Source organism: Nocardia sp. SYP-A9097 (genome assembly GCF_009649815.1).
Taxonomy (GTDB): Bacteria; Actinomycetota; Actinomycetes; order Mycobacteriales; family Mycobacteriaceae; genus Nocardia.
In genome coordinates this window covers 287,215-401,019 of sequence record NZ_WJIC01000005.1, presented here as the reverse complement: position 1 = coordinate 401,019, position 113,805 = coordinate 287,215, and the positions used below count along the sequence as shown (strand labels likewise).

The window sequence follows — 113,805 nt, the reverse complement described above, 5'->3', positions numbered from 1 at the left end:
CAGGATTCGTTCCAGGGCCAGTGGCGGGGTAGGTGCAGGACCGGGCGGCGTTGGGGCCGTGCGAGGCGGGCGGGATATTGATGAGCTTGCGGCGCAAGGGTAGCCGCGCGGGCACGCCCGTGGGCGCCGCCGGCGAGGATTCCGGTGGCGCGCAACAGGTTGTGGGCGATCGCGGCGCACACGATCCACGCCCTCGCGGTGGTCTTGTTTTTGGTGGAAGCGAAAGCGGTGTAAGCAATTTCGGCGACCTCGGCATCGGAGATCCAGGCCCCGGTGTCGGGATCACGGACCGCACCGGGGTATTTCACCGGGGTCCACGCGTCGTCGGCGATGGCGTCGATCGCGCGTGTGACCGCGGGGTTGCGGGTCATGACGAGGGAGAACTTCGCCCCCGCGCGCACGGCGGCGCGCACGACTTTGTGTGTGCCGTAGGCCGAGTCGCCACGCACCAGGATTTCCCCGGTGGCGCCAGCGGCGCGGGCGGTGTTGATCGCGGTGGTGACCATCGACGCGGCGCCCTTGCCGGAACCGGTTTTTCCGGCGCGCAGTCGCATACCCGCGATCACAGGGGCGGCGAGGTCGGTGCTGAGTGTGACGGCCAGAGGCGAAAGTCCTTTGCGCAGCCCCGTTTTGCCCGCGATCTTGGTGTGCCCGTAGGACGCGCCCTGTTTCTGATGCCCGTAGACCGGCCGCAGCAGCGAGTCGATGTCGAGGAAACAGCGTGTCGCCGCGCCGGGCAGCAGATCCGCCCGCGCCGCGAGCACGCACAGGTGCTGCGCCAGCACCGATTCCAGCTGTTTCGCGTGCCCGAAAGTGAACTCGCGCAACAATGTTCCCACCGTCGAGGGCGCGTACACCCCGGCGAACAACTCGCCGCAGCCGCCGCTGCGCAGCAGATCGATGTCCTCGATGCTGTCCGCGCCCGCGCACATCCCGGCCACCAGCGTGGCCAGTTTCGGTGCCAAGTTCGTGGGGCCGGAGGGCTACGAAGTGCGGCGGCCGTTGGGTGAGGCGGTGGCGTTCGAGCGGGTGCGGCCGGTGCGGTCGATTCCGTCGTTCCAGGGGCAGGGCAATAATCCGGGGTTCTATTGGGCGGCGACGATGGGCGAGCATGTCGAGTTCGAGTCGTGGCTCAAGCGCGACGAGGCGATGGCCCTGGATTTCGATGCCGAGGTGATCGCGTTTGCGGCGCAGCCGTTCTGGTTGTTCTGGCCGCACGCGGACCGGATGCGGTCGCACGTCCCGGATTTCTTCGCACGCCGCGCTGACGGTGTCGGTGTCGTAATCGACTGCCGACCCGCGGAGAAGGTGCGGGCACGCGATGAGGAGGCGTTCGCCGCGACCGTCAGGCCGGGCGGTTTGGTCGGGCAGAACCTCGAGGACGTTCCTGCCGAGGCTGCGGCGCGGGCGCGGGAATGGGAACGCCACGTCGTGGAGGTTGAGACCGGGCCGCCGCTGGGCGCGGAGCCGGGCACACATCCGCGGCCCGAATATGACCCGGCGACAACGACGGTCCGGGAACGCGAGGCCGCCAAGGCGGCCGAGCTCTCGGCGGTTGGAGTCGCGACCAGCGCGATCACGGTTCAACGCATGCGCGCTCGTTACCGGTCCGACGGCCTGCGCGGGTTGATCGACGGTCGCCTGCTGCGAGCTTCGTCGGCGACGGGCCGCGCGGATGCGCGGGTGGTCGAGGCGATCCGAGAAGCGTCGAATCCTTGCCCTGCAATGTTCGCCGCCAATAAGGCGGTAGCCAGATGATTGCTATCGACGAAAACTCTTCGGCGCGTCGCGATACGACACGCCGAGGCTGCCATCTCCCACACGGAGCGTGTGGAATGCCCGGGTCCACACGCAGCCCTGGCTATTGCGAGCCACACTGAGACCTCATCCGCCCGACGCCCAACCCGGGAACATCCGGGAATCGGGCTCCACGTTTCAGTGTCAGATTGGGCTCGAAAACCCGGGAGGTCCCAGGAATTCCAGGGAACTCCTGGGACCTCCGATTCCACCAAACCCGTTACACGCCAGATGATTACGGCGCGAATCACCCGGTCACGCAACAGCCCCTGGGAGACTTCATGGATCTCCCAAATTGGCTAGTACTGAACCCTATTCCGATCGGATTCCAGCACGTCACACTACCGTTGACTGATAAATGTTTCAGTCTGGATAGATCGTTTCAGCGCCCGAATGCAGTTTTGGTGTAACTTTCGATGGTTTCAGGTCCTCCAGCACCTCGGAATTGTCCACCACCACATGCACGTATCCCTGCTGGTCGATGTAGTGACGCACCGCAACACCCGCACCGTCCGCATGGCCCAATTGCGCACTGGCACGCGGCTTGTCGCCTGTCTTCCCTGCGACATGGGTAGCTACGGTGTCTCGCAGGTTGCCCCATGTCACCCAATCCAAGGATCAAACTGGCACCGTACTTCCGTGTCCTGTTCCTGTCCGTCCTCGGCACCGGCATACGTCCTGGCGAGGCTCGATTCGGCCCTGGTCTGCGACCGGTTCGAGACGTGTCCGCCGCCTGGATCGCGAAAAGGCTAATCGGCGTGCTTCCCAATCAACGCGATCCCAGCCAACCTTGTCCACCGCCACCTCACGGGCCTGGGCCACAACATTCTGCGCGAGAACGAACGCGTATTGGCCCGAGCGACGCCTTCGATGAAATGTTCCAGTCCTCTGCGCAACCCTCGACCGCAACGGGCGCCTATCGGACAGATCAGCAACCACTTCCCTGAGATGGGTTTCAGGACAGCGCCTTTCGATCACGGCAGTTGCTGGTCTCATCGTCGTTCGGCGCGCCGATGAAAGCCGTTGGTCGGTACACGCTCGCGGATACCTGGTTTTGCCCGCCGAGGTTCGGCACTCGTGTGATCTGCGGGCAGGCGATCGGGTACTGGTCGCTGCCCTCCCCGCGCTGGCCCAGCTGGTCATCTATCCGACACACAGTGTCGCGGCGGCACGTTGGGCGCATCGCCCATCAGTGTGGACACCAACGCCATGAGGGACGATGACCTCAGTACCGCGGCACATCTGCTCTCGAGACTGGGTATCTCGATCGACGAACTCGTCCAACACCACAATGATCACCGATCGGTACCGACTTTCGGCGAGTACATTCAGCGTCTGCGCACCGCACTCCCGAAGTCCACGGTCCGCAACTACCAGCCGTACTGGCGGATCGTCGAGACACACTGGGGCGCAAGGGCCCTCGATGAGGCGAATACCACCGAAATCGACCAGCTCGTGAAGGAGCATCAGCTCCAGGCGGTGGTCCGGGTGAATGCGCGTGGTGGACGTGGGGCTGCAGCGAACATGGTTTCTGCGATCAGGTGCATCTACCAGCACGCCGAGGCCGACCGGTTGATTCGCCCCGCCGACAATCCCGCCACCCGCGCACACAAACCCCCTCAGCTCCCGAGCACTCGGCACGCACTGACCTTCGACCAGGTTCGACAGATCGGACATGTGGCCGCGACCACCGGAAACGACAGAGAGCTCGACGCGCTCATCGTGCGGCTGCATATCGAAACCGCCTGCAGGAAAAGCGGAGTCCTGGCCCTGAGGGTCGAGGACCTCAATCCCGAAGACTGTCTGATCAAGCTGCGGGAAAAAGGCGGAACCGAACGCTGGCAACCGATCTCCCCGTTGCTGATGAGCCGCCTCCTCGATCACGTGGGTTCCCGCCGGGGGTCAACGACCACAACGAAGGCGCTGCGGTACCGCTCCGGCCGCCCAGTCGGGCGACGACGGTACGACTATCTGTCCGGGCGTATTCGCGCGCACCTCCCTTGGGCAAACACGATGCAGGTCAGCGCACATTGGCTGCGATACACCACGCTCACCTTCGTCGAGCGCGAGTTCGGCCTCGCTGTAGCACGCGCGTACGCCGGGCACGGCGAACCCAGGTACGGGGACGTCGCGACAATCATCTATGTCCGGGCATCGCTGGCCGAGGTCGCCGAGGCACTCACCGCCGTGACCGGTTTTCCCCATCCCCTGGCGCTCACGACGCGCCCGTAGTGTGCTCGACCGCATCACTATGACGGCTTGTCCCAATCGCCGTATGTGACTGCACCCGACTCGTTCTTCCTTGTGACTGCATGCCGGCGTTAAAGTGACCGCATGACCCCACAGGATGGGCGAATCTGCTGGGATGACGGGACTGAAGTAGCCTGCCGTTGACCTTGAAAGCCTACTATGGCGCAGGTCGGCCCCCTCTGCGGTGGCGCAGACCCCTCGGCATTGCCCCTGGGCCTTCGTGGCATTCCTCGCGCGCGGTCGACCTCGGCGTACACCGCCGCCGCGAGTTGCGAATCCAGCCCGCCCCGGTGAGACCGGGCGTCGGGCCAGAGATTCGGAGGTGCGCCATGACAGTAAGCCCACGCGAACCACGCGGTGACAGGCTCGCTCGCCGGCCGGGAAAGCGGCATACGACGACACCCACCATCACCAGCGGTTCCGATGAGGATGTGCCAGTGGTGCGCTGGCCGGAGCCGAGTCGGCTCGAATCGTGGTGGCACGCCGTCATGCACCACGCCGCAGAGCCACCCACACCCACATGACCAGAACTGGCTCGATCGGCACACAACGGTAGTTCCCAGCACGGACCGTACGACGAATTTCCGCCAGCATCAGCAGTCGGGATTCCGGAGCATCACGATGATGCGACCGTTCGATCATTAGGAGGATCAGCAATGTTCGCAATGACCAGGCAAACGGTGGCTCGGGCCGTCCTCGCCGGTGCGATTGCGGTGGCTCCGGTCACTGCCGTGACCGTGCCGGCCCAGGCCGATGTGGTCACCAACTACACCCCCACCCCTGTCGATCAGCACTGGGACCACGGCTGGGACAGTAAGCACTTCTTCCCTCCGGGCTGGGGATTCTTCCCTCCGGGCTGGGGAATCCCTCCGGGATGGTTCCACCATCTACTGCCGTTCGAGTTCTTCGATTGGGACTACTAGTCGGCTGAAGGTCCGCCGAGAGGCCAGCCCGGAGTGACACTTCTTGTCCCGGCCATCTCGCCAGCGAATACAGCCACCGCCAGGCTGAACGGAAATCCCGACAAATCAGACATCGGTCACTGGATTAATCGTGCGCCAGCGCGATGGAATTCCCCACTTCAGAGGCAGAGCAAGAGAGGTGCAAATGGCCGCAAGAAACGCCCCGTACAGACGGCACGCAGCGCATGGCCTATGACCATGCCAGTCGCCCACGATTGGCATCTATTCACTCGGCGGGACCGCCTCGAGCAACAAGCTCGCATGCCTAGATTTACGAGCGGCCTGCATGCCTGGTGTCGGATGTACCCGAGGCTGCAACGCCGCCAGGTATGCGGCCGAGAGAGACAGGCCGATGCCGATCATCGAGGGCACCGTGATCTCGTTGCCTGTTGAGCAACGACCCAGCGGTGGCGCAGACATACCCGCATGGCTGTAGTGGTCACGCGTTGCTACCACCGCAACTGATGTCGAATTGCAGCCGAATGTTCTTGTGGCGGTTCGATATCGAACGCGCCTTCTCCATGTACAAACAATCCCCGCGCTGGACCCCGCCCGGAGTTTACCCGACCCCATGGGGCCAACCGTTGGACCCGGCCGACCGTGGAGGCTTATACCCGGCTGCGCCTGTTGAAGGCCCCAGCGGACGTACGACCTCCGTGAGAGAATCCAGTTGCGCCGCAGCGGCTTACCTCCGCCAGCGGCGGGTGAAGTTCTCGTCAGATCCGTCCCAAGTCCGACTCTCGGGCGGCTGCACGCAAACCCACCAACAGGACGCACGCATTCCTAACGAGGACCAACCGCAGGAGCCATTGCCTCTCATTGGGTGAGGAACTCGAAGGCCAGCCCCTTGAGACCGCTCACTCCGGACTTGGCCTGTTCACCGCGGATCGACGAGACCCACTGTCACACAATAGGGTTCATGGGGTCCGGGTGACCTGGCTGTGTGTACGCGTTCGCTACTGGAACTGTAGGAGAATATCCGACAAGGACGCCTTCGCACCGGCTACAGCAGTCGACGAGTCTACATACGACGTGAAAGTCACGGTCGCTACCGCACCGCTACGCAGGTACCCGATCGCACGTGCTTCGGAAGCCGCAGGGATGATGCGGGACCGCCCTCCGACCACCTCGGCGGCGTCGCCCACAGCCAGGGTCTCCGAGTTCTGGATGTCATGCGCAGAACTGAACGAGCTCACCGAGTCCTTGGCCTCGGCGTACATTTTCTGCGGGTCGGCGGTAGTAGCGAGCGTCACCTTGATAGACGTCGAGTCTTTCACACCTGACGTCACCGTCCAGGTTGGGGATACCGAGGTCACTTTGCCGTATGCGGACGGTGGGGCGTTGCACGTTGCGCCCGGGGCGATCTCGGCCAACGTCGCCGGGGAGATGAGGCTGCACTGGTCAGGCAACTCGGTGATCATCTTGGCCGGTGCGGCACCCACATCCGTGGACGAGGAGTTGTTGGTGATCAGTAGCGTGACGACGCCACCGATCAGCAGCGCGGCGGCGATTGCGCCGCCGACCACCCATGGCTGCTTCGGACGGCGTTGCGAGACTGTTGCGATTGGGCTGGACAGCCGTCGGCCAGATCGTTCGTCAGCCGGCGGTTGAGTGGTTGGCCCCCCGGTAATCATGGCTCGCCCCAATCTCTTTCACGCTATTTGCTTCAGACGGGACGTTAACAGACCATGTCCCGATCTGCTTTTTGGACCATTGTCCTGATCGATATGTGAGGCGTTCCGGCGGTGGGCGCGGCCCGATCACACGATCGGCTTGGAATCCTCTACAGCCCCTGGCGTTCCTCTATATCCAGCGTCTGCGTACAGAGCGTCTGCATCGTCGGCGAGATCAAGTCGTAGATCGTTGGTCTTATCAGGTCCGACCGCGGCCCGCTGAGTTCTGGCGTACAGATCCAGAGCATCATGCATGACCATGTAGTCCCGAGGATTCCGCTTATCGTTGAGGTCGACGCTGAAGATGTTGCCGCCACTCTGAGCCGCCATCGCCGCGCCGAGCCTGGTCAGCTGGCTGGGCAGGCCGACCAATTCTTCCAACACATCGACTTCTTCCATCCGCTGAGTGGAGGCAACGACGAACCGCCTCCGCGGCGAACCACCAGGCCTTCACTTGCCAATGTTCGAAGCGCTGTGCGGAGAGGCGAGGGAGCCCGCGGGTCGACAGCTTCGCCCACGTCGTCGAGCCGATCGCCAATCCGGTACTTACCGTTGAGGATTAGCGTGCGGAGTTCGTCGGTCAATGAGGCAGAGCGATTGGCCATGAGCGTCAACATAACTCAGCTACAAGCTTGTTCTTTAACCTCCGGATCGGTCGCGTTGGTAGAGCGCTGTGAGTCGTTTGACGGTTTTGCCGACGTCAAAGCGGGTGGCGCGGTGTCGGTTTCGCTGTCCGAGCGGTCGGCCAGGACCTGCTCGGGTGGGTTTGGGTGCGCTGGCGGGAGAGCCGACTGTGGCGCGGAGGTTCCGGAACTCTCGACGGACTCGGGCCGGGGTGAGTCGGTGCGGCGGGTTTTTCCCACCGATGACGCAGGTCGGCAGCCAGCGGGCGGGCGAGCCGGAGCTGGGTGTGGGCGGCGATGATCGGCCATCATGGGATCTCCGGCGGCTCCCGGTTGCTGGTGATCACGGTGGAGGCCTTGCGGTGGCGTTCGACGATCAGTTCGTAGAAGTCGTTGGTCTCGATCGCTTCGAGCCCGTCGGCGAGGAACCGCAGCGAGGTGAGCTCGGCCCAGAGTTCGCGGTCGAAATTGACCGCGGTCGTGTCGTCCCAGGTTTGGAGCTGCATCTGCGGGTCCAGATGCGCGGTCTCGGCGCGGCGCTGGGCGGATTCGCGGTCTCGGCGGGTGATCTCCTCGGCGAACAACATCTCCAGGAAGTCGTGGTGCGGCAGTCGGTTCGACCGCGCCAACGCGAGTCGTTCGGGCAGGGTGTCCAGGGGTTGCCAGAGCTTGAGCCGCCGCATCAGCGACTTGAGTTCGGGGGAGATATCGATCGGTTCGACTGCGGGTGTCGCAGCGGGGCGGCGGGTGGTTATGACGGCCTCCCGACAGCGAAATCGGTTGTTGCGCGGACGAATCAGGGCCGTGGCGACGCACGAGGCCGAGTAGTCGATAGACCTGCCGCATCTTCGTCCAGGGCAACGGATGCTCGAGCACGGCCGCGGCATAGACACCGATGTATTCGCCGTGTCCAGAGGCCTTGCGTTGCAGGGTATTCAGATCTCGCATCGTATAAACCGACGCCTCCGAGGGCAGGTCGGCCCGATCGGTCTGACGGCGACCAGGAGCGACAGCAGGCTGAACCTTGATCAGCTCGTCGGCATCGAACACCTCGGCCGGGCGCAGCCGGGTGGTGCCGTGGATCCGCGTCCTCGCGGTCTGCGCGCACCACCGCGCCGCGCGTTCGCGGCAGTCCGGCAGGTCCCGGAACTGTTCTCCGGCAAAGAAATTCGATCTCACGTAGGGAACACAGCGTTCGACTCTGGGTTGCTGCGGACCCGGGGCGGGTCGACCGCAAACCCACGCGCCTGAGCGTATTCGCGGAACGCGTCGTTGAGCTTGGGGTCGGTGGCGTCGGCCTTGTCGACGATCGACTTCATGTTATCCGGGATCACGACCGCGAACACGCCGGCGAAGAACGCCCGCGCGGCTTCGAACCAGGCGATCACCTTGTTCAATGTCTGCCGGTAGGTCGGGAAGACGAACATGTGCCGCGAATACACCGCCGTGAAGATCGGGCCCTGCACCACCCGACGTCGACCGTCAGCGGCGTCGGCGAGCAAACCGAGCCGGCCGAAGTCGACCTGGACCTCCGCGCCTGGGTCGCAGTCGGCCACCCGGACCGTGGTCTTGCGTTGTCCGAACCCCAATTCCGTTGTCGCATACCGATTCAACGTCCGATACGACACCACCACCCCGCGCCGACCCAACAGGATATGGATCTTCGTCAGCGTCAGTCCCTGAGTGGCAAACGGGGTGGTCCCATATTCATGGCAAAAACAGCTTCGAAGTGGTCCCTTCCCCCTGGCAACCGACAGTCACGATTCGCCGTCCGACGATACCGAAATTCACCGATACAGCCAGGGGTTGGACATTGTAGGGGCTCACGCCTACTTCATATCCTCGTATAACTACTTTGCGCTTCTGTCCGCGGACCGTAGTTCTGGCGAGATCAAAGGCGCTATCGTGATTGCGGAGTACTGGTCAAAATCTGCGTGGCGAAATCGCTCATCTCATGCCATATCCGGCCGAGGAGGATTCGACTATGACTACGTATGCACCGGTCACCATCCAGCAGGCACAGTTCCCGATCGTTGAATCGTTCACCCAGGACACCGTGACCAACCCGCACTGGCAACTGCTGGGCAGCGCGCGGCTGAACGGCGGCAGCCTGGAGCTCACCCCCAACGCCAATTCCCAGGCCGGGACGGCGTTCCTCGATCAGCCGTTCTCGTCCAGGCTCGGGGTCACCATCGACTTCGACTACTCCTGCGAGGGCGGGGCCACGCTCGGCGACGGCTTCAGCGTCTACGTGATCGACGGCGCGCACACCACCCAGCCCGGCGGCCGCGGCGGCGCACTCGGCTACTCCATCACGAAGTCGTCGCCGGAGCACATCGTCGCGCCGGGAGTCACCGCCGGGTTCGTGGGCGTCGGCTTCGACAACTTCGGAAACTTCGCCACGCCGCTGGCCGGTACGGGAGGCGGCGCACAGCGGCCCAATACCGTCGGGGTACGTGGAGCCGGCAGTCTGCGCGAGGGGTTCAGCTGGCTCACCGGCGTCCAGATGCCGGGCGGATTCCACGCGGATTGGGAGCGCGGCGCCCACATCCAGGTCTCCATAATCGGCGGCCGACTGACCGTACGCCACGCCGACAAAACCAACCCGAACGGCACCCTGCTGATCGACGACTTCGATCTCGCCGGCGCCGACGGCCAGCCACCGGTGCCCGAGACCTTCAAACTGGGCTTCGCGGCCGGAACCGGCGCCGCGACCGCCTACCACCGGATCAGGAATCTCAAGGTGAGCTTGCCCGCAGAGATTCCGCTGGAGATGAGCGGCCCACAGACGGCGCAGTCGGGACATCGGATCACTTACACCATCAGCGTGCAGAATCTCGGCCCCAACGACGCCCCTGACGCCGTGCTGGATGGCACGGTTCCGACGGGGCTGACCGACCTGGAGCTGACTTGCCAGGCCGAGAACGGGGCCGTCTGCGGCACCGGTTCGGTCCGGGATGGCTTGCACATGCCGATCGACCTGCCCAAGGGCAGCAAGGCGACCATCAACCTGGCCGGCACCATCGACCCGCAGTACGAGGGCCGGCTCACCTGCACCAGCATGATCACCTCACCGTCCCGCGCCAACACCGCCGAGCGGCACTCCGGCTCGGTCACCACCGACGTCGACCGGCCACCGGTCACCGTCACCCCCGTGATCGTCGGGCAGTGGCCCCAGACCTGGCCCGAGGACGCGAAGGGATGGGTCATCAGCTACGAACTCACTCTGGCCGCCCACGAACAGCGGGTGGTCTGGTGGGAGATCCGCTTCGACGTACCGGCACGAACCCGCATCAATCCCCAGCAGACTCAGTGGTACAAGGTGATCAAGGACGGCACCGACGGATCCGTCGTCATCGCTACACCCGACGACACCCACACCATCGAGCCGGGCACGCCCCTGCCTGTGGCCCTGCAACTGCTCTACCCATCCCAGCACGAGGCCGGTGACGGCATCCTGCGCAACCTCCACGCGATCGAGGTGACCCGCCCTTAACTCCGATCTATTGACATCAGTGACGAATCCCCAGGTCGTCTACTGACATCGAAATGACGAGTCCCACGTCAGGAGACAGGTGAATCTGTCTCCTTCGGTTCTGGCCTTCCATAACGGTGGTTATGGAAGGCCAGACCAGGAATCCGGCAAGACCGGAATGCGCACAATATTCCGGTATTTCCGGATATATGGACCTCCACGGGGGCGGTCTCGTCCCAGTAGAGGTGGTTGCGGCCGTAGTTCGGTGTCGTATAGGCCCGATTCCACTGCGCGCCTTCGACAATGAGTTCCCGCTACGGGGCGACCTCGACATAGAGCGCATCGAATCGAGTGCGCCGTGGTTCAGTTCAAGCCTGTCGGTGGAGACGGCGTCTTCGGCGACTGCCACGTCGTCATTCTGTTCGAGTGCGGCTCGGACGGTCGCTTCGACACACACATTGGTTTGCAGTCCCGCCACGAGGAGGCGCGTGACCCCGAGGCTTCGAAGGATAGGGTCCAGTTCGGTGTAGGCGAAGAAGCTGTGTCGGGTCTTCTCGAGTACCAGATTCCCAGGCACAGGGGCAACACTATCGATCATCAACACCGCGAGCTCTGCCACGAGCACCTCCCCCGTCGGATCGGTTGACCCGATGATCGATCGAATTCCGGCCGCGCACAGCAGAATCGGCTACAACCGAGAACCTCGCCGATGCCGGCCTCGCCGGGGATACGGACCCCGCGCCCCATGCTCAACATCAATCCGAAGATGTTGCCGCGGTTGGCCGAGATCGAAGCTGACCTGGTTGAGCGGCGAGCACGCGCCACGCAGGAGTCCTGGCTCGGCGAGATCGAAGGGATCGATCTGACATTGTCGTTCCTGCGGCAAAAGCGCTCGGAGACAGAACGATTGGCACGACTGGCGCCAGCTGGACCCGTCTTGATCACCCTGACTCCACCGCCGAGAGCTGGCTGGGCGACGGCCATAACGCCGCGCCGGGCGGCCACAAGTGTGTCTGCCCAGCGCGGCTCCAGGTCATCCCAACGGGGGCAGCCACGAGACTGAGTTGTGGGCAAAGCTCTGCTCGACCGGCACCAGGTCGGCGTGATCGTCCGACGCCATTATCGTGACCCCGACCAAACCAGCCTCGTCACCTTTAGACGCCATGGTCGATTCGCAAGCTGGGCAGAACCCGCGGCAGATCTGCGGGAAAGTCTCGAACCGAGATGACATCTTGAAGAGCAATCCACCACCCGCCCTGCCACGCAGCGAGGTAGGGCCGGTAGTGCCCCTATGGGCGGTATGTCACCGAATCGCATGACGGCAAAATTCTGGCAACTGAACATCGAAGATGTTCCGCACCGTAGAATGGGGCGTTAACTCGCGCTGCAACAAGAGAATAAGCCTCGGTACAGGTGAGGAATGTCATGCATCCGAACCGAGATATGGTCAAACGTCCTGGATATGGCGATTGTTCAGTTACCTCTATCGCGTGGTAGAGGTTCCGTGGTTTCGCGAGGAGCTTCGAATGCGCAGGAGATCAGCATTTCTCGTCATGCTCGGTGCGGCGAGTGCCGGTTACCACCCGCCGGCCTTCCCTGCCACCGGGCGTCGAAATGTGCGGTGCATTTCGCCGCTGTGGCGGCTTGTCTCTTCGCTGTAAGACGCCTGTTGCGGGCTTCTCAACGCCAGCAAGGGCACGACCCTGAGCAAGATCTGGTTCGTCACCGGTTCCTCCCGCGACACTGACCGTGCCGCGGTCTTCGCGGCCGTCGAACGCGCCCACGCCCACTTCGGTCGCCTGGCAAATTGCCTGAACTCTCTAGGAGGCTATTCAATATGTTTGATCGCCGTAAGTTGTTTGCTGCTGGGCCACTGTTACTGGGAATGGCATATTCAGAGCTGAAATACATGACAACGTCGGCGCAGGCATCGCCCGCGGGGGAGAATATAACCCATCCGCCTACGAGCCTCGCGGATTATGTGACACGTACCTCCGCTGTCAGGATTCCCTCTCCGGCGGGAGTCGAATTGGCCTTGGACTACTTTGTCGAGGCCACGCCTGCCGCTGGAAATTGGCACAGTCTGGTAGTCGAGATCATCGAGGGGGTTCCGTATCAGGTGATTTCACAGGATGCGGACCGAATAATCGATGCGGCGAGCATTCAAAAGGTAGGTATCGCAGCTGCCGTACTTCATCAGGTAGATGCCGGAAAGTTGAAGCTATCAGACAAGACGACGTTGACCGAAGAGATGGTAGCCCCGGGCTCCGGGTTGTATGTCAACCAGGTGGAGATAGGTGATGAGCTGACCCTGTCGAACATTCTCGTAGCTATGATCCAAGTTTCGGACAACAGTTCCGTTCGAATGATCTCCCGTTTCCTCAGCGGTGATGAAATCAACAATATCTACGAGTCTTGGGGACTTGTCAACACCCGCGTTGAACCACTTCCGGAGCTGAAAAGATTCGCTACCGGTAAAACTACGCCGCGAGAGATCAGCTACCTGCTGTACAGTATCGTCGGCGGGAATATACTCTCCCCGGAGTCCACCAAAATTCTCCTGGACATAATGTCTGTCAGCACCGATGGATATACCGACGGAATCCGGCGAAGTCTATCGTCGAACGAAAGATCGCGGATATCCACCAAATATGGTGTGCTCGACGACATCAGATCCGAAGTCGGCGTATTTTTCACCGAAGAACGCCGACCCGAGGTCATCTACGCATATTTCGCAAGCGAAGTCCAGGACGGCGCTGTCAACTGGGGGGCGACCTCTCGACCGGTAGAGGCTGTCGCAAAGCTGGGGCGCACGATGGTCAGCGCATACGATCGAAATCCGTTGTAGCGCCGACGACTGGGGTGCAGAACCTGGTCGAGCAAGTCGGGCTGGCGGGAAGGCCGGCGTGCACAACGAGCCCGCAGCCACCGGTCTGGCGATGCTCGATCTCGTACGGGCAGGTTGCCGTCTTCCTCGACATTGCGGGAAACCGGTGGTATCTGCTCGGGCCACCTGAACCGGCAGCGGCCTGATCGGTAAGAGCCCACATAACCTTCGGCAGGAGTGCGTGCTCGGTCGACCTGAGATCGACACGGCCAGTTGACCTTCGGCCGCCTGCGCTGGCCGGTTCGCTCAGCGCGACCAGCGGCATGAGAGTGCGTTTTCAGGACGCTCGTGATGAGATCGGGTCGCGAGAAAGGCAAGCATGTCAACTGATCCGTCGTCGTCGAATATCCCCCTCGGACAACAGAAGCTGGTGCAGCAGATTGTCGAGCACGTCCGCGACAAGATGGTCGTGGACACATATCCGCTGGACTGGACTCTGATCGACCTGACGTGGACCATGGTGGGCCAAGACGGCCAACTCGAGATCGGCGTCGAGACCGCCGATGGTCCGTTCCTTGGCTTGACGGATCAGCCGATCGATCTCCCACCAGGGCTGAAGCAACTGCGGGACCTCATGTATGTGCAGGGTGAAGGGACTTGGTTCACACTGCACCTGCTCATCCCTTCCGAGGGTGAGGTCAGTGCACAGTTCGGTTACGAACGGCCGCAAGAGCATTCGTACTTCGAGACCGACGTGGAAGCGGACCTGCGAATGTACCCGCGCGAGATAGTGCCGCAGTGGATGCAGGACGATCTGACAAAAGCCCAGATCTTCGCGGTGGAGCATCGACGGCCTTCATTCTGGCAACGACTTCGGCACGGGTCTTCCATCCGCAAACGCCACAAAGCTGCCTCGCCTGCGGCACTCGGGGCAGTCCCGAGCATCACACTGGCGAGCGACACCACATCGTTTCCCGGACCGGGCTACCTAACGCGGGTAACTCTGGCCGATGGCGAATCCACCTGGTTCGCCTTTGCCGATGGGGACTTCCCGTTCCCCCACGCTGAAGGGCTCAGAAGCAACAACGACACTCCTGCCGCCATCACACTGCAAGGCAGTCAGCCCGGAGCCATCCGCGAGGAGTGGAAGAACTGGGCCTATGGCATCCACCGCGCTCAGGCAAACGACCGCGGCAACGCTGACAAGCAGGATCTGACCATCGAGTTCTTCGTCCCGGTCGGCAGACGGGGGAATGCCTGGAAACTCAGAGACAGCTGGCATGTGTCCGAAGCCTTCGTAGTCCATTGCGAGACCGATCACTACGACAACGAGGACACCCAGTTCGACTACATCGAGATCAGAGCGAAGCGAATAGAGCCGCACCCATCCGAGTAACGACCGCAACCCATCCAAGATCGCCAGTTGGCTTCGACGAGCCCTCGAACGTCGGCTGTGACGCGCGCCATTCGGCATGTGCGTGCGTCGGGAAGTCTTGTCGACCAAGCGATCTGAACGACCGCCCAACGCCCGCACCGCGGCAGAATAGTGCGTTCGGTAGATCGGGCCTTGGTGCACGACCGGCCGAGCCGCGGAGATTTTCTGCGGCCTCTTGCACCGAGCTCGCCGCCGAGTAGTCCGTTGAGCCCGGCCGATCAGCGGACTCGGCGGCTAGTTGTTGGCGCGTTGGATGGAGCGTCGGACCAGGCTGCGGATGCCGGGGAGCTGGATTGCGCGGAGCATTAGTTCGCCCGCCCACACATGTGTGCGTGACGGCGGGGCGAATCGGCTGATTCCCATCCGCGCCAACGCCTGTCGCTTGTTCACCTCCGGCCGCAACGTCGTCTCCCAGGTGTCGAGGGCGGCGGGAATGTCGTCGCCGTGTGCCGCTAGCGCGGTGCCGAGCCGGTCGGCGCCGTCGAGGGCGAGGGCGGCGCCGTAACCGGCGAATACCGTTACGCACCAGGCCGCGTCGCCGAGCAGGACGACTCGGCCCTGGCTCCAGCGGTCCATCACGATCTGGCCGACCGAATCGAAGTAGGCGGTGCCGGGCTCGGCGTCGAGCTGACGGAGTGCGTCGGCGACACCGCCGCCGAGATCCCCGAACGCTCGGGTGAGGGCGGGTGCGGCGCCGAGAGCGAGTTCTATGTCAGGGTCGAGGCAGCGGTAGGCGAAGAACGCCGAGGACCTTTCCGGTCCCAGGTTCATCACCGCGGCCGTGCGTCCGGGACCGATATACGTGGTGCCGAGACCGTCGGGCATGTGGGCGGGAGGTGTTTCCAGCGGAAATGCGCCGACCATATGGCCCAGGTCCACGAAATACTCGGACTCGGCACCGAATACGAGCTCTCGAACCCGGGAGTGCACGCCGTCGGCGCCGACGAGGAGTTCGGTGTGGAGGTGGGTGTCGTCGCTGAGGGTGACTTCGACCTCCCCAGGGGTCTGGGTAATGGCCCGCACCGTGGTGCCGAAACGGATATCGGCGAACTCGGCGACGGCGTCGTACAGTGCTGACTCCAAATCGCCGCGGAACAAGCTCAATGCCCGGTTCCCGACAGCGGCCTCGGTGACAGCGGCGGGAATCCTGAGTTTCTCCCGGCCGTCGGCGTGGACGAGGACCGAGGTGAAGAATCCGATATCGCGCGGGGTCAACGCCGGTAGCAGCCCGAGCCGCTCGGTAGCGGCATATCCGGGTCCGTGCAGGTTCACCAGGTAACCACTACTGCGCCGACTCGGCGCGTGTTCGACCACGACGACGTCCCAGCCCTGCCGACGCAATCGCAACGCGGCAGCCAAGCCGGCAATCCCTGCGCCGACGACCGTCGCCCGCCTGCCCGATGACTCGGCATGCTGGCGCGCAGCGCTTTCGAAGGCTTCCATTGCGACTCCTCGGTTCGATGTGCTGTCGGCGAAAACCACTCACGAACCATCGCCATGCGTCAACTACTAGTTGACTCATGGTTCGGCAGGTACCACTGGGCGATGTAATAGCCGCGATCGAGCGTGCCCACCCTGATCGCTACTTGGATCGATTGACAGCAGGGGTGATGCTCGCCGCGCAGTGGTTGCGGCTGACCGATCAGTTGCTGGACTGTTTCGTCGATCAGGCCCGGCATGCTGGCGTGTCCTGGACAGAAATCGGCACCCGCCTCGGAATCTCCAGACAGGCCGCACAGAAACGGTTCTCGACGCGCGTCGACAACCGCCACCTGGCCACGGCGCGGCTGCGAGGTGTCGAATCGTGTGAATTCGCCCAGCGCACAGGAGAATCCGTGACACCAGACGCGTCGATTGTCACCGGTATCCCGGCCAGCCGTGGTGTTGTCGCCGGTCCGGTCCGGCTGATATCCGATGTTGACGATTTCGGTGCGGTTGAGCCTGGCGATGTCATCGTCTGCCGCACAACCGATCCGTCGTGGACGGTGCTGTTCGGTCTTGCCGCCGCGGTGGTCACCGAAATCGGGGGAATTCTGTCCCATGCGGCGATCGTCGCCCGCGAGTACGGAATTCCAGCCGTGGTCGCAGCCGAGGGGGCGCTGGAGGCGCTGGCGAATCATCGAAACATCTCGGTCGATGGGACCACCGGATTCGTCCGTGCGCTCGCTCCACCGACTGTCGATGCCGCTCCATCGAGCGTAGTGACCCGTCACGAAAGGCAAGTCCCCGATGACGCACGTTTCATGTAGTTCGTTGCTCGCGTTGCACGCCATCCGCCTCGGCGGGTTCGTGGATATGCAAGCGGTGGCCGGCAGATACCGAATGCCTCTCGGCCTCGCCGAGTCTCATGTGCGGGATTTCCGGGAGCGCGGTTGGATCAGCCACTTCCGTTTCGCGACCGACGCAGGGTGGTCACTCACGGCGAGCGGGCGGCGGGAGAACGAGCGGCTGCTTGCCGACGAGCTTGCCGAGTGCGGGGCAAAAGCCCTGGTGGAAAACGTCTATCGCACGTTTCTCCCACTGAACACACGTTTGGTGCAGGCCTGCACAGCCTGGCAGATGACCATCCTTCCCGACGGCAGCATGCACGACAACGACCACGGCGACGCAGCGCGCGATTTCCGGATCCTGTCCGAACTGCAAAGCCTCGCAAACGAATTGGCTCCGCTGACAACCCAACTCACTGAACGACTCGCACGGTTCTCCGGCTACGACACTCGATTCACCGCGGCGCTCGCCCAGGCCGCCGACAATCTCGACATGATTACCGGCACCACACACGGTTCCGCCCACCGCGTCTGGTTCGAGCTGCACGAAGACCTGATAGCCACGCTGGGTATCGACAGGACTGTTTCAGCGGGATGTTGATCGAGGACCATCGTCATGCCGCTTCGCGGCTGCGAGCAGCCGTTCGAGGGCGGTCACTGTGTCCCGCTTTCCGAGGTGCTCGAAAGCGATTCGTAGCCAACGCGCTTCGGTTTGGGTGGTCTTCGTCGACCGTCCGGAAACCAGGTTCACGATGTGCGGTGGTAGATCAGGTCGGCGACGGTCGACTGCGGGCTTTCCGAACTGCCGTTGGTCCGGAAGCGGTTATCGGCCGCGGCGGGCGATTCGCATAGGGCGCAGCGACTGAAATCGGCCATACGCCGGACTCTACGGCGGCGAGACTTCCAGCGGACAGCGAATATTGATCGACCGAAGACCATCCGCAACTCGGCATTTGCGTGCACTCGCCGGCCGGGCCCGCGGCCGGTTCCGAACACCCGGGTCGCGGCATGAGCGTACGCAGCTTGGTACAACCCAAACTCGTTCTGGCCGTGGATCCCTGACACTTCGGCGCGAGTATCAGTGGTACACATTCATCAGACACTGATAGCCGAGTTCGGTCCACACCAGATGATCCCCGTCGGCCGCCGCGAGCCCCTCCTCGATCAGAAACCGGTGATCGGGATTCCCCCAATCGGCCACTGCCCTGGCTCGACCGTTGTACAGAGTCTCCTGCTGGGCCAAGGTGGGACCCAAGCGCCAGCAGTTGACCCGTGAGACAACAACTTTGCAGCGCTGGCACGCCGTACACAATCTGCTCAGCCAAGGCGTCGGGCTGCTGGACTGCTCTCGGCGGCTGGGTCTGGGACTCAACACCGTCAAACGCTATGCCCGAGTCCCGGAACCGGATCGGCTGCGCCGCCCACCGCAATATCGCGCCTGTCTGGTCGACCCCTACCGGGACCACCTCAGGACCCGCCGCGCTACCGAACCCGGCGTCCCCGTCGCGCACCTGTTCGCAGAGCTCAAAACCCTCGGCTATACCGGCAGCTTGAACCTGCTGCACAAATACCTCAATCAGGGACGCCACGTCCGTGATCGGATCTTGCCCTTGCCGCGGCGCCTGACCAGTTGGCTCATGACCCGCCCGGCCGATCTGCCCGATCAGCAGCGCACCCACCTCGACGAACTCTTGGCCGTCTGCCCGGAACTGACTGCTCTCGCTCAACTCGTGCACGAGTTCGCCCAGATCATGGCCAACCGGCGCGGCGCCGAAATCGACCGTTGGGTCGAGCACGTCCGCAAGGCCGGTCTGGCTGAGCTAGAGCCCTTCTTGACCGGCGTCGACCAGGACCCTGCCCTACAGCAGTGGCCCGATCGAAGGTGAGACCCGCGACGACTGCGTCGTGGTCGCGCGGTAACCGGCATCTCGCAGCGCATGCTGACCCTCACCCTGCGTCAACTCGGACAAGATGGCCTGGTGACCAGAACCTCCTACCCCGAGGTACCACCCCGTGTGGAGTACACCCTCGCACCGCTGGGCCGAGGACTACTCGAGACTGTCACGGCATTGATCGAATGGGCCTCCGAGCATCACGATCAGATCAGCTCGCGCACGGAGTGTCCGCAGCGGTGATCGCCGCGGAAGTCTGCTCGGCACTGCACTGTTCATGAATGTTGATTCGCATCCGAGTGCCGGGCGCTAGCCTCTCCTCGTGAGCGGAGCACTCCCACCCGGTGAGCGAGACCCGAAGGGGCACATCCAAGGTCGGGCCGGCCTCGATGCCCAGCACCACAGCAAACAAAACGAGTCGTACTCCCGCCAGACTCGCTCCAGAACGAATTTGGGCGTGTGGCAACGTGACATCAAGGAGAGCAGTCACGGCACGAAGGAGAACCGGCGCACCGTGAAATTCGCGGTGGTCGGCGGATTCCTGATCGCAGGGCTGGTCGGCGCGTCGCTCGTGTACGCGTTGCCGTGGACCGGCCATCACGACGGCGTCGGCACCCAATCGACCTCGGCTCCTCAACCGAACCCGGCGCCGATTTCCGTGACTACGCCACTACCGTCCAGCGCGACATCAACCGCCACCGGAGAATCGACAGCGGTTACCCGGCCGACACAGGTGCTGGCACAGCCTTGCCCCGAGGGCAGTGTGTGCTGGTGGGCAATGTTCGATTTCAAGGACCTGCTGCCTTCTCTGCCACACGGCGAAGTGCCCTCGATCGCGCCCGGAAACTGTCTCGAGCTCGGCGTCGCGAGCCTCGGGCCACAGGGAGCCGCGTCCGCGGTAAACGGCAGCAAGGTTCCGCAGACCTTCTGGGAGACCGGCGACTGCCATGGCAGGTCGGTCGTCCTTTTGCCCGGACAACAAATGGCCAAGCTACCGAACTTCCCGTTCTCCCTCAGCGGCTAGCCACAGCACCCGCGATCGCGCAGGGTCTGTCCAGATAACGGTGTAACTCGGGTTGATTGAGCTATCTGCGTCCGGCGGTGAGTCGGCCTTCGAAGGTGATGTCGAAGGCGTTCAACGCCGCTTTCCATCGGGTGATCCACCGTTTCTGGCCGTCGCCGGTGGGATCGAGGGCCATGACCGCGAGGTAGACGCATTTCAGGGCGGCTTGCTCGTTGGGAAAGTGGCCGCGTGCGCGGACCGCTCGGCGGATGCGAGCATTGACCGACTCGATCGCGTTCGTCGAGCAGACAACGCGCCGGATCTCGGTATCGAAGGCCAGGAACGGGGTGAACTCGGCCCACGAGTTCTCCCAAAGCCGCACGATGGCAGGATATTTCGTGCCCCAGACCTCGGCGAACTCGTAGAACCGTTCCAGCGCCGCGGCTTCGGTGGGCGCGGTGTAAACCGGCTTCAACGCCTTGGCGATCGCGGCCCAGTCCTGACGGCCGGCATAGCCGAACGAGGCCCGCAGCAGGTGAACGATGCAGGTCTGAACGACCGCGGTCGGCCAGGTCTGCCCGATCGCCTCCGGGAGCCCTTTGAGCCCGTCGCAGACGAGCATGCACACATCCTCGATGCCACGGTTTTTCAGCTCGGTGAGGATCTGCAACCAGAACTTCGCGCCTTCACCGCCGTCACCGGCCCATAGACCGAGAATCTCGCGGCCGCCCTCGACCGTCACCGCCAATGCGACGTAGATGGGCCGGTTGGCGACCTTCCCGTCACGGATCTTGACGTGGATCGCATCCAGGAAGATCACCGGATAAACCCTGTCCAGGGGCCGGTTCTGCCATTCGGCCATTCCGTCCATCACCTTGTCGGTGATGGTGGAAATGGTCTGTTTCGATACTTCGGCGCCATAAACCTCGCGCAGATGCGCCGAGATCTCTCCATGGGTCAGCCCCTTGGCCGACAACGACAACACCATGTTCTCCACCCCGCCCAGCCGACGCTGGCGTTTGCGCACGATCTGCGGTTCGAAGCTGGCGTCACGGTCACGCGGGACGTCGATCTCGACCGGACCGACATCGGTCACGATCGTTTTAGAGCGGGTTCCGTTGCGGGAGTTGGGTGTTCCACGCCCGGCCGGGTCGCCCTGGTCGTATCCGAGGTGGTCGGTGATCTCGCCGTTGAGGGCGGACTCGACGACCATTTTGGTCAGCTGCCCCAGCAGCCCGCCCTCTCCGGTCAATTGCAGCCCGCTGGCGCGGGCCTGGGCCACAAGCTGCTCAACCAGCTCGACATCCACCGCCGTCGTCTTCGGTTTCCTGGGTCTGGCCACCGCGTCAGTATCGGCCAACTCGGCGGTCATCACATCAGAGTTCATGTGCCACTCCTTGTTTCGGAGTTACACCGTTGTTTGTACAGTCCCATCGCGCATGACGAGTGTGCGGTCGGGTTTGTGTTGCGTTCGACGTGGTCAATTCGCTCTGTTGAATTGGTGTCGTTGGTTGCCGATCGTGTGGCGATAAAGCTGTCCTTTCTGTGGAGGATGTCGCTTCAGTTGGCGGGTCGGTAGTCCGCGGGTTGCGACGACCAGGTGCCGTCACCGTGAGTGAGATCAGCGAGCTGGTGTTGAACTGCGTGGATGTGGCGTGCGGGTATGACGCCTCGCAGTTGCCAGGTGTGCGGGCCCGCTGTCGTGGTGTCGATGTTGGCGGCGAGACCGGCCAGGTAGGCCGTGACAGGGGTGAATGTTTCTGCGGGGATATCGATTTCGAAGCTGTGGTAGGGCTCGAGCAGTTGCGTTCCGGCTGTATCCAGGGCGCGATCGAGAACGATCGGGACCAGGCCTCGGAAATCTGCCGCGGTAGTGACCGGTCCAGCGAATCCGGTGCGGGCGAGGGTGACGATGCAGTCGGTGATCGCTCGACCGGTCGGCCCGTTCCGAAGTCTGGCGTAGACCGATTCCTCGATGGCGGTGTGGAAAGCACGTGGTAGCGCGCCGAGTTCCGTTTCGCGGCGGAAGCTGACACCCGAGCGGGGCGGGGCGGGTTCGATGCGCAGGCCGACGGTGGCCCAGAAGCCGCTGGGGCTCGGTGCCCGGAACCGCATTTCTTCAGTGGCTTCGCCGTTTCCGGTCACGCGTTCGATGCAGATCGGTTCGCTGACTTGGAAATCGGAGTCGATGCCGAAGTCGTTCGCGAGGGTGGTGGCGATGATCTCCTTCTGGATCTCGCCGTAGAGCAGGATCGAGGAGGTGCCGTCAGGCTCCTGGCGGGCGTGCAGGAGCGGATCGTGCTCGGCCATGATCTGCAACGCCGCATGCAGACGGCCGGTGATGCCATCCACCAGCGCAGCGATGCCTTGTCCGGTGCGGGATGAACCGAAGTAGAGCGGATAAGTGCGTGCGTTGGCGATCTGCTCGGACAGCATCTCGACCACTTCGACGGGGCTCAGCGCGGGGCCATCCACGACGCGAGCCAAAATGCTGTCGTCGACATCGGCGAGCTGCTCGGCGACACGGTCACGAAAACTGTTGTTCCCGAATGTTTCCGGTACTACCTGCGCTGATCGGGTTCCCGGCGCGCGGACCGTGGCCATAGCGATGGCACGAGGGGTCAGCTTCTCGCCGATCTCGGCGATCAGGCTGTCGGTGCGGGCGCCGTGGCGGTCGATTTTGTTGACGAAAATTATTGTAGGCAGGCCGGTTTCGCGCAGGATGCGCATCAGTATGCGGGTGTGGGACTGCACGCCCTCCACCGCCGATACCACCAGCACGGCGGCGTCGAGCGCTACCAGTGCGCGATCGACTTCGGCGACGAAATCCGCGTGGCCGGGGGTGTCGATGACATTGACCTGGGTCACGCCATGTGTGAACGAGGCGACCGCCGAGCGCACCGTGATGCCTCGCTGCCGCTCGATCTCCCCCGTGTCGGTCCGGGTGGTACCAGCATCAACGCTACCGAGTGTGTCGATGGCGCCGGTGTCGAACAGCAGGCGCTCGGTCAGGCTGGTCTTACCCGCGTCGACGTGAGCGAGAATGCCGATGTTGAGAATGCGATGGGGGTGCATGGATGCCGAAGTCCTCGAATGTCACCGTCGGATGAAGGGCCTGGGGTGTTTCGAGGAATCGGCGCATCGCATCTCCTGTTCGGCATCGACGTCAATTGAGGACTGTGGCAGCAGGATCGTGAACTCGCAAACCATTATCACAGGGCCGTGCGGGCTGGCGGCGCAGCCGGATGCTGCTGGGATATCGGGCGATTCGACGGGAGGCAGGTGACGGCGGCCGGGGGGATTGGCTGTGTGGAGCCGCAGGATTTCGTCGTGCTGAGCGGTAATCCGCGCGAGGGCGTGGCTTCGGATGTCGGTGAGGTCCTGGATTGTCGAGTTGGCTTGGGCAAGATTGTTTTTCAGCTTCTCGACCTGCGTCTAGAGGCGTTCGATCTCGGCGGCGGTGAACAGGCGGCGATAGATCCTGTCGTCGACCGCGATCAGCTCGCGTGCGGGGTCGAGGGCGTCGTTTTCAGGATGTGGCCGGTCTCGTGCAGGACCTGCCAGGCCAGGTGCCCGACATAGGTGGCGATCGTGTAGGCGGACATGACAGCTTCAGCGCGCAGGCCTGTTCGTGACAAGGTTTCCTCGGGCGTGATCGACCGCTACCGCGCGCTCGGGACCGGTCAGGTGCGCCGGCGCGCGGCGTGGGCGTCGAGGTCGGCCTGCTGATGGTCGGTGAGGCGGACGTGCGGGGCGACCGCGTGGATGTATTGAAAGAGCTCCTGCCAGTTCGGGCAGGCACTGGAGAGGTAGAACTGTTGTACCGGCTTGTCGGCGCCCACGATGTAGACCTGCAGGAGGGGGCGGTAGTCACGGCCGGTCTCGTAGCCGTTGACCTTCCGGGTCGTCTCATGGGTACCCATCGACACTGCGGCGATATTCGCCCACGGCCGCCGGACCACCCTGCCCAGATCCAGGCGCAGTCTGCGGGTGATGGTCAGATCTGTGGGCGTGACGATCAGCGTTGGCTTGCGCAGGGCCGAGAACTCCCTGTACACCGCCCACACCATCAACAGGGTCGGCAGCACGAGGATGACGCTGAGGGTGATGTAGCCCCCGTCGGGATGAATGATGCCGAACAGTACGCCGAGGAACAGCACACTCGCGATAACGCACTGCCGGACTACTCGCTTCTTGACAGCATCGCTCATGAGGCCGACGACCCGGACCTCCGGCGTGCTGGAGTTGATCTGTGTCACAGCGCGATTCAAACAGCGGCCGAACAGCGTGCGCGAGCTGTGCGGCGCCCGGCGCGCGTGAATTCACCGTGGCCCACCGGAGCCGCGACTACACATCGCCGCAGCCCCAGCCGATTTCGACGGTATGCGGCACTTGTAGCGAGGCGGCCCGATCAGCCGGCGATCTTCTTTCCGGTCCGGATAAAACCGGGGCGGGCGCTAGCGTGAAACGTGCGGCCCGAAGCGCACATCGGCGCTGGCGTAGCCGAAGATCTTGCGGCCCTGCGATTTCGCGTCGATGGATACCGTCGCGGTACGGCGGCGGCGATCGCACGCGATAATTCGGCCGCGGAACTCGATCTCGGCATCGCGCGTACGCGGGACCGCCAGATAGTGCACCTGATTGGCGAATTCGGCGCGGTACTTCGTGATCGAGGTCGGATCGTCGGTCCATGAGGTGACGTATTCGGCCGCCAGCGCCAGCGCCAGCGCTCCCGGTGTGATCGCCGGAACCCCGCCCGCGCCGATGATTCGCTCCGAGCGCGGCCCGTCCATCGGCTGCGTGTACCACGTGAGGTCTTGCGCCGCGATGGTGACGGTTCGAGGCGGCACTTCGGCACCTGTCGCCAGTCGGTCGAAATCGACTTCGGTGCACGCCATTTCGTGACGTCGCGCGGGACGACAGGGCAAGTGGGCGCTGTCGATGCCGGCGTAGGGCGCGGTCGGCGGGCGAGCCGGAGGATGACCGGGGTCCCGAGTGTGGGCCAGCAGTGCCATCGACCCGCTCTGCACCAGCGTCCCGTCCTGGTCGGTGAGCACCCCGGTCATGGTGATGACGTCGAAAGGGTCGAAATGCCGGAATGATTCGAAGTGGACATCGCAAGTCAGCACGTCACCGGCGAGCAACGGCCGACCGATGTCGAGCGTCTGGTCCACGTGCACGATCCGATCGAGATCGTAGCCGGTGATCAGTGTCTCCAGAATCTCCCGTCGCATCTGCTTCCAGACCACCGCGGCGAACGTGGGCGGGGCCACGATCGCATCGAATCCCAGTCGCGCGGCGGCGGTTTCATGCCAGTGGGCCGGATGGAAGGCCCGTACGGCGCGCGCGAATTCCTTGATCCGAGCGCGTTCCACCGAGAACGGTTTCGCGCATCGGTAGCTGCGTCCCACGCGAGCCCTGGCTGCCGGGTCGCTAAGTGTACTGTCCATCGGCTGATCCCTTCGAATACGTTGTACCACTGCGGTATAGCGCCGCAGATCGACAGGTTCACAATGCCGGACCCGTCGGGATGGTCAATGATTCTCCGGGAATCCTGATGGGCGCCACGTTCGCGCCGAATTCTGGATATCTCACTATGCCAAGGGATCCGGATACGTAACGACTGCCCGAGGCTCGACGAATCGCATCGGAGCGGCGTTCTCGACGTCCCACTTCGCGCGGGCGGTCTCGATCCCCCGCACATTGTCTCGCGTCCAGTCGATCACGGTCATACCCACCGACAGCAGTCCCAGCCCCATTTCGGTGAGGCTGTACTCCACCTGCGGCGGAATCGTCTGGTACGCAGTACGGTCGACAAACCCGTCCCGCCAAAGTTGTTTGGTGGTGCGGGTCAGCATCCGCTGCGAAATCCCCGGGATCGCTCGCTGTAATTCACCGAATCGTCTGGTGCCCTTGGACAACTCGACCATGACCAGCACGGTCCACTTGTCGCCGAGCCGATCCAATAGCTCACGAACCCCGCAGTGGTCCTCCCCACACGGCCCGTCCTGCCCGGTCCCCGCGAGCTCGATGGTTACCTTCGTGTGCGCAGCGGACAACGATGTGCCGCCTTCCCTGTCGCCGACCGAGTCAGCATGCTGGACAACGTTGTTCATCACCCAACCATGATGACTCGGCAGCTGGTCGACGCCTCGAAGGGGGAGGCGTCGTACCGGGCTCTTGCACCCCCGGCCCGCTGCGCGATGGCCAGCGCGCCGAGCCTCGACCGATCGCCGGCCAACCGATCGTAGGATGATCGAGAGAAACCGGTGGACCGGACGAGCTATTCGAGGTGGTGGGCGCGTGGAGCAGGGCGATGTCGTCGAGATTCCGACGCGCACGCTGGTGGAGAGCATGGTCCGGGAGGATTCGACGATCGATGCCGGGGAGTTGTACTCGGTGGCGAACGCACTCGGGATGAGCGATCAGCAGGTGCGGTTGTGTATCAAACGGCTCGTCACCGAAGGGCAGTTCGTGCAGGACGGGCGGGGACGCAAAGCGGTATTGCGGGCCTCCGACGGAATGCGCGGTGGAATCGAACCCGAACTGGAGTACATCCGGTACATGTTCGCCCAGGATCGGGGGGCGGCGCCGTGGGATGGGGTGTGGCATGTGGTCGCCTTCGCGGTACCCGAGACCGCCCGGGCGGCGCGAGATGCTATGCGGGACAGCATTGTTCAGCTCGGGGGCGCGGCGATACAGGGCGGACTCTATGTGAGCGCCAATGACTGGTCTGCTCGCCTTGCCGCCACAGCGCGCGAACTCGGTGTCGCACAGCATATTTCGACCATGACGAGCACGGATCTGCGGCTCGGCGGTATCGAATCCGCGCCGGAACTCGCCGCCAGGCTCTGGCCGTTGGAGCGGCTCGAGGCCGGGCATCAGCGGCTGTACGAGGTCGCCGAATATCGGCTGCGCGCATTGCGCGATCGCACCCTGTCCCCCACCGAACTGTTGACCATCGAGATCGAATTGGCCGCCGAATTCACGCGCGCGATGGATCCCGATCCGCTGCTGCCGCCGGAGTTGTTGCCGCAACCGTGGATCGGTCAACGGGCACGGGCGGCCGTGGCGGACTGCTGGGCCGAGTTGGCGAAGCGCGAGACGCCGGGATCGACCAGGCTTTTCCGCGTCTACTCCGCGGCCGTGCGCGAGGCCATCGGCGAACGGCCGACCACCCGAGGGTCGCGCGGCCACTAGGCACCGCACCACACCGCACGCCTTCACCGTGCGGGTGAATTCACCTGCGCTGGAGCGTATTCCGGGGCCGGGCATAGGCCACCCCGAACACATCCGAGCATATTCATGCCGTTCGACGACCCTTCACGTCCTCTCACCACTCATAAATCTATCGTGCTACGATCGTTCGTATTCAATACGACCGTTTAGAATACGATAGGAAAATAATGAGAGTCCTCGCCCTGGGCGGAGCGGGAGCGATGGGCGTCGCGGCCGTGCGGACCGCGACCCTGTTGCCCGGCATCGATGAGATCGTGATCGCCGATCGCGACCTGGCTGCCGCGCAACGTGTGAAAGCCCAACTGGCAACCTCCCCGATCCCGGTGCGCGCACTGCGAGTGGATGTAGAAGATCCAGGCGAATTGCGTTGCGCCCTGGACGAATCCGACCTCGTTCTGAATACCGTCGGCCCGTACTACCGATTCGGCGTACCCGTACTGCTGGCGGCTATCGCGGCGCGCACCCACTATCTCGATCTCTGCGACGACTGGGAACCCACCCTCGAGATGCTGGCGCTGAACGAGGCGGCGCGCGAGGCGGGCGTATGCGCTGTCATCGGTATGGGAGCCAGTCCGGGCGTGAGCAATCTGCTCGCGATGGCGGCCGCCCGCCGCCTGGACCGCGTCGACGACGTGTACACCGCGTGGCCGGTCGATGTGCCTGCCGAAGCCGGCGGCGACGAGGTGCTCGGCATACACGGCCGCCCGTCGGCGGCGGCAATCCATTGGATGCAGCAGATCAGCGGCACCATCGCCCTGGTCGAAGGCGGCCGAATAATGCACCGCGAGCCGGTGCGGCCGGTCACCCTCGCACTGCCCGGAAACCGTTGTGGCACCGGCTATACGGTCGGCCATCCCGAACCGGTGACCCTGCACCGCACCATCCGTCCGACCGGAGCGGCAGCCTGTTTGATGATCGCCACACCCGGGATGGTCGCCTTTCTCGATGGTCTGCGGCGCGATATCGACCGCGGTCGACTCGACGCCGCCGGGGCCGCCCGGCAGTTACTGAAACCCGGTCTGCTGCGCGGGATTCGGTCGGCCATAACCGCCGGTGAGTACGCCTCGCACGGCACTCTGCCACCGTTCTTCGCGGTCGCGTACGGAGTGCGGGACGGCAGGCGACAGGTCGTACTCGCCCGGCTGTCCGACGGTCCGGGACTCGGCGGATTCACCGACGATATGGCCGGCGCGACCGGAATTCCCTTGGCACTGGCCATGTCTCAGGTGATCGACGGGACCGCGCGCCGCCCCGGCGTCCACCCGCCCGAAGCGACTATCGACGCCGACCGCTTCTTCGCCGAGCTCGGCGGGTGGCTCGGTCACCCCGGCTCCTGCGTCGAAATCGAGCAGGACTCACTCGCCGAAATCCCGGCCCACTGATATAGGACACCTGATGCGCCCCGCTTCCATCGGCATCGCGATCACCAGCGGAGTTGTCGCCGTAACCTGCTGCCTCACACCACTTTTCATTCCAACCGCCGCCGCCCAACCCGGCCTCGTCCACGCCGCACACCAACCACATCCCCCACGCGGCCCGGGGCACACCGACGGCGGCTCCGACACTCCTCCCCCGCACTGGACCCGCATCCCACGAAGCAACGGTGACGGCTGGACCGTATGCCTACCCCGCGCCGCGTGGTGCCACCGAACGGACAACCATGCCCGATGACCGCACCAACGCGTCAATAGCCACGAAACCCGCAGCCACACAACGCAAACACCGCCGAACTAAGATCATCCTCGCCTCGATTCTCGTTCCGATCCTCATTATCGCCGGGTGGGTGGTGGTCGAGAACGACTACGCCATTACAGAGCAGCACGTCACAATCCCGGGCCCGGACCAGCCGTTACAGGGCTTCCTCGCCCTCCCGCGCACGGGTCACGGTCCATTCGGACTGGTGGTTTTCGTACACGGCGACGGTCCGATCGACGCCACCCACGACACGTTCTACCGTCCGATCTGGGAGGCGTTCGCCCGCGCCGGATACGCCTCCCTCTCCTGGGACAAGCCCGGAGTCGATGGCGCACAAGGTAATTGGCTGCATCAAAGCATGTCAGACCGCGCCGCCGAGACCGCAGCCGCGATCGACTGGTCCCGCACGCGCACCGATCTCGACCCGCGGCGCACCGGGCTGTGGGGCGCGAGCCAAGCGGGCTGGGTCATCCCCGAGGTCGCCGCGCGACGATCGGATCTACGCTTCCTGATTCTGGTAGCGCCCGCGCTGAACTGGCTGCGGCAGGGCGAATTCGATCTGCGCGCCGAGCTCCGAGAAAACCACGCCTCCGACGCGGAGGTCGCGGTCGCACTGCGCCGCCGCGCCACGGTGCTCCAACTGCTCCGGGAAAACGCCACCTACGAGCGGTATCTCAGCACGATCGACGACACCCCGATGCCACCCGACCGCTGGGATTTCGTCGGCCGGAACTACACCGCCGACGCGTCGGAAGCCTTGACCAGGGTACGAATTCCGGTGCTGCTGGCCCTGGGCGACCACGACAGCCATGTGGATGTCGCCGAAACCGCCCGCGGTTATCGCGATCTGCTCCCCCAACCGCAGCAACTCACCATTGCCGAGTACACGAATGCCACGCACGGCCTGGTGCGCACCGAACTCGACAATGACGGACCCCGCGCCTTCCTGACCGCCGTCTTCGCACCCCGATCCCTTTTCGCCCCAGGCTTTCTCGCCGATCAACGCGAATACGCCGCACAGTTCGACGACTCCCACCGCTGAACCTCAGGCGACCGGTTTCACCACCGCCCACTGCGTCACCGGCAGCTGGGGACGCCATGCGGTGAAGCCGCCGAGCGGTTCGGCGCGGTAGATCTGGAATCGGCGCAGGGTGCCACCGTATTCGGCACAGAGGGTGGTCAGCAAAGCCTCGGATTCGGCCGTCACCGCATTGGCTACCAGCCGTCCACCCGGGCGCAGGCGTTGCCAGCAGGCCGTGAACATACCGTCCTGGGTGAGGCCGCCGCCGAGGAAGATGGCATTCGGATCAGGCAGTGCCGCAAACGATTCCGGGGCCGGGCCATGGATTTCGATACCCGGGACGCCCAGCGCCGCGGCATTCTCGGTGATCTGTTTGCGGCGGGTCTCGACTCGTTCGAAGGTGAGGGCGCGGCAGCCGGGATGAGTACGGCACCATTCGATGGCTATGGTGCCCGAGCCGCCGCCGACATCCCAGAGCAATTCGCCCGGGGCGGGAGCCAGCGCGGCCACGGTGAGAGTGCGGATTTCGGATTTGCTGAGCTGACCGTCCCCGGCGTACACCGCATCGGGCAGGCCGGGCAGTCGAGTCAGCCGAGGAGCCGAGGGGTTCGCCACGCAGTCGATGGCGACAATATTCAGCGGATCACCCGGTGACCGTTGCCAATTCGCGGCCACACCGGTCGCGAGGAGTTCCGCCGGGCCGCCGAGCTGCTCCAGCACGGTCAGCGTCGATTCGCCGAAGGCATTGCGCACCAGCAGTTCCGCGAGCCGACCGGGCGTCCGCTCGTCCGAACTCAGGACGAGAATGCGGCGGCCGTCCGACAATTCCGGGAGCACCGTCTCCAAACGGCGACCGACCACGCTCACCACCGGGGTCTCGGCCAGGTTCCAGCCGAGGCGGGCGCACGCCAGCGAAGCCGAGGAGGGTTGCGGCAGCACCCGCAGGGCCTCCGCGCCCACGAGCCGGGTCAGGGTCACGCCGATGCCGTAGAACATCGGGTCACCGCTCGCGAGAACGCAAACCCTCCGGCCCGCATACTGATTCAGCAGGCCGGGCAGGGCGGGCACCAGGGGCGACGGCCACGCCACCCGCTCGGCCGTACTCTCCGCGGCCGGAATCAAGTCGAGCTGGCGGGGGGAACCCAGCAGCACCTGCGCGTCGGCAATGGCACGGCGGGCCGGACCGCCGAGACCGTCCCAGCCGTCCGCGCCGATACCGGCGACCACGATCATCGCGGCATCCTCCGCCAGATCGATTGCGGCACATAGTGCATGGCAATGAACATGAGCTTGATCGTGCGCGGCACATTCACCACGCGCGAGCGCCGGTAGAGCGCGGACACCACCGCATCGGCGACCTGATCGGGCGTACTGGAGAGCGGCGCCGGATCCATACCCGCCGTCATCCGCCCGATAACGAAGCCGGATCGAACCAGCAGCAGATGAATTCCGGTGCCGTGCAAGGCATCCTGTAAACCATTGACGAAACCGTCGAGGCCCGCCTTGGCCGACCCGTACACATAGTTGGAGCGCCGCACCCGCACCCCCGCGATCGAGCTGAACGCCACGATCTGCCCATTCCCCTGGGCGCGCAACAGGTTCGACAAACTGGTGAGCACACTGACCTGCGCCACATAGTCGGTCTGCACCACCGCGACCGCATGCGCCGGATCGCGTTCCGCGCGCGCCTGATCACCCAGTACACCGAAGGCCAGTACCGCCACCCCGATCGGACCGTGCTCGCCGATCACCTTCTCCAGCAGCGGCTGATGGCTCCCGAAATCATCGGCATCGAACTCCACACCGTGCACCTCGGCGGCGCCCGAAGCGCGCAATTCTGCCCGCTGCGGCCCCAGGTCATCGGCTCGCCGCGCCGCCAGCACCACCACTCGCCCGGGCGCGAGCCGACGCACCACCTCGAGCCCGATCTCACTCCGCCCACCCAGCAGCAATACGACGCCCGCATCGGCATCCCGCGAACCAAATCCCATGGCAAACAGTCTGCCATTCACCTGTTCGGCCCCGGCGCGCCCAGGTGGCCGAACCGCACGCGCCGAGCGAGGTTCGGTCCGCGATTGCTAGCGTCGTGCCTATGCCGAGCATCTCGACGCGCCCCGAACTCTCCCCCGCCGCCGCCGAATTCGTGACCGAACGTCACCTCGCCACCCTCACCACGCTGCGCGCCGACGGCACACCGCACGTGGTCGCGGTGGGGTTCACCTGGGATCCGGAGGCCGGGATCGCACGCATCATCACCAATGACGGCTCGGTGAAGGTCCGCAATGTGCGACGCGGCGGTTACGCGGCCGTGAGCCAGGTGGATGGTCCGCGCTGGCTCACCCTGGAGGGTCCGGCCACGGTCCTGGACGATGCCGATGCGGTCGCGGACGCGGTGGAAAGGTATGCCGGACGCTATCGCCAGCCGCGGGTGAACCCGACTCGCGTCGTGATCGCGATCAATGTGCAACGCGTGCTGGCCAGTAGCGTCTTCAAGCCGGGTGCCCCCGCCGAGCACTGAGCCCGGCGATCGAAGCAGCATGAATCCCGGTCGCCGAGCCCCGAATACCGCGCGGAGCTCGGCGAAACACGTTGGCGGAGAGCGACCTACAGTCGTGTGAGCCCGTGCGGCCGCTTGTTCATCGACTCACACCCGTCCGCGGTCACCACCACGATGTCCTCGATCCGCGCACCCCACTCGCCGACAAAATAGATGCCCGGCTCGATGCTGAAGGCCATGCCCTCCTCGAGCACCAGGTCATTGCCCGACACGATGTACGGCTCCTCGTGCACGGACAGCCCGATGCCATGTCCGGTGCGGTGCACGAAGTAGTCGCCCAGTTCTGCCGCGACGAGCACATCGCGCGCGGCGGCGTCAACGGACTGCGCGGTCACGCCGGGGCGCACCGAGGCGACGGACGCGGCCTGCGCGCGCTCCAGCACCGCGAACTGCTCGGCCACCTCCTCGGACGGCTCACCCAGCACATACGTGCGGGTCGAATCGGAGAAGTAACCCGGCTCCACCGGACCACCGATATCGATGACCACCACATCACCGTCCTCGATCACCCGATCGGAGACCTCGTGATGCGGATCCGCGCCGTGCGGTCCACTACCGACGATCACGAACGCGGCGCGGGTATGCCCCTCGGCAATGATCGCCGCGGTGATATCGGCCGCCACCTCGGCCTCGGTGCGCCCGGCGCGCAGGAACTCGCCCATGCGGGCGTGCACCCGGTCGATGGCCGCGCCCGCGCGCCGCAGCGCGTCGATCTCGCTGGCGTCCTTCGACATTCGCAATTCCCGCAGCACCGGCGTCGCCGACACCGGGAAGGTGCCGAAGCGATCGGCGACGGGCAGCAGGTGCAGTGCGGGCATGGCGTCATCGACCGCGGTGCGCGCACCGGCATTGAGAATCGACTTCACCAGCGCGTACGGGTCGACGCCGTCGACCCAATCCACCACCTGCAAACCCAGCTCCGCGACCGCGGACGCGCCGAGCGAGGCGAGTTCCATCTTCGGGATCACCACCGACGGCGTCTCACCGGACGCCGGGACCACCAGGCAGGTCAGCCGCTCGAACGACTGCGCCCGGGAACCGATCAGATATTGCAGATCCGGTCCGGGGGTGATGAGCAGCGCGTCCAGATGGGCAGCCCGGGTCAATTCGGCCGCCCGCTCCAATCGCGCCCCGTAGACGTCCGCTGTGAACCGTGACTCGTCATGAGAGCTCATTGCCTCGACGTTACCCGCCGCTCCCCGCCGCCTCGAACCGATCACCCCGACGTGTCCGCGCGACTTCCCATACAACCTCGGATCACCAAGGAGCGGCACGGATTTCGGCCCGCGGTGATCCGAGGCGCCGGGTCAGGGTCGCCGCCCGCCCCGGTCGCGAACTGTTGAGCCGCAAGCTCGCCGCCGACGCCGCGCTCACCGATGTCGTGGTCGACGCCCTGGCCGAGCGAGCGCGCCCACCACGAACTCTCCAGCTCCCGGGCGCCCGCACCGGTGCGGGCGCTCTCCAACCGGGCACGCCGTGGGATGTCGCGGCACCATGTCACCCTCGCGCGGTAGCGTCTGGCGCATGAGCGAACCCGCCACCGGTCCCCTGCTGCTGCTCGACGGCGCCAGTCTCTGGTTCCGCGCCTTCTACGCGATTCCCGAGAAGATCACCGCACCCGACGGGCGGCCGGTCAATGCGGTGCGCGGGTTCACCGATATGGTCGCGGCGCTCACCAAGCAGCACTCCCCGAGCCGCCTGGTGGTGTGCCTGGACCTGGATTGGCGGCCCAAGTTCCGGGTCGATCTGATTCCCTCGTACAAGGCGCACCGGGTCGCCGAGGAGCAGCCCGCCGAGGCGATAAACGCTGTGGCGGAAGAGGTTCCGGACACGCTGACCCCACAGGTCGACATGATCATGGAAGTCCTGGAAGCGGCGGGCATCGCGACGGCTGGCGCGGAGGGCCTGGAAGCCGACGATGTGATCGGCACCCTCGCCACTCGCGAGCGCGACAGCGAGGTGATCGTGGTCAGTGGCGACCGCGATCTACTGCAATTGGTGCGCGACACTCCCGTCCCGCCGGTGCGGGTGTTCTACGTTGGCCGCGGCCTGGCCAAGGCCGAACTCTGGGGCCCCGCCGAGGTATCCACGAAATACGGTGTGCCACTGGAGAATGCGGGCCCGGCCTACGCCGATATGGCGGCCCTGCGCGGCGACGCCTCCGATGGTCTGCCCGGCGTCGCGGGTATCGGCGATAAATCCGCCGCCCAGCTCATCACCAAATTCGGATCCCTGGACGCGCTGCGTGCCGCCGCCACCGATCCGGCCTCGGATCTCGCCAAGGGTGTGCGCGCCAAACTCATTGCCGCGGAAGACTATTTGAAGGTGGCCGGTCCCGTCGTGCGGGTTGTGCAAGACGCCACGGTCGAGTTCTCGCGCCCCGACCTACTCCCCGGCGAGCCCGAGAATTCGAACCGGCTCGCGGAGCTGGCTGTCGCCTACAACGCCGAGAGCCCGGTCAAGCGGCTGCTCACCGCCATGGCCAAACGCTGATTCAGAGCGGCCAGGTCTCCGGCTTGCCATTCAGGTCCGAGATCAGGGCCTGCCGGAATCGATTGTCCTCGATATCGCGGAGCGTAATGTGCGTCGGCGCGGTGGCGACCCCACCGGCGGCACAATTGGGAACGCAGACCCGGCGCGATTGGGTGCCCTCGCCCTCGGCGGTATCGGGACCCCAGCTGGTCCAGGTGATGTCCTTCACCCAGAGACCGCCGTCGCCGCAGGCCAGCAGCATATTCGACGGACGCTGCACAGCCTTGTCCGCGGTCCGGGTGCAGTCGTAGACGACCGGATCGGGTCCCGCGGCGTGCACCACGACCGACGGGGCGAAGGCCGCGGCCAGCGCGGCGATGGCGGTGACGCTCCAACCAGCTTTTCGGATAGCGATATTCATCAGCACCCCCCAACTCCTATCTACTTCAAGATTTTCCGGCCACTGTACTCCGGGCAAACCGGCGGCATCACCCTCGGAGACGACGAAACCCGGGGCGATTACTTGATCGCTCCGGGCTCGCACAGTGTTTCAGGAGATCAACTTTTCAGTCGATCAGCTGGGACGACCGACCTCGTAAGTGCCGTCATCCTTGGTGACCTTGATGGTGACCTTCTTGGCTTCACCACCCACCTTGAGGGTGCAGTCGAAAGTCTTGTCCACCTCGACCTTCTGGCCGGACGGGCAGCTCACATCCTGGACATCCTCGATGCCGTAGGAATCCTTGAGCACCTTCTGCACACCGGTGGCAACGGCCTTGTTGTCGAGCTGATCCTTGGCGGTCAGCACCACGACACCGCCGATGACCGCACCGAGCACGACCACGACCGCCGCCACAATGCCGATGATCAGGCCGGTCTTCTTCTTCGGGGCCTGCGGCTGTGGCCACTGCTGACCACCGGGCTGACCCGGCTGACCCTGCTGCGGCCACTGCGGCTGACTCCCCGCCCACGCCTGCTGCCCGGGCTGCGGCTGCTGACCCCACTCCTGCCCGCCGGTGGCGGGCTGACCCTGCTGCGGCCACTGCGGCTGACTCTGTCCCCACGGTTGACCGGGCTGCGGCTGCTGCGGCTGACTCTGCGCCCACGGCTGCTGCTGGTCACCCCAATTCGTGGTCGGCTGCGCCGGCTGCTGCCCACCCCAGTTCTGAGTCGGTCCGGCGCCGGGCTGCGGCGGCTGACCGCCCCACTGCTGCGTCGGATCGTTGCGTCCCTCCCCAGTGCCTGGGGCGTCGTTCGGTCCGTACGGGCCGCTCATTTGCTTGCCTCCACTCGCAATCCGATGTACACACGCTAGCCCCCCGAGCGGGAACACGCTCGTGAACCCACCGCGGTCGGTACGTCTTGAAGAATCAAAGCACAGACCGATTCGCTACGCGGCGTCCACTGCGACGACACCCCGCCGAATAGCCTTGACCGCCTTGGATGCTGTGGCCGCGACCTCCACATCGTCGGCGGTGTTGTGAATCTGGTCCAGCATGTCGATGACCTGACGGCACCAGCGCACGAAATCGCCCGCGGAGAGCGGGTTTCCGCGATCGCCACTGGTGAGCAGCGCATCAGCGAGATCGTCACCGCGCGCCCAGGAGTGGATACCGGTGACGAAACCGAGATCGGGTTCGCGGGTGGGCGAGAGCCGATGCCGGGCCTCGTCGGTCCGCAGTTGCGACCACACCGCGATGGTGGCATCCACGGCCCGGCGAATCGGCGCGGTCGGGCCCGAAGCGCCGAGATATCCACCCTCCTGGCGGGATTCGAAGACCAGGATCGATACCACGGCCGCCAATTCGGCCGGACCGAGGCCGCGCCACAGACCCTGCCGCAAACATTCGGCGACCACCAGATCGGCCTCGGCGTAGATGCGGGCGAGTCGCCGGCCGTCGGCGGTGACCTCACCGTCCTCGACGTACCCGCGTTCGGCGAGCAGCGCCAGAATCCGGTCGAAGGTGCGGGCCAGCGAGTTGGTGGTGGCCGCCACCTGCTGGCGCATGGACTCGTTCTCCCGCGCGATGCGGTTGTAGCGTTCGCCTATGCGCGCCAACTGTTCCCGATCCGGCCGCGAGTGTGCCGGATGGTTGCGCAGTGCCCGGCGCAGCGCCTGCAATTCGTGATCGTCGGCGGCCCGGGACTTCTTACCAGTGCGACCGCGCCCGGGCACCACGATGCCGGTACTGCGCAGTGCCGATGCGAGATCGCGGCGTACTCGCGCGGTGCGGTGATCCACATGCCGGGGCAGGCGCAGGTGGCCCAATGATTGTGCGGGGGTGGGGAAGTCGGCGGCCGAGACCCGGCCGGCCCATTTGTCCTCGGTGAGCACCAGTGGGCGCGGATCACCCGGTGTCGCATCGGGTTCCAGAATCACCGCGAGTCCCTGGCGACGCCCGGCCGGAATCGCGACCACATCACCGCGCCGCAGCCCCGCCAGTGCCGAGGCCGCGGCCGTGCGCCGATCGGTGCGGCCCTGATTCTCGATCTGACGCTCCCGGGACCGAATGCGGTCGCGCAGTTCGATGTACTCGAGGAAATCGTCATCGCCGAGCTGTGAGCGCAGTTTGCGCATCTGGGAGTCGTTCTTGTCGATGCCGCGCACCAACCCCACGACCGACCGGTCGGCCTGGAACTGCGCGAAGGATCGTTCGAGCAGTGCCCGCGAACTCTCCGCGCCCATCCGATCCACCAGATTGATGGACATGTTGTAGCCGGGCCGGAACGAACTCTTGAGCGGATAGGTTCGCGTGGAAGCCAATCCGGCCACCGCACTGGTATCCACATCCGGATGCCACATGACCACCGCGTGGCCCTCGACATCGATACCGCGCCGCCCGGCACGACCGGTGAGCTGGGTGTACTCCCCCGGCGTCAACTCCGCGTGGGTCTCGCCATTGAACTTCATCAGGCGTTCGAGCACGACCGTGCGCGCGGGCATATTGATGCCCAGAGCCAGTGTCTCCGTGGCGAATACGGCCCGCACCAGGCCGCGCACGAACAGCTCCTCGACGGTGTGCCGGAAGGCGGGCAGCATGCCCGCGTGATGCGCCGCGAACCCGCGATGCAGTCCTTCGCGCCACTCCCAGTACCCAAGCACCTCGAGATCGCCGCGCGGCAGATCGCCGGTGTGCTTCTCTATAATCGCGTCGACCTCCGCGCGATCCTCCTCACGGGCGAGATCGAGCCGCGAGCGCACGCATTGGGCAAGCGCCCCATCGCATCCCGCGCGGCTGAAGATGAACGTGATGGCGGGCAGCAGCCCCTCGTCATCGAGTTTGGCGATGACATCGGGCCGCGGTACGGGCCGGAAGAACCGGCGCGGTCCGCCGCGCCCGCGCCCGCCGGGCACACCGAAATTGTCCATCCGGTCAGCGGCTTCGCGCTGTTTGATGAACCGAACGAGGTCCTCGTCGACCAGAATCTTCTGATCACTGGACTTGGTGTCGAAGAGGTCGAACATGCGCCGGCCCACCATGACGTGCTGCCACAGCGGCACCGGGCGCGTCTCATCCACGACGACGGCGGTATCACCGCGCACGGTCCCCATCCACCCGCCGAACTCCTCGGCATTGCTGACCGTGGCGGACAGGCACGCCAGGCGCACCTCGGGCGAAAGGTGCAGAATGACCTCTTCCCACACCGCACCGCGGAACCGGTCGGCCAGGTAATGCACCTCGTCCATCACCACATACGAGAGCCCTCGCAGCGCATCAGAACTCGCATAGAGCATATTGCGCAGCACCTCGGTGGTCATGACCACGACGGGGGCGTGCGGATTGATGGACTGGTCACCGGTGAGCAGACCCACCGATTCCCTGCCGTAGCGCGCGGTGAGGTCGGCGAACTTCTGGTTCGACAGCGCCTTGATGGGTGTCGTATAGAAGCATTTGCCGCCCGAGGCCAGCGCGAGGTGGACCGCGAATTCACCGACCACGGTCTTGCCCGCGCCGGTGGGCGCGCAGACGAGCACACTGTGCCCGCCCTCGAGCGCCTCACACGACTGCCGCTGGAACGGGTCCAGCTCGAATTTCAGCTCTTCGGCGAATGCCGCCAGTTCGCCAGTAAGCGACCTTGATGTCACCGTCAGAGGGTATCGGAGTAATCCGACACGCTTCGCGTTGTTTTCTCCAGCGCGGCCGCGGGGACCGGTTCGGGAGTCTCGACCGGGGTCACATCGCCGATGCCGTCGCCGCTGTCGGACAGGGGTGAGGCTTCGTCATCGGAGAGGTTGTCCCAGCTCTCGGCATTGCGGGCCTTGCGCCGGTCGTTGATGCGCGCGATTTGCACCGCGATCTCGAACAGCACGGTCAGCGCGAGCGCCAGCGCCAGCATGGAGAACGGATCCTGCGGGGTCACGATGGCCGCGAAGACGAACAGGCCGAAGATCAACCCGCGCCGCCACTTGGTGAGCCGCTCATAGGTGAGCACGCCCAGGAAGTTCAATCCCACGATCAGCAGCGGTGTTTCGAAGCTCACGCCGAAGATGATCAGCAGTTTGATGATGAACCCGAAGTACAGCGAACCGCTCAACGCGGTGATCTGGGTGTTGTTGCCGATGGTGAGCAGGAAGCTCAACGCATGCGCCACAATCCAGTACGCCAGCACCGCGCCGGCGATGAACAGGGTCGCACCCGCGGTGACGAAGGAGACCGCGTACTTGCGTTCCTTCGAGTACAGACCAGGCGTGACGAACGCCCACAGCTGATACAGCCAGATCGGGCTGGCCATGACCACACCCGCGGTCGCGCCGACCTGCAGGCGCAGCATGAACTGTTCGAACGGCGCGGTCGCCAACAGCCGGCAGGCGCCATCCGGGCTCAGATTGGCGCGCGAGGAGGCGGGAAGTTCACAGTACGGGCCGGTCAGGACATCGCCGAGGCTCTCGATACCGAGGAACGAATGCGAGTACCAGAAGAACCCGAGCAGCGTGGTGACCGAAATGGCCGCCAGCGCGACGAGCAGGCGATAGCGGAGTTCCGCCAGATGCTCGACGAGGGACATGGTGCCCTCGGGATTGGTCCGGCGCTTACTGCGGCGCGGATCGAACGGAATGCGCATGTGTGTGTGACTGCCTCGCTGCGAGTGAACGCCCCGAACCTGGACAACGCTTGACCCGGGGTGAGCGTCGGCTCAACCCCGGTGTCGGTTGGTGTCAGACCTGGGGCTTCTCGACGTTCACGGGCTGCGCGGCGGCAGGCTGCTGAACTACCGGCTGCGCGGCGGGGAGCTGCTGCGGGGCGGCCGCCTCGGGGGCGGTCTCGCCTGGCTTGTTGGCCTCGGTCTGCATCTGGCTGACTTCGCTCTTGAAGATCCGCATGGAGCGGCCCAGGCTGCGGGCCGCGTCGGGCATCCGCTTCGAACCGAAGAACAGCAGGAAGACCAGTGCGACGATCAGCAAATGCCACGGGCTGATGCTGCCCATAATTTCCAACCTCCAAAGACTGTGGTGTTTCAGATGCTACCGGACATGCATACGCCCGGGTTTTTCGTCAAGACTCCGAGTCGGCCACGGCGGCCAGTTCCGCCAGCAACTCCGGCCCGGACCAGGTGCGTCGGTCACCGTTCTCCGCGGCCGTTATCAACTCGATAAGGCGCGCATTGACCGGTGTGGGCAAGCCGACCATGGCTCCAAGGCTCACGATTTCACCACAGAGCCAAGCGATTTCGGTTTTGCGACCCGCCGCCAGATCGTCGGCCATGGAGGAGCGCGCCATCGGATCGATGGCCAGCACGCGCCCGGCAACCCGCTGGAACATGCCATCCGGGACGGTCAGCAGGCGTGCCATGACCTCGGGCGGCAGCGGGGTGAGTCGGGCAGGTCGGATACGCGCGCGGGCCATCGCCGCCAGCGCCTCCTGCTGGGTCAGCGCCAGACAGCGGCGATAGTCCCGGGTGCCCAACTCCTCGCGCAGTGGCCGGCCGGACAGCGCGTTGATGGGATTGTTCAGATTCAGCAGCAGTTTGGCCCACTGCACGGGCAGCAGATCCGCATACCGCTTCACACCGAGACCGGATTTGTGCAGAACGGGCGCGAAACGGTTCAGCACAGCATCATCGGCAATGGCGACCCCGCCCGCGGTGCCGCGGTGAAAGCGGCCGTTCTCGCGGTGCACGACATTGAACATGACCATGCCGGCCAGGACCACGCAGCCGGGCAGCACATCGCGGATGACGGCGTCATTGCCGATGCCGTTCTGCAGGCTGATCACCACCGTACCGGGCTTGACCAGGCCGGACAGCTCACGCGCGGCCTTCTCGGTATCGGCGGATTTCACCGTGATGAGCACCAGATCGGCATCGGATGCCTCGGCCGGATCGGTGGCGGTGCGGAAGGTATCCGGCTCTACGCGCTCGTCCCGGCCGTCCAGATCGGTGAGCCGGATTCCGGAGGTCTCGATCTCGTCGAGCAGGCGCGGCCGCCCGATGAAGGTGACATCCGCGCCCGCGGCGGCGAGTTCGCCGCCGACGAAGATGCCGATACTGCCCGCGCCCAGCACCATGACGCGCGGGGCCGGGGTGGTTTTCGGGACGGTCAAGCGGGACCGACCTCCTCTAACCCGGTCAGGTGGAACTCGGTCGAATTATCCTGGGCCAGTGCCGAATACGCGGCCAGGGCGGTGCCGGAGCGCTCGCGCACCGCTGTCACCAACTCGGGCGGGCCGAGGACGGTGACACCGGAACCGAAACCGAGCAGCAGGCGGGCCATCCAGTCCAGGGTGGCGAAGCGCATGGTGGCCTCGATATTGCCATCGGGGTGTGCCGCGACCCGATGCATCGGGTACTGGTCCAGGACCCACAGGTAGTCGGCGTGAATCAGCAGGCGCGCCAACGGAACCGCCGGATCGTCGACGAAAAGGTCCAGGGCCGAGGTCTCGTCGGCGGCGGCCTCGGCGGGCGGCCGGGCCGGTTCGCCGAGTTCGGTGGCCACCTCGATGCGGTCGAGGCGGAACAATCGGACGCCCTCGGCCTCCCGGCACCAGGCCTGCAGATAGCTGTTGTTGTCCACCAAGACAATACGAATCGGGTCGACGGTTCGTTCAGAGACCACATCGCGGCTGGCCGAGTAGTAGACCATGCGCAGGGCATGAGCGTTGGCGAGCGCGGAGCGGACCGTGGCCACCGAGGGGGCCTCCACCGGAGCGGGCACCGAGCGGGCCTCGAATTCCCTTCCGGAGATGGCGGATTCGATCTTGGCGATGGCCGAATGCGCGGCGCTGGGATCGACCATGCCGGGCAGGTCCGCGATGGAACGCAGCGCCACCAGCAGGGCGGTCGCCTCGAGGGAGGTCAGCCGCAGCGGGCGGTCGATACCGGCGGAGAAGGTGACCTCGATGCTCTCCTCGGAGAACGACAGGTCGATGAGATCACCCGGGCCGTAACCCGGAAGTCCGCACATCCAGAGCTGATTCAGATCGCTCATGAGCTGTTTGGTGGTGACGCCGAGCTCCGCCGCGGCCTCGGCGGCGCCGATGCCCGGGTTCGCCTGGAAGTACGGGACCATATTCAGCAGCCGGGACAGGCGCACCGAAAGCCGGCTGCTGGCAGCGGCATTGGCGCGGCGGTCGCGGGCGCCGGTGGAGACGCGGGCGCCGTCATTGGCACTCACTGCAACTTTGCGTGCCGCGCCGGAAGCCGTTCGCGCGCTACCGGATCTGTCATTGGCATTGCCTGCCGTATCGCGCGCGCCGTCTGCTCCGTCGCTCATGCCGAGACCTCCGTCCGTTCCAGTACCGACTTGAGCCGGGCAATCACGTTCTCGCGCAGTTCTTCCGGCGCGAGGACCAGGGCATCGGCGCCGAGACCGGTGATGAGCCGGGCCAGCCAGTCGCGGGAGCGGATCGGCACCTCCACAATCGAACCCTTACGGCCGCCGAGTTCGCGCTCCTCCATGGTCGCGCCGAGCCGGCGGATCTCCTGACCGCGGCCATCGGCCACCCACACCGTCGCCGAGCCCGCGATCGGGGCCTGACCGGTGACCTCGGCGACGAGCGCGCGCAGGTCCACATCCTCGGGTTTGTGCACCGCGTTCGCGGGACCGTATTCGGTGACCGCCTCGCCGATCCGCGACACACGGAAGGTGCGTTGCGCATTGCGCACATTGTCGTAGCCGACGAGATACCAGCGGCCGTGATGGGTGACCACACCCCAGGGCTGCACATCCCGCTCGATCGGGTCGCCATGCGATTGCCGGTGCATGAACTTCACCGAACGGCCCGCATCGATGGCGGCCAGCAGTTTGCCGAGTACCGGTTCCGAACCGCGGGTACGCGCCGGAACCGCGGGCACCGAGGCCACCCCCGGATCCGGTTCGACGTGAATGCCCGCCGCGCGCAGCTTGAGCAGCCCGCCCTCGGCCGCAGCGGCCAGTTCGGGCGACTCCCACAGCTGTACGGCGACCGCGACGGCGGCGCTTTCGGCGCTGGTCAGATCGATATCGGGTAGCTCGTAGGCATCCCGATTGATGCGGTAGCCCTCAGCGCCCGAGTACCGGCTGATCGGACCGATTTCGAGGGGAATGCCCAGATCGCGCAGCTCGTTCTTGTCGCGCTCGAACATTCGGCTGAAGGCCTCGTCGCTCGCCGACTCCTCGTAACCCGCGACCGAGTCCCGAATCCGCTCGGCGGTCAGGAATTGGCGGGTGGACAGCAGCGCGATAACCAGATTCATCAACCGCTCGACCTTGGATATCGCCACCCGTTAGAGAGTAGTGTGCGCGCCCACGCCGTGTGGAACGACCCGGCCATGCGCGTCCGAGGGACCGCGACGAAACGGGCCGCGGACCACGAAGGTCTACGGCCCGTCCCTCTACTTGCGGACTACATCGAGGCGATGAGCCTGTCGACTCGCTCGTCGACCGAGCGGCATCGGCACCGCTTGCACAGGACCGTGCACTGGGCCTGGACGATCACATCGACGCGATCAGCCTGTCGACTCGCTCGTCGACCGAGCGGCATCGGCACCGCTTGCACAGGACCGTGCACTGGGCCTGGACGATCACATCGACGCGATCAGCCTGTCGACTCGCTCGTCGACCGAGCGGAACGGGTCCTTGCACAGAACCGTCCGCTGGGCTTGGTCGTTCAACTTGAGGTGCACCCAGTCGACCGTGAAGTCACGACCGGCTTCCTGTGCGGCGGTGATGAAATCGCCACGCAGTTTGGCGCGGGTGGTCTGCGGCGGAGTGGTGACCGCCGCGTCGACCGCGTCGTCCTCGGTGATGCGCTTGGCCAGACCCTTGCGCTGCAGCAGGTCGAAGACGCCGCGGCCGCGCTTGATGTCGTGATAGGCCAGATCCAGTTGCGCGATCTTGGGATCGGACAGCTCCATGCTGTAGCGATCCTGGTAGCGCTGGAACAGCTTCCGCTTGATGACCCAGTCGATCTCGGTATCGACCTTGGCGAAATCCTGCGCCTCGACGGCGTCGAGGGTGCGGCCCCAGAGGTCGACGACCGCATCGACCTGCGGGTCGCGGTCGCGATTGCGCAGGTGCTCGACGGCACGGGCGTAGTACTCGCGCTGAATCTCGAGGGCGCTGGCCTGCCGGCCACCGGCCAACCGCACCGGACGCTTGCCGGTGAGATCGTGCGATACCTCGCGAATAGCCCGAATCGGGTTGTCCAGGGCGAAGTCTCGGAAGGCCACGCCCGCCTCGATCATCTCCAGCACCAGCGAAGCGGTGCCCACCTTGAGCATGGTGCTCGGTTCGGCCATATTCGAGTCGCCGACGATCACATGCAGGCGGCGGTACTTCTCGGCATCGGCATGCGGCTCATCACGGGTATTGATGATGGGCCGGGACCTCGTGGTCGCCGAGGAGACACCCTCCCAGATGTGTTCCGCGCGCTGCGACAGGCAGAACGTCGCGGCCTTGGGCGTCTGCAACACTTTGCCCGCACCGCAGATCAACTGGCGGGTGACCAGGAACGGCAGCAGCACATCGGAGATCCGCGAGAATTCTCCGGCGCGCACCACGAGGAAGTTCTCGTGACACCCGTAGGAGTTGCCCGCGGAGTCGGTGTTGTTCTTGAACAGGTAGATGTCGCCGCCGATACCCTCCTCGGCGAGACGCTGTTCGGCGTCGATGAGCAGATCCTCCAGGACCCGTTCACCGGCGCGGTCATGAGTGACCAGCTGCACCAGGCTGTCGCACTCGGCCGTCGCGTACTCCGGATGGGAACCGACATCGAGGTAGAGCCGGGCGCCATTACGGAGGAACACGTTGGAACTACGGCCCCAGGAAACTACCCGGCGGAAGAGATACCGGGCCACCTCGTCAGGACTCAACCGACGGTGACCGTGAAAGGTGCACGTCACCCCGAATTCGGTTTCGATCCCCATGATTCGTCGCTGCACCCTATCGACATTACAGCGATGTAGTGCCCGATAAGGGCGGTGTGGCAGACCTGATGCAAACGTATTCACAACGATTTAGCACGGAGTGCAACGCAGCACCCGCCGTAGGCGGCGAAAAGCCAAGTCCCCTTTGCACTCTGCTGTGCAGAGTGCAAACACTCGGGGGTGCCGAGTGCAACATGGCGGGGGGTGAAAACGCGAAACCGGGCCGCGAACAATAGGGTTCGCGGCCCGGTTTCGAGGCGGGTCGAAATCACCGGAAATCCCGGCCGCGCACTTGTGCTGTGCGGCCGGGGATTTCGGCGAATTATTCGGCCTGGGACGGATCTCCGGACGAGGGCTTATCGGCCTCGGCCGCCGCCGCGGCGCTCTGCGTCTTGCCGGTGATCAGTTCCTGTAGCGCGGATCCGGTGATGCGGCGGAAGGCCCGTCGCGGCCGGGACTGTTCGAGCGTGGCGACCTCCAGGGAGGAGGGCACCGCGGCCTTCTTGTCCTTGTCCGCACCCTCGGGAGCGGATTTGGCGAAGGCCTGCATCGCGACCGTGACGGCCGAGTGCAGGTCCAAACCGGGCTGGTAGGACGCCTTGAGCGCGGTGACGATGGGCTCGGTATTGCCGCCCATCACCACGAATTCGCGCTCGTCGACAATGGATCCGTCGAAGTTGATCCGGTACAGCACCGAATTCGGGTCCTGACCAGGGTAGCCGACCTCGGCGATACAGATCTCCACCTCGAACGGCTTGAGCTGGTCGGTGAAGATGGTGCCCAGGCTCTGCGCGTACAGGTTGGCCAGGAACCGGCCGGTGACATCGCGCCGGTCGAACTGGTAACCACGCAGATCAGCCTGCAGAATGCCACCGCGGCGCAGGCTTTCGAACTCGTTGTACTTGCCGACCGCGGCGAAGCCGACGCGGTCGTACAATTCGCTCACCTTGTGCAGTGTGGCCGAGGGGTTCTCGGCCACGAACACCACACCTTTGTCGTACACCAGCACGATGACGCTTCGCCCGCGTGCGATGCCCTTGCGCGCGAGTTCGGTCTTGTCGCGCATGATCTGTTCGGCGGACGCGTAATACGGCAGTGTCATACTCGGGCACTCCCCTCTTCGTCCACGCGTTCGGCCACGATCTCGCGAGTGATCTCGGCCAGCCGACCCTCCGACACCTCAACGGAGCCTTCGGAATCGATGACGATCGCCGTCGGATAGATGCCCCGCAGGGTGTCGGGGCCACCGGTGGCGGTGTCGTCGTCGGCGGCGTCGAACAGGGACTCGACGGCGATGCTGAGCGCCTTGTCCTGATCTATGCCGCGCTTGTACGTCTTCTTCAGCGACGATTTGGCGAACAGCGAACCGGAACCTACAGCGGTGTAACCGAATCGCTCCTCGCTGCGGCCGCCGACCACGTCGTAGGAGATGATGCGGCCGGACTTGTCCGGGTCCTGCTGGTCCGGGTCGTAACCCACCAGTAGCGGCACCACCGCGAGACCCTGTAGGGCCGCGGGGAGGTTGTCGCGCACCATCTTCGAGAGTTTGTTGGCTTTGCCGTCGAAGGTGAGGGAGACGCCCTCGATCTTCTCGTAGTACTCGAGCTCCACCGCGAACAGCCGGATCATCTCGATGGCCATACCCGCGGTGCCCGCGATGCCGGCCGCGGAGAAGGTGTCGGTGATGTACACCTTCTCGATGTCACGGCTGGCCAGCAGGTTGCCCTGGGTGGCCCGGCGGTCGCCCGCGATCAGCACGCCGCCGCGGTAACTGACCGCGACGATGGTGGTGCCGTGCGGTGCGATATCCGACGGCGCGCTCGCGTTCAAGAGCGCGCCTTCGGTCCGGAAGCTGTTGCCGGGCAACAGTTCCGGAGCGTGCAACCGCAGGTATTCGGAGAAGGAAGAGAGGGCGTTCCCCATTTGGAGACGCAATGGGTCGCCTTGGGTCACTGGCCGCCCTTCTGAACGTACGCACGCACGAAGTCCTCGGCATTTTCCTCGAGAACATCGTCGATCTCATCGAGCAGGTCGTCGGTCTCCTCAGCCAGTTTCTCCCGGCGCTCCTGCCCCGCAGCACCGTCCCCGACGGGCCCCTCGTCCTCGTCGCCACCACCGGCGCGCTTGGTCTGCTCTTGTGCCATAGCAGCCGACCTCCTCTGTGATCATCGGCGAGCACCGGAGAAAATCCGATGCCCGTCCCCCAACACTACCGGTACCACGAGTTCTGATGGTGTTACTCGCTAGGCAGTTACGCGATCTCTCCCGCAACGTTCTCTCCCTGTAGAGAGTTCCCGTGGCTATAGCCGCTGCCAACAGGTTTGGGCTTACATGGCTTTCCATCGGGCTCGTTCAACGTCGCCCCGCACCTCGAGGAGGACGTAGAGCCAACCTGCGGCTTACTCGCGAGCGCCGCGAGGTTTCGGGCCGCATTCACATCGCGATCGGCGCGGTGCCCGCATCGATCGCATCGATACACACGCTCATCCAGGCGCAGCTTGGTTTTCACCGCACCACAGCGACCGCACGTCTTGGAGCTCGGGAACCAGCGATCGGCCACCTGCAGCTCACCGCCCCGCCAGCGCACCTTGTATTCGAGTTGGCGGCGGAGTTCACCCTAGCCCGCGTCGGATATGACTCGGGCCAGTCTTCGATTGCGAAGCATCCCAACAATGTTCAGATCTTCGATCACAATGACACCGAACCTCGCGGCCAGCGCACTCGTCAGCTTGTGGGCATCATTCCGGCGGGCATTCGCCGCTCGCCGGTGCAGTCGATCGATTCGCGCCCTGGTTCGACGCCACCGCGCGGATCCCGGATGCCGGGTACGCCGATCCGCACCGATCCGCCGTCCAGCCTGCCGTTCGAGTCGCCGGAGAGTCCGAAGCTCCCGCTCCAGGCGTCTGCCGTTCGAGACAGCTCCGTCTGCATCAGATATCCCGCGGACCGACCGGGAGAGCACGGCCAGATGCGAGATGCCGAGATCGACTCCGACCGCCAGGTCGGGCCACCGCGCAGGAGCATCCGATCGCAGATTCTCGACGGAGAACGAAGCAAACCAGCGACCCCCGCGGAAGACCACGGTCACGGAACGCAGCCTCGCGACACCACGCTGGATGCGGCGCACCAGCTTTCGAGTCGACTCGTGGGTCCGGACGACCCCGATACTGGGCAATCGCACGTGACGTCGCCTGGCTCCCGCCAAACCAAAGCCGCCCGTGGTGAATCGGCACGACAGCGGCGATCGTTTGGATTTGAATCTCGGAAAGCAGACTGTCGCTCCCGATCGGGTCCCCCGCTTCGAAGCCGACCAGTTGGCCAGTGCGACAGCGAGGTTCGCCAGTCCGGATGCGTACGACTCCTTCGAGTTCTCACTCCACCACGGCGCAACCTCGTCCTTGCGCGGGTTCCAAAGCTTCCGCAACGCGTATGCGGACCAGTTGAGCGGCTGAGTCCTGGCGGCCTCGGGGATGCCATAGGTCAGTTCCGCCTCTCGCTGTTCCCAATTCGCTTTCACCGTGGCCAAGCCCCAGTTGTACGCGACACGCTGGGCACCACAGTGCGAGCGCAGCGCCCGTTCCTGCGCGGGCGTCGGATCGAGCGCGAACCGATATGCCTGGATGACCGGCGATCCCTGAGGAACACCGGACACTTCATCCGAAAGCAGGTACTCGCTCACGTGTTCGAAATTAGTGGCTCTGTCGCGACACGACAAGCCGCGTGTGGGCAACACGCAAGAAAAGTTCCGCACGCCCTGGGCGGGGTCTCGGAGCTGGCCCGAAAACCCCGCCAATCGCCTAGTGGGTGAGTTGCTGGACCAGTTCGGCGGCGGTGGCGACACCGTCCAGCAACTTGCCTACGTGGGCTTTGGTGCCGCGGCGGGGTTCGAGGGTGGGGATGCGGACCAGGGAGTCGCCGCCGAGGTCGAAGATGACCGAGTCCCAGCTGGCCGCTGCGATATCGGCGCCGAAGCGGCGCAAGCATTCGCCGCGGAAGTAGGCGCGAGTGTCGGTGGGCGGGTTGGTCATTGCGTCGAGGATCTGTTGTTCGGTGACCAGGCGCTGCATGGAGCCGCGGGCTACCAGGCGGTTGTAGAGGCCCTTGTCGAGGCGGACGTCCGAGTATTGGAGGTCGACCAGGTGCAGTTTGGGGGCGGCCCAGTTGAGGCCCTCGCGGGTGCGCATGCCTTCCAGGAGACGGAGTTTGGCGGTCCAGTCGAGCAGGTCCGCGGTCTCCATGGGGTCGCGCTCGAGCAGGTCCAGCACGTGGGCCCATTTGGTGAGCAGGTCTTGGATGCGGGTGTCGTCGATGCCCTGGCGGTAGACGAACTTCTCCACGCGATCGAGGTAGATGCGTTGCAGCGCAAGGCCGGTCAGTTCGCGGCCGTCGGCGAGCGCGACGGTGGCGCGCAGGGTCGGGTCGTGGCTGATGGTGTGTACGGCGGTGACTGGGCGGGCCAATTGCAGGTCCGAGAGGTCTTCGCCCGCCTCGATCATGTCGAGTACGAGAGCGCTGGTGCCGACCTTGAGGTAGGTGGCCCATTCGCTCAGGTTGGCGTCGCCGATGATGACGTGCAGGCGACGGTATTTGTCGGCGTCGGCGTGCGGTTCGTCGCGGGTGTTGATGATGCCGCGCTTGAGTGTGGTCTCCAGGCCGACCTCGACCTCGATGTAATCCGCGCGCTGGGACAGCTGGAAACCGGGCGTATCACCGTTCTGGCCGATGCCGACCCGGCCGGAACCGCAGATCACCTGCCGTGAGACGAAGAACGGGGTGAGACCCAGAATGATCTGGTTGAACGGGGTCTCACGGCTCATGAGGTAGTTCTCGTGGGTGCCGTAGGACGCGCCCTTGCCGTCGGTGTTGTTCTTGTACAACTGCATCCGCGGCGCACCGGGCACGCTGGAGGCGAAGCGGGCGGCGGCCTCCATGACTCGTTCGCCGGCCTTGTCCCAGATGACCGCGTCGAGGGGGTCGGTGACCTCGGGTGCGGAGTATTCGGGGTGCGCGTGGTCGACGTAGAGCCGCGCGCCATTGGTGAGGATCATATTCGCCGCGCCGACCTCGTCGGCGTCGATAACGGGTGCCGGGCCATTGAGTCGTCCGAGGTCGAAGCCGCGCGCATCGCGCAGCGGTGACTCCACCTCGTAATCCCAGCGGGTGCGTTTGGCGCGCGGCACGCCTTCGGCTGCGGCATAGGCGAGGACCGCCTGGGTCGACGTGAGAATCGGGTTGGCCGACGGCTCCGAAGGCGTCGAAATGCCGTACTCGACCTCGATTCCGATGATGCGCTGCATGTGGTCGAGCCTAGGCGACGCGGCCGCGTATCGGGCGCGACCGGTGGAGTGGCCGTGGAATGCGAGCTACCGCGCCCGCACCGAGCGCGGTAGTCGCACACCTGGAACTAGACCGCCGCCACCGGCACCGGGCCGAGCCAGCGCGCCAGCGCCGACCGAAGTTCCTCCAGTTCAGCGGTATTCGGCCGCGCCGAGTTACAGGCCCACGCCACATAGGAGTCCGGGCGCAGCAGGAGTGCGGTGGCGGGCGGCTCGTCCATCTCGGCCACGACGATCTCCACCCGATCACCCCACTGCCGCAGCCCGGCGGCGAACGATCCGTCGATGCTGAAGTCGAGCAGCAAAGGCTTTGCGGCTCTGGTCAATTCGGCCAGGCGATGGGTGCCTGACGCGACGCGGAGGTCGAGATCGGGAGCGGGCCAGCCGACCAGTGGGTGTGGATCGGGTTCACCCATGTCGTAGCGAATATCGGAACCGGAGATCAGGTCGGCGAGCCGCTGCACCGTGGATCGGTCGGTGAGCAGTTCGGCGAAGACCTCGCGCATGGCGGTGACATCGGCACCCGGGGCGAGCAGTGTGGCCTGCGCCTGCGATTGCAGTACCGCGCGGCGGGCCGCCATGCGGCGTTCGGTGTCATAACTGTCCAGGAGTCCCGCGGGCGCCCGGCCGTCGATTTCGGCGGCGAGTTTCCATCCGAGGTTCATGGCGTCCTGCAAGCCCAGGTTGAGCCCGGGGCCGCCGCCGAAGACCAGCACATGTGCCGCGTCGCCGGCCAGGAAGATCCGGCGGTCCCGGAATTGCGCTGCGACCCTGGTGTTTCCGCCGAGCTGACGGCGCAGCGCGGGTTCTCCCGGGCCGGTCGGTGGTGCGAGCGGGACCTCCGCGCCGAGCACGTACGCGATACTGGCCTGCATCTCTTCGAGGGTCAGCGGCCCGTCCGGTGCGGGACGGTCCCACTCGGTGGTGTTGAGCAGCGGGCTGCGGCCGGGGAACGGCGCGTAGGCGAACCCGCCGCGCTCGGTCCGGATGGGCATGAAGGGGCGGATATCGCCGACGCCGGGGACCCGCAGGCTGCCCGTCGCCGGATCCACCCACTCCGCGGGTATCGCGGCGTGGACGGTGCGGCCGGTGGTGCGGTCGTAACTGACTCCGGGAAAATCGATTCCGGCACGCTTGCGGACCAGGCTGTGGCCGCCGTCCGCGCCCACGAGGTAGCGAGTGTGGAGCAGGTGTGTCCCTTCGGCATCCGAAATCTCCACGGACACACCGTCATCGTCCTGCGCGATATCGATAATCTCCGCGCCCCAGCGGATTTCGGCCCCGAGCTCCAGCGCCCGCTCCCGCAATACCTCGACGATGCGCGGTTGCGGTACCGCCATGTTGTAGACGGGACTCCGCTCCAGCAGACTCAAATCCAAAGGGAGAGCGGCGAACATGAAATAATTGGAGTTGGGTTGCGGCCGTCCGGGTGGACCGCCGAGCCGCTCGTACAGCCCGCGCCGATCCATCATCGGCACCACCTGCCCGACCAGCCCATTGGCCTTGTGCTCGGTACTGGGTTCGGTGAGCCGTTCGAGTACCAGCGGCCGGACCCCGGCCAGGCCGAGTTCGCTCGCCAGCATCAGGCCGACGGGGCCGGCTCCGGCGATGATTACGTCGTAGATCATGACTTCTCCTGACAGAGAGCAGGTTTCGTGACTACGGCTCCGGCAGCCCTGCCGCGAGTCCGGTGAGCGCATGGCGCAGCAGCGGCATGATCGATTCGGCGGAACCGGTGCGCTGGGATTGTTCGATGGCGACCGAGCAACCCGCGATAACGGCGGCGGCGACCAGATTCGGGTACATATCCCGCTCCGGGTCGGTGCCGGTGCGCACCGCGACGGCGGCCGAAAGTTCTTGCTGTGCTTCGGCATTGGCCGCGAGTATGGCCACCTGCACCGCGGGGGCGCTCAGCATCAGCCGGATTCCGTCGACCCAGTGCCGATCCGGTGCCGCATCGGCGTTGATCTCGTGTCCCAGCGCGAACCTGTCCAGCACGGCGGCCGTGAGCGCCTCCCAGAGGGATTCACTCGCCGGTCGCGCCAGCAGCTCCTCCGCCACCTGTCGCATGCGCTCGAGATGCCGGGAGGCGACCGCTTCGGCCTTGCTGGAGAAGTAGTTGCGGAAGGTGCGCACCGAGACATTGGCGGCGGCGGCGATATCGTCCACCGTCACCTCGTCCCAGCCACGCTCCACGGCCAGTCGAATGGTCGCCGTACTCAGCGCGAGCCGGGTTTCCCGCTTCTTACGCTCACGCAGTCCATCGCTCACACGACCTAGCGTACAGAAATTTGCCGCGATGGCAATATTTCCGTCGAGGCAACATTATGCGGAGCGAGTGGCCGCCGAGCGCGCGACCAGATCGGCCACCACCGTGTCGCGGGTCAGCGGCACTTCGAGGCTGCGCGCATTGCCCTCCAGCAACGCGAGCACCGATTCGGTGAGAATGCCCTCGACCTGCTCGGAGGTGAGCACGCCATCGGCCCGCCAGCTGTTGACCACCCCGTCGACGAAGCCGACCATGCCGAAAGCCGTGGGGCGGGCGCGATTCGGATCGAGGCCGAAGCCGCCGAGGATATCGGCGAACAGGTCGGCCAATTGCGCCCCTATGCGATCGCGCGCACCCGCGAGGGCACTCCCGGATCCGCCGTGCGGGTCACCGGCGGCGAGGAAGCGATGCAGATTCGGGTGCCGCTCAACCCATCCCACGTAGGTGCCGACCGCGCCGCGCACCGCATCGCGCACGGTGCCGTCGGGCCGCAGGCGCGGAAGTAGTTCGGCCAGTAGCGAATCCAGAATGTGGCGGCGAATTTGCTCGTCGAGATCGGCGCGGCCGTCGAAGTGCCGGTAGACCACCGGCCGTGGCACTTTCAACCGATCGGCGATCTGCTGGACGGAGATCTCCGTGCCATTGGACTCGATGACGGTGAGCGCGGCGTCGAGCATATCGGCGCGGCGGCGGGCTTTATGGCCGTTCCAGCGGGTGCTGCGGCCGTCGGTGGCCGTCGAGGTGGAGTGGGCGCTGGTTCCGGTCACTTGGTTCACGATACCCACCCGCTCATTGACCGATACATGATGTACCACTAATCTGAGTGTAACAGCGCGTATCAGTAATTCGAGTCAGGATGCTGCCATGAGCAATGACGCCATCACCTCCCCCGAGAACACAATGCTCCCCCGCGATTCCTTCGCCCAGCGTTTGCTCGCCGGGCATGTGAAGAAGTTCTACGACCCGGTCGTCGATATCGACTGGGACGCACCCCTGGACCCGCGCAAACTCTTCCTCCCGGCCGAGGTCGTCTCGCTGTACGGCACGCTTCTCTGGGAGTCCATGGATCACGAACAGCGCCGCGAACTCTCCCGCCAGGAACTGGCGAATGTGCTGTCGGTGGGCATCTGGTTCGAGAACCTGCTGAACCGAATCCTGTTGCGCGAGCTCATGTCCGGCGATCCGACCACCCGGCACTCGCATTACACGCTCACCGAGATGGGCGACGAATGCCGCCACATGATGATGTTCGGCAAGCTCATCGACAAGGTCGAGGCGCGGCCGTACTGGCCCAATCGCTATGAGCGACTGACCATCAGCGCGCTGCAACTGTTCCTGCGGGGCTCCATGGTGTGGGTGGGTGCGCTTGTGGGCGAGGAGATCTTCGACGCGATTCAACGGCAGACCCTGGACGATCCGGAGTTGCAGCCGGTGGTGGCGCGGGCCATGCGAATTCATGTGACCGAGGAGGCGCGGCATATTGGATTCGCTCGAGATGCCTTGGCACGCAAGGTACCTGAGATATCGGGCATGGAGCGCGCATACACCAGGCTGTGCGTGGCGATTGCCGCTCCGCTGTTCGTACACCTGATGACGAACTGGCACATGTACACCCGCGCCGGAATCGAGGGCGGCCGCGCGGCCCGTCGGATGGCGCGCGCCAATCCGCATGCCCGGCGAGTGCTCGGCATCGGGGCGGCGAATCTCGGTGCGTTCCTGGACAAGCAGGGTTTGATCGGACCGATCGGCAAGCGCATCTGGCGACGCCGGGGGCTGCTGTGAGGCGCTCGCGGCGGCCGGTGACCGCAGAGCCGGATTACCCGGATCCTGTACCCGCACCGGAGTATTCGGGTCCAGCGCTACTCGACGCACCGGGTGCGGAGATCGCCGTGATGGTGAGCCTGAACGGTCACCTGGACCCGATAGACGGCAATTTCCATTGGTACGGCAGGGTTTCCGCACCCGAGGGCACCGAATTACCCGATCCAGGACGCGGCCAGGTCTTCCTCACCCTGCCCGGCGGCACACCGGCGCGCGGCGTGCTCCAGGAGCACGACCCTTGGGGAAATCTGCGCATAGTCGGCATCGGCACACCACCATTCCCCTTGGAGCAGGCCGAGATTCACCTCGGCCGACTGTGCGTCAGGCGGGGAGGCCGATGAGGTCGGCCATCAACTCCACGGCGTATTCGAAGAACGGCCCCGCCGGGTCCATACTGCCGACGAGTTGCCCGGTCAATTCGAAGGTGACCGCACCGTAGAGCTGCGTCCATGCCACCACGGTGCGCGCCACGCTCTCCGGCGGCAGCCCTGGCGCGATCTGCGCCCCGATCTCGGTGGATTGCGCGGTGAGTTCGGCGGACATACCACCCGCCTCGGGCACGAGAGTTCCACTCTCCCATGCCTTTACGACAATGCCCAGCGCCGCGATCGGCACTCGCGAGGCGGGCTGGATGGTGTCCTGCGGAGCCTGATATCCGGGCACGGGCGAGCCGTACAGCAGCGCGTACTCGTGCGGATGACCGATCGCCCAGTGCCGCACCGCCGCGGCCGCGGCCCGCCACTGCGCCCGCGGCGTATCGCCGGTGGCGACGGCATTCTCCACCGCCTCGCCAATGGCGTTGTACGCCTCGATGATCAGTGCGGTGAGCAGTTCGTCGCGGCTCGGGAAGTACCGGTACAGCGCCGAGGAGACCATGCCGAGTTCGCGGGCGATGGCGCGCAGCGAGAGCGCGGCCGCACCGGATTCGGCGAGCTGACGGCGGGCCGCGTCGGCGATCTCGCGGGTGATCTCGGCTCGGGCCCGTTCGCGGGCGGTGCGGGGAACGCTCATTCGAACAGTGTGCCACGTCGCGGAGCATATGAATCAAACGAGAGCACCGCTCTTGACAGCGAGGCGCCGACGCATGCACACTGTTCACATCAGAGAGCACCGCTCTCACACCGAGAAGGAAGCCATCATGAACGACCTCGCTAACCGCTACCTCACCCCCTCCGGCCTGGACACGATCATGAACCGCGTCTTCAAAACCCTCCCGGGACTCGGCCTCGGCGTCGGCGGTTCCCGCGTACTCGCGGTGCGCGGCCGCAAGAGCGGCGAATGGCGCACCACCATGGTCAACCTGCTCATCGTCGACGACACCCGCTACCTGGTCGCACCGCGCGGGCACACCGACTGGGTCAAAAACCTGCGCGCGGCCGGCGGTGGCGAACTCCGCCTCGGCCGCAAAGCCGAGCCGTTCACCGCCCGCGAACTCTCCGATGCCGAAAAACTCCCCGCGCTGCACGCTTACCTCGACCGCTGGGGCTGGGAGCTGGGCCGCTTCTTCGAGGGCCTGGACAAGAACTCCTCGGATGCCGAATTGGCAGCCATCGCACCGGGATTCCCCGTCTTCCAACTCTCTTGAAATCCGCCCGCCGCCCGAACTGGACGAAACCGGCAGCGGCGGGGCGGGATTCATCTACCGACCGGCAGGGTGCTTGCCGAGTGTGCAGGTATGGCGGGCGAGTGTGCAACTGTGGCGGGGAAAAAGACAAAACACCGCCGCGAGTGCACACTCGGCACATCGGTTGGAGCATCACGGGTATGCCCTGGGAACGGATCGCGGTTCGAGGCCGCCCAATGCGGCGACGGTTGCATTTTGCGCATGCGATTTCCGTGGCAAAGCAGGCATCGCTGGGCACGTCGCCTGCCGTACCCGACTCGAGCTACCGGACTACACCCGGATCGTCCCGTTCCCTGCGGGAAGACCGGCCGTGGTCACCTTCTCGAGCCCAAAGACCAAAGACAAAGACACCAAAACAGACCCTCGCGATGTTGGACGATCGATCACCGGGAACTCACAGTGCGACACGCCGCACGACACCACGCTCATGTCCCAGTGATCGCATGTCCAGGTCGAGGGTGGGGGTTTTGTCCTATTTTTTCTCGTCTTGTTTTCTGCTCTTCTTGTCCTGGCGTCTTTTGTCTTTGAGTCTTTTGTCTTTGTATCTCTTGGTCTTTCGGGTATTCCAGTTCAGCGCAGGGCGTCGAGGGTGTCGTCGCTGCGGGCGAGGATCGCGCGACCGTCGTCCGTGAGGACGATGGGGCGCTGGATCAGGCGTGGGTGGGTGGCGAGTGCGTCGATCCAGCGTTCGCGGTCGGCGGGGCTTCGGCCCCAGGCCGAGATGCCCAGCTCCTTGGCCTCGGGCTCGGCGGTGCGGGTGATGTCCCAGGGCTCGAGGGCGAGTTTGGTCAGGACGCTGCGGATTTCGTCGGTGCTGGGCGGGTTGTCCAGGTACCGGCGCTCGACGTATTCGACACCGGTGTCGTCGAGCATCGCCTTCGCTGTGCGACTCTTCGAGCACTTGGGGTTGTGCCAGATCTCGGTTGCCATATCGGCAGCCTAGCGATCGACTCCGGCTGCCGATTACAGCCAGTCGACGATCCAGGGGTAGGGGCGCATCCAGTACAGGGCGGACTCGGGCAGGGGGCCGCCCCAGCGTTGTTCGGCTTGGGTGAGTTCCCAGCGGTATTCGGGTGCGGGTTCGCCTTCGTGGATTTCGTAGAGGTGGCGGCGCCAGGTGTTGAGCATGGCGGGGACTACCTGGGCGTCGGTGCCGAAGGCCCAGTTGACGCAGCGGCCCATGAGGGTGTCTACGGCGTGGTTGGCGGCATTGGGGTCGCCGGTGCTGAGGGAGTGCAGGAATGCGGCGACCAGGTTGTAGGCCATGGCGTCATGGATCGAGGTTTGGCCGTTTTCGAGGGCCCAGACGCCGAGATAGGTCGGTCCCTGTTCGTCGATCCATACCGAATGGGCTTCGCCGACTCGGTTGTCGAAGATGAGCGCCATGAGCATGCCGAGCACCGACTTGCCGAGGATCAGTGGATCGGGTTTGCCGGTGGCGATCGCGTCGTCGATGAGTGCGCGGTAGGCGGCGGCAGCGATACCTGGCCGCTGTGCTTCCAGGAGCGCGTCGGCGGTCTCGCCGCCCGCGAGTTGATCTGCCGGTGGCTGTTTCGGCCCGGTGACGGATTCGATGCCGTTCCCGGAGACGCTCAGCAATTCCGTCTGCGCTACCTCGCCGAGGGGCGGACCGAGGGGCGGCAGCCCGAGCGAATCCGGGCCCAGCAGTGGCGGTCCCAGCGGGTCCCCACCGAACGGGGTCTGCGCCAAGGGATTTCCGTCGACCGGTGCGTCACCGAAGGGTACTTGGCCGAAAGGCTCCGGCGCGAGCGGGCTTTGGCCATTGGGCCCGAAGCCGGCGGGTCCTTGCCCGTTGGGTCCGGCACCGAGAGGGCCTTGTCCATCGGGTACGGAGCCGAGGGGTCCGGGGCCGAGGGGTGGCAGGCCGATCGGGGCTTGGTCGGGCAGTGACGGGGCGAACGCGTCGGGGCTGAGGGGAGGCGGAGTGAACGGGTCCTGCCCGAAGGGAGGCGGGGTGAACGGGTCCTGCCCGAGGGGAGGCTCGGCGAACATGTCTTGCCCGAGCGGGGGCTCCGCGAACATGTCTTGGCCCGAGGGGGCGAAGGGTTCTTGACTCGACGGGGGCGGGGCGGTGGGCGAGACTGCGCCGTTCGCGACCGCCGGGGAGTTGTCCAGGTATTGCAGTGCCTCGCGGGCGAATTCGTTGTCGTGGGACCGCAGCCAGTCGCGGCCGGCGCGCAGGGTGTCGACGAGGTGCCCGCCGACGCCGTGTTCGATGGCCGCGCAGACGGCGTAGTAACCGTAGGCGCGGTGGTCGCCGTCGCCCTCGGCGATGAGGAGCTGGGCGTATCGGCTTGCCAGGTCGTGTCTTTCGATATCGCCGAGCAGGGTGCAGGCGGTCATGGCGGCCATCAGGACTTCGCCGTGGTCACCGTGGCCGCGGCGGATGTCGATGCAGCGGTCGGCCATGGTGACGGCGCTGTCGGGGCGGCCGAGTTGGGTGGCGGCCTCCACGCCCATGGAGTACATGGTGGCGAGGGTGGCCGGCGGGATGTCGGCCGGGAAGCGGGCGGGCCCGTTCTCGGCTATGCGCAGCGCCTGCGCGAATTCGCCCGCGGCGAACGCGGACCGGAAGGTGTAGGACACGACCCAGCCGTAGTCCTTGGGGTCCGGTGGGCTCAGCAGTGCATTGTCGAACTCCGTGAGTCTGGCGAGCGCTTCGGGCGCACGTCCGGACTCCAGCATGCCGCTCGCCTCGTTCATCACTTCGACGAACGCATTTCGATCCATGGCCTCTTCGCCTTCCCGCATTCTTCAGGTCCGGATCGTATGGCGCACCACCGGACTCGCGCGGGCAGTGAGGGAAACGTCATAGTTTGACGCGGTCGGGCATGACCGGCCGCCCGCCGACCTTCATCGGTCGCCGGTGCCGCTCCTCCCCCGCCTCTCAACTACGTTCCCCCACAACAGTTTCCGCCGCGCCAGCGCCGACGGCACCACCCCCTGATCGGGCTCACAACCGAATATCCGGTGGTGCGGCCATGATTCGCGTCCGCACCACCGAATACTCAACACTCAGGCGGGCACCTTGTCCAGGAATCCGTGCACGCGCTGGATCTTTCCGTCGGCGATGGTGATCACATCGAAGCCGATCACGATGGGCTCGCCGGCTCCGGGCGCGCCGAGCGTCCAGGTGAATCGGGCGATATCGTGGTGGCCGTCGACGGGTCCGAGCCCGAATTCCAGTCCGGCGAACTGTTCCTGGGCGCCGGCGACCATCTCGGCGACGGCGTCGGTGCCGACCAGTTCGACCAGTGGGTCGGTGAAGACGACGTCGGATGCGTACAGATCGTCGATCAGGGCCCGGCGCTTGCCGCTCTCCCGCTCGTTCCAGCTGTCGATGTAACGCTGTGCAATGTTCTCGTATTCGCTCATGCACCAAGCTTCTTCGCCGCGGTGCGCAGAGTCGATTACGCGTCAGGTAAAGCCGTGCGGGGCCGCAGTCGCACCACGACGGTGCCTCGATCCATGGATGCCCGCAATTCCTTGCGGTTGACCCGTCCGACCGGGTCGAGGCTGATCTTCGCGAACTTCCCGTGGGTCGGGTTGTGCTCGAGGATGATTCGATAGCACTCGGCCACCGTCTCCTCGTCTTTGCTTACCACCCAATCGGCTTCGACGATCTGCCTGCGCAGGGTGAGCCGAACAGGTTCGCCCGCACGTAGATTGCGATGCCAGTGTGCGGCGGTGCCGATGAGGATCTCTCCATCGTATTCGGCGTACCCGACGGGGTTTTCGTAGACGTGTCCGGTCTTGCGGCCGATCACGGTGACGATCAGCAGTTTGTCGCTGACCATCCGATGCATGGGTGAGCGCAGCAGTCTGCGCATGAAGGCGTCTGCGGCGCGCTGAACTCGCGACGCTCTCCCCGGTTGGACGCTGGTGGGGCTGGACATCGGTACTACCTCCGAGTCACCTATTTACTGAGTTGCTACTCAGAAAATACGTCCCCATACGGCATACTGCAAGGGCGGCAACCGAACATCCGAGGAGGCGATGTGACATCCGAGCGCGCGACCCGCCCCCGCGGCCGCCCCCGCACCGGCGTGCGCGAATCGGTCATCGACCAAGCCTGGCAACTCCTGGACGAATCCGGCGCGGCCCGGCTCTCCACCAAGGAGATCGCCAAACGCGCGGGCGTGGCCGAATCGAGCATCTTCTACCATTTCGGCGACCGCATGGGCCTGCTGCAAGCGGTGATCCAGCAGCAGTTGCGCCCCCTGAAGGACCTCTTGGCCGACCGATCCGACTCCCCCGCAACCGATCTCCCCGCCGACCTGCTGACCCTGCTGACCACCCTGGAAGAGTTCTTCCTGGCCACCATCCCGGTCATGGCCGCGGTCGAGTCCGATGCCGAGCTGCGGGCCGTCTACCTGGAGCGCAGCCGCGATCTCGATCTGGGCCCGCACCGGGCAGTGGATGCCGTTGTCGCCCAACTCTCCCGGCACCCGGCCGCCGGCGATGATCCACGGCCCGCGGCGCTACTTCTGGTCGGAGCCGCGCACCAACGCGCGCTGCAACGCAGACTCAGCCCACCGGACGCACTCGTCGACCTGCCCACCCCGGAATCCGTGGCCGAAACCCTTGCCCGCCTTTTTCATACGTCGAAGTAGAGATCGAATTCGTAAGGGTGGGGGCGGATGTTGATTTCGGCTATTTCATTGTCTCGCTTTATGCGGATCCAGGTTTCGATGAGGTCGTCGGTGAAGACGCCGCCCTGGGTGAGGTAATCGTGGTCGGATTCGAGGCGGTCGATTACGGCCGAGAGACTGGCGGGGGTCTGGGTTACTTCGGCGGATTCTTCGGGGGTGAGTTCGTAGAGGTCCTTGTGGCGGCGCTGGCTCCGGTGACCGGGATGCGTACGGCCGCTGAGCGATTGCGCTGGCTGTAGACCAGATTCACGGGTGCCTCATAGCCGGGGACCAGGCGTTTGTAGGAGTTCACGGTCGGGTTGGTCCAGGCCAGCAGGGAGGGCGCGTGGTGCAGGAGGCCGCCGATGTAGTGGCGGGCCAGATCGGACAGACCCGCATATCCCGCCTCCTGGAAGCCGCGGACCGACGAACCGTCGAACGCGATGCCCTCCTCGACCAGATCGGGTCCGAACATTGTTGCGGGAATGGAGAAATGCTGTTGTACGCCGGGGACATCACAGAAGCGGATGTCGACATATTCGATTTCCTCGGCGCTGATGTAGTCCTGTACTCCATGTGCGGTAGGGGTGATCACTGCGGGCTCCTCGTACAGCCGCACCGCTACCCGATCGGACGGCCCGGTCGGGGTCCGGCGGTCCTATGGCTTGAAAAAACGATACGTCGCAGGCCGACCGGCCAAACCATTCCGAGACTCTCCCCGAGCAATTTGGTCACATGCACAAACCTCTCGCCTCGGATCTGCTTTATTGCCACTGGTATCGACCCGTCTTTGTGCGGTGTGCTGGATGGCAACCCGGGGGCCGTGGCGCTCTCGATGAGGTGAGCCAGAGGTAGGTCGTGAGTTCAACATTGCTGTCGGCGGTGCCGCCGCGCACGCTGTGTGAGGCGTTCCAAACCCAGGTCGCGGCCTATCCGGAGTGGGTCGCGCTGCGGACTCTCGGCGGCGCGCAGACCCTCACCTGGCGCGAATACGGTGCACCAATCCGGTGGATCTGCTGGTCTACCAGTTCGGCAATGCGGGCAACAGGGCCGTGATCTGTGAGCGCCGGTTCCTGCCGCGGATCCTGGCCGCGGTGGAGCAGGCCGCGGCGCAAGGGATTACGGTCGAGCACGTGATCTGCGTGGACGACGCGCCGGAGGGGACGCTCTCGCTCGCCGAACTGGAGGCCACGCCCGACCCGGATTTCGATTTCGAGAAGTCCTGGCGGGCAGTGGATCCCGCGGATCTGCTCACCATCGTCTACACCTCCGGCACGACCGACCCGCCCAAGGAGGTGGAGCTCACGCATACCAATTTCATCGAAAACGCGCGTGTGGTCGAGGAATTCGGTGGTGGTGGACCCGAGAACAAGGTGGTCTCGTATCTGCCGGACGCGCATGCGGCGAATCGCTGGTTCGCGCACTATCTTTCGATGATCGGTGGCGGGCAGATCACCACCTGCCCCGATCTCGGACAGGTCGCCGAGGCGTTGACCGAGGTACATCCGTCGGTCTTCCTGGGTGTGCCCCGGGTGTGGGTGAAAGTCGAAGCGGCACCGTCGGCACCGCGCTGCCCGGGGCGGAGGTGCGGATCGCGCCGGACGGTGAGGTGCTGGTGCGCGGTCGAATGGTCATGCGCGACTACCGGGGTGCGCCGGACCAGACCGCCGAGGCCGTCGACGCGGACGGCTGGCTGCACACCGGCGATATCGGCGAACTCGACGCCGAAGGTTTCCTGAAAATCGTCGATCGCAGGAAAGAGCTCATCATCGATGCGGCGGGAAAGAATATGTCGCCGACCAATATCGAGAACACCATCACCGAGAACACTCCGCTCGTGGGCCCGATCGCGGTGATCGGTGAGGCGCGGTCCTACAACACCGCACTCATCTGCCTCGATCCCGATCTGGTGGCCGGCTTCGCCGAGCGTCACCGGCTACCGGACCGGAGTATTGCCGCGCTGGCCCGGGACCCGATTGTGCGCAAGGCTCTTCAGGACGGGATGGACGCGGCGAACGCCAAGCTCTCCCGGGTGGAGCAGATCAAGAAGTTCGCGGTGCTGCCGGAGGTGTGGCTCCCGGGGAGCGAATGCCTCACGGCGACCGGAAAACTGAGGCGCAAACCGATAGCTATCGCATACGCGGCTACTATCGACTCGCTGTACGGGCAGTAGGAGAGTTATGCGAGCGCTGAACCGGGACCGGGCGCTGGAAGAGTTGTATCGGAGCGCGGTCGCGGTGCGGGAGTTGGTCCCCACCGCGATGCCGCCGTACCGGACCCTGCCGCAATCCTTGGTGGCCAGCGGTTTCGAACGCGGCACCAAACTCACCGTGGATCTGTTCTTCGACTATCTGCGCACCGGAATCAGCCCCGGCGAGGACGACACCCGCGAAGCCGTGGAGATCGCGCTGGGCCGGGTACGCGACGGTGAACCCCTCGAAGAGGTGCTCGGCCGCTACCGGATCGGCGCGGAATTCATCTGGTCGCGTATTCGCGAGGCCGCCGATGCGGATCAGCGCGAACTGCTGGCCGACGCGGCCATGCCGCTGCTGCATTTCGTCACCCTGATGACCTCGCGCATCGCCACGGCCTGTGTGCAGCGGGTGCACGATCCGCGCTGGGACTACTCGAGCGGCGCCGCGCCATCGCCGATGCCCTGCTCACCGGCCGCGATCCGATCGAATGGGCGGACGAACCCGCCATCGCGGTCCCGGACGCGTTCGTCATAGCGGTCTTCCGCCTCAGCTCGGCCCACCCCACCGATACCAGCGATCTGCGGCACCGCATCGAAGCCATCCCCGGCGTATTCCTGCGCCTGGACAGCGGCGGCTGGACCGCCCTGCTCCCCCTGCATCCCGGCGATGACGGCACCGCCACCACCGCGGCCCTAACCGCCCGGCTGCTACCCGCACGCGCGTTCTGGGTCGGCGTGGCCGTCGCCTCCGCCCGCGGTGCGGTCCCTGCGCTCTTCGCCGAGGCGCGCATCCTCGCCGAGTTGGGCCGCTGCCTGGAACGCCCGCAAATGCTCTGCCGCCGAACCGATCTCATGTTCGAGTACACGGTCGCCGCGGGCGGCCCCGCCCGTGCGGGCCTGGCCGCCGTCCTACTCCCCCTCGACCCGCAACCCCTGCTCGCCGAGACCCTGGAAGTCTTCGTGGACAGCGGTTTCAACCAGCTGGCCACCGCCCGCCTGCTGAACATCCACCGTAATACGGTCACCTACCGCCTGGCCGCATCCACGACCTCACCGGCCTGGACCCGCACCGCCCCACCGATGCCATGACCCTCTCCGCCGCCCGCATTGCCCGCCGCCTCGAATCCGCCTCCTTCGCCCCGTAATCGGGGCGAGGTCGAGCCATCGCCTACAGGTGCATCCAGTCCGGCCACACCTGCGACCACGATCGTTTCAGCCCGGTGCATTTCCAGATGGTCACGTCCTGGGTGTTGCCGGGAAATCCGATGCGGGTGTTCACCTTTCCCACCGGATCGACATGCTCGAACTGGTAGCGCAGCACCGCCTCGTAGCCGCCGACGGCGATGACGGCGGTGGCGTCGTCGGGGGGTGCGCCGAAGTAGCCGAAGCCGCGGCTCGGGCTGTAGATGGGCGGGAGCTGATCTCGGCCGAGTTCATCCAATGCGCTTGCCTGCCAATAGGTGTCGGCGAGAATCACCGCGTTCGACCGTTCCTGCGGCGTCAGGCCGTTGTAGACGCGCTCCACCTCATCGGTGAGTTCATGCCATCCGAATGAGCCGTAGACGCCGATATTGATGGCGGCCTCGGCGTCGTCGGCGGGCGGATGCACATCGCCGGCCGACCGCCATGGTGTGGAATACAGCACGAAAGCCGTTGCGCCCAACGCCAATACCGTGACAGCGGCGACGAGTGCGCGTCGAAGATCGATACGCAGGTGCTCGGCGGTGGCGACCACGCCCACCGCGCCCGCCGCGATCAGCACCCCGTACATTCCGGCCGCGTAGTAGATGCGACCGCCGGTGATCAGGAAGGCCAGAAACAGCAGCGCCGGCGTCGCGCCCAGGAATCGGTAGGGCCGCAACGATTCCCACACCAGCAGCACCCACAGGCCCCACAGCAGCAGTAGCGCGCCGAGGAATCCGGCCAGGCTCACCGACATCGGCAGGAACATGAGCCGTCCGCCCAGGATCCCCTGTTCGTTCCCGATCACCCGGCCCATTTCGAGCTGCGGCCAGTCGTGCTGCGCCTGCCACAGCAACTCGGGCACGGTGGCGATGACCACGATCGCACCGCCGGCCCAGAGCAGCGGCCGGCGCACCAGTTCGCGCGGCCCGAAGACCAGACTGCTCGCGGCAACCGCCAGCCAGAAGAACGGGATCAGCCACTTGACCTGCATATCCACGGCGGTTACCAGTGCCGCGGCCAGGAGCAGCCAATCGTTGCGGGTGCGCACCCAGCGCACCACCAGCCAGGTGATGATCACCCATAGCGCGGTATCGACCGCGTTGGTGGTGAGCATGGTCCCCTGCAGCAGCAGGAATGGCGAGGTGGCGTAGCCGACGGCAGCCAGGAGCTGCGCCCAGCGTCCACCGCCGAATTCGCGGGCGATCAAGGCGCACAACACGATTGCGGTGACCGTCAGCGCTATCGCGGGGAGCCGCAGGACGAAGTACGAGCCGGGTGCGAGGGTATCCATGAGCCGAGCCAGCAACGGCAGCACCGGACCCTGATCCGCGTATCCGAACGACGGTCGCCGCCCGGCCGCCAGGAAGTACAGCTCATCACCGAAATATCCATACCGCGTCGCCGATAACAGCAACACCACAGCAGCCGATACGGCGACCGCCGCGATGGCCTTCCATGCGGGTTCCGGTCGATCCGGCGCTGCCCGGTGTCGCCCTGGGGAATTCGACTGGGCCGGACCATCGGCCACATCGGTCAACAGCGTGCTCCTGCCCGGTGAGGTAAAGCTCGGACTGATGAATACGGTTCACCAGCAAATCTACAGCTTCACCTCAAGCGCTCCCGCACACGAAACACCGAACGTCCGCCCGGTCCGCAACACCCCGCGCGGAGGTCTATCGAGCCAGACGGGCCTGCACGTAGTACTCCACCGCGAGCGCCGTCAGCACCTGCCGAATACCAGGCGGGGCCCAGGCCGCCGAAGCGTCATGCCCGACCACCGGATCGGTGAGTGTCACAGTGCGCCCCCGGGTCTCGAACTCGAAGCTCTCCGCCGCCCGAATATTCTTGAGCCAGTCCACATCCCGCCCATAGGTGAGCGCGATCCGATACCCACCGTCGCGCTGGAACACCATTACCGGAGACCGATACACCCGCCCCGACTTCCGCCCGGTATGTATGACAATCCCGAAACCCGGTGCGACCCGGGCCATTACACCCAATACGGGATTGCTGATCCGGCGATTGATCCGCGCGAGCGTCTGCGGCAGCGGCATGGTCTCGTCCTCTCCGGCGAAAACGGTTGCGCCCCAGAGGCTACGCCCCCACCACCGGATCCGTGCACGCCGCGCACACGCGGCTGGCTAAGGTTCAGCACAGGCCCGCCCGACCGTCAGCGCGGCCGCGGAAGGGAGCCCCATGTCGGAGATGATCGCCGTATACGACGCCGCAGGCCGCGAAATCGGCGCCCAGGAGCGCTCGATCGTCTACGCCACCGGCCTCTGGCACGCCAGCGCCGGCGTCCTGGTCCGCTCCCTCGACGGAACCCGCGTCTACATCCACCGCCGCACTGAAACCAAAGCCGTCTTCGCGGGCATGCACGACTGCCTCGCGGGCGGCGTCCTCGACCCCGGCGAAGACCCCGCCGAAGCCGCGATCCGCGAACTGGGCGAAGAACTGGGCATCGAATTGGGCCCCGCCGACCCCCTCCCCACCCACCTGGTCACCGCCGCCTGGGATGGCGAATGGGCCGGAAAACCCATGCGCTGCCACCTCTTCGCCTACGAAGTCCGCTCCGACGGCCCCTTCCGCCACCAACCCGAAGAGGTGGCCGAAGCCTGGTGGTGGACCGACGCCGAACTCCGCACCCACCTCTCCGACCCCACCTGGCCCTTCGTCCCCGACACCCGCACCCTCATCCCCCACCTCCTCCACTGACCTTCGCTTCCGAGCCGAACAACCCCGGACATGAGGAAGGCCCACCAGATCCCGCGCGATCTGGTGGGCCGTTTGCGTTTCCGCGTCTCTACTGGCCGGTGCTACCGGTGAACAGGCCCTGGAGGGTCTTGATCAGTACCTGAGACAGGAAATCCGAGGCGGATCCGGACACGCGCTACTCCTCATCTGTGAAATGACTTGTCGACTTGTGAAGCATGCACGATTCACTTTGATTCAGGGAAGATTCTCGGGAGAAAATCATCGCCTGTCGACGGCCGAAATAAGTAGAACGTGTTCTAACTGCGATTATGCGTGATCTTCGAGAAAGTGATGTGCGTCATATTATCTAGCCGGAGGAGGCCGCCGAACCTGCCCAGGCGGCGAAGGCGCCGGGGTTGCGGGTTTGCAGCAGGACACGGCCGGGGCCGATGAAGTCGAAGACGAAGCCTTCGCCTGATTTGAGGGATTGCAGCGAGCGGCCGGAGACGGCGCGGCGGATGGTGAAGTTCATGGCCAGGTCGTAGGCGACGACGTGACCGGTGTCGATGGTGACCGGTTCGCCGGGGGCCAGATCGATGACATCGATCGCGCCGAAGACGCCGAGGACCACTTCGCCGTCGCCGTGGGCGCGCAGGCCGAAACCGCCCTCACCGCCGAAGAGGTTGGCCAGGCCACCCCATTTGGCCTCGACGGTCACCGCATGCGAATTGGCGATCCAGCCGCCGCGGCTGATGAAGAACGGCCGATCCTGAGTGATGGTCAGCGCCAACATATCTCCGGGCAGGGCGGGCGCGACATCGACCCAGCCACCGGACGGCGGTGCGGTGAAAGTGGAGACGAAGAACGATTCGCCCGCCAGCACCGAACGCTTGAGTCCGGCGATAATGCCGCCTTCGGCCTTGGCGGCCAAGGCGACTCCGGCGGAGTGCGCGACCATGGCTCCGCTCTCGACCCGCATGGGCTCACCGCCGGCGAGGAAGCAGCGGGCAATGGTCGAGGACGGATTGTGCCGGAGTTGAACCTTCATGTGCGCGAACGTTAGCAGCGCGAACCCGGCGAATGGGAGTGCTCCCGGCGCGTCCCGGCGGGCAGGTCCGGCCAACCCGCTACGCGCGCGCCCGTTAGATGGAATGATGCCGACCGCATAGTCCGATCAGCAGCCGAGCGCCATCCTCGAATGAAGGAGATCCCCACCGGTGAATACCGAACCGCACGCGCAGCCCCTCGACGGCGAACCCGCCCGGCGCACCCGCCGAATCCGCCTCGGTCGCAAGGCGCTCCGGCGGATCGGCATGCTCGGTGTGACCATCGCGGTCGCCGTGCTGGTCACCGGCCGCGCGGATGCCACCCCGAGTCCGCGGCTCGAAACCGCACCGGGCTGCGCCTCCCCGACGGGCGGACAGCCGAACGGTAAGCAGTGGCCGTCCGAGCCCGTCATGACGATCGACCAGAATGCCGGATACACCGCGACGCTGGCGAGCACCTGCGGCACCATCGCCATCGCGCTGGACGCACCCCGCGCCCCGCATACGGTGAACTCGTTCGTATTCCTGTCCCAGCAGCAGTATTTCGACAACACCAAATGCCACCGCCTGACCACCCAGGGCATCTTCGTACTGCAGTGCGGTGATCCGACGGCCACGGGCACCGGCGGCCCCGGCTACCGCTTCACCGATGAGAACCTCGCGGGCGCAACGTATCCCACGGGCACCCTGGCCATGGCCAACTCCGGTCCGAATACCAATGGCAGCCAGTTCTTCCTGGTGTACAAGGATTCGCAGCTGCCCCCGAACTACACCCCGTTCGGCAAGGTCACCGCGGGTCTGGATGTGCTGCAGAACATTGCGGCCGCCGGAGTCCAGGACGGTTCCGGCGACGGCACCCCCGCTGCGGAGGTCACCTTGAACTCGGTGACCGCGACGCAAAACTGAGAACGTCCGGATTCACCCCAAACGCAACAGATTCGGCCACTCGCGCGACCAGGGTTCGCGCGGGTGGTCGCAGCGCCGGATGGTGATATCGCGGGTGACGCCCGGAATACCCAGGCGCGCATCGGCTTTCCCGACGTCGGTGACACGGCCGCACAGTTCGCGCGGTTCGGTGCCGTCACCGCCGACCCAGATCACCGTGGTGGCGGTGTCCGGCGGAGTGCCGAAGTAGCCGAATCCTCGATTGGGGCTGTATACCGGCGGCAGGCCGTGCTTGCTCCGGTCCAGATCCAATGCGCTTGCCTGCCAATAGGAGTCAGCGATAACCACGGCGTGCTCCCGCTCCGGAACGGGTAGCGCCAGGTAGGCCGCCTCCGTCGCCTGGGCGAGCTCCTCCCAGCCGAATCGACCATAGACACCGAGTTGCCGCCACGCGTCCTGCTCGGACGCGGCCGGTTGCACCTTGGATTCCGGTTGCAGGGGCAGGGTCACCGCCACCACGAGCACCGAGACCACCACCAGGACCGCACCCGCCCAGCGCCGCCACCCAGCGGCCTTTCGAGTGGCGAATACCGCGCCCGCCGCCATGACCGCGCCGTAGCAGCCGACCACGTAATACGGTCGGCCATCGGTGATTACGAAGGCGATGGTCAGCAGCACCGGCACCACTCCCAGGAACCGGTACGTCCGCAATTCCGGCATGCGCAGCAGCGCCCAGATCCCGCCCAGCAGCAGTACCGCACCGAGCACACCGGCCGAGGCCAGCGCCATGGGCACGAATATGAGCCGTCCGCCGACCGCATCCTGTTCAGCGGCCACCTGTGCGCCCATACCGAGTTGCGGCCAATCGTGCCCGGCCTGCCAGATGAAGCTGGGCAGCATGGTGACGAAAACGCCTGCGGCACAGGCCCATAGCACCGGTCGGCGCAGCATTTCCCGCGGTCCGTAGCAGAGCACGCCGACCGCGATGGCGGCCCACAGGAACGGCACCAGCCATTTCACCTGCAGATCGACCGCGGTCGCGGCGACTGCCCACAGCAGCAGCCCGTCCTGTCGCGTGCGCACCCATCGAATGACCAACCAGGTGATGAGCACCCACAGCGCGGTATCGATCGAATTGGTGGACAACTGCGTTCCCTGCACCAGCAGGAACGGCGCGGTCGCATAGGCAATGACGGTGAGCGCCTGCGCGGCACGCGAACCGCCGAATTCGCGGGCGATGAGCGCGCTGATCACCATGGCCGCCACGGTCACCACTACCGACGGAAGACGCAGCGCCACCATCGATCCCGGCGCCAGCAGATCCATGAACCAGGCGATGACGGGTAGCAGTGGTCCCTGATCGGCATAGCTCACGCTCAACCGGTGCCCCGCCGAGACGAAGTACAGTTCGTCGCCGAAGAATCCGTACTGTCCGAGCGTGGCCAGCAGTGCGACTCCACCGAGCGCGGCGAGGGTCAGTACCCAGCCGAGCGCGAAGGGCGGTAGCTCGTCCGGCGATTCCTGTTGCACGGCTTCGGTTTCCAGTGTTCGCGTCACTGCTCCCCCTGTTTGGTCAATGCCAGATCGAAAATGCGGCACACATGAGCCGCGTACACACGCACATCGAAATCCGGTTCGGTGATGGCTCTTCCGGCGGTGCCGTCGATGACATCGCGAATGGATTTGGCCATCAGCACGGGATCGAAATCCCCGAAGTCGCCCTCGCGCTGACCTTCTCGCAGCAGGTCCGCCAGCGGGCCCAGCACCTCGTCCGCGCCCTCGACGGTCGCGAAGACCGATTTGCCTTCGGTGTCACGCAGATTGAGCACCACATCGGTCATGGCGGCCACATAGCGCTTATTGGCGTCCACGAAGTCCAGATTGGATTCGATGTAGGTGAGCACCTTGCCGCGCCAGCCCTCGACCGCGGTGATGAGCGGGGTCATGTACTCGGCCCCGGAGACGTACAGCTGGATGACCAGCTGCCGCATCAGGTCGTCCTTACCGTCGAAGTGGTAGGAGATGACACCTTTCGAGATTCCGGCCTGCTTGGCGATTCGCGCCAATGAGGCATTGCCGTAGCCGATTTCGGAGATCACCTCGACGGCCGCGGCAATGATCTGCCGCCGCCGCGCCTCCTCGATGAACGAGCGCGGCTGACCGCCCGGCTCATTTTCTGACCGCATGGCCAGATTCTATGACGGGCGGTCAGCAAAAGGCTACTTACCGCCCTCGACGAGGGTCACCGGCTTCGCGGTGTAGCCGCCGCCGTTCACATCCAGACCCTGCGATTTCAAGAGATCCAGCGCTTTGGTGACGTACTCGGTGGAGTACGCGTCCGCGTCCGGATCCTTGGTGAGCACTGTCGCGCCCTCTTGATTCTTGGTGGATCTGGCGATGGTGACGGTGCGATCCCACGCGGCCTTGTCCATCATTCCGATCCCATTGGGCGAGGGCCAGATCAGCTTGTTGATCTCGGTGATCTGCCACTGCTGATGGCTCGCACCGAGCGTCGAGCCCGCGGCCACGGTGATATCGCGGCACTTGTCGACATTGTCACGGCAGAAAGCCCAGCCCTTCAGCGAGGCGGCGATGAACTTCACCGTCTGATCGGCGTATTTAGTGTCCTTCAGCTTGGACGTGTTCGCCCAGATGGCGTCCTGCAGCATGGCCACACCCTGGTCGTTCCAGTCGATGGTGGCGAAATCGTCTGCGGTGTAGAGCTTTCCGGTGGCCGGGTTCTCGACCTCGAGCAGCTGCGCGTACTCGTTGTACGACATGGCCTGTGCCGCATCGATATCGTGCGCCAGGAAGGCGTTCATATCGAACTGCTGCTGGACGAGCTTGACGTCTTTGGCCGGGTCGATACCCGCCTTGGTCATACCCGCGAAGAGCTCGAATTCATTGCCGTAGCCCCAGTTTCCGACCTTCTTGCCGCGCAGATCGCCGGGACCGCTGATGCCCGCGTTCTTGAACGACACCTGTTTGGTGCCCGAACGCTGGAAGATCTGCGCCACATCGGTGATGCCCGCTCCGGCCTCTCGGGAGGCCAGGGCCTTCGGCACCCAGGCGATAGCGTAGTCGGCCTGCCCCTGTGCGAGGACGGTCTGCGGCACGATATCGGTTCCGCCGTCGAGGATTTCGACGTCCAGGCCCTGCTCCTTGTAGAAGCCCTGGTCGACAGCGGCCAGGTAGCCGGCGAACTGGCCCTGTTTGAACCACTGCAGTTGCAGCTTCACCTTGGTGAGGCCGTCGGAGGTGGTGGTGCTGTCGGTGGTGCTGCACGCCGTCAGCGCTGCCAGTCCCAGCGCCGCGACGGCCAGACAGGCCCGGAATCGATATTTGGGTGTGGTACTTCTCATTCGGATCTCCAGAGGGTGGTGCGGGGTCGGCGGGTGAGTTGTTCCAGCAGCAGGACGGCGGCGAGGAAGATCAGGCCCAGGATCATGGCGGCCACGACATAGGCCCAGGCGCGTGGATAGGCGGTATTGGCGGCGGCGGAGGTGATGCGGCTGCCGAGGCCGTGCTGTAGACCGCCGAAGTATTCGGCGATGATGGCGGCGATCACCGCTCCCGGCGCGGCAATGCGTAAGCCGGTGAACAGATGTGGGAGCGCGGCGGGCAGGCGTACGGTGCGGGTGATCTGCCAGCCGGTGGCGGCGTACGCGGTCATGAGGTCGTCCTGCACGCGCGGTACCTGACGCAATCCCCTTGCGGTGCTGACGAATACGGGGAAGAAGACCACGATCGCGGCAACCAGTCGGCGGGGCAGGTCGGTGGTGGTGGAGTACATGGAGTTCAGCAGCGGTGCCAGGGCCACGATGGGCACGGCTGCCGCACCGGCTGCGAGTGCACCGAGCAGCCCGCCGACCACTTCGAAGCGCACGGCCACCATGGCGGCGGCGATCCCGATGAAGGCGCCCACCACGAGACCGATGAGCGCATTGGTTCCGGTGGCTATGGCGGCCTTTGCAATGGCATCGAAATTGCTGGTGAAGGCGTCCGCGATCGAGGTCGGGGAGGGCAGCAGAAAGGAGGGCACCCCCGCCGCCACGGTCAGTACCTGCCAGAGCACGAGCATTGTCACGCCGAAAAGCACCGGCGGCAGCGCGGTTTTGAGCAGTCTGGTCACCGGATATCCCGTCCCGCTGTGTCACTCGGGTCGGTCCCGTGGCCCTCGTGCAGTGCCGCGCGGACGGCGGCGACCGAGGCGAAGAAGGCGTCACTGGAGCGCACATCGGTCTCGCCGTCACGGTCCCAGCCGCCGGTATCCAGCACGGCGGTGATGCGGCCGGGGCGCGGTGTCATGACCACGACACGATCCGAGAGGAAGACCGCCTCCGGAATCGAGTGCGTCACGAAAATAACTGCGGCCCCGGTCTCTTCGGCTATGCGAAGCAATTCGCCTTGCATCCGTTCGCGCGTCATTTCGTCGAGTGCGCCGAAGGGTTCGTCCATGAGCAGCAGTGGTGGTTTGCGGGCCAGGGCGCGGGCGATAGCCACGCGCTGCTGCATTCCGCCGGACAGTTCGGCCGGATAGCGGCGCGCGAAATCGGTGAGGCCGGTGATTTCGAGGAGTTCGGCGCTGCGGGCGCGGCGTTCGCGTTTACCTATGCCGTGCAATTGCAGTGGGAGTTCGACGTTCTCCTGCACGGTGCGCCAGTCCAGCAGACCGGCCTGTTGGAAGGCGATGCCGTAGTCCTGGTCGAGGCGGGCCTTGCGCGCGGTCTTCCCGTGCACCACAACGGTTCCCGAACTCGGCTGTTCGAGATCGGCGACTATGCGCAGCAAAGTCGACTTACCGCAGCCGGAAGGCCCGATGAAGGAGACGAATTCGCCCGCCGCGACCGTCAGGCTCACCTCTTGCAAGGCGGTCACCGATCCGGCGGTGAAGATCTTCCCGACAGCGCCCAATTCCACGGCGGGCACGGAATCCGCTGTCGCCGAAGAGTCTTCGGATAGTGATGTCTCGACGGTCAACGGGTACCTCCTGACGAATGGCCGGGCCTGCTGTAGCGGCGCAGGGCGAACTCGGCCAGCCCCACCAGCGTGGTGAGCACCACCCCGAGCAGGGCCGCCGCGAATACCGCCGCATACAACCGGGCCGCATTACCGGTGGACTGCTGGGAGAAGACGATGATCTGACGGCCGATACCGCCCGCCGTCCCGGTGGAGATCTCGGCGACGACCACGCCGATCACCGCGGCGGCCGCACCCAGGCGCAGCGCGGGCAGCAGATGCGGGATGGCGGCGGGCAGGCGCAGATGGATGAGCGTGCGCCACCATCCGGCGGCACAGCTGTGCAGGAGTTCCACCGAAGCTTTTGCGGGCGACTGCAATCCGCGCAGCATGCCGACGGCGACCGGGAAGAACACCAAGTATGCGGCGATCACCACAATGCTCATCCATGGTTCCCATGGCCGACCGGCGATATGGATCTTGCCGCCCCAGCCGGCCACCAGGGGTGCGAGGGCGATCAGTGGAACCGTCTGGGAGACAATCACATACGGCAGCAGGCCGCGCTCCACCCAGGAGAACCGCTGCATGACCACGGCCAGGGCGACCCCGACAATCGTGCCGAGCACGAGCGCGAGCAGCGCCAGCCCGAGCGTGAATCCGGCGGTGTGCAGCAGGGTCGCGCCGACGGTACGTTTACCGTCCTTCTCCCCCAGCACCGTGAACACCGCCCACACATGCGGCAGCGCACCCGCCGAGGTGCGCGGCAGGATACGCTGATCGCCGATGCTGACACCGTTCTCCGGCACCAGCACCTTCACCAATTCCCATGCCACCAAAAGCAATCCGAGCGCGGCGACGGGGTAGAGCAGTCCTCTGGCTTGCGGTAGAGCGAGTTGCGCCTTGGGTAGAGCAGTGGTCACGACGCGCTCGCTGTCGCCGTCACCGGATGGGCCAGGCGCGGCAGCACCGATTCGCCATATGCCTCGAGGGTCGAGGTCTTGGCATCGTGCTGCAGGTACACCGCGAACTGGTCGACGCCGAGCGCCTCCAATTCGCGCAGTCGCACCAGGTGCTCATCGGGCGTGCCCAGGAGGCAGAAGCGGTCCACGATCGTGTCGGGGACGAAGTCCGCGTGCGTATTTCCGGCCCGGCCGTGCTGGTTGTAGTCGTAACCCTGCCGGCCCGCGATGTATTCGGTGAGCGCGGCCGGAACCTCGCTGCCGGCGCCGTATCTGGTGACGATATCCGCGACGTGGTTGCCGACCATGCCACCGAACCAACGGCATTGCTCCCGTGCGTGTTTCAGCCCGGACTCGCTGCCGTCGGTGATGTACGCGGGTGCGGCGACACAGATGGTCACCTCGTTCGGATCACGCCCGGCACGCTCGGCGGCGGCACGCACCCGGGCAATGGTCCATGCGGTGATATCGGGATCGGCCAGCTGGAGAATGTACCCGTCGGCTACTTCACCGATGAGATCCAGTGCGCGCGGACCATATCCGGCCACCCACACCGGCAGTCGCGAGTCCCCCGCCCATGGCAACCTGACCGTGGTGTCGCCGATGGTGACCGCGTGCCCATTGCCGAGTTCCCTGATGACATCGATGGATTCGCGCAGTGTCGCCAGATTCGCGGGCCGTCCGCCGAGCGTGCGCACGGCCGAATCACCGCGTCCGATACCGCAGATGGTGCGATTGCCATACATCTCGTTGAGCGTGGCGAAGGCCGACGCCGTGACCGTCCAGTCCCGGGTGGACGGATTGGTCACCATGGGCCCAACCACGACTTTCCGGGTCACCGCCAGGATTTGGCTGTAGATGACATACGGCTCCTGCCACAGCAGATGCGAGTCGAACGTCCACACATGCGAGAAGCCGTGCGTCTCGGCCACTCTCGCCAACTCGACCACCCGGGAGGCGGGCGGTGTGCATTGCAGGACCACACCGATATCCATGCGGAACTCTCCGTTCGAATCAGATGAGGTGCTGTGACAGTGCGCGTTTCACGAATCGGCCGTGACCGGTACTGCCCCGGTATTCCCCGCCGTCGACAATGACCCGGCCGCGTGAGAGCACGGTGTCCACATGCCCGTCGATCTCGAAGCCCTCGTAGGCGGAGTAATCCATATTCATGTGATGGGTCTTGCCGAGCCCGATACTGGTGTGCCCGTTGGGGTCGTAGATGACCACATCCGCGTCCGCACCGGGGCTGATAATGCCCTTGCGCGGGTACATGCCGAACATGCGCGCGGGTGTGGTGCAGCAGATCTCCACCCACTTCTCCAGGGAGATGCGGCCGTCCTTGACACCCTGGAACATCAGGTCCATGCGGTGTTCGACGCCGCCGATCCCATTCGGAATCTTGCTGAAATCGCCCAGCCCGAGCTCTTTTTGGCCCTTCATGCAGAAGGGACAGTGATCGGTGGCGACATTGGCGATGTCGCCGGTGCGGATGTACCGCCACAGCTCGTCCTGATGGCCCTCCTCGCGCGAGCGCAGCGGGGTGGAGCACACCCACTTCGCGCCCTCGAAACCCGGTGCGCCCAACTGCTCTTCGAGGGAGAGGTACAGGTACTGCGGGCAGGTTTCACCAAAGACGTTCTGGCCCTTACCGCGTGCGGTCGCGATCTGTTCCAGGGCCTGCTTCGCGGAGACGTGCACGATGTACAGCGGCGCACCGGTCACGTTCGCCAGCATGATGGCGCGGTGGGTGGCTTCCTCTTCCAGCTGCCAGGGCCTGCTGGTGCCGTGGAAGTACGGGGCTGTGTCGCCGCGCTGTACGGCCTGCTCGACAAGCACATCGATGGCAATCCCGTTCTCCGCGTGCATCATCAGCACCGCACCGAGATCGCCGGCGGTCTGCATGGCACGCAGGATCTGGCCGTCATCGGAGTAGAAGACGCCCGGGTACGCCATGAACAGTTTGAAGCTGGTGACACCCTCGGACACCAATTCCGCCATGCCCTTGAGGGATTCGGTATTGACGTCACCGATGATCTGGTGGAAGCCGTAGTCGATGGCGCATTTGCCGGACGCCTTCTGATGCCACAGTGCCAGGCTGTCCTGAACGCGCTCACCGGGTTTCTGAATGGCGAAGTCGACGATGGTGGTGGTGCCACCCCAGGCCGCCGCGCGCGTTCCGGTCTCGAAGGTGTCCGAGGCTTCGGTACCGCCGAACGGCATCTGCATATGGGTGTGCGAGTCCACGCCGCCGGGAATCACATACTTGCCAGTCGCGTCGATGACCACCTCGGCGGTCGCGGCCAGGTCCGCACCGAGCGCGGTCGAACCCGGTTGCACCACTGCCGCAATGGTTTCCCCGTCGATGAGGACGTCGAGCAATTGGGATCCGGTGGGCGACACCACCGTTCCGCCGTGAATGAAGGTACGCATCAGGGGTTCACCAACGGTCCGTAGGCGTCCGGGCGGCGGTCGCGATAGAAGGCCCAGCGATCGCGCACCACTTTGATCAAATCCATATCGAGGTCGCGCACGACGAGTTCCGGGCTGGTGTCCGAGGCGACCTCACCGACGAATTTGCCCTCGGGATCGACGAAGTAACTGGTCCCGTAGAAATCGTCATCGCCGAGTTCCTCGATGCCCACCCGGTTGATGGCCCCGATGTAGTACTCATTGGCCACCGCGGAGGCGGGCTGCTCCAACTTCCAGAGGTAACTCGACAGGCCGCGCGAGGTCGCCGAGGGATTGAATACGATCTCCGCGCCCGCCAGGCCCAGCGCCCGCCAGCCTTCGGGGAAGTGCCGGTCGTAACAGATGTAGACGCCGACCTTGCCGACCGCGGTATCGAATACCGGCCAGCCCGAATTTCCGGGGCGGAAGTAGAACTTCTCCCAGAACCCCTTGACCTGCGGAATGTGATGCTTGCGGTACTTGCCGAGGTAGCTGCCATCGGCGTCGATCACGGCCGCGGTGTTGTACAGCAGCCCGGACTGCTCCTGCTCGTACACCGGCAGCACCATAACCATGCCCAGTTCGCGCGCCAGCGCCGCGAACCGGTCCACCGTGGGTCCAGGTACGGATTCGGCGTATTCGTAGTACTTGGCGTCCTGGACCTGGCAGAAATACGGCCCGTAGAACAGCTCCTGGAAGCAGATCACCTTCGCCCCGGCCGCAGCGGCCTGCCGCGCATAATCCTCATGCGCCTTGATCATGGACTCTTTGTCGCCGGTCCAGTTCGTCTGGACCAGCGCAGCTCGAACGATTGCCATACTTTGTGATACTGCACCTGAAACGAATTTCGTTGTGTTACAACTTGACGGAAACAGTTTCGTGACCGTAAATCCTGGGGACGACACCGTTCCCCGCGCGTGCGCCACCGCAGAATGAAAAGCGTGACAACGGAACTCGGCCCGGTCGTACCGAAAAGCGCGGTAAACGCCGCGACGGTCCCGGCCGGTCCCGACGCCGTCGATTTCCTGTCGGGGGTCCACGACCGCACCGCCGCGGGCATAGCCGCCGCCGTCAGCCGCCGTATTCGCGCCGGCGCGCTCCCACCCGGCACCCGCCTCCCCACCGTCCGCGAGGTCTCCCGGGTCCTGAAGGTCTCCCCCGCGACCGTCAACCAGGCGTGGCGCGCCCTCGCCGCCGCCGGTGCCATCGTGGCGCGCGGTCGTGCCGGAACCTTCGTCGGCACACCCCCGCAGCCACCCCCCGTCACCGCCGCGGGCCGCTACCGGCGCCTGCATTCCCAGTCCGACAACAACTTTCGCATCGACCTGTCCCGCGGCGTACCCGATCCGGCGCTCCTGCCCGACCTCACTGCCGCCCTGCGCGCCCTCGGTGGCGAGAACGCCATCGACGACCTCTCCGCCACCTACCTCGGCGAACCGGTCCTCCCCGAACTCGAGGCCACCGTCCGTGCCGACTGGCCCATGCGAGCCGAACGCTTCACCGTCCTGGACGGGGCACTCGACGCCGTGGACCGCCTCCTGACCGCCCATGTCCGCCTCGGCGACGCGGTCCTCGTGGAGAACCCATGCTTCCCGCCCTTCCTCGACCTGCTCTCCCGCCTGGGCGCGCGCCCGGTCCCCGTGCACATGGACGAATCCGGCCTACTTCCGAGCGAGCTCGCCGACGCCCTGCATCGCCACTCCGCCACCGTCCTATTGCTCCAGCCCCGCGCCCAAAATCCCACCGGCGCTTCCCTTTCCGCGACCCGCGTCCGCGAACTCGCCGATATCCTCACCGACGCAACGCTTCTCGTCATCGAGGACGACCACTCCGACGGCATCGCCCGGACCCCCATCCGATCCATCGGCAGCCGCCTTCCCACCAAAACCGTCCACATCCGCTCCTACTCCAAATCCCACGGCGCGGACCTGCGCCTCGCCGTAGTCGGCGGCCCCGCCCACTACCTCGACCCGGTCATCGAACGCCGCATGCTCGGCCCCGGCTGGACCAGCCGCCTACTCCAACGCGTCCTACTCCACATGCTCACCGACGACACCGCCCGCACCACCGTGGCCACCGCCCGCACCACCTATCGCACCAGAGCCGACGCCCTACGCAATTCCCTTACCCGCCAAGGCATCGCAGTCGCACGCGGCGACGGCATCAACCTCTGGCTCCCGGTCGCCGACGAGAACGCCGCCATGATCTCCCTGGCCGCCTCCGGCATCAAAACCGCGCCCGGCGGACCATTCGAGGTCACCGACCCACACACCGATCACCTTCGCCTCACCATCGCCGCCCTGCACAACGGCGACATTCCGGAGCTCGCAGCACATCTCGCCGCCGCCGCGGCCGCCGCGCCCACCTACCGCCGGATTCGCCGCACCTGACCCGCTCAGAGCGGGACATCGGGCCACCAACGGTCGGCCAACTCCTGGCCGGTGGCGCCGCCCAATGCGTCGAGTCCGCAGAAATTCCTTGCGGGATCGTCGAATTGGATGTGCAGTACGCCGGTCAGCTGTCCGTCGGCAGCATCGCCGCCGGAGCTCACGCCAGATCATGCGGCCACCGCCGGAGGTGTGCTGCCAATGCTGTTCGCCCAGTACGGTTTCGCCGGGGTCGGCCGCGATGGTCATGGGAGTGCGGTCGGCATTGCATGTCACGAACAGCCATTCGACGGGCCGGCCGTTCCCATTGCACCGCATACCCGGGAGGGCACCGAGCGGAGCGGTGATCTTGACGGCGCCGCGATCGTCATCGACCGGGACGCATCGAGTCGCTTTATAGCCACTGTCCAGCGGTGTCGACGGTAAGAGCGTGGACAGCGCCCGCACGATGAAACCGTAGGCACCCCAGGATGTGGTGCTGTCCGGCGCGACCGCAGACTGCGATACGACGCTCGACGCTATGGCCGGGACTCGACGCCGGGAAATGCACCGTACCCGTGAGCAATTCGAACAGGGTGCAGCCGAGCGCGTACACATCGACCCGCTGATCGACCGCCTCGCCGGCCAGCGCTTCCGGTGCCGCGTAGGCCAGCGCGGAGAGTACCGTCCCGTCCTCGGTCAGCACCTCGGACTCGGCCATCGGCCTGGCTACTTCGAAATCCGAGATGAAGACCAGATCCGGTTCCCCGGACCGTGATTCGAGCAGAATATTCGCCGACTTCACATCGCGGTGCAACAGGCCGAGCCGATGCGCCTCATCGAGCCCGCGCCCCACCTCGGCGACAATATGCGCTACCCGCTCCGGCGGCAGACCCGCCGGATTGCCGCGCAGCAGCTCGGCGGCATCGACCCCGTCCACGAAAGCCATTGCCAGCCAGAGACATCCGCGTTCGATGCCGCGGTCGTACACGCGCACGATATTCGGATGCTCGAGCCGAGCCACCAGTTCCGCTTCGCGCACGAACCGGGCGGTGAACTCGAAATCGTCACCGCCGCCGGGCGACAGCACCTTCAGCGCGTCACGGCGCGGCAGTCGCGGATGCGCCGCGTGTGCGATCGAGATTGCAGGTGATGAACACCGAGTAGACCGGATCGGAATTGCCCAAACAGTACAGCTCCCCGAGTGGCAGCTGAGTCACCCAGTCGTCCGCACCGGCGCCGGTCGGGATGCAGGCGGTCAATTCCTGATATCCGCCACCATACGGTGTGGGCGGCAACAGATTCGGAAAGGTCTGCGCGATATAGGCGTACCCCGCCCAGTACGCCGGATCGATGGTTCCGGACACGGGCCGCACCGCGGCGGCCGGACCGACCGGCGACGCACCCGGCAGCAATTCCCGCACGGCCACGACCCCGGCGGCGACCAGCAGCAGCAAGACCAACACCACCGCAAATCTTTTCAGGCCGCGCGATCGCCCCACCTGCGCACCGAGCTCGCCCGACGCTGCCGCGCGCGCCGCGGTCGCCAGCTCTTCACAACTGTCGTATCTATCCTCCGGGCGCTTGGCCATCGCCCGTGCCACCACCGCGTCGAAACCCACCGGCACCGCGGGATTCAGGTCCGATGGGCTGGGCGGGTCCTCATGCATGTGCGCGTACATGACCGAACCGGGAGCGTCCCGGACGAACGGCAGCTCCCCGGTCAACATCTGAAAGAGCGTGCAGCCCAGCGCATAGACGTCCGAGCGTCGATCGATCGGCTCATCGTCGAATTGTTCCGCCCGTCCTGCTCACCGCGATCGTGCACCGTGACCAGATTCGGATGCCGTACTCGCGCAGCGACTTCCCGCCTCCCTCAGGAAGCCCGATACCGCGCGCCGCTGGACCGCTCCGCCGACAACACCTTGAGCGCATCATGACGCGGTAGTCGCGGATGCCGCGCGAGATAGACCGTCCCCATACCGCCGGACCCCAACCGGCGTTCGATCCGGTACCCCGCGAAAACGGTACCCGCAGCAATGTCCACCGGGTCACCTCCCGCGGCCGGCCCACCACCCGCCACCTCGATCGGACTGTGCGGCAAGGGTTCTGAACGGACTATAACAGGCACCCGCGCGGTGACGCGCCCGTCGCGGCACCGGCCCTGACCCGGAGTGCGGGCTGGTCAGGCGACCGCGAGTACCTCGTCGCGGGCGAGCAGGTCGGCATAGAAACCATTGCGCGCCAGCAGTTCCGCATGCGTGCCGCGTTCGACGACCACGCCGTGATCGAGGACCACGATCTGATCGGCATTGCGGATGGTGGACAGGCGGTGCGCGATGGTGATGGTGGTGCGGCCTTCGGAGAGTGCGTCGATGGCGGCTTGCACCTCGCGCTCGGTGCGGGTGTCGAGTGCGCTGGTGGCCTCGTCGAGGACCAGGATCGGGGGATTGCGGAGGATGGCGCGGGCCACCGCGAGGCGCTGCTTCTCGCCACCGGAGAAGCGGTAGCCGCGTTCGCCGACCTTGGTGTCGTAGCCGTCGGGAAGTCCGGCGATGTGTTCATGGATCTGCGCGGCGCGGGCGGCGGCGTACAGTTCCTCGTCTGTGGCATCGGGTTTGGCGAAGCGCAGGTTCTCCGCGACCGAGGCGTGGAACAGGTAGGTCTCCTGGGAGACCACGCCGACGGTGGCGGAGAGATCGGCGAAACTCAAGTCCCGCACATCGATTCCGTCGACGGTGATGCTGCCCGAGCTCGCATCGTAGAGCCGGGCGGCCAGATAGCCGAGAGTCGTCTTGCCCGAACCGGTTTCCCCGACAATGGCCAGACTCGTGCCGGCGGGAACGCCGATATCGATGTCGTGCAGCACATTCCGGTCGGCGGGGTCGTAGGCGAAGCCGACCTGGTCGAACCGCACCGCACCGGTCACACCCTTGATGGGCAATGCCACCGGCTGCTCGGGTTCCGCGATATCCGGTCGCAGATCCAGGTATTCGAAGATCCGGGTGAACAGCGCCAGCGAACTCTGCACCTCGACACCGGTCGAGAGCAGCATGACAGCGGGGCGCAGCAAACCGGCCTGCAAGGTTGTGAACGCGACCAGCGTGCCGATGGAGACCAGCGGATGCCCTGCGGCAACGGTCAATCCGGCCGCCCAGTAGACGACGGCGGGCATGGCCGCCATCACAATGGTGATGGTCGACTGCCGCCAGCGACCGGCCATGCTGGAGCGAATCTCCAAGTCCACCAGGCCACGTGATTCGCGCGAGAAGTCATCGACCAGCGCGGGCGAGCGACCCATGGTGCGCCCCAACAGAATCCCGCTCACCGAGAGCGACTCCTCGACAATCGCGGACATACCGGCGAGCTGCTTCTGCCGCTGTCCGGTGATACGGCGGCGCTCGGAACCCACTCGGCGCGAGATCCATACGAAGAACGGCAGCATGAGCAGCGACACCATGGTCAGCCGCCAGTCCAGCGCGATCATGGCGATCACCGCCGCGAGCACCGAGGTGAAGTTGGAGATCAGCGAGGTCGCGGTGGAGGTGACCGTGGACTGCATACCGCCGATGTCATTGGCAATGCGCGACTGCACCTCTCCGGTGCGCGTCGCGGTGAAGAAGGCGAGCGGCATGGACTGCAACCGCGCGTAGACCGCGGTCCGCAGATCATGCATGACCTCCTGCCCGACCGCGGTCGACAGATAGGTCTGCAAGACACCGAATACCGCGGTGAGCGCCGAGACCGCGATCATGCCGATCGCGAGCAGGGTCAGCAGCCCGGTGCGACCGTTCGGCAGCGCGGTATCGATAACTCCGCGCACCATGAACGGTGAGGCCAGCCCCACGATGGAGGACAAGGCGACCAGCGCACCCACGAGGGCGAGCCGGGAACGATAGGGGTGGAACAGCCGGAGTATCCGGCGCAGTTCGGATCGGGCAGCCATAGGCGCCTCCTTCCATGAAGAATCGCTCCCAATAACTGAGCTAGACTCACAATTATTCCATACAACAGTGAGCTATGCTCAGCAATATGGAGAAGGCATCCGACGGCGACCTGCCCGACCTGTATCTACGCACCGCCAAACGCATTCGGCACGCCCAGATGGCAAACCTCGCGCCACTGGGCCTGACCCCCGCCCAGGCCCGCGCGCTGCGCACCCTGGACCGTACGGGCGAGTCACTGCGCATGTCCGATCTCGCCGAACGACTCGGCATCGTGCCGCGCTCGGCCACCACCGTCGTGGATGCCCTCGAGTCCGCCGGACTGCTCACCCGCGCCCCCGACCCGGCCAACCGCCGCGCCATTCTCGTCACCCTCACCGACGCGGGGCGCGCCCTGCTCGCCCGGATGGCCGACGCCCGAGTCCAGGCCGCGCGCGAACTGTTCTCGAACCTCTCCCCCGAACGCCGCGAGACCCTGCGCGAGATCCTCGCCGAACTCGACGCGACACCGCGCCGAGGCTGATCACACACGAAAGGGCCGCGATCTCGAAGGAGATTGCGGCCCTGACGTTCTCCGGCTTACAGGTACTGGCCGGTATTCGACTCGGTGTCGATGGCACGGCTGGCGGAGGCGTTCTTGCCCGTCACCAGGGTGCGGATGTAGACGATGCGCTCACCCTTCTTGCCCGAGATCCGAGCCCAGTCATCGGGATTCGTGGTGTTGGGCAGATCCTCGTTCTCAGCGAACTCGTCCACGATGGAGTCGAAGAGATGCTGAATACGCAGACCCGGATTGCCCGACTCGAGCACCGACTTGATGGCGTACTTCTTGGAGCGGTCCACGATGTTCTGAATCATGGCGCCGGAGTTGAAGTCCTTGAAGTACAGGACCTCCTTGTCACCATTGGCGTAGGTGACCTCCAGGAAGCGGTTGTCCTCGCTCTCGGCGTACATCCGATCCACGACCCGCTCGATCATCGCCTTCACACACTTGGTGCGCTCACCGTTGAATTCGGCGAGATCATCCGCGTGCAGCGGCAGCGTATCGGTCAGGTACTTGGAGAAGATGTCCTGTGCCGCTTCGGCATCCGGGCGCTCGATCTTGATCTTCACGTCCAGGCGGCCGGGCCGCAGGATGGCCGGGTCGATCATGTCCTCGCGGTTGGAGGCACCGATGACAATGACGTTCTCCAGGCCCTCGACGCCGTCGATCTCCGAAAGCAGCTGCGGCACAACGGTTGTCTCGACATCGGACGAAACACCCGAACCTCGGGTGCGGAAGATCGAGTCCATCTCGTCGAAGAACACGATCACCGGAGTGCCCTCAGAGGCCTTCTCACGAGCCCGCTGGAAGATGATCCGAATATGACGCTCGGTCTCACCGACGAACTTGTTGAGCAGCTCCGGACCCTTGATGTTCAGGAAGAACGACTTGGCTTCCTTGGCATCCTCACCGCGCGCCTCGGCGATCTTCTTGGCGAGCGAATTGGCAACGGCCTTGGCGATCAACGTCTTACCGCAACCGGGGGGACCGTAGAGCAGCACACCCTTGGGCGGCCGCAGCGCGTACTCGCGGAACAGATCCTTGTGCAGGAAGGGCAGTTCCACCGCATCGCGGATCTGCTCGATCTGACGTGAGAGGCCACCGATGTCGTGGTAATCGACGTCGGGGACTTCCTCCAGCACGAGGTCCTCGACCTCCGCCTTGGGAATCCGTTCGAAGGCGAAGCCGGCCTTGGTATCGACCAGCAGCGAATCACCCGGGCGCAGTTTGCGAATGGGTCGATCCGGATCCTCCATATCGTCCACATCGACGAGCGCGGAGAGCGGGCCGGAGAGCCACACCACTCGCTCCTCGTCGGCATGGCCGACCACCAGAGCTCGACGGCCGTCGTCGAGAATTTCGCGCAGCGTGCCGATTTCGCCGATTTGATCGAATCGACCAGCCTCGACCACGGTCAATGCCTCATTGAGACGTATGGTCTGACCGTAGATGAGAGTGGCGGTGTCGATATTCGGCGAGCACGTCAGGCGCATCTTGCGTCCTGAGGTGAACACGTCGACCGTCTGATCCTCATATACGCCAAGCAGGACGCCGTAGCCGCTCGGTGGCTGACCGAGCCGATCCACTTCCTCGCGTAGCGCGACAAGCTGCTGGCGCGCTTCCTTGAGAGTGTCCATGAGTTTGGTGTTGCGAATCGTCAGCGAATCTACGCGCGCTTCCAATTCCCGTGAGCGATCCGGCGAGTCGGCGAGTTGCCTCCGGAGTGCAGCCGCCTCGGCTCGTACCGCCTCGAGTTCCCTCCAGGCCGCCGAATCCGAATTTTCGATGGGGCTCATAATGCTGCTCCTCCCAGTCCCGGTCTATCAACGCTACCGGGCGATACCCGTTCTCGCTTTCCGACATGGTTTCGTCGTGATCACATCTAGGCTGCGGCCGGCGGATCGGACGAACATGTTAGCCTGCCCTAACATATTTCCGGCGAGTTAATCGCCGGCCGATCCGAAAGGGTGCCGTTGATGCTCCTTCCCACCAGTCGAACTTCTGGTATGCGCAACGCCACGCGGACGCTTCGTGTTTCCGTGGCTACCGTTGCGGCGGCCTTGGCCGTTACCGCCACTCTGGCTGGCTGCGGCTCGGATGACAAGAACTCGACCGAGACGACGGCCTCCACTTCGGCCGGTGTGACCGCCGCGGCCGTCGCGCCCGCACCGACCGCCGAGCAGCTCCAGGGCGTATTGACCGCGTTCGCCGATCCGGCCAAACCTGCTGCGGACAAGGCGCAATTGGTGATCGATGGGGAGAAGCGGATCGCGCTCATCGAGACCATGAACCAGGGGCTCGCGCATTACTCGGTGTCGTTCACCGTGGGTGAGATCAAGACCGATGGCGACAAGGCCGAGGCCAAGGTTGCGGTGGTCTCCCCGCACGGCACCATGCCTGATGTGCCGATGTCGTTCCAGTACGTCGACGGCACCTGGAAGCTCGCCGACTCCGGCGCGTGCACGATCCTCGGTATGGCGCGCGCCGCCTGCCAGCCGTAATACCCACTCCGATCGCACGAAAGGCTTTTCCGCTCATGCTCGCTCGCTCCGCCCGCATCTCCCTGGCCGCGCTCGGCGCGACCATCGCCCTCACCTCGGGCACCGGACTCGCCTACGCCGACGCGCCCGCGCCGTCGCCGGAGGAGTTGCAGTCCACCCTCGACCGGTTCGTCGATCCCACCGTCCCGACCGGCGACAAGCAGCAACTCATGGTCAGCGGTGACCGCCGCGCGAGCAATATCAACACCATGACCTCGAAGCTCGGCAATTACGGCAAGGTCGGCTTCGCCGTCTCGAATATCCAGGTCGACGGCGACAATGCCAATGCCTCGGTCGCCATCGTCTCCCCGCACGGCACCATGCCGGGCGTGCCGATGTCGTGGCAGCACACCGCCGGGGGCTGGCAGCTCTCGGAGAACACCGGCTGCACCATCCTGTCGATGGGCCGCGCGCCCTGCTGATCGGCTGATCGGCAACGACTGAAAACGCGAATGTGCCCCCTTTCCAATGGAAAAGGGGGCACATTGCGTTGAACAGGCTGCGAGGCAGGGCAATTCAGCGGGTCGCAGGAACGGCCGCACGCGGTTCAGCGGGACGGGCCGGACCTCGCTTCCGATGGCAGAGTGAGCAATTCGGCACGCCGTGCAAGTTTCAGCCCTCGGAAGCGAAGTTCGCGTCCTAGCCCTTACCGGCGCGGCGCTGCGGCTTGGGGGCGACGACACCGTTGGCGAGGCGGCGGGCACTCACCAGGAAGGCGGTGTGGCCCTGCATGCGATGCTCGGGGCGCACGGCCAGGCCGACCACATGCCAGCCGCGGACCATGGATTCCCAGGCGCGCGGTTCGGTCCAGCACTCCATGCGGCGCAGGTGCTCGACGACCTCGGACATCTGGGTGGTGGTGGCGACGTAGACCATGAGCACGCCGCCGGGGACGAGCGCCTTGGAGACCGCTTCCAGGGTGTCCCACGGCTTGAGCATGTCCAGGATGACCCGGTCGACCTGTTCGCCGTCGTATTCCGCGAGATCGCCGAGGGTCAGTTCCCAGTTGTCGGGGCGCTCGCCGAAGAACCGCTCCACATTTCGCACCGCGTGCTCGGCGTGATCCTCGCGGATCTCCCAGGAGAAGACCTTGCCCTCCGGGCCGACCGCGCGCAGCAGCGAGCAGGTGAGCGCGCCCGAACCCGCACCGGCCTCGAGGACCTTGGCACCGGGGAAGATGTCACCCTCGTGCACGATCTGCGCGGCATCCTTGGGGTAGATGACCGCCGCACCGCGCGGCATGGAGAGCACGTAATCGGTCAGCAGCGGCCGCAGCGCCAGATAGGCGGTGTTCTTGGCGGAGGTCACCACGCTGCCCTCGTCCGCACCGATCAGATCGTCGTGTGCGATCTCGCCCGCGTGGGTGTGGAAGCTGCCACCCTCCGCGAGGATCACGGTGAACTTGCGCCCCTTGGCGTCGGTCAGCTGTACCCGGTCGCCGATCTGGAATGGCCCGGTCGGTCTGGCCGTCATGAATCTCCGTTCTGGTTCGACTCCGGCGCGCGCCGAAAGTCGCTGCGATATTGCTGCGTGGATCAGGTTCGCACCTTGTCGGTGCCTGCGTTTAGCCTGCCAGGTATGTCGGTACCCGCGATCACTACCCCGGACTCCGCGGGCGCTACGCCGCGTAGGCTCGCACTCTCGCCTTCGCGCGCAATGGATTTCAAACAGTGCCCGCTGAAGTATCGACTACGCGCCATCGACCGGATTCCGGAGGCTCCCTCGCGCGTGGCGGTGCGCGGGACACTGGTGCACGCCGTGCTGGAGGCGCTCTTCGGCCTGCCCGCGTTCGAACGCGATCTCGCGCACGCGGGTGATCTGATCGCTCCCGCGTGGACGCGTCTGCTGGAGTCCCGGCCCGAAGCTGTCGACCTGATTGCCGAAGATGAACTCGCAGGCTTCCTGGCCGAGGCGTACAACCTCGTCGAGGTGTACTTCCGCCTCGAGGACCCCACCGCCTTCGAACCCCAATCCCTCGAGGCATTCGTGGAGACCGAACTCCCCGACGGCACTCCCCTGCGCGGTTTCGTAGACCGCATAGACACCTCATCCGACGGATCACTGCACGTAATCGACTACAAAACCGGCCGCTCCCCCAGCCCCGAACGCGAAACCCGAGCCCTCTTCCAACTCAAGTTCTACGCCCTGGTCCTCATGCGCACCCTGGGCGCGGCCCCCGCCGAACTCCGCCTCATGTACCTCGCCGACGAACAGGTCCTGAGCTACGAGCCCGATGCCGAAGAGTTGCTACGCTTCGAACGCATAGTCTCCGCCCTCTGGCTGGCCATCGAATCCGCCGCCAAGACAGGCGATTTCCCACCCAGCAAATCCTGGCTCTGCCAATACTGCGAATTCAAACCCCTCTGCCCCGAATTCGGCGGCACCCCACCCCCCTACCCCGCCACCGCCGAAGACACCATCACCCTCGCCACCGAGACAGCCGACTGACCTGCACATCGATCAAACGCACGGGCGCCCGCTGCAAAGTCGCAGCGGGCGCACGTGTTTCGCGTATTCGAGGGTCAGAAAGCGCGGCAGGAGCGGATGTCGGTGGCGAGGATGGCTTTTGCGCCGAGGTCGGCGAGTTTGTCCATGAGCTCGTTGCCGTTCTTGCGCGGGACCAGGGCTCGCACGGCGACCCATTCCGGATCGGTGAGAGGGGAGACCGTGGGGGATTCCAGGCCGGGGGTGATCTCGACTGCGGCTTCGAGGAGGGACCTGGGGCAGTCGTAGTCGAGCATCAGGTAATGCTGGGCGAAGACGACGCCCTGGATGCGGGCGACCAGCTGGTTGCGGGCCTTGTTCTTCCGGTCGGCACCCTTGGCCTCGATGAGGACGCCCTCGGAGTCGACGAGGGATTCACCGAAGGCCACCAGGTTGTGCTGGCGCAGGGTGCGGCCGGAGCCGACCACATCGGCGATGGCGTCGGCGACACCGAGCTGGATGGAGATCTCGACCGCGCCGTCGAGGCGGATGACCTCGGCTTCGATACCGCGCGCCTTGAGGTCGGTGAGGACCAGGTTCGGGTACGAGGTGGCGATGCGCTTGTCGTAGAGGTCCTCGACCTTCCATTCGCGGCCGGCGGGAGCGGCGTAGCGGAAGGTGGAGCCACCGAAGCCGAGGGCCAGGCGTTCCTGTACGGGCGCACCGGAATCCAGTGCGAGGTCGCGGCCGGTGATGCCGAGGTCGAGCTCACCGGAGCCGACATAGATGGCAATGTCCTTGGGGCGCAGGAAGAAGAACTCGACCTGGTTGACCGGATCCAGCACGGTCAGGTCGCGGGAATCCTTGCGGCCGCGGTATCCGGCCTCGCCGAGGATGGCAACGGCCATCTCCGACAGCGAGCCCTTATTTGGGACGGCGACGCGAAGCATAAATGTTCCTTTCGGGACGGGTGGGGGGACGTGAGGACAGTGGACGCGGGGTCATCGGCCGCACGGGCTGTGCGGTGAAACGGCGCATCACAGATGTCGGTACACGTCTTCGAGCCGCAGACCGCGGCCCACCATCAGCACCTGAACCCAATAGAGCAGCTGGGAGATCTCCTCCGACAGCGACTCGTCACTTTCATGCTCGGCGGCCAGCCATACTTCGCCGGCCTCCTCCAACACCTTCTTGCCCTGTGCATGTACACCGGCGTCCAAGGCGGCGACGGTTCCTGACCCTTCGGGTCGGTTGACAGCACGATCCTGTAGCTCGGCGAACAGGGCTTCGAAAGACTTCACGGTGAGCCATTCTCGCAGACCGCAGCGCACACGCTGCAAAGCGCCCGGTCCGGGCGGTGCGCCCGCGCGATCACACGCGGGCGCGATCCCCGCCTAAGGGCTCGAATCCCAGGTCAGGCCATGGCAAATCGCAGCAGGGCCTGCATATCGCCCTGCTTCACTTTGCCTTTGCGATCGAGGACCTCGAGCTGCCAGGCCGGGCCACTACGGAAGGCGCGGGCGATGGCATTGGCATTGTCGGCACCGAGCAGCGACGGCCAGATGTCGGCCACCTGCTGGGTGTTGCCGCCCGTCGCGTCGTAGATCTTGAACGAGACATTGTTGGCCTTCTCGAAGCTGCTGCCCTTCTTGAAGGCGGCCGCGACGAAGATGATCCCGTCGATGGCGGGCGGGACATTGGCGAAGGTGACGTGCACGGTCTCGTCGTCGCCGGAGGCCGCGCCGGTCTGCTCATCGCCGGTGTGCTGCACCGAGCCATTGCCGAAGGGGTCCAGGGAGTCCAGCCCGGCGAAGCGCACGGGTTCGCTGCCCTGCATGAGTACTGCGATCAGATCCAGGTCGACGCCCTTCTTGCGCCGAGCGATACCGAGAATTCCACCACTGCTGCCGGCCGACGGATCCCAGCTCACCCCGACACTCATCTTGGTGATGCCGCCGAGATCCGCTGCGCCGTCTTCTTTCTTGAGCGTAATCACGATTGTTACGTTACCGACAAATCGAACAGCAGTGGTGGGCTCGTTGGATCATCCCGCCAGCAGGTTCTCCAATTCGGCTGCGGCCGTTCGCAGTTGCCCGGCGAAGTCGTGCATCTGCTGCGCAACGGATTTGGGGGTGGCCAGGTAGAGGTTCCAGCGATCCGGCAGCAGCACATACGCGATGCCGATACAGGTGGGGCTGGTGGAGCCGAACCCGAAGTACTGGATATTCACCGACGGGGCGGAGCTGGTGCTCAGGTAGTCGTCGCGGGCGATCTTCCAGCCGGGGCTGTCGTAGAACGCCATCGGCGCTGTGGCACCGAGCTTGTCGCCGCGACGGCCCTGGATCATCTGCAGTTCCCACAGATGCTGTTCGGGCGCCTCACCGCGCTGGCACTCCTGGGCGCGCTGCACATGCGCGGTGGCGGCGGTGCGTACGGCCGCACGTTTGTGGTCGTCGTTCGCGGCCGGATTCTCCATGGCGGCAATGAATTCCAGGATCTCCGGGGTCACCACCCGCATGGCCTCGGTGCGGCCATTACGGAATTGCCTGGTCGCGATGGATTCGTAGGTGGCTCCGGTGATCCCCTTGGTGCGCCGGTGCGCGAGCTGATAGCTCAACTGCGCGAACGCATCCGGCGAGATGCCCAGGGTCTTGATATGCGCGGTGCCGAAGTCGAAGGACACCGTACTGGTGGCATTGTCCAGCTCGTACTGGGCGAAAGCCGCTGCCGCCGCGGCGGTTTCGGACTTCTGCGCGTCATCGAAGACGAATTCGACGGCCTCGGTGGCGGGCAATCCCTGCGGCTGCGCCCCCGACTGCTCGGCATGCGCGGCGACCGGGCTCTCCAACAGCGTATCGACGAAGGACAGGATGGTGGTGCCGTCCAGCCCGCAATGCTCGATATTGATGCCCGCCTGCCCGTCGGCGAAGACGATGAACGACACCGCCTTGTCGAACCAGCGATTCCCGCTGTCCCCGTGCAGGAGTTGATCACAGGCGTGCAGGGTGTCGCGCGGGGTGAAGTCCTCCAGGCAGACGCAGAACAGCGCGGTCTCGATGCTGTCGAAGGCGGCGGCATTGGTCGGGCGCAACTGCGTGTACAGCGGAGCCCAGTCCTTGCGCGCCAAGGTGGTCAGATGTCCGGCCGAGGCATTGACGGGCGCACGCCGCGCTCCGGCCTTCATGACCGATGCCAGCCCGGCGGCCAAGTCCTCGGGCGTGTACGGGACACCGTTCGGCCCGATCACATCCATGCGGAACATGTTGCCGCGGTACAGGACAGCGATATGCCGAGCCTGCGAGGGTCCCGGCCATTCGTCGGTGTACGGCACCCGCACGGTGTCCTGCGGAGCGCCGGGAATACGCGTCTCGGAGAACAGGAACTTGTTCTGCGCCATATTGAGTCGCTGCCCGCGCTGGGTGGCCGGCGGAATCTCCTCGGCGTCCAGCAGCAGCTTGTAGTTCACCGCGGCGCTCACCAGCGCCGCCGCCCGCTCCGCCTGCCCGGCGGCGGTGGAGGCCGCCAGCACCGTGTCATCGCGGAACAGGAAGAAGAAGTTGGCGTTCAACGCGATTCGGTCCCGTCGGCCGAGGTAGCGCGAGGGCCAGAATTCGTCCAGCCAGCTGCCGACACCCGGTTCCGCGTCGAACCGCTGCAAATCCGCGTGCAGGGTGCGGGCCGGGCTGTCGGGGCGCAGCAGATCCGCGACGGTGGCCGCGGTGGCGGCGTATTCGTCACCGGTGAGCAGCGGCGCGCACCAGTGCAGGAAGCGAGTGCAACTCTCCTCCAGGGCCGGGAGCGGCACCCGCGGCAGCTGGTCGTCGTGGGCGAAGGTCCGTTCGCTCAATGCAGGTCCTCGTGGTCGATGGATAGGTTCGGGGACGGGCGGGACAGGTAGAGCTGGGCGTACAGCCAGCCTTCGGATTCGAAGCCTTGCGTGTCGATACCGTTGGCGGCCAGTGCATTACACACCTGCGCCTGCTCCTCCGGCGAGGCGAAGCGGCGCTGCCGGAAAGCGCCGGGCGCGCGTTCGGTGCGATAACCGAGTGCGGCCAGGTGCGCGGCAATGGGTTCGAACGAGAACATACGCAGCACGAAATGCGCCATCCAGGGCAGCTTTCCACCGTGCGCGCGGGCCACCCGCAGCAGGGTGCGCTCGGTGACATAGCCGACGCAGCCGGTGGAGATGACCAGGTCCGCGGTGGCGAGGGTGCGGCGTTGCGCCTCGGTGGGGTCGGCGGATTCGAGGTCGGCGTGCACGGTGGCGTGCAGCAGGCCCGCGGTGCGCGCGTAATCCAGGGCGGGACTGGAGGCGTCCATACCGATGAACCGGACGCCGGGCAGGGTGTCCTCGGCGGTGAGCCGGGCCCGGTCGCGGGCCACCAGATCGGGCACATCGGGTTCGGCGTAACTCTCGAACAGGTCGGACATGGTGGTGTCCAGGCGCAACAGCGTCGCGTTCACGCCGTAGGAGCAGCCGATATCGAGCACGGTCGGCCCGGCGATACCGGTGGCGGCGCGATACTCGGCGAGCAACTCTTCGAAGTGCGGTTTGGCCAGTTCCGGTATCCGATAATCCAATTCGGACATGCGGGCGTAGTAGGCACGCGGATCGGGTCTGTCATAGATATCGTCGAAAGACGCTTTCCCGGTGCTGTGCAGCACGGTGCTACGGAACGAGGCTGGCACGTGCAGGTCCTCTTCTCAGTCGAGCAGACGGTCGCCGCGGACAGCATCGGCCGCGAGGTGATCGGGCAGTACCCGCCCGAATAATTGCCGGGTGCGTTCGGCGGTGCCGATGACGCCCGGGGTGTCGCTGTAGGCGAAGATCGCCGAATGCCGCTGCACGGTGCCGCCGACGGGCGCGACGCGGTGCAGGGAGAAGCGACCCTGGAACAGTTGCAGGTCACCGGGGCGTAGTTCGAGCCGCCGGATGAGATGTTCGCCGTGGCCGGTGAGTACCGCGCGCACATTGTCGAGGTGCTCGGCGGTGCGGGAGCGAATATTGGGGCAGTATTCGAAGACGCCGCCGGCCTCGGGCTCCTGGGTGAGCATGCTGACGGTGAACTCATTGGTATCGAAGTGCCACGGATGCGACATGCCGGGGGCCACCACATTGAGGCACAGCCCGGCGAGTGGATCGGTGTATTCGTGCAGGCCGTCCAGGCCGAAGCAGTCGGCGATGAAGCGCTGGAATCGGGTATCGGTGTAGAGCCGGTGGATGAGTGCCTCGCGGGGGATCAAATCCCTTGCGACGAAGGCGTTTCCGCGGCGCAGCACAATGCGGCCGGGATGGTCCGGCGGCAGGTCGGAGTCCAGCGGAATGTTGTACGCGTTGACGTTCTCGACCGTGTAGTAGGCGTGCGGTGCGAGTGCCCCGCCCTCGCCGCGCACGGTCTCGGCCCGCTCGGGCCGGATGAAGCCGCGTAGCACCGTGCAGCCGTCGGCGGCCAGTTCGGCGCGCGCGGATGCCACCGCGGCTTGCCAGCCCGCACCATCGGGCCGGTCGAGCGGATAGCGGGCGGTGTCCACACCGGGGACAGCCGTCTCCGCCGGAGCGGTCCGCACCACCCCGGGACCGTCCGTATCGCACACGTCTGCCCCACCCCCTGTCGCAACCATGCCGATCATTCTGGTCGGCAAACTGTCCGACACGCCCGAGATACGCAGGGATTGTGGATATTCACTATTCCTGTGCACCAATAGATTTCATGCGCCACGCCGGATTCCCGGCGGGCTGCGGGCTGCGTCGCGTCGCACCGCCCGAGACGATCCGAAACACCGACTGGCCGAATGCTCGGCGATAGCTCAGGATATCGGGTATGTCCTTTGTCAATGGTTCGGTGTCGTATTGGTTCCGTGAGCTCGCCCCCGTCGACCCCGGAGCGCCACTCCCCGGGCACACCCAGGCGGACGTGTGCATTATCGGAGCTGGATACACCGGACTGTGGACGGCGTACTACCTCAAGAAGGCGCAACCGGACCTGCGAATCGTCATCCTGGAGAAGGAGTTCGCGGGATATGGGGCGTCGGGACGCAATGGCGGCTGGGTTGTCGGAGAAATAGCGGGATCCGCCGAGGTGTACGCCCGCACCCATGGCCGCGAGGCCGCGGTGCGACTCCAGCGCACCATGTTCGACACGGTCGAGGAGATCGTGAACGTCACCGCGGCCGAGGGAATCGACGCCGATGTGGTCAAGAACGGGCAACTCACTGTGGCGCGCAACAGCGCCCAGCAGACACGACTCGGCGACACCCTGGCGCACGCGCGCGAATGGGGTTGGGGCGAAGACGATCTCATGACCGTCGGGACCGACGAGCGAATCCACATCGCCGGTGCCACCGGCGCGCTCTGGACACCGCACTGCGCACGCGTGCAGCCCGCGAAACTCGCACGCGGACTTGCCGATACGGTGCGCGCACTCGGAGTGCGAATCTACGAGAACACCACCGTGGAATCGGTACGCCCGCGCACCGAATCCAGCTCAGCCGCGGCGATCACCGCGCAGGGTACCGTCACCGCCGACTACGTGATCCGCGCGACCGAGGGCTTCACCGCCACCTTCGGATCCACCCATCGCGACTGGCTGCCCATGAACAGCTCCATGATCGTCACCGATCCGCTGCCCGAATCGGTCTGGGAGCAGATCGGCTGGCAGCAATCCGAACTGCTCGGCGATATGGCGCACTACTACATGTACGCGCAACGCACCGCGGACGGTCGCATCGCCTTCGGCGGGCGCGGCAAGCCGTACCGCTACGGCAGCCGCATCGACGACGGCGGGCACACCCAGCAGTGGACCGTCGACGTGCTGCGCGCCATGCTCGCCGACTTCTTCCCCGCTGCCGCGGAGGTCCCACTCGCGCACGCCTGGTCCGGAGTACTCGCGGTCCCCCGCGACTGGTGCTCCAGCGTGGCCCTGGACCACACCACCGGTCTCGGCTTCGCGGGCGGTTACACCGGGCACGGCGTAGCCACCACCAACCTGGCCGGTCGCACCCTGCGTGACCTGCTACTTCGCCGGGACACCGAACTCACCTCGCTGCCGTGGGTGAATTGGCGAGTGCGCCGCTGGGAGCCGGAGCCGCTGCGCTGGATCGGCGTCCAGCTCATGTACAGCCTCTACCGCGCCGCCGACCACCGCGAAACCCGCTTGGGCCACACGTCGCGAATCGCCAAGATGGCCAACGTGATCTCAGGTCGCTGACACTCCTCCCTGCCCGTAGTAAAGGCACTACGGGCAGGGCCGTACATCCCGGACTGTTGCGGGCGTTGGATTCGCCACGCCGCCTCACATGCTTTGATGCGCATATTTCCATTGACATAATCCACAATCGACGACACATAGCGGCGGCACATCTGCGAGCACGATTCAGCTTGCACACCAACGGATTTCGCGCTGTTTGACAGTCCCCTCAAACCGGGTACACCGGTATTGAGAGGACTGCGTCATGGACACCAACCGATCCTGGGACACCATCACCTCCGCCCTGAACCGGGTTTCCGGGCCGGGCAGGCGCGGCGCGGACTGGACCACCTACCTGTGCCCGGTCCACGAATCCGATGGTCGCCACCACCATCCGTCGCTCGGTGTGGTCTACAACCGCTCGCGCGGACGGACCGTGGTGCGGTGCTTCGCGGGTTGTTCGGATGAGGAGGTACTCGAGCGTCTCGGTCTGCGGGTGCGCGATCTTTTCGACAATCCGCAGGCCCAGCACTCGGCCCGCCGCCAATCCCCTACTGCGGAACCGGCATTGGCCGATCAGGCACTACAGGCCGCGGGCCTGCCCCTGGAGGTGCACCGCCGTGATCTCGGCCCGCGCCTGCCCGGCCCGCGGCGCAGGACGACCTACCTCTACCGCTGGCCGAACGGTCATCCGGCAGGCTGCGTCATTCGCGTCGATACCGCCCACTGCTATGGGCACGCGAAATCCTTCACCCAATTGCGGCGCACCGAGAAGGGCTGGGAGCCAGGTGGTTTCGCACACCTACCCTTCCACCTCCCCGAGGTCCTGGAAGCGGTCCGTACCGGCCGGGACATCTTCATCTGCGAAGGCGAAGCCGATGTAGCGACCGCCACGCACGCCGGCCTGACCGCCACCTGCAATGCCGGTGGCGCACAAGGCTGGTACCCCGAGCACGCCGAATGGCTGACCGGCGCCCACCGAGTCTGGATCATCGCCGACCGCGACGCCCCCGGCTACCGCCACGCCGCCAAGGTAGCCCAATCCCTCACCACCCTCGTCGACGAACTCCACATAGTCCAAGCCCGCGACGGCAAAGACCTCACCGACCACTGCAACGCCGGCCACCACATCCCCGACCTGGACCCGGTCCCCCTCCTGAACGCCCACTTCCGCGATCCCGGAACAACACCCCACATCCCGGAATGACCCCACCACCGCCCCAATCCCCCACCCGCGCAACCGATCACCGAGACCTGACGGCGGCATCCCCCGAGTAGCGACCGCCACCAGGTCCCACTCACGGGAGCACCAAGATCACCAGGCACTGGCCGGGGTGGTTACTCGCCCGATGCCACGGTCAGTGCCTGGTGATCGACTGACCAGCCGGGGTGGAGGGCAATCCGCATGGCCACCAAGGTCATCAGGAACTGGTGGTCACGTTTCGTGGGCACGGGCCGCCACCATTTCCTGGTGATCAACCGCTCAGGTCGGCGAATCCAGTTGGGCTATCAGGGCTTTGGGGGCGACCATGCGATACGCGTCTTCGACTATTTCGGTGATTTCGGCCCAGTCGACGGGGACATCCAGGTACACGCCGAGCCAGCCGCGGTGGCCCACATATGGCGGGCGGAAGAAGCGGTCCGGTTCCGCGGCGACCAACTCCTCCTGCACGCCGGGCGGGGCGGCGCACCAGAAGCCGAGGCGGTCGTCATGGTGGTGGTCCGCGAACATGACGAAGGTCTTCTTACCGCGCACGAACCAAGTCGGCTCGCCGTGGCTGAGGCGTTCGGTTACTTCGGGTAGGGCGGTGCAGAGGGTACGCAGGGATTCGACGGGTTCACCCATGATCGAAGGCTAACCGGTTCCGTCGGGCGTCAGCTTGTACGAATGGGAAGCGTGCCCAACCACGGCCCGATGTCGCACAGGCAACCGAGAATATCTGCGCGGCAAGCAAGCGGCCGGATCCTGCACAAGAATTGGGACCGGGGTGGCACCCTCGATGAGCCCGGACCAACCCGGTCGAACACACTGGCCGGGCAGGTGCGCCGACAGCGAAGGGTATCGCCGGCGCGGTGGGGGTGGCGGGTGAAGTGGACTGTCGCTATCAGCGTGGCGATGGCGTGGCGGGATCCGGCAGCGCGCGTTGATAGCGCTCGATCAGAGTGCGCAGGGCCGCGGCCAATTCCGGTGAATCGACGATCTCGAAGTCGGCGTCGAGCATGCCCAGGTAGAGGGCGAGTTGTTGCGGATTGTCCGATCCGGGTTCGAAGGCGCAGTGGTCGTCGCCGAGGGTTTCGATGTCGACCTGGATCGGGAGTCGTTGCCGCACATACGATGCCGGGGCGTGCACGATCACGCGGGCACGGAATCGCCAGACCGCCTCTCCCACAGCGCGTTCCTCGCGGGCGGCGAGATCGGTGTCGGCCGGCACGGGGCGCGGGGTGAAGCGCGAGCCGCTGGGTGTGTGCGGGCGGATGCGGTCGACTCGGAAGGTGCGCCAATCGTTCCGGTCCAGATCCCCTTCCGCATCGATATCCCGCAGGCCGAGCTGGAGTACCTGCACGATCGTCTCGCGCATGCCCGCTGGGCGGCCTCGCTCCCCGGTGTGGGCTGGGAGCGCGGTATCCCGGTGGCCGATCTGAAGGAGCTCGCCGACTATTGGCGTACCGAATTCGATTGGCGCGCACAGGAAGCCGCGCTCAATGCCTTCCCACAGTTCACCACGGAGATCGACGGTCAGCAGATGCATTTCCTGCATGTGCGCTCGAGTCGGCCCGATGCCATCCCGCTGCTGATCACCCATGGTTTCCCGAGTTCGGTCGCGGAGTTCATGCACCTCATCGCGCCGCTCACCGAACCGGAGCAGGGTCCCGCCTTCCATGTGGTCGCGCCATCGCTTCCGGGTTACGCCTTCTCCACTCCCTGTCCGCTACCGGCTGGTCCATGGGCCGGACCTCGCGCGCCTGGATCGAATTGATGAACCGCCTCGGTTACCCGCGATACGGCGTGCACGGCGGCGATATCGGTGCCGGTGTATCCGGTTTGGTCGCCGGGCTCGATCCCGAACATGTGCTCGGCGTCCATGTGGTCACCGATCCGATGACCGCCGCCAATGTGGCGACCTTCCTGCCCGGAATGGCCGACGGTCTCGATGCCGATGATCCGATCGACAAGCTGGTCCTGGAGCGCATGGACGCCTTCCGTCGCGAGGGTTCGGGCTATCTGGCCATCCAGAATTCGCGCCCGCAGACCATCGGCTACGGCCTGACGGATTCGCCGCTGCTGCAATTGGCTTGGATCGCAGAGAAGTTCGAGCAATGGACAGATCTGCCGATCGACCGCGATCAACTACTGACGACGGTCAGCCTGTACTGGTTCGCCGGTTCGGGAGCAACCGCCGCGCACACTCTCTACGAGCAGTCGCACTCCATGGAATGGGGTGCCGATCCGATCGCACCGCAGGGCTTCGCCATCTTCGGCGCGGATGAGACGGTCCGCCGGGTTGTCCCCGCCCCGGCCGACGCGCACTGGACCGAATTCGAACGCGGCCTGCACTTCCCCGCCATGGAATCCCCCGCCGACCTGGCCCGAGATCTGCAATCGTGCTTCGACCCGCTGCGGTGACACGCCACCGGGCGCGCGGCGGTCGCACCCCGCCACGCGCCCGGATCTGCATTACGCTGATTCTCATCGCGCCCCGGCAATGCCGCCGCGGCCTTTTCGCACTCCCCGCCCCACCACTCGGATGGACGTCTCGGAGGTTTGCCGATAATGAACCAGCTCGCCGATCCGCCGCCGGTGCTCTCCGAGCATCCCATGCTCCGCCCGCTGGCTCCCGTACCCTCCTCGGGCCACATCTTCGACTTCCCCGGCCGGGTCGGCACCGTCGATATGGATGAGAATCAGGGCCTGCGCGTAGACGGCATAGCCCGCCATATCCAAGAGGCGGGCGTAGACCATCTGGTCCATTGCGGTGCCCTGGAATCCCACCCGCACTGGATAGTCCGCCGCACCGTAATCGATGTCATCCGCCCCATCACCTGGCCCGCGAAACTCCGCACGCGCCGCTGGTGTTCGGGCATCTCCCCCCGCTGGTGCACCATGCGCGTGCGCATCGACTCCGAATCCGGCGGTCTCATAGAGACCGAAGGCTTCTGGATCCACATGAACAAGCAGACAATGAGCCCGTCGCGAGTCGACGACAAATTCTTCGAATTGATGTGCACCACAACCACGGAACAACGCCTCCGCTGGCAGCAGTGGCTCACCGACCCTCTCCCGCCGGTCCCGCCCACCCGTTTCCCCTTGCGCCGCACCGATATCGACCACTTCCAGCACGTCACCAATACGGCCTACTGGCACGCCGTACACGAGTTCACCACCGACGCAACAGATCTCACCGCCACCGCGCACCGCTTCATCCTCGAATACAACAAACCCATCCGCCACGGCGAACCCCTGGACATCCACCCGTACCGCACCCCCGAAGCCCAAAGCCTCTGGTTCACCGTCGACGGCGACCTCCGCGCCGTAGCCCAACTCCGTTCCCTCCCTTGATCCTTTCGCAACAACCTGCCGAGCGGAGGTGACGTCGACTCCACGCAGAGTCGACGTCAGATCCGTCGCACTCGATGACTAGGCTCCGAATTCGCTCCAGCCTGCGAATAGATCGATAGACGCCTGCAACGCCCGCACCCCACTCGTTGCCGGCCCGATGGATCGACGCAAATTGACATTCATCATCGCCAGCATCTTGAGAGCATCTGCCACATTTCCAACCGCCTGCTGAACTTCCAGAAGATCATCCGGTATTTCGAAACCACTGAACAGTTGCGCCTGAATCAAGCGCCCCTCCTCAGAGTCCATCGATGCAATCTCCTCAACCATAAGCCGCAACTGAGCATCTATTTTGGAGAACTCCTCCTGGAGCTTACCTGACGAATTGGAGAATTCGTGCGCAGGTTCCTCGATCGATTCCGCCAATTCGAGCAAGGCGACACGCTGTCGCTGCACCGACAACGCTTTGAAATCCGCGCCCAATACCGTTGAAATCAACGTTCCCAAGGCCGTGAAGTCCTGTGTAACCACCGGAAATTGGGCGGTCAGGGCGTCGATCTTCTCCAAGAGCTCGAGGACATCCACGCCCGAATCGGCAAAACGAGATTCAGCAGCGCCACGGCGATCAGATTCACTGTACTGCTCAATAGTCGTCTTCTCGCGCCGGGCCAGCGTCTCCTCAGACCGTTCCAACGCTTGATTCAGGTCGGCGACCATGCGCTTCATCTCGGAATTCCATTCCCTGGATTCAAATCCCTCCATGAACGCGTTCTCGATCAGCCTACAATTCAGCGACATCGCCTTCTTCGAAACTTCTGAAGCATTTTCATCCGCCAATTTGCCCATTCCAGAAAGAACAACAGGGGCAATCAATTCAGAAACACCCAACTGCCTCGCGTTGCTATGGAATGCGAGGAATTCATCCAAGCAATTCTGACTGTGGAAGTATCTTGCCGTGAGTATCGGAATGAAGAACATTGCCCTCTCAATGCTCTCCGACACCTTCCCGCGCCAGTCATCTCCCCATCCAATATCGTCACGATCGACGAAAATATCTAGCTTGCGGCCGGTTTCAGCTTCAAACCGCCCCGATAGATCACTCTTCAATCTGTCGACAACACCGTTGAATGCAGAATTGTCATCCCGCCTATAGCTGATAAAACACCGCACCGGCGGCAACTCGAACTCTATTCCCATGCAGAAACTCTAGAGCGCGTACATGACGCCAGCGGCTACCGATCAACAATTTAGGCGATACCGGGTATTAAACCGACTGCCCCCATGGCGATATCCGGCAGATCCGTATCCCGGTCCGTCGGCAACCATCAACACCCCATCTGGCGATCGACGCGCCGCCGTCCGGAACATATGGTGTGCTCATGAGGATTCGACCGTGGCGGCGGGTGTATCTGGCGGCCGAATACGCAGCGCTGTTCTTCGGTGGGGCGACTGCCTACAACGCGGTATTGCGCGGAAAGCCGCCCATCCCAGCGCTTCTCGCGCTGGCGGCGGGGGTCACGGTGTATCTGCGTCGGTCCGCCGATTTCGATCGGGCGGCGCTGTGGCGCGCGGAAGCTTTGCGCGGCCAGTCCCGGTCGATGGCGGCGCTGGCGGGGGCGAGTGCGCTCGCCCTCACGGCGGGCGTCGCTGTCCGGCATCGCGAGGATCTGTTCGATCTGCCGCGCCGCAATCCGGGCATCTGGCTCGCCGTGCTGGTGCTGTACCCGGCGCTGAGCGTCTACCCGCAGGAGTTGATCTTCCGATCGTTCCTATTCCACCGTTACGCACCGGTTTTCGGTGCGGGTCCGGGCCTGGTGGCCGCCAGTGCGGCGGCTTTCGGCTATGTGCACATCGTGTTCGGCAGCTGGTTCTCGGTCGCCGCCAGCGGTGTCGGCGGCTGGATTTTCGCCACCCGCTACCTTCGAACCCAGTCCTTGTTCACCGCGTCGGTGGAGCATTCGGTGTACGGAATCCTCATTTTCACCGTCGGACTGGGCCGCTACTTCTATCACGGAGCCGCACCGGCGGCCCGCGTTCAACTCAACGGGCGAGGATGAGGCCGCGCAGATCGTCCTGGGTCAGACCCACCAGGGAATCCCGAAAAGTGCGGCCGGGAGCCTCGGGAACCGCTATCTCACAGGGGATTACCAGTACGGTGCAGCCCGCGAGCGCGGCGGCTTCCGCGCCGGTCGGCGAATCCTCAATGGCCACAGTGTGTTCCGGTGCGACACCGAGGAGCTCGGCGGCCCGTAGGTAGACATCCGGTGACGGCTTCCCGTGCGGCACTTCATCAGCGCACACCGTGGCACCGAAGTGGTGGCGTCCCAGGGTGTCCAGACCGTATTCGGTCAGTGATCGCTTGGTATTGGTGACCAGCGCCATCGGGATTCCGTCCGCGTGCAGGTCGGCGAGCACATCCTGTGCGCCGGGCCGCCACGGCACCGGATCCTGGAACAGTTCGATAATGCGGCGTTCGATCCACTCCCCGGCCTCGTCGAGCGCGGCGGGCGTGGGTTCGATCCCGAGCCCGGAGAACATGATGTGCAACGCATTCGGGCCGGACGCGCCGATGAGCGCGTGCCGCATCGCATCGTCCATCTCATGACCGAGCTCGCCCGCGAGTTCCCGCACCGCGATATCCCAGAGCTTCTCCGAGTCGAGCAGGGTCCCGTCCATATCCCACAACACCGCGTCCAAACGCGTCACCGGAACCACCACTCCTGTCATCCACTCCCACTGGCGCTCGCGGAGGCGAGGCGCCGTTCAGGGTATCGGGCCGCCTCGACCGGGGCGCGAGGCGGCGCGACAGGTCACAGCCCGGAGGCCGCGATCACAAGCTTCCCGCTGGACGAGTCGACCTGAATCCACCGGCTCTCGCTATTGATCTGACCGTTCTTCATTGTGTAGGTCAGATTCACCACGGCCCGATTCTCGCCATTGGGTGTGACCCCGCCGACGCTGACCGAGGCGATACTCCCCCAGAACTGCGAGTACGAACCGAACCCACCGGTCTGCGCCTGATAGCTGGGCGACAGCATGCCCCACGCACCACCGACATTGCTCGGCAGCATTCCGTAGTAGCCCTGAATGAACGAGGCGACCGAGGCCGCCGACGGCGGACCCGCGGGGGTTGTGGTCGGTGGCACGGTGGTGGTCGTACTCGGCTTGGCGGGAGTGGTCGTCGTACTACCGGTCGGCGCGGGGGTGGTGGTCGGCGCGTGCGTGGACGCCTGCCCGCCGTGACCGGGTTCGGTATTGCCCTCCGCGGGTCCGACGGCCTGCGAGGTCGCCGCATCGGACGGATTCACCGGCGCCACAACCGAAGTCGTACCCGCGGCGACCGGAGATCCACCACCGGAATTGCGACTGACCGCGTAGGCCACCACCACCGCGAGCACGAGCGCACCGACGACTCCCAGCGCGACCAGCGCGAGCGACCGCCGATTCCCGTCCTTACCGACAAGTTCGGCCGAGGTCCCGGGCGGCACCGGCGTCGCCGGCGAGGTGGTACGGGCGGACGGCTTGCTCATGGAGATATGCACGGTCTCATCGGTGGAGTTCCCCGCCGACTGCCCGGTCCGAGAGGTGGACAGCACCGTCGTCGCCGCCGAACTATCCACGGGGGCATCACTTTTCACCGCGGGCAGCACCTTGGTGGCCTGAATCGGCGCGGTGGCCCGCCCGTCCGCGACCGCCTGCAGCCGTTCGGTGGCCTGCTCCATGGTCGGCCGGTCCGCCGCCTCGGCGGCCAGCAGATCCATCAGCACCGGCCCGAGCGCGCCCGCGTGCCGGGGCTCGGGCACCTGCGCCCGCGCCACCGAATGCAGTACGGCGAGCGGATTATCCCCCTCACCGAACGGCGGCAGCCCCTCGACGGCCGCGTAAAGCGTTGAGCCCAAAGCGAATACATCCGACGACGGCTCCGGATTCTCGCCCCGCGCCACCTCCGGTGACAGATAGGCGGGCGTCCCGGCGAGGAATCCGGTGGAGGTCACCGTCACATCCCCGATGGCCCGGGAGATGCCGAAGTCGGTGATCTTCACCGTCCCGTCATCGGCGACCAGGATATTGGCGGGCTTCACATCCCGGTGCACGATCCCGGCCTTGTGCGCGGCCGCCAGCGCCGCCGCCACCTTGGCCCCGATGCGGGCCACCTCGGTGGGCGCGAGATTGCCCTTCTCCCGCATGAGCGCCGCCAGCGAGACGGCGTCCACGTACTCCATGACCAGCCAGGGCTGTCCGTCCTCCTCGGCCACGTCGAAGACGGTGACCGCATTGGGATGATGCAGTCGTGCCGCGATGCGCCCCTCCCGCATCGCCCGCATCTTGGCCTCGATCGCCTGCGACCGGGTGAGCCCCGGCCCGAGCAGCAATTGCTTGACCGCGACGGTGCGCCGCAGCCGAACATCGGTCGCGCGCCACACGACCCCCATCGCACCGGTGCCGATCGGTTCCGTTAGTCGGTACCGCCCCGTAATCAGCCGGTCTGAAGTCATGTGGTTGTGCCCCTCCTGCTGGCTTTCGCGCCGAGCCACCCTGCAACGTTGCGCGACAAGCCCGCCGGTACCTTCGTTGAGAATCTTAGGCGTTGAAGTACTTTGCCTCCGGGTGCAGCAGCACGAACGCATCCGTGGACTGCTCCGGATGCAATTGCAGCTCCTCCGACAGCTCTACTCCGATCCGGCCCGCATCCAGCAGGTCAACGAGTTTCGCGCGGTCTTCCAGGTTCGGGCAGGCACCGTATCCGAACGAGTACCGAGCGCCACGGTAGCCGAGATTGAAGTATTCGAGTACATCGGTGGGATCGGATTCGGCGACCGAATGCCCTTCCAGCACAAGTTCTTCCCGGATTCGGCGATGCCAGAACTCCGCGAGCGCCTCGGTGAGCTGCACGCCGATACCGTGTACCTCCAGGTAGTCCCGGTAATTGTCACCCGCGAACAGCACATTCGCGAAGTCGGCGATGGGCTGCCCCATGGTTACCAGCTGGAACGGCAGCACATCGACCTGACCGGTCTGCACCGCGAGTTCGCGGGAGCGGATGAAGTCGGCGATATTGAGGAACCGGTCGCGCTGCTGACGCGGGAAAGTGAACCGATACCGTTCCGGCGCATCGGGTTTCGGCTCGGTGAGAACAATCACATCATCGCCCTCGGAGACGGCCGGGAAGTAGCCGTACACCACCGCGGCATGCTGCAGCACGCCCTCGGCGATCAACCGGTCCAGCCAATACCGCAGGCGCGGACGGCCTTCGGTCTCCACCAGCTCCTCATAGGAGGGTCCTTCACCGCCACGCTGACCGCGCAGACCCCACTGCCCCAGGAACAGCGCACGCTCATCGAGCAGGCCCGAGTACTCGCCGACCGACAGGCCCTTCACGATGCGGGTGCCCCAGAACGGCGGCGTCGGCACCGGCAGATCCGAGGCCACATTCGAGCGCGCGGGCACCTCGACCGGCACCTCTTTGGCCTTGCGTTCGGCGGCGATGCGCTTGGAGCGTTCATGCCGGGCCTTGCGCTCGGCGACCTTGGCCGCCTCGGCGAGAGCCTCCGGGCTGTCCGGATCGGGTCCGCCGCCACGCTTGCGGGTCATGATCTCGTCCATCAGGTGCAGGCCCTCGAAAGCGTCACGCGCGTAGTGCACATCGCCCTCGTAGACCTCGGTGAGATCGTTCTCGACGTATCCGCGGGTGAGCGCGGCACCGCCGAGGAGCACCGGGAACTGTTGCGCGACACCGCGCGTGTTCATCTCCGCGAGGTTCTCCTTCATGATCACGGTCGACTTGACCAGCAGACCGGACATGCCGACGACATCGGCCTTCTTGTCCACCGCGGCATCCAGGATCGCCGAGATCGGCTGCTTGATACCGAGATTCACGACCTCGTAGCCATTGTTGGACAGGATGATGTCGACCAGGTTCTTGCCGATATCGTGCACGTCACCCTTGACCGTGGCCAGCACGATGCGACCCTTACCGGAGTCGTCGGTGGCCTCCATATGCGGTTCCAGGTGCGCCACAGCGGTCTTCATCACCTCGGCGGACTGCAGCACGAACGGCAGCTGCATCTGCCCGGAGCCGAACAGCTCACCGACGGTCTTCATACCCGACAGCAGCGTCTCATTGATGATCTGAAGCGGCGGAACCTCTTTCATGGCCTCGTCGAGGTCCGCCTCCAGGCCGTTGCGTTCGCCGTCGACAATGCGGCGGGCCAGCCGCTCGAACAGCGGCAGCTGCGCCATTTCCTCGGCGCGTGAAGCCTTGGACGAGGCCGTCGAGACGCCCTCGAACATGGCCATGAGCTCTTGCAGCGGGTCGTAGTCCTCGGTCCGGCGGTCGTACACCAGATCCAGGGCGACCTTGCGCTGCTCCTCCGGAATCCGCGCCATGGGCAGGATCTTGGAGGCGTGCACGATCGCCGAATCCAGTCCGGCCTCGACACATTCGTTCATGAACACCGAGTTCACCACTTGGCGCGCGGCCGCGTTCAAACCGAACGAGATATTCGAAAGACCCAGTGTGGTCTGCACATTCGGGTGCTTGCTCTTCAAAAGCCGGATGGCCTCGATGGTTTCGAGGCCATCCCTGCGGGACTCCTCCTGACCGGTACCCAGCGTGAAGGTCAGCGTGTCGATCATGATGTCCGACTCGGCCAAGCCCCAGTTCTCGGTGATGTCCTCGATCAACCGCTCGGCAATGGCGACCTTGGTCTCGGCGGTACGCGCCTGACCCTCCTCGTCGATGGTCAAAGCCACCACGGCCGCACCGTGTTCGGCGACCAGCGCCATGGTCTGCTGGAACCGCGACTCCGGCCCCGCACCGTCCTCATAGTTCACCGAGTTGACCGCGCAGCGTCCACCCAGCTGCTCCAAACCCGCACGCAGCACCGGCAATTCGGTGGAGTCCAGCATGATCGGCAGTGTCGAGGCCGTCGCCAGCCGCGAGGCCAGCTCGTTCATATCGACCGCGCCGTCGCGACCCACATAGTCCACGCACAGGTCCAGCATGTGCGCGCCGTCGCGAATCTGGTCCTTGGCGATATCGAGGCACTTCTGCCAATCCTGCGCCAGCATGGCGTCCCGGAATGCCTTGGAGCCGTTGGCATTGGTGCGCTCACCGATCATCAGCACCGAGGCGTCCTGCTCGAACGGCACCTGGCTGTAGATCGAGGACACCGACGGCTCGTGCACCGGATTACGCACCGCCGGCGTGGTGGCCCGCACCGCCTCGGCGACCTGCCGAATGTGCTCGGGCGTGGTGCCACAGCAGCCACCGACCAATGCGAGCCCGAACTCGGACACGAAGCCGCTCAACGCGATTGCGAGTTCCTCGGGCGTCAACGGGTACTCCGCGCCGTGCGCGCCCAGCACCGGCAGGCCGGCGTTCGGCATGACCGACACCGGCAACTGCGCGTGCTTGGACAGATGGCGCAGATGCTCGCTCATCTCGTCCGGCCCTGTGGCGCAGTTCAATCCGATCATGTCGATGCCGAGGTTCTCCAGCGCAGTCAGCGCCGCACCGATCTCGGAGCCGACCAACATGGTGCCGGTGGTCTCCACCGTCACGTGCGTAATGATCGGAATCTTGCGACCCACCCGCGCCATGGCGTGGTGACTGCCGACGATCGCCGACTTCACCTGCAACAGGTCCTGGCAGGTTTCGATGAGAATGGCGTCCGCGCCACCCTCGAGCATGCCCAGCGCGGCTTCGGCGTAGGCATCACGCAGCGAGGCATACGGGGCATGACCCAGGGTCGGGAGTTTGGTACCCGGACCCATCGACCCGAGCACATACCGCGGAGTCCCATCCGCGGACGGCCCCATCTCATCGGCGACCTGACGTGCGATGCGGGTTCCGCGCTCGGACAGATCGCGAATCCGATCGGAGATGTCGTAGTCGGCGAGGTTCGGCAGATTGCAGCCGAAGGTGTTGGTCTCGACCGCGTCCGCGCCCGCCTCGAAATAGGCGCGGTGAATGCTCGCGAGCACGTCAGGGCGGGTTTCGTTCAGAATCTCATTGCAGCCCTCGAGGCCGCGGAAATCGTCGAGAGTCAGATCGGCGGCCTGCAGCATGGTGCCCATCGCACCGTCGCCGATGACGACACGCCGACTGAGCGTGTCGAGTAGGGTGGTGTCGAACTCGGCGCGGGGGGACACAGACATGTTCTCAAGAGTAGTGGGAGCCGGGGACAATCTCGGCCTGGGTCCAGCCCGAGAGCTGCGTGACCCGCGTGCCGCACGGCGGGTCGGCCGTCATAGGAGTGCTCCCCGAGCACATCCGCACCACCTACCTACGCCCCGTCGACCAGCGCGGTTGCGCGTCGCTGACGCGTCCGAGTGCCCTACCCCCTAAGCTGACCGGGTGAACGCCAGTGAACCCCCGGTGCCACCCGATTCGGACCTGCCTACGCTGCGGGATCCGATCCTCGTCGCCGCTTTCGAAGGCTGGAACGACGCGGCGGATGCGGCGAGCGGAGCCGTCGAACATCTGGAATTGATCTGGGACGCACAGCCGCTCGCCGAGCTGGACTCCGAGGACTACTACGACTACCAGGTGAACCGGCCCACCGTGCGCCAGGTCGACGGTGTGACCCGGGAAATCCATTGGCCATCCACGATGCTCTCGGTGTGCTCGCCCCCCGGCAGTGATCGCGATGTGGTGCTGCTGCGCGGCGTCGAGCCGAATATGCGGTGGCGTTCGTTCTGCAATGACCTGCTCGAATTCGTGGAGCAGCTCGATGTTTCGACGGTGGTGATCCTCGGCGCATTACTGGCCGACACCCCGCATACGCGGCCTGTTCCGGTCACCGGTACGGCCTATAGCAAGGAAGCCGCGGAGCGCTTCAACCTGGAGCAGACCCGCTACGAGGGACCGACCGGAATTACCGGAGTGCTGCAGGATGCCTGCGTGCGCGCGGGTGTTCCGGCCATTTCCTTCTGGGCCGCGGTGCCGCACTATGTCTCACAGCCGCCCAATCCCAAGGCGGTCATCGCCCTGCTGCATCGGGTCGAGGATGTCCTCGATGTCGAGGTTCCGCTCGGTGGCCTGCCCGAACAGGCCGAGGAGTGGGAGGGCGCGGTCAATGAGATGACCACCGGTGATGAGGAGATCGCCGAGTACGTCCGCTCGCTCGAGGAGCGCGGCGATGCCGAGGTGGATCTCAATGAGGCCATGGCCAAGATCGACGGCGATGCCATCGCGGCCGAATTCGAGAAGTACCTGCGCAGGCGTGGCCGGGGCGGATTCGGTCTCTAGCCGTCAACTTTCGGTTCATCAGGGAGTCGCTACCGGGAGGTAAGCCTAACCTCTCTAGAATGTCCCGAATGAGCTCGCCACGGATTGCCGCGCACCTGAACGCATTCGGCGACCGTTCAGCAGTCATCGGTGACCGGGATCACGAGCTCAGCTATGCGCAACTGGCGGCGCTCGTCTGTGATTTCGCGAACAAGCTCGGGACGGAACGGGTTTCGGAGACCCGCGATGGCGAATTCTCGGCAACCGAGCCGGGGCCGGTGCGGCGCCTCGTCGCACTGGCCGCCCGCAATGACATCGGTTCGCTGGTGGCATATCTCGGAGCGCTCGAAGCGGGGTGCGCGGTACTGCTCACCGGTTCGGTCAGTGACGAAATGCTGCGGGTGTACGACCCCGATATCGTCATCGAATCCGATGACAGCGCAATCGAGCCGGGGCCCGATTCGCTCGGTATCCCCGAACCACGGTGGCGGCGAACCGGTTCCGCGCACACCCTGCATCCGGAGCTGGCGCTGCTGCTGAGCACCTCGGGCTCGACCGGATCGCCCAAACTGGTGCGACTGTCCTACCGGAATCTGCTGGCGAACGCGGAATCCATCGCCGAGTACCTCGATATCCAGGAGACCGATCGCGCCGCCACCACCCTGCCGCTGTTCTACTGCTACGGCCTGTCGGTCGTGCACAGCTATCTGCTGCGCGGTGCGAGCCTGCTCATGACAAGCCGCTCGGTGCTCGAACCGGAGTTCTGGGACGACTTCCGAACTCATCGGGCAACCTCTTTCGCGGCCGTGCCGTACACCTTCGACCTCCTCGAACGCGTCGGTTTCGAGCGAATGTCATTGCCGCACTTGCGTTATATCACCCAGGCGGGCGGCAAATTGTCCGCCGATCAGGTGCGGCACCATGCCCGCGCCGGTGAGCGCGCGGGCTGGCGCTTCTATGTCATGTACGGGCAGACCGAGGCCACCGCGCGGATGGCGTACCTGCCACCGCGACTGGCCACCCGACATCCCGACTGCATCGGAATCCCGGTTCCCGGTGGATCTTTCAGCCTGGAACCGGTCGAGGAGGGCGGCACCGAACTCGTCTACCACGGCCCGAATGTGATGATGGGCTACGCCGAATCGCCCGCCGATCTGACACTCGGGCCGCGGCTCACCGAACTGCGCACCGGGGATCTGGCCTGCCGCACCGAGGACGGCCTGTACAAGGTGATCGGCCGCCGGTCCCGGTTCGCCAAGATCTTCGGTCTCCGAATCGACCTGCAGCGCATCGAATCCGGATTGGCGGCGGCGGGTTATTCGGTCTGCTGCACCGATGACGCGGAGACGCTGGTCGTCGCGGTGGCGGGTGAGGACTCCACTGCCGCCGCACAACTCGCGGCGCAATTGTCCGGTCTGCCGGTCTCTGCCGTACGGGTCTGTACCGTCGCGGAGATTCCACGACTGCCCTCCGGAAAACCGGACTATCCGACTATTCGTCGCTTACCGGTCGCTCCCAGCGCTCCGTCGGCGAATGTGCGGACGCTCTTCGCGGAGGCACTCGGACTCGCCACGGCCGCAATCACTCCCGAGAGCACCTTCGCCGATCTCGGCGGCGATTCGCTCACCTATGTGGCGCTGTCGGTGAAACTCGATCGGGCGCTCGGGCAACTTCCGGCGAATTGGCAGACCATGACGGTGGCCGAACTGGAGTCACTCCCCCGGCGTAAACGCCGTTTCGGACGCTCGCTCGATACCACGAGTCTGCTGCGCGCCATCGGCATCATCACCGTATTGGGTTCACATATAGGACTTTTCGTACTTTGGGGTGGTGCGCATGTGATGCTGGCCGTCGCCGGATTCAATTTCGCCCGCTTCGGCGTGACGCCGGCCCCTGCCGCGCAACGGTTTCGAAAGACCCTGCGTACGGTCGCGCTGATTGCCGTACCGACCGCCCTGTGGGTCGCGCTCACCCTGCCGTTCAGCAACTATTACCGCTGGCAGAATGTCCTGTTGCTCAATAAGATTCTCGGCCCGCAGAACAGTCCCACCGCCGGTCACCTGTGGTTCGTCGAGGTAGCGGTCTACTTCATGCTCGCGGGTGCGCTACTGCTGCGACTACCCCTGGCCGATGCGCTCGAGCGCCGCGCACCCTTCTGGTTCGCCATGGCGGTGCTCGCGGGCGCGCTCGTCTTCCGCTACTGGTCATTCGATCTCTATGCGCCGCACGATATTCCGTTCTCGCCGCTGGCGGTGTGGTTCTTCGTCCTGGGCTGGGCGGCGGCCAAGGCCAGGACAGTGCGGCAGCGCGCGCTGATCACCGCGATCGCATTGCTCACCGTGCCCGGCTATTTCGGCGAATCCAGCCGTGAGCATCTGGTCCTGGCGGGCCTGCTGCTGCTGATCTGGGTGCCGTCGGTGCGCGTGCCCGCGCTCGTCGCCGGTACGACCGCGCTGTTGGCGGAGGCGTCGCTCTTCGCGTATCTGCTGCATTGGCAGGTGTATCCGCTGTTCGGTGCACACCACATGCTTGCGCTATTCGCCTCGGTCGCAGCCGGAATCGCGGCCGCGCAGCTACTGGCCGTGGCCAGGCGCTTCACCAGCGAGCGAATTTCGTTGCGGAACCGACCGGTTCGCCGAACGCGGGATTCAGTGCTCGACGGACAGGATCTCGGCCTCCGCTTCATGGGCCAGTTTCGCGATCAGCAAATCGCGTGGAATCGTCTGGCCGGCAAGATGATCGAGTGACGGCACCACCACATGGTGTGCATCGGCACGCTTGAGTTCGGCAGTCAACTCCGCGAACGCGGTGCCGTCGCCGGGGGTCGATTCATGGAACGTGGCGGCGAAGCAGAAACCCGCTGATTGCGCCAGGCTGGTCATAGCGTCCTCGAGCTCTTCGCTACGGCCGTCGGCCAAATCGTCACGCACGTACCCATAGATCAACGCTTCCACCCGAACCTCCGTTGGATTGGGGATCGCTGTCCTGAAGTGTGCCCGACATAAGCATGGCGTTCTCGCGGATGCAATTGCAGATGTCAACCTACTGACATCCACATGCCCTATCCGGGTCCACCAAGCGTTAACCAGTGGGATACTACAGAGCGTGTCCGCTGGCGATGATCGACCTGTCTGGGCTGTCCGAATGCGCGCCGAACGCGATGCTCGGGGGTGGTCACAAGCCGACGCCGTGCGCGTCATGCGGGGTAAGTCGAGCCACAATCTGCCAACCGACAGCACACTTCTGCGCAACTGGCGGCGCTGGGAATCCGGGGAGTCCCGGCCCGACGATTTCTACGCCCCCATAATCGCCGCGGCATTCGACACCGTCACGGCGGCGTTCTTTCCCAAGGCCCGGCCCAATCGCGATGACGAGTTGCTCTCTGCCACAGGGATGGACACCC

Annotated in this window: 112 protein-coding genes and 4 pseudogenes (2 of these 116 cut by a window edge); 40 read left to right on the top strand and 76 right to left on the bottom strand. The window is 65.2% G+C overall.

The window, feature by feature from the left end; all coding sequences use genetic code 11:
* Positions 1-980 (bottom strand): annotated as a pseudogene (locus GFY24_RS14310) (transposase); its annotated part reaches 58 nt to the left of the window's first position; the annotation flags it as partial.
* Between GFY24_RS14310 and GFY24_RS14305 the strand changes: the two are divergent.
* Complete coding sequence (locus GFY24_RS14305) at positions 901-1,758, top strand: TnsA-like heteromeric transposase endonuclease subunit (RefSeq protein ID WP_153805490.1); 858 nt, start codon at positions 901-903, stop codon at positions 1,756-1,758. The pseudogene GFY24_RS14310 and the gene GFY24_RS14305 overlap by 80 nt on opposite strands.
* Before the next feature lie 402 nt (positions 1,759-2,160).
* On the opposite strand, the gene GFY24_RS14300 is transcribed toward GFY24_RS14305, so the two are convergent.
* A complete protein-coding gene (locus GFY24_RS14300) occupies positions 2,161-2,403 on the bottom strand; it encodes a hypothetical protein (protein ID WP_153805489.1) in 243 nt (80 codons plus the stop codon).
* A gap of 603 nt (positions 2,404-3,006) precedes the next feature.
* Here GFY24_RS14300 and GFY24_RS14295 point away from each other — a divergent pair.
* Together GFY24_RS14295 and GFY24_RS14290 are read left to right on the top strand one after the other, a co-directional pair.
* Positions 3,007-4,029, top strand: coding sequence for a site-specific integrase (locus GFY24_RS14295; RefSeq protein WP_153805488.1), 1,023 nt, complete (start codon positions 3,007-3,009; stop codon positions 4,027-4,029).
* 674 nt (positions 4,030-4,703) lie between these two features.
* A complete protein-coding gene (locus GFY24_RS14290) occupies positions 4,704-4,970 on the top strand; it encodes a hypothetical protein (RefSeq protein WP_153805487.1) in 267 nt (88 codons plus the stop codon).
* Positions 4,971-5,965: 995 nt separating this feature from the next.
* On the opposite strand, the gene GFY24_RS14285 is transcribed toward GFY24_RS14290, so the two are convergent.
* The 5 genes from GFY24_RS14285 to GFY24_RS41970 form a co-directional block, all read right to left on the bottom strand.
* On the bottom strand, positions 5,966-6,535 hold the full coding sequence (locus GFY24_RS14285) for a hypothetical protein (RefSeq protein ID WP_153805486.1): 570 nt from the start codon (positions 6,533-6,535) through the stop codon (positions 5,966-5,968).
* A gap of 234 nt (positions 6,536-6,769) precedes the next feature.
* Entirely contained in the window at positions 6,770-7,081 is a 312-nt protein-coding gene (locus tag GFY24_RS14280) for a hypothetical protein (protein ID WP_153805485.1), read from the bottom strand.
* A complete protein-coding gene (locus tag GFY24_RS43710; protein WP_194852864.1) occupies positions 7,030-7,287 on the bottom strand; it encodes a GntR family transcriptional regulator in 258 nt (85 codons plus the stop codon). Before GFY24_RS43710 ends, GFY24_RS14280 begins: the two co-directional genes overlap by 52 nt.
* A 326-nt stretch (positions 7,288-7,613) precedes the next feature.
* A complete protein-coding gene (locus tag GFY24_RS14270; protein WP_228566283.1) occupies positions 7,614-7,988 on the bottom strand; it encodes an ATP-binding protein in 375 nt (124 codons plus the stop codon).
* A gap of 492 nt (positions 7,989-8,480) precedes the next feature.
* Complete coding sequence (locus GFY24_RS41970) at positions 8,481-8,861, bottom strand: hypothetical protein (RefSeq protein ID WP_228566282.1); 381 nt, start codon at positions 8,859-8,861, stop codon at positions 8,481-8,483.
* Between the two features lie 428 nt (positions 8,862-9,289).
* Here GFY24_RS41970 and GFY24_RS14260 point away from each other — a divergent pair, with 428 nt between their 5' ends.
* Positions 9,290-10,801, top strand: coding sequence for a DUF11 domain-containing protein (locus GFY24_RS14260; protein ID WP_194852863.1), 1,512 nt, complete (start codon positions 9,290-9,292; stop codon positions 10,799-10,801).
* A gap of 16 nt (positions 10,802-10,817) precedes the next feature.
* Here GFY24_RS14260 and GFY24_RS14255 read toward each other — a convergent pair whose 3' ends face one another.
* Positions 10,818-11,378 (bottom strand): cysteine hydrolase family protein, encoded by a 561-nt coding sequence (locus GFY24_RS14255; protein WP_228566328.1) that lies wholly within the window; start codon positions 11,376-11,378, stop codon positions 10,818-10,820.
* Positions 11,379-12,809: 1,431 nt separating this feature from the next.
* Between GFY24_RS14255 and GFY24_RS14250 the strand changes: the two genes are divergently transcribed.
* On the top strand, positions 12,810-13,628 hold the full coding sequence (locus tag GFY24_RS14250) for a serine hydrolase (RefSeq protein ID WP_194852862.1): 819 nt from the start codon (positions 12,810-12,812) through the stop codon (positions 13,626-13,628).
* Between the two features lie 358 nt (positions 13,629-13,986).
* Positions 13,987-15,003 (top strand): hypothetical protein, encoded by a 1,017-nt coding sequence (locus tag GFY24_RS14245; protein WP_153805481.1) that lies wholly within the window; start codon positions 13,987-13,989, stop codon positions 15,001-15,003.
* Positions 15,004-15,276: 273 nt separating this feature from the next.
* Here GFY24_RS14245 and GFY24_RS14240 read toward each other — a convergent pair whose 3' ends face one another.
* Positions 15,277-16,485 (bottom strand): FAD-dependent oxidoreductase, encoded by a 1,209-nt coding sequence (locus GFY24_RS14240; protein ID WP_153805480.1) that lies wholly within the window; start codon positions 16,483-16,485, stop codon positions 15,277-15,279.
* Between the two features lie 77 nt (positions 16,486-16,562).
* Here GFY24_RS14240 and GFY24_RS14235 point away from each other — a divergent pair, with 77 nt between their 5' ends.
* Positions 16,563-17,291 (top strand): PEP-utilizing enzyme, encoded by a 729-nt coding sequence (locus GFY24_RS14235; protein WP_153805479.1) that lies wholly within the window; start codon positions 16,563-16,565, stop codon positions 17,289-17,291.
* Positions 17,272-17,910, top strand: a complete 639-nt coding sequence (locus GFY24_RS14230) for a transcriptional regulator (protein WP_153805478.1) — start codon at positions 17,272-17,274, stop codon at positions 17,908-17,910. The genes GFY24_RS14235 and GFY24_RS14230 overlap by 20 nt, the downstream gene beginning before the upstream one ends.
* A 146-nt stretch (positions 17,911-18,056) precedes the next feature.
* Here GFY24_RS14230 and GFY24_RS42935 read toward each other — a convergent pair whose 3' ends face one another.
* Both GFY24_RS42935 and GFY24_RS14225 read right to left on the bottom strand, forming a co-directional pair.
* Positions 18,057-18,185 carry a hypothetical protein gene (locus tag GFY24_RS42935; RefSeq protein WP_255458660.1) on the bottom strand — a complete coding sequence of 43 codons (129 nt, stop codon included), beginning with the start codon at positions 18,183-18,185 and terminating at the stop codon, positions 18,057-18,059.
* A gap of 202 nt (positions 18,186-18,387) precedes the next feature.
* Positions 18,388-18,552, bottom strand: a complete 165-nt coding sequence (locus GFY24_RS14225; protein WP_194852861.1) for a hypothetical protein — start codon at positions 18,550-18,552, stop codon at positions 18,388-18,390.
* A gap of 1 nt (position 18,553) precedes the next feature.
* Here GFY24_RS14225 and GFY24_RS14220 point away from each other — a divergent pair, with 1 nt between their 5' ends.
* From GFY24_RS14220 to GFY24_RS14210, 3 genes are all read left to right on the top strand, one after another.
* Positions 18,554-19,195, top strand: coding sequence for a hypothetical protein (locus GFY24_RS14220; RefSeq protein ID WP_153805476.1), 642 nt, complete (start codon positions 18,554-18,556; stop codon positions 19,193-19,195).
* Between the two features lie 12 nt (positions 19,196-19,207).
* Complete coding sequence (locus GFY24_RS14215; RefSeq protein WP_375336050.1) at positions 19,208-19,444, top strand: winged helix-turn-helix transcriptional regulator; 237 nt, start codon at positions 19,208-19,210, stop codon at positions 19,442-19,444.
* Positions 19,445-19,658: 214 nt separating this feature from the next.
* Complete coding sequence (locus GFY24_RS14210) at positions 19,659-20,225, top strand: hypothetical protein (protein WP_153805474.1); 567 nt, start codon at positions 19,659-19,661, stop codon at positions 20,223-20,225.
* A 61-nt stretch (positions 20,226-20,286) separates the two neighbouring features.
* Here GFY24_RS14210 and GFY24_RS14205 read toward each other — a convergent pair whose 3' ends face one another.
* The 6 genes from GFY24_RS14205 to GFY24_RS14180 all read right to left on the bottom strand — a co-directional run bounded on the left by GFY24_RS14205 (position 20,287) and on the right by GFY24_RS14180 (position 26,320).
* Positions 20,287-21,576 (bottom strand): IS256 family transposase, encoded by a 1,290-nt coding sequence (locus GFY24_RS14205; protein ID WP_375336049.1) that lies wholly within the window; start codon positions 21,574-21,576, stop codon positions 20,287-20,289.
* Between the two features lie 188 nt (positions 21,577-21,764).
* Positions 21,765-23,279: a GTP-binding protein gene (locus GFY24_RS14200; protein ID WP_153805473.1), complete on the bottom strand. Its 1,515-nt coding sequence runs from the start codon at positions 23,277-23,279 to the stop codon at positions 21,765-21,767.
* A gap of 422 nt (positions 23,280-23,701) precedes the next feature.
* On the bottom strand, positions 23,702-23,842 hold the full coding sequence (locus GFY24_RS14195) for a hypothetical protein (protein ID WP_153805472.1): 141 nt from the start codon (positions 23,840-23,842) through the stop codon (positions 23,702-23,704).
* Between the two features lie 45 nt (positions 23,843-23,887).
* Positions 23,888-24,463 carry a hypothetical protein gene (locus GFY24_RS14190; RefSeq protein ID WP_153805471.1) on the bottom strand — a complete coding sequence of 192 codons (576 nt, stop codon included), beginning with the start codon at positions 24,461-24,463 and terminating at the stop codon, positions 23,888-23,890.
* 198 nt (positions 24,464-24,661) lie between these two features.
* The gene (locus tag GFY24_RS14185) at positions 24,662-25,654 is read right to left on the bottom strand and encodes a MaoC family dehydratase N-terminal domain-containing protein (protein ID WP_153805470.1); all 993 of its coding nucleotides are present in this window, start codon (positions 25,652-25,654) and stop codon (positions 24,662-24,664) included.
* A 144-nt stretch (positions 25,655-25,798) separates the two neighbouring features.
* Positions 25,799-26,320 carry a helix-turn-helix domain-containing protein gene (locus GFY24_RS14180; protein WP_153805469.1) on the bottom strand — a complete coding sequence of 174 codons (522 nt, stop codon included), beginning with the start codon at positions 26,318-26,320 and terminating at the stop codon, positions 25,799-25,801.
* 238 nt (positions 26,321-26,558) lie between these two features.
* Here GFY24_RS14180 and GFY24_RS14175 point away from each other — a divergent pair, with 238 nt between their 5' ends.
* From GFY24_RS14175 to GFY24_RS14165, 3 genes are all read left to right on the top strand, one after another.
* On the top strand, positions 26,559-27,404 hold the full coding sequence (locus GFY24_RS14175) for a PaaX family transcriptional regulator C-terminal domain-containing protein (RefSeq protein WP_228566326.1): 846 nt from the start codon (positions 26,559-26,561) through the stop codon (positions 27,402-27,404).
* Positions 27,405-27,610: 206 nt separating this feature from the next.
* Complete coding sequence (locus tag GFY24_RS14170) at positions 27,611-28,825, top strand: saccharopine dehydrogenase family protein (protein WP_153805467.1); 1,215 nt, start codon at positions 27,611-27,613, stop codon at positions 28,823-28,825.
* A 278-nt stretch (positions 28,826-29,103) separates the two neighbouring features.
* Entirely contained in the window at positions 29,104-30,180 is a 1,077-nt protein-coding gene (locus GFY24_RS14165) for an alpha/beta fold hydrolase (protein WP_153805566.1), read from the top strand.
* A gap of 3 nt (positions 30,181-30,183) precedes the next feature.
* On the opposite strand, the gene cbiE is transcribed toward GFY24_RS14165, so the two are convergent.
* A complete protein-coding gene (cbiE, locus tag GFY24_RS14160; protein ID WP_153805466.1) occupies positions 30,184-31,392 on the bottom strand; it encodes a precorrin-6y C5,15-methyltransferase (decarboxylating) subunit CbiE in 1,209 nt (402 codons plus the stop codon).
* On the bottom strand, positions 31,389-32,150 hold the full coding sequence (locus tag GFY24_RS14155; RefSeq protein WP_153805465.1) for an SDR family NAD(P)-dependent oxidoreductase: 762 nt from the start codon (positions 32,148-32,150) through the stop codon (positions 31,389-31,391). The genes cbiE and GFY24_RS14155 overlap by 4 nt, the downstream gene beginning before the upstream one ends.
* Before the next feature lie 101 nt (positions 32,151-32,251).
* On the opposite strand from GFY24_RS14155, the gene GFY24_RS14150 reads away from it, so the two are divergent.
* A complete protein-coding gene (locus tag GFY24_RS14150; RefSeq protein ID WP_153805464.1) occupies positions 32,252-32,677 on the top strand; it encodes a PPOX class F420-dependent oxidoreductase in 426 nt (141 codons plus the stop codon).
* A gap of 86 nt (positions 32,678-32,763) precedes the next feature.
* Here the strand turns inward: GFY24_RS14150 and GFY24_RS14145 are convergent, their stop codons facing one another.
* Positions 32,764-33,891: a Xaa-Pro peptidase family protein gene (locus GFY24_RS14145; RefSeq protein WP_153805463.1), complete on the bottom strand. Its 1,128-nt coding sequence runs from the start codon at positions 33,889-33,891 to the stop codon at positions 32,764-32,766.
* Between the two features lie 349 nt (positions 33,892-34,240).
* Here GFY24_RS14145 and GFY24_RS14140 point away from each other — a divergent pair, with 349 nt between their 5' ends.
* Positions 34,241-35,209, top strand: a complete 969-nt coding sequence (locus tag GFY24_RS14140) for a 5'-3' exonuclease (RefSeq protein WP_153805462.1) — start codon at positions 34,241-34,243, stop codon at positions 35,207-35,209.
* Between the two features lies 1 nt (position 35,210).
* Here the strand turns inward: GFY24_RS14140 and GFY24_RS14135 are convergent, their stop codons facing one another.
* The 18 genes and pseudogenes from GFY24_RS14135 to GFY24_RS14050 form a co-directional block, all read right to left on the bottom strand.
* On the bottom strand, positions 35,211-35,609 hold the full coding sequence (locus GFY24_RS14135) for a hypothetical protein (protein WP_153805461.1): 399 nt from the start codon (positions 35,607-35,609) through the stop codon (positions 35,211-35,213).
* A gap of 153 nt (positions 35,610-35,762) precedes the next feature.
* Positions 35,763-36,464 carry a DUF4333 domain-containing protein gene (locus GFY24_RS14130; protein ID WP_153805460.1) on the bottom strand — a complete coding sequence of 234 codons (702 nt, stop codon included), beginning with the start codon at positions 36,462-36,464 and terminating at the stop codon, positions 35,763-35,765.
* A 114-nt stretch (positions 36,465-36,578) separates the two neighbouring features.
* A complete protein-coding gene (locus tag GFY24_RS14125; protein ID WP_309230837.1) occupies positions 36,579-39,275 on the bottom strand; it encodes an RNA helicase in 2,697 nt (898 codons plus the stop codon).
* 2 nt (positions 39,276-39,277) lie between these two features.
* On the bottom strand, positions 39,278-40,252 hold the full coding sequence (tatC, locus tag GFY24_RS14120; RefSeq protein WP_153805458.1) for a twin-arginine translocase subunit TatC: 975 nt from the start codon (positions 40,250-40,252) through the stop codon (positions 39,278-39,280).
* A gap of 94 nt (positions 40,253-40,346) precedes the next feature.
* Complete coding sequence (tatA, locus tag GFY24_RS14115; RefSeq protein ID WP_153805457.1) at positions 40,347-40,616, bottom strand: Sec-independent protein translocase subunit TatA; 270 nt, start codon at positions 40,614-40,616, stop codon at positions 40,347-40,349.
* A gap of 67 nt (positions 40,617-40,683) precedes the next feature.
* Complete coding sequence (locus GFY24_RS14110) at positions 40,684-41,694, bottom strand: 2-dehydropantoate 2-reductase (protein ID WP_153805565.1); 1,011 nt, start codon at positions 41,692-41,694, stop codon at positions 40,684-40,686.
* A 32-nt stretch (positions 41,695-41,726) separates the two neighbouring features.
* Positions 41,727-42,695: a YafY family protein gene (locus tag GFY24_RS14105; RefSeq protein WP_153805564.1), complete on the bottom strand. Its 969-nt coding sequence runs from the start codon at positions 42,693-42,695 to the stop codon at positions 41,727-41,729.
* 200 nt (positions 42,696-42,895) lie between these two features.
* A complete protein-coding gene (locus tag GFY24_RS14100) occupies positions 42,896-43,888 on the bottom strand; it encodes a YafY family protein (RefSeq protein WP_309230836.1) in 993 nt (330 codons plus the stop codon).
* A gap of 300 nt (positions 43,889-44,188) precedes the next feature.
* On the bottom strand, positions 44,189-45,547 hold the full coding sequence (gene pafA / locus GFY24_RS14095; protein ID WP_309230835.1) for a Pup--protein ligase: 1,359 nt from the start codon (positions 45,545-45,547) through the stop codon (positions 44,189-44,191).
* A 307-nt stretch (positions 45,548-45,854) separates the two neighbouring features.
* A complete protein-coding gene (gene prcA, locus GFY24_RS14090) occupies positions 45,855-46,634 on the bottom strand; it encodes a proteasome subunit alpha (protein WP_153805456.1) in 780 nt (259 codons plus the stop codon).
* Positions 46,631-47,455, bottom strand: coding sequence for a proteasome subunit beta (prcB, locus tag GFY24_RS14085; RefSeq protein WP_153805455.1), 825 nt, complete (start codon positions 47,453-47,455; stop codon positions 46,631-46,633). The genes prcA and prcB overlap by 4 nt, the downstream gene beginning before the upstream one ends.
* Positions 47,456-47,481: 26 nt before the next feature.
* Complete coding sequence (locus tag GFY24_RS14080) at positions 47,482-47,676, bottom strand: ubiquitin-like protein Pup (RefSeq protein ID WP_067536347.1); 195 nt, start codon at positions 47,674-47,676, stop codon at positions 47,482-47,484.
* Positions 47,677-47,783: 107 nt separating this feature from the next.
* Positions 47,784-48,134, bottom strand: a pseudogene (locus GFY24_RS43705) (zinc ribbon domain-containing protein); the annotation flags it as partial.
* A 15-nt stretch (positions 48,135-48,149) separates the two neighbouring features.
* Positions 48,150-49,184, bottom strand: coding sequence for an IS607 family element RNA-guided endonuclease TnpB (gene tnpB / locus GFY24_RS43700; protein ID WP_375336048.1), 1,035 nt, complete (start codon positions 49,182-49,184; stop codon positions 48,150-48,152).
* 145 nt (positions 49,185-49,329) lie between these two features.
* Positions 49,330-50,829, bottom strand: a complete 1,500-nt coding sequence (dop, locus tag GFY24_RS14065; RefSeq protein WP_153805453.1) for a depupylase/deamidase Dop — start codon at positions 50,827-50,829, stop codon at positions 49,330-49,332.
* A gap of 107 nt (positions 50,830-50,936) precedes the next feature.
* Complete coding sequence (locus GFY24_RS14060) at positions 50,937-52,496, bottom strand: FAD-dependent monooxygenase (RefSeq protein ID WP_153805452.1); 1,560 nt, start codon at positions 52,494-52,496, stop codon at positions 50,937-50,939.
* A 31-nt stretch (positions 52,497-52,527) separates the two neighbouring features.
* Positions 52,528-53,139, bottom strand: a complete 612-nt coding sequence (locus tag GFY24_RS14055; RefSeq protein ID WP_309230834.1) for a TetR family transcriptional regulator — start codon at positions 53,137-53,139, stop codon at positions 52,528-52,530.
* 54 nt (positions 53,140-53,193) lie between these two features.
* On the bottom strand, positions 53,194-53,904 hold the full coding sequence (locus GFY24_RS14050; RefSeq protein ID WP_309230833.1) for a TetR/AcrR family transcriptional regulator: 711 nt from the start codon (positions 53,902-53,904) through the stop codon (positions 53,194-53,196).
* Positions 53,905-54,001: 97 nt separating this feature from the next.
* Between GFY24_RS14050 and GFY24_RS14045 the strand changes: the two genes are divergently transcribed.
* Entirely contained in the window at positions 54,002-54,919 is a 918-nt protein-coding gene (locus tag GFY24_RS14045; RefSeq protein WP_153805451.1) for a diiron oxygenase, read from the top strand.
* A gap of 17 nt (positions 54,920-54,936) precedes the next feature.
* Positions 54,937-55,299 (top strand): DUF4873 domain-containing protein, encoded by a 363-nt coding sequence (locus tag GFY24_RS14040; RefSeq protein ID WP_309230832.1) that lies wholly within the window; start codon positions 54,937-54,939, stop codon positions 55,297-55,299.
* Here the strand turns inward: GFY24_RS14040 and GFY24_RS14035 are convergent.
* Positions 55,280-55,969, bottom strand: a complete 690-nt coding sequence (locus GFY24_RS14035; RefSeq protein WP_153805450.1) for a TetR/AcrR family transcriptional regulator — start codon at positions 55,967-55,969, stop codon at positions 55,280-55,282. The two genes, GFY24_RS14040 and GFY24_RS14035, sit on opposite strands and share 20 nt — an antisense overlap.
* A gap of 127 nt (positions 55,970-56,096) precedes the next feature.
* Between GFY24_RS14035 and GFY24_RS14030 the strand changes: the two genes are divergently transcribed.
* The gene (locus GFY24_RS14030; protein ID WP_153805449.1) at positions 56,097-56,543 is read left to right on the top strand and encodes a nitroreductase family deazaflavin-dependent oxidoreductase; all 447 of its coding nucleotides are present in this window, start codon (positions 56,097-56,099) and stop codon (positions 56,541-56,543) included.
* Between the two features lie 609 nt (positions 56,544-57,152).
* Here GFY24_RS14030 and GFY24_RS14025 read toward each other — a convergent pair.
* The 4 genes from GFY24_RS14025 to GFY24_RS14010 form a co-directional block, all read right to left on the bottom strand.
* Entirely contained in the window at positions 57,153-57,512 is a 360-nt protein-coding gene (locus GFY24_RS14025; protein WP_153805448.1) for an arsenate reductase family protein, read from the bottom strand.
* A 33-nt stretch (positions 57,513-57,545) separates the two neighbouring features.
* Positions 57,546-59,333, bottom strand: coding sequence for a hypothetical protein (locus GFY24_RS14020; RefSeq protein WP_153805447.1), 1,788 nt, complete (start codon positions 59,331-59,333; stop codon positions 57,546-57,548).
* 285 nt (positions 59,334-59,618) lie between these two features.
* Positions 59,619-59,978: a nuclear transport factor 2 family protein gene (locus tag GFY24_RS14015; RefSeq protein WP_153805446.1), complete on the bottom strand. Its 360-nt coding sequence runs from the start codon at positions 59,976-59,978 to the stop codon at positions 59,619-59,621.
* A gap of 35 nt (positions 59,979-60,013) precedes the next feature.
* The gene (locus GFY24_RS14010) at positions 60,014-60,499 is read right to left on the bottom strand and encodes a nitroreductase/quinone reductase family protein (protein WP_153805445.1); all 486 of its coding nucleotides are present in this window, start codon (positions 60,497-60,499) and stop codon (positions 60,014-60,016) included.
* A gap of 102 nt (positions 60,500-60,601) precedes the next feature.
* Here GFY24_RS14010 and GFY24_RS14005 point away from each other — a divergent pair, with 102 nt between their 5' ends.
* On the top strand, positions 60,602-61,216 hold the full coding sequence (locus tag GFY24_RS14005; RefSeq protein ID WP_194852858.1) for a TetR/AcrR family transcriptional regulator: 615 nt from the start codon (positions 60,602-60,604) through the stop codon (positions 61,214-61,216).
* Here GFY24_RS14005 and GFY24_RS14000 read toward each other — a convergent pair.
* Positions 61,201-61,721: pseudogene (locus GFY24_RS14000) on the bottom strand (type I glutamate--ammonia ligase); the annotation flags it as partial. The gene GFY24_RS14005 and the pseudogene GFY24_RS14000 overlap by 16 nt on opposite strands.
* A 371-nt stretch (positions 61,722-62,092) precedes the next feature.
* On the opposite strand from GFY24_RS14000, the gene GFY24_RS43695 reads away from it, so the two are divergent.
* The 4 genes and pseudogenes from GFY24_RS43695 to GFY24_RS13985 all read left to right on the top strand — a co-directional run bounded on the left by GFY24_RS43695 (position 62,093) and on the right by GFY24_RS13985 (position 64,517).
* Complete coding sequence (locus GFY24_RS43695) at positions 62,093-62,290, top strand: hypothetical protein (RefSeq protein ID WP_375336041.1); 198 nt, start codon at positions 62,093-62,095, stop codon at positions 62,288-62,290.
* Positions 62,287-63,407 (top strand): annotated as a pseudogene (locus GFY24_RS13995) (AMP-binding protein); the annotation flags it as partial. The gene GFY24_RS43695 and the pseudogene GFY24_RS13995, both read left to right, overlap by 4 nt.
* A 7-nt stretch (positions 63,408-63,414) precedes the next feature.
* Positions 63,415-63,963 carry a hypothetical protein gene (locus GFY24_RS13990; protein WP_153805443.1) on the top strand — a complete coding sequence of 183 codons (549 nt, stop codon included), beginning with the start codon at positions 63,415-63,417 and terminating at the stop codon, positions 63,961-63,963.
* 200 nt (positions 63,964-64,163) lie between these two features.
* Positions 64,164-64,517: a helix-turn-helix domain-containing protein gene (locus tag GFY24_RS13985; RefSeq protein WP_153805442.1), complete on the top strand. Its 354-nt coding sequence runs from the start codon at positions 64,164-64,166 to the stop codon at positions 64,515-64,517.
* 79 nt (positions 64,518-64,596) lie between these two features.
* Here the strand turns inward: GFY24_RS13985 and GFY24_RS13980 are convergent, their stop codons facing one another.
* Together GFY24_RS13980 and GFY24_RS13975 are read right to left on the bottom strand one after the other, a co-directional pair.
* On the bottom strand, positions 64,597-66,141 hold the full coding sequence (locus GFY24_RS13980; protein ID WP_309230846.1) for a glycosyltransferase family 39 protein: 1,545 nt from the start codon (positions 66,139-66,141) through the stop codon (positions 64,597-64,599).
* Positions 66,142-66,286: 145 nt separating this feature from the next.
* Positions 66,287-66,667 carry a nitroreductase family deazaflavin-dependent oxidoreductase gene (locus GFY24_RS13975; RefSeq protein ID WP_153805440.1) on the bottom strand — a complete coding sequence of 127 codons (381 nt, stop codon included), beginning with the start codon at positions 66,665-66,667 and terminating at the stop codon, positions 66,287-66,289.
* A gap of 142 nt (positions 66,668-66,809) precedes the next feature.
* On the opposite strand from GFY24_RS13975, the gene GFY24_RS13970 reads away from it, so the two are divergent.
* The gene (locus tag GFY24_RS13970) at positions 66,810-67,328 is read left to right on the top strand and encodes an NUDIX domain-containing protein (RefSeq protein WP_228566277.1); all 519 of its coding nucleotides are present in this window, start codon (positions 66,810-66,812) and stop codon (positions 67,326-67,328) included.
* 346 nt (positions 67,329-67,674) lie between these two features.
* Here the strand turns inward: GFY24_RS13970 and GFY24_RS13965 are convergent, their stop codons facing one another.
* Positions 67,675-68,355, bottom strand: a complete 681-nt coding sequence (locus GFY24_RS13965) for a TIGR00266 family protein (protein WP_153805439.1) — start codon at positions 68,353-68,355, stop codon at positions 67,675-67,677.
* 169 nt (positions 68,356-68,524) lie between these two features.
* On the opposite strand from GFY24_RS13965, the gene GFY24_RS13960 reads away from it, so the two are divergent.
* A complete protein-coding gene (locus GFY24_RS13960) occupies positions 68,525-69,259 on the top strand; it encodes a peptidylprolyl isomerase (protein ID WP_309230831.1) in 735 nt (244 codons plus the stop codon).
* Between the two features lie 12 nt (positions 69,260-69,271).
* Here GFY24_RS13960 and GFY24_RS13955 read toward each other — a convergent pair whose 3' ends face one another.
* Genes GFY24_RS13955 through GFY24_RS13915 form a run of 9 tightly spaced genes read right to left on the bottom strand, consistent with a single transcriptional unit; the run spans position 69,272 to position 78,425 of the window.
* Positions 69,272-70,795 carry a glycosyltransferase family 39 protein gene (locus GFY24_RS13955; protein WP_309230830.1) on the bottom strand — a complete coding sequence of 508 codons (1,524 nt, stop codon included), beginning with the start codon at positions 70,793-70,795 and terminating at the stop codon, positions 69,272-69,274.
* Positions 70,792-71,424: a TetR/AcrR family transcriptional regulator gene (locus tag GFY24_RS13950; RefSeq protein ID WP_153805438.1), complete on the bottom strand. Its 633-nt coding sequence runs from the start codon at positions 71,422-71,424 to the stop codon at positions 70,792-70,794. Before GFY24_RS13950 ends, GFY24_RS13955 begins: the two co-directional genes overlap by 4 nt.
* A gap of 33 nt (positions 71,425-71,457) precedes the next feature.
* On the bottom strand, positions 71,458-72,600 hold the full coding sequence (locus tag GFY24_RS13945; protein WP_153805437.1) for an ABC transporter substrate-binding protein: 1,143 nt from the start codon (positions 72,598-72,600) through the stop codon (positions 71,458-71,460).
* Positions 72,597-73,370 (bottom strand): ABC transporter permease subunit, encoded by a 774-nt coding sequence (locus GFY24_RS13940; protein WP_309230829.1) that lies wholly within the window; start codon positions 73,368-73,370, stop codon positions 72,597-72,599. The genes GFY24_RS13945 and GFY24_RS13940 overlap by 4 nt, the downstream gene beginning before the upstream one ends.
* Positions 73,367-74,218 carry an ABC transporter ATP-binding protein gene (locus tag GFY24_RS13935; protein ID WP_153805436.1) on the bottom strand — a complete coding sequence of 284 codons (852 nt, stop codon included), beginning with the start codon at positions 74,216-74,218 and terminating at the stop codon, positions 73,367-73,369. The genes GFY24_RS13940 and GFY24_RS13935 overlap by 4 nt, the downstream gene beginning before the upstream one ends.
* Positions 74,215-75,117, bottom strand: coding sequence for an ABC transporter permease subunit (locus GFY24_RS13930; RefSeq protein ID WP_309230828.1), 903 nt, complete (start codon positions 75,115-75,117; stop codon positions 74,215-74,217). Before GFY24_RS13930 ends, GFY24_RS13935 begins: the two co-directional genes overlap by 4 nt.
* Entirely contained in the window at positions 75,114-76,151 is a 1,038-nt protein-coding gene (locus tag GFY24_RS13925; RefSeq protein ID WP_153805435.1) for a TIGR03842 family LLM class F420-dependent oxidoreductase, read from the bottom strand. Before GFY24_RS13925 ends, GFY24_RS13930 begins: the two co-directional genes overlap by 4 nt.
* Positions 76,152-76,170: 19 nt before the next feature.
* Positions 76,171-77,589, bottom strand: coding sequence for a dihydropyrimidinase (gene hydA, locus GFY24_RS13920; RefSeq protein WP_375336040.1), 1,419 nt, complete (start codon positions 77,587-77,589; stop codon positions 76,171-76,173).
* Positions 77,589-78,425: a nitrilase-related carbon-nitrogen hydrolase gene (locus tag GFY24_RS13915; RefSeq protein WP_153805433.1), complete on the bottom strand. Its 837-nt coding sequence runs from the start codon at positions 78,423-78,425 to the stop codon at positions 77,589-77,591. The genes hydA and GFY24_RS13915 overlap by 1 nt, the downstream gene beginning before the upstream one ends.
* Before the next feature lie 123 nt (positions 78,426-78,548).
* Between GFY24_RS13915 and GFY24_RS13910 the strand changes: the two genes are divergently transcribed.
* Positions 78,549-79,997, top strand: coding sequence for an aminotransferase class I/II-fold pyridoxal phosphate-dependent enzyme (locus GFY24_RS13910; RefSeq protein ID WP_309230827.1), 1,449 nt, complete (start codon positions 78,549-78,551; stop codon positions 79,995-79,997).
* Positions 79,998-80,002: 5 nt separating this feature from the next.
* On the opposite strand, the gene GFY24_RS13905 is transcribed toward GFY24_RS13910, so the two are convergent.
* The 5 genes from GFY24_RS13905 to GFY24_RS13885 form a co-directional block, all read right to left on the bottom strand.
* Positions 80,003-80,158, bottom strand: a complete 156-nt coding sequence (locus GFY24_RS13905) for a hypothetical protein (protein WP_153805431.1) — start codon at positions 80,156-80,158, stop codon at positions 80,003-80,005.
* Between the two features lie 230 nt (positions 80,159-80,388).
* Positions 80,389-81,063 (bottom strand): serine/threonine-protein kinase, encoded by a 675-nt coding sequence (locus tag GFY24_RS13900; RefSeq protein ID WP_194852857.1) that lies wholly within the window; start codon positions 81,061-81,063, stop codon positions 80,389-80,391.
* A gap of 10 nt (positions 81,064-81,073) precedes the next feature.
* Positions 81,074-81,703 (bottom strand): hypothetical protein, encoded by a 630-nt coding sequence (locus tag GFY24_RS13895; protein ID WP_153805429.1) that lies wholly within the window; start codon positions 81,701-81,703, stop codon positions 81,074-81,076.
* Positions 81,704-81,849: 146 nt separating this feature from the next.
* Positions 81,850-82,020 carry a hypothetical protein gene (locus GFY24_RS13890; RefSeq protein WP_153805428.1) on the bottom strand — a complete coding sequence of 57 codons (171 nt, stop codon included), beginning with the start codon at positions 82,018-82,020 and terminating at the stop codon, positions 81,850-81,852.
* Positions 82,021-82,158: 138 nt separating this feature from the next.
* Positions 82,159-83,919 (bottom strand): ABC transporter ATP-binding protein, encoded by a 1,761-nt coding sequence (locus tag GFY24_RS13885; RefSeq protein WP_153805427.1) that lies wholly within the window; start codon positions 83,917-83,919, stop codon positions 82,159-82,161.
* 86 nt (positions 83,920-84,005) lie between these two features.
* Between GFY24_RS13885 and GFY24_RS13880 the strand changes: the two genes are divergently transcribed.
* Positions 84,006-84,440, top strand: coding sequence for a MarR family winged helix-turn-helix transcriptional regulator (locus tag GFY24_RS13880; protein ID WP_228566276.1), 435 nt, complete (start codon positions 84,006-84,008; stop codon positions 84,438-84,440).
* Positions 84,441-84,496: 56 nt separating this feature from the next.
* Here the strand turns inward: GFY24_RS13880 and arc are convergent, their stop codons facing one another.
* Positions 84,497-86,257, bottom strand: a complete 1,761-nt coding sequence (arc, locus tag GFY24_RS13875; RefSeq protein WP_153805425.1) for a proteasome ATPase — start codon at positions 86,255-86,257, stop codon at positions 84,497-84,499.
* A gap of 243 nt (positions 86,258-86,500) precedes the next feature.
* Here arc and GFY24_RS13870 point away from each other — a divergent pair, with 243 nt between their 5' ends.
* Positions 86,501-86,962, top strand: coding sequence for a hypothetical protein (locus GFY24_RS13870; RefSeq protein ID WP_309230826.1), 462 nt, complete (start codon positions 86,501-86,503; stop codon positions 86,960-86,962).
* Positions 86,963-86,997: 35 nt separating this feature from the next.
* Positions 86,998-87,423, top strand: coding sequence for a hypothetical protein (locus GFY24_RS13865; protein ID WP_153805423.1), 426 nt, complete (start codon positions 86,998-87,000; stop codon positions 87,421-87,423).
* A gap of 217 nt (positions 87,424-87,640) precedes the next feature.
* On the opposite strand, the gene GFY24_RS13860 is transcribed toward GFY24_RS13865, so the two are convergent.
* On the bottom strand, positions 87,641-88,474 hold the full coding sequence (locus GFY24_RS13860; RefSeq protein WP_153805422.1) for a tRNA (adenine-N1)-methyltransferase: 834 nt from the start codon (positions 88,472-88,474) through the stop codon (positions 87,641-87,643).
* A 105-nt stretch (positions 88,475-88,579) separates the two neighbouring features.
* Here GFY24_RS13860 and GFY24_RS13855 point away from each other — a divergent pair, with 105 nt between their 5' ends.
* Complete coding sequence (locus GFY24_RS13855) at positions 88,580-89,449, top strand: RecB family exonuclease (RefSeq protein WP_153805421.1); 870 nt, start codon at positions 88,580-88,582, stop codon at positions 89,447-89,449.
* Positions 89,450-89,523: 74 nt separating this feature from the next.
* Here GFY24_RS13855 and hisG read toward each other — a convergent pair whose 3' ends face one another.
* The 6 genes from hisG to GFY24_RS13825 all read right to left on the bottom strand — a co-directional run bounded on the left by hisG (position 89,524) and on the right by GFY24_RS13825 (position 95,047).
* Positions 89,524-90,375, bottom strand: a complete 852-nt coding sequence (gene hisG / locus GFY24_RS13850; protein WP_153805420.1) for an ATP phosphoribosyltransferase — start codon at positions 90,373-90,375, stop codon at positions 89,524-89,526.
* A gap of 87 nt (positions 90,376-90,462) precedes the next feature.
* A complete protein-coding gene (locus GFY24_RS13845; RefSeq protein ID WP_309230825.1) occupies positions 90,463-90,726 on the bottom strand; it encodes a phosphoribosyl-ATP diphosphatase in 264 nt (87 codons plus the stop codon).
* 113 nt (positions 90,727-90,839) lie between these two features.
* On the bottom strand, positions 90,840-91,421 hold the full coding sequence (locus GFY24_RS13840; protein WP_309230824.1) for a TerD family protein: 582 nt from the start codon (positions 91,419-91,421) through the stop codon (positions 90,840-90,842).
* 48 nt (positions 91,422-91,469) lie between these two features.
* Positions 91,470-93,272, bottom strand: a complete 1,803-nt coding sequence (locus GFY24_RS13835; RefSeq protein ID WP_153805419.1) for a choline/carnitine O-acyltransferase — start codon at positions 93,270-93,272, stop codon at positions 91,470-91,472.
* Positions 93,269-94,114: a class I SAM-dependent methyltransferase gene (locus GFY24_RS13830; RefSeq protein WP_309230823.1), complete on the bottom strand. Its 846-nt coding sequence runs from the start codon at positions 94,112-94,114 to the stop codon at positions 93,269-93,271. Before GFY24_RS13830 ends, GFY24_RS13835 begins: the two co-directional genes overlap by 4 nt.
* A 15-nt stretch (positions 94,115-94,129) precedes the next feature.
* The gene (locus GFY24_RS13825) at positions 94,130-95,047 is read right to left on the bottom strand and encodes an arpA protein (protein WP_228566275.1); all 918 of its coding nucleotides are present in this window, start codon (positions 95,045-95,047) and stop codon (positions 94,130-94,132) included.
* A 200-nt stretch (positions 95,048-95,247) separates the two neighbouring features.
* Between GFY24_RS13825 and GFY24_RS13820 the strand changes: the two genes are divergently transcribed.
* Positions 95,248-96,633 carry an FAD-binding oxidoreductase gene (locus GFY24_RS13820; RefSeq protein ID WP_153805418.1) on the top strand — a complete coding sequence of 462 codons (1,386 nt, stop codon included), beginning with the start codon at positions 95,248-95,250 and terminating at the stop codon, positions 96,631-96,633.
* A 244-nt stretch (positions 96,634-96,877) separates the two neighbouring features.
* The gene (locus tag GFY24_RS13815; RefSeq protein ID WP_153805417.1) at positions 96,878-97,819 is read left to right on the top strand and encodes a toprim domain-containing protein; all 942 of its coding nucleotides are present in this window, start codon (positions 96,878-96,880) and stop codon (positions 97,817-97,819) included.
* Between the two features lie 276 nt (positions 97,820-98,095).
* On the opposite strand, the gene GFY24_RS13810 is transcribed toward GFY24_RS13815, so the two are convergent.
* Complete coding sequence (locus GFY24_RS13810; protein WP_153805416.1) at positions 98,096-98,458, bottom strand: MmcQ/YjbR family DNA-binding protein; 363 nt, start codon at positions 98,456-98,458, stop codon at positions 98,096-98,098.
* Positions 98,459-98,717: 259 nt separating this feature from the next.
* Positions 98,718-99,191: a YafY family protein gene (locus GFY24_RS41960; RefSeq protein WP_228566274.1), complete on the bottom strand. Its 474-nt coding sequence runs from the start codon at positions 99,189-99,191 to the stop codon at positions 98,718-98,720.
* Here GFY24_RS41960 and GFY24_RS41955 point away from each other — a divergent pair.
* From GFY24_RS41955 to GFY24_RS13795, 3 genes are all read left to right on the top strand, one after another.
* On the top strand, positions 99,078-99,590 hold the full coding sequence (locus GFY24_RS41955) for an epoxide hydrolase (RefSeq protein ID WP_309230822.1): 513 nt from the start codon (positions 99,078-99,080) through the stop codon (positions 99,588-99,590). The genes GFY24_RS41960 and GFY24_RS41955 overlap by 114 nt on opposite strands.
* On the top strand, positions 99,590-100,237 hold the full coding sequence (locus tag GFY24_RS41950; RefSeq protein ID WP_228566273.1) for a hypothetical protein: 648 nt from the start codon (positions 99,590-99,592) through the stop codon (positions 100,235-100,237). Before GFY24_RS41955 ends, GFY24_RS41950 begins: the two co-directional genes overlap by 1 nt.
* Positions 100,238-100,384: 147 nt before the next feature.
* On the top strand, positions 100,385-101,170 hold the full coding sequence (locus GFY24_RS13795; RefSeq protein ID WP_153805414.1) for an acyl-[acyl-carrier-protein] thioesterase: 786 nt from the start codon (positions 100,385-100,387) through the stop codon (positions 101,168-101,170).
* 78 nt (positions 101,171-101,248) lie between these two features.
* On the opposite strand, the gene GFY24_RS13790 is transcribed toward GFY24_RS13795, so the two are convergent.
* Positions 101,249-102,367, bottom strand: coding sequence for a toll/interleukin-1 receptor domain-containing protein (locus GFY24_RS13790; protein WP_153805413.1), 1,119 nt, complete (start codon positions 102,365-102,367; stop codon positions 101,249-101,251).
* 182 nt (positions 102,368-102,549) lie between these two features.
* Here GFY24_RS13790 and GFY24_RS13785 point away from each other — a divergent pair, with 182 nt between their 5' ends.
* The gene (locus tag GFY24_RS13785; RefSeq protein ID WP_153805412.1) at positions 102,550-103,227 is read left to right on the top strand and encodes a CPBP family intramembrane glutamic endopeptidase; all 678 of its coding nucleotides are present in this window, start codon (positions 102,550-102,552) and stop codon (positions 103,225-103,227) included.
* On the opposite strand, the gene GFY24_RS13780 is transcribed toward GFY24_RS13785, so the two are convergent.
* The 3 genes from GFY24_RS13780 to metH all read right to left on the bottom strand — a co-directional run bounded on the left by GFY24_RS13780 (position 103,211) and on the right by metH (position 109,330).
* Complete coding sequence (locus GFY24_RS13780; RefSeq protein ID WP_153805411.1) at positions 103,211-103,897, bottom strand: HAD family phosphatase; 687 nt, start codon at positions 103,895-103,897, stop codon at positions 103,211-103,213. The genes GFY24_RS13785 and GFY24_RS13780 overlap by 17 nt on opposite strands.
* An 83-nt stretch (positions 103,898-103,980) precedes the next feature.
* The gene (locus GFY24_RS13775) at positions 103,981-105,666 is read right to left on the bottom strand and encodes a serine/threonine-protein kinase (protein ID WP_153805410.1); all 1,686 of its coding nucleotides are present in this window, start codon (positions 105,664-105,666) and stop codon (positions 103,981-103,983) included.
* A gap of 85 nt (positions 105,667-105,751) precedes the next feature.
* Complete coding sequence (gene metH / locus GFY24_RS13770; protein WP_153805409.1) at positions 105,752-109,330, bottom strand: methionine synthase; 3,579 nt, start codon at positions 109,328-109,330, stop codon at positions 105,752-105,754.
* Between the two features lie 199 nt (positions 109,331-109,529).
* Here metH and GFY24_RS13765 point away from each other — a divergent pair, with 199 nt between their 5' ends.
* Both GFY24_RS13765 and GFY24_RS13760 read left to right on the top strand, forming a co-directional pair.
* Entirely contained in the window at positions 109,530-110,423 is an 894-nt protein-coding gene (locus GFY24_RS13765; RefSeq protein WP_309230821.1) for a PAC2 family protein, read from the top strand.
* Positions 110,424-110,491: 68 nt separating this feature from the next.
* Complete coding sequence (locus tag GFY24_RS13760; protein ID WP_153805408.1) at positions 110,492-113,149, top strand: AMP-binding protein; 2,658 nt, start codon at positions 110,492-110,494, stop codon at positions 113,147-113,149.
* On the opposite strand, the gene GFY24_RS13755 is transcribed toward GFY24_RS13760, so the two are convergent.
* Positions 113,051-113,356 (bottom strand): hypothetical protein, encoded by a 306-nt coding sequence (locus tag GFY24_RS13755; RefSeq protein ID WP_309230820.1) that lies wholly within the window; start codon positions 113,354-113,356, stop codon positions 113,051-113,053. The genes GFY24_RS13760 and GFY24_RS13755 overlap by 99 nt on opposite strands.
* Before the next feature lie 151 nt (positions 113,357-113,507).
* Between GFY24_RS13755 and GFY24_RS13750 the strand changes: the two genes are divergently transcribed.
* Positions 113,508-113,805, top strand: partial view of an XRE family transcriptional regulator gene (locus tag GFY24_RS13750; RefSeq protein ID WP_309230819.1) — the 5' end (the start) only. 935 nt of this gene lie beyond the right edge of the window; 298 of the gene's 1,233 nt are visible here — the first part of the coding sequence; the start codon lies at positions 113,508-113,510; its stop codon lies beyond the right edge, outside the window.

Bases quoted from the DNA above. Each gene is read 5' to 3' on its own strand.
- GFY24_RS13895 (WP_153805429.1), bottom strand. From the start codon at position 81,703: ATGTTGACCGGGGAGCTGCCGTTCGTCCGGGACGCTCCCGGTTCGGTC.
- GFY24_RS13975 (WP_153805440.1), bottom strand. From the start codon at position 66,667: ATGCCGCTGCCGCAGACGCTCGCGCGGATCAATCGCCGGATCAGCAAT.
- GFY24_RS14240 (WP_153805480.1), bottom strand. From the start codon at position 16,485: ATGGAAGCCTTCGAAAGCGCTGCGCGCCAGCATGCCGAGTCATCGGGC.
- GFY24_RS13780 (WP_153805411.1), bottom strand. From the start codon at position 103,897: ATGACAGGAGTGGTGGTTCCGGTGACGCGTTTGGACGCGGTGTTGTGG.
- GFY24_RS14305 (WP_153805490.1), top strand. From the start codon at position 901: ATGTCCTCGATGCTGTCCGCGCCCGCGCACATCCCGGCCACCAGCGTG.
- GFY24_RS14150 (WP_153805464.1), top strand. From the start codon at position 32,252: ATGCCGAGCATCTCGACGCGCCCCGAACTCTCCCCCGCCGCCGCCGAA.
- GFY24_RS13945 (WP_153805437.1), bottom strand. From the start codon at position 72,600: ATGAGAAGTACCACACCCAAATATCGATTCCGGGCCTGTCTGGCCGTC.
- GFY24_RS14230 (WP_153805478.1), top strand. From the start codon at position 17,272: ATGACGCACGTTTCATGTAGTTCGTTGCTCGCGTTGCACGCCATCCGC.
- GFY24_RS13965 (WP_153805439.1), bottom strand. From the start codon at position 68,355: ATGAAGGTTCAACTCCGGCACAATCCGTCCTCGACCATTGCCCGCTGC.
- GFY24_RS13970 (WP_228566277.1), top strand. From the start codon at position 66,810: ATGTCGGAGATGATCGCCGTATACGACGCCGCAGGCCGCGAAATCGGC.
- GFY24_RS14290 (WP_153805487.1), top strand. From the start codon at position 4,704: ATGTTCGCAATGACCAGGCAAACGGTGGCTCGGGCCGTCCTCGCCGGT.
- GFY24_RS14060 (WP_153805452.1), bottom strand. From the start codon at position 52,496: ATGATCTACGACGTAATCATCGCCGGAGCCGGCCCCGTCGGCCTGATG.
- GFY24_RS13860 (WP_153805422.1), bottom strand. From the start codon at position 88,474: ATGACGGCCAGACCGACCGGGCCATTCCAGATCGGCGACCGGGTACAG.
- GFY24_RS43710 (WP_194852864.1), bottom strand. From the start codon at position 7,287: ATGGCCAATCGCTCTGCCTCATTGACCGACGAACTCCGCACGCTAATC.
- GFY24_RS14270 (WP_228566283.1), bottom strand. From the start codon at position 7,988: ATGCGGCGGCTCAAGCTCTGGCAACCCCTGGACACCCTGCCCGAACGA.
- hydA (WP_375336040.1), bottom strand. From the start codon at position 77,589: ATGCGTACCTTCATTCACGGCGGAACGGTGGTGTCGCCCACCGGATCC.
- GFY24_RS14015 (WP_153805446.1), bottom strand. From the start codon at position 59,978: ATGAGCGAATACGAGAACATTGCACAGCGTTACATCGACAGCTGGAAC.
- GFY24_RS14280 (WP_153805485.1), bottom strand. From the start codon at position 7,081: ATGGAAGAAGTCGATGTGTTGGAAGAATTGGTCGGCCTGCCCAGCCAG.
- GFY24_RS13825 (WP_228566275.1), bottom strand. From the start codon at position 95,047: ATGGTTGCGACAGGGGGTGGGGCAGACGTGTGCGATACGGACGGTCCC.
- GFY24_RS42935 (WP_255458660.1), bottom strand. From the start codon at position 18,185: ATGGCCGATTTCAGTCGCTGCGCCCTATGCGAATCGCCCGCCGCGGCC.
- GFY24_RS14035 (WP_153805450.1), bottom strand. From the start codon at position 55,969: ATGAGCGTTCCCCGCACCGCCCGCGAACGGGCCCGAGCCGAGATCACC.
- tatC (WP_153805458.1), bottom strand. From the start codon at position 40,252: ATGCGCATTCCGTTCGATCCGCGCCGCAGTAAGCGCCGGACCAATCCC.
- GFY24_RS41960 (WP_228566274.1), bottom strand. From the start codon at position 99,191: ATGCGCGAGACGATCGTGCAGGTACTCCAGCTCGGCCTGCGGGATATC.
- metH (WP_153805409.1), bottom strand. From the start codon at position 109,330: ATGTCTGTGTCCCCCCGCGCCGAGTTCGACACCACCCTACTCGACACG.
- GFY24_RS13885 (WP_153805427.1), bottom strand. From the start codon at position 83,919: ATGGCTGCCCGATCCGAACTGCGCCGGATACTCCGGCTGTTCCACCCC.
- arc (WP_153805425.1), bottom strand. From the start codon at position 86,257: ATGAGCCCCATCGAAAATTCGGATTCGGCGGCCTGGAGGGAACTCGAG.
- GFY24_RS13775 (WP_153805410.1), bottom strand. From the start codon at position 105,666: ATGACTTCAGACCGGCTGATTACGGGGCGGTACCGACTAACGGAACCG.
- GFY24_RS14020 (WP_153805447.1), bottom strand. From the start codon at position 59,333: ATGGATCGAAATGCGTTCGTCGAAGTGATGAACGAGGCGAGCGGCATG.
- GFY24_RS14180 (WP_153805469.1), bottom strand. From the start codon at position 26,320: ATGAACAACGTTGTCCAGCATGCTGACTCGGTCGGCGACAGGGAAGGC.
- GFY24_RS13865 (WP_153805423.1), top strand. From the start codon at position 86,998: ATGCTCGCTCGCTCCGCCCGCATCTCCCTGGCCGCGCTCGGCGCGACC.
- GFY24_RS14245 (WP_153805481.1), top strand. From the start codon at position 13,987: ATGTCAACTGATCCGTCGTCGTCGAATATCCCCCTCGGACAACAGAAG.
- prcA (WP_153805456.1), bottom strand. From the start codon at position 46,634: ATGACACTGCCGTATTACGCGTCCGCCGAACAGATCATGCGCGACAAG.
- GFY24_RS14030 (WP_153805449.1), top strand. From the start codon at position 56,097: ATGAACGACCTCGCTAACCGCTACCTCACCCCCTCCGGCCTGGACACG.
- GFY24_RS14295 (WP_153805488.1), top strand. From the start codon at position 3,007: ATGAGGGACGATGACCTCAGTACCGCGGCACATCTGCTCTCGAGACTG.
- GFY24_RS13815 (WP_153805417.1), top strand. From the start codon at position 96,878: ATGGACACCAACCGATCCTGGGACACCATCACCTCCGCCCTGAACCGG.
- dop (WP_153805453.1), bottom strand. From the start codon at position 50,829: ATGCAGCGCATCATCGGAATCGAGGTCGAGTACGGCATTTCGACGCCT.
- GFY24_RS14170 (WP_153805467.1), top strand. From the start codon at position 27,611: ATGAGAGTCCTCGCCCTGGGCGGAGCGGGAGCGATGGGCGTCGCGGCC.
- GFY24_RS13855 (WP_153805421.1), top strand. From the start codon at position 88,580: ATGTCGGTACCCGCGATCACTACCCCGGACTCCGCGGGCGCTACGCCG.
- GFY24_RS14260 (WP_194852863.1), top strand. From the start codon at position 9,290: ATGACTACGTATGCACCGGTCACCATCCAGCAGGCACAGTTCCCGATC.
- GFY24_RS13795 (WP_153805414.1), top strand. From the start codon at position 100,385: ATGAACCAGCTCGCCGATCCGCCGCCGGTGCTCTCCGAGCATCCCATG.
- GFY24_RS13880 (WP_228566276.1), top strand. From the start codon at position 84,006: ATGGAGAAGGCATCCGACGGCGACCTGCCCGACCTGTATCTACGCACC.
- GFY24_RS14205 (WP_375336049.1), bottom strand. From the start codon at position 21,576: ATGACCGCCGAGTTGGCCGATACTGACGCGGTGGCCAGACCCAGGAAA.
- GFY24_RS13785 (WP_153805412.1), top strand. From the start codon at position 102,550: ATGAGGATTCGACCGTGGCGGCGGGTGTATCTGGCGGCCGAATACGCA.
- GFY24_RS14130 (WP_153805460.1), bottom strand. From the start codon at position 36,464: ATGAGCGGCCCGTACGGACCGAACGACGCCCCAGGCACTGGGGAGGGA.
- GFY24_RS13760 (WP_153805408.1), top strand. From the start codon at position 110,492: ATGAGCTCGCCACGGATTGCCGCGCACCTGAACGCATTCGGCGACCGT.
- hisG (WP_153805420.1), bottom strand. From the start codon at position 90,375: ATGCTTCGCGTCGCCGTCCCAAATAAGGGCTCGCTGTCGGAGATGGCC.
- GFY24_RS14135 (WP_153805461.1), bottom strand. From the start codon at position 35,609: ATGAATATCGCTATCCGAAAAGCTGGTTGGAGCGTCACCGCCATCGCC.
- GFY24_RS14080 (WP_067536347.1), bottom strand. From the start codon at position 47,676: ATGGCACAAGAGCAGACCAAGCGCGCCGGTGGTGGCGACGAGGACGAG.
- GFY24_RS13915 (WP_153805433.1), bottom strand. From the start codon at position 78,425: ATGGCAATCGTTCGAGCTGCGCTGGTCCAGACGAACTGGACCGGCGAC.
- GFY24_RS14175 (WP_228566326.1), top strand. From the start codon at position 26,559: ATGGTCCGGGAGGATTCGACGATCGATGCCGGGGAGTTGTACTCGGTG.
- GFY24_RS13925 (WP_153805435.1), bottom strand. From the start codon at position 76,151: ATGGATATCGGTGTGGTCCTGCAATGCACACCGCCCGCCTCCCGGGTG.
- GFY24_RS14235 (WP_153805479.1), top strand. From the start codon at position 16,563: ATGGTTCGGCAGGTACCACTGGGCGATGTAATAGCCGCGATCGAGCGT.
- GFY24_RS14145 (WP_153805463.1), bottom strand. From the start codon at position 33,891: ATGAGCTCTCATGACGAGTCACGGTTCACAGCGGACGTCTACGGGGCG.
- GFY24_RS14140 (WP_153805462.1), top strand. From the start codon at position 34,241: ATGAGCGAACCCGCCACCGGTCCCCTGCTGCTGCTCGACGGCGCCAGT.
- GFY24_RS13810 (WP_153805416.1), bottom strand. From the start codon at position 98,458: ATGGGTGAACCCGTCGAATCCCTGCGTACCCTCTGCACCGCCCTACCC.
- GFY24_RS13790 (WP_153805413.1), bottom strand. From the start codon at position 102,367: ATGGGAATAGAGTTCGAGTTGCCGCCGGTGCGGTGTTTTATCAGCTAT.
- cbiE (WP_153805466.1), bottom strand. From the start codon at position 31,392: ATGATCGTGGTCGCCGGTATCGGCGCGGACGGCTGGGACGGTCTCGGC.
- GFY24_RS13820 (WP_153805418.1), top strand. From the start codon at position 95,248: ATGTCCTTTGTCAATGGTTCGGTGTCGTATTGGTTCCGTGAGCTCGCC.
- GFY24_RS14105 (WP_153805564.1), bottom strand. From the start codon at position 42,695: ATGGTCCCGTACTTCCAGGCGAACCCGGGCATCGGCGCCGCCGAGGCC.
- GFY24_RS14200 (WP_153805473.1), bottom strand. From the start codon at position 23,279: ATGCACCCCCATCGCATTCTCAACATCGGCATTCTCGCTCACGTCGAC.
- GFY24_RS13990 (WP_153805443.1), top strand. From the start codon at position 63,415: ATGCGAGCGCTGAACCGGGACCGGGCGCTGGAAGAGTTGTATCGGAGC.
- GFY24_RS14025 (WP_153805448.1), bottom strand. From the start codon at position 57,512: ATGGCAACCGAGATCTGGCACAACCCCAAGTGCTCGAAGAGTCGCACA.
- GFY24_RS14110 (WP_153805565.1), bottom strand. From the start codon at position 41,694: ATGGTGCTGGGCGCGGGCAGTATCGGCATCTTCGTCGGCGGCGAACTC.
- GFY24_RS41950 (WP_228566273.1), top strand. From the start codon at position 99,590: ATGAACCGCCTCGGTTACCCGCGATACGGCGTGCACGGCGGCGATATC.
- GFY24_RS14010 (WP_153805445.1), bottom strand. From the start codon at position 60,499: ATGTCCAGCCCCACCAGCGTCCAACCGGGGAGAGCGTCGCGAGTTCAG.
- GFY24_RS14155 (WP_153805465.1), bottom strand. From the start codon at position 32,150: ATGGGATTTGGTTCGCGGGATGCCGATGCGGGCGTCGTATTGCTGCTG.
- prcB (WP_153805455.1), bottom strand. From the start codon at position 47,455: ATGGGGAACGCCCTCTCTTCCTTCTCCGAATACCTGCGGTTGCACGCT.
- GFY24_RS14255 (WP_228566328.1), bottom strand. From the start codon at position 11,378: ATGATCGATAGTGTTGCCCCTGTGCCTGGGAATCTGGTACTCGAGAAG.
- GFY24_RS14045 (WP_153805451.1), top strand. From the start codon at position 54,002: ATGAGCAATGACGCCATCACCTCCCCCGAGAACACAATGCTCCCCCGC.
- GFY24_RS14165 (WP_153805566.1), top strand. From the start codon at position 29,104: ATGCCCGATGACCGCACCAACGCGTCAATAGCCACGAAACCCGCAGCC.
- tatA (WP_153805457.1), bottom strand. From the start codon at position 40,616: ATGGGCAGCATCAGCCCGTGGCATTTGCTGATCGTCGCACTGGTCTTC.
- GFY24_RS13950 (WP_153805438.1), bottom strand. From the start codon at position 71,424: ATGCGGTCAGAAAATGAGCCGGGCGGTCAGCCGCGCTCGTTCATCGAG.
- GFY24_RS14185 (WP_153805470.1), bottom strand. From the start codon at position 25,654: ATGGACAGTACACTTAGCGACCCGGCAGCCAGGGCTCGCGTGGGACGC.